84 protein-coding genes and 4 tRNA genes (2 of these 88 running past the window's edge) are annotated in these 115,343 nt (G+C 63.5%); 71 read left to right on the top strand and 17 right to left on the bottom strand.

What is annotated here, in order from left to right; genetic code table 11:
- The 3 genes in view from GGQ74_RS08640 to GGQ74_RS08630 are tightly spaced (at most 24 nt apart) and all read right to left on the bottom strand, a layout consistent with a single transcriptional unit that may run on beyond the window.
- On the bottom strand, nucleotides 1-311 hold the 5' end (the start) of the coding sequence (locus GGQ74_RS08640) for a universal stress protein (RefSeq protein ID WP_167941168.1). Its footprint begins 565 nt before the window's first position; the window shows 311 of its 876 coding nt (coding positions 1-311); it begins with the start codon at nucleotides 309-311; its stop codon lies off the left edge, out of view.
- A gap of 24 nt (nucleotides 312-335) precedes the next feature.
- Nucleotides 336-788: a universal stress protein gene (locus tag GGQ74_RS08635; RefSeq protein ID WP_167941167.1), complete on the bottom strand. Its 453-nt coding sequence runs from the start codon at nucleotides 786-788 to the stop codon at nucleotides 336-338.
- An 11-nt stretch (nucleotides 789-799) separates the two neighbouring features.
- Complete coding sequence (locus GGQ74_RS08630) at nucleotides 800-1,789, bottom strand: protein kinase family protein (protein ID WP_167941166.1); 990 nt, start codon at nucleotides 1,787-1,789, stop codon at nucleotides 800-802.
- Nucleotides 1,790-2,230: 441 nt separating this feature from the next.
- Here GGQ74_RS08630 and GGQ74_RS08625 point away from each other — a divergent pair, with 441 nt between their 5' ends.
- The 8 genes from GGQ74_RS08625 to GGQ74_RS08590 all read left to right on the top strand — a co-directional run bounded on the left by GGQ74_RS08625 (nucleotide 2,231) and on the right by GGQ74_RS08590 (nucleotide 12,550).
- Nucleotides 2,231-3,571 carry an HD domain-containing phosphohydrolase gene (locus GGQ74_RS08625; RefSeq protein WP_167941165.1) on the top strand — a complete coding sequence of 447 codons (1,341 nt, stop codon included), beginning with the start codon at nucleotides 2,231-2,233 and terminating at the stop codon, nucleotides 3,569-3,571.
- Nucleotides 3,562-5,547 carry a methyl-accepting chemotaxis protein gene (locus GGQ74_RS08620; protein WP_167941164.1) on the top strand — a complete coding sequence of 662 codons (1,986 nt, stop codon included), beginning with the start codon at nucleotides 3,562-3,564 and terminating at the stop codon, nucleotides 5,545-5,547. Before GGQ74_RS08625 ends, GGQ74_RS08620 begins: the two co-directional genes overlap by 10 nt.
- Nucleotides 5,548-5,864: 317 nt before the next feature.
- Nucleotides 5,865-6,254: a response regulator gene (locus GGQ74_RS08615; protein ID WP_167941163.1), complete on the top strand. Its 390-nt coding sequence runs from the start codon at nucleotides 5,865-5,867 to the stop codon at nucleotides 6,252-6,254.
- A 20-nt stretch (nucleotides 6,255-6,274) separates the two neighbouring features.
- Nucleotides 6,275-8,959 (top strand): PEP/pyruvate-binding domain-containing protein, encoded by a 2,685-nt coding sequence (locus GGQ74_RS08610; protein ID WP_167941162.1) that lies wholly within the window; start codon nucleotides 6,275-6,277, stop codon nucleotides 8,957-8,959.
- 119 nt (nucleotides 8,960-9,078) lie between these two features.
- Nucleotides 9,079-10,755, top strand: a complete 1,677-nt coding sequence (locus GGQ74_RS08605) for a sensor histidine kinase (protein WP_167941161.1) — start codon at nucleotides 9,079-9,081, stop codon at nucleotides 10,753-10,755.
- Nucleotides 10,756-10,774: 19 nt separating this feature from the next.
- Nucleotides 10,775-11,176, top strand: coding sequence for a response regulator (locus GGQ74_RS08600; RefSeq protein WP_167941160.1), 402 nt, complete (start codon nucleotides 10,775-10,777; stop codon nucleotides 11,174-11,176).
- A complete protein-coding gene (locus GGQ74_RS08595; RefSeq protein WP_167941159.1) occupies nucleotides 11,173-12,144 on the top strand; it encodes a sensor histidine kinase in 972 nt (323 codons plus the stop codon). The genes GGQ74_RS08600 and GGQ74_RS08595 overlap by 4 nt, the downstream gene beginning before the upstream one ends.
- A 1-nt stretch (nucleotide 12,145) precedes the next feature.
- Nucleotides 12,146-12,550, top strand: coding sequence for a response regulator (locus GGQ74_RS08590; protein WP_167941158.1), 405 nt, complete (start codon nucleotides 12,146-12,148; stop codon nucleotides 12,548-12,550).
- Between the two features lie 429 nt (nucleotides 12,551-12,979).
- On the opposite strand, the gene GGQ74_RS08585 is transcribed toward GGQ74_RS08590, so the two are convergent.
- The 3 genes from GGQ74_RS08585 to GGQ74_RS08575 all read right to left on the bottom strand — a co-directional run bounded on the left by GGQ74_RS08585 (nucleotide 12,980) and on the right by GGQ74_RS08575 (nucleotide 18,910).
- A tRNA-Leu gene (locus tag GGQ74_RS08585) sits at nucleotides 12,980-13,066 on the bottom strand.
- Between the two features lie 545 nt (nucleotides 13,067-13,611).
- A complete protein-coding gene (locus GGQ74_RS08580; protein ID WP_167941157.1) occupies nucleotides 13,612-16,218 on the bottom strand; it encodes a PEP/pyruvate-binding domain-containing protein in 2,607 nt (868 codons plus the stop codon).
- A gap of 40 nt (nucleotides 16,219-16,258) precedes the next feature.
- Nucleotides 16,259-18,910, bottom strand: coding sequence for a sigma 54-interacting transcriptional regulator (locus GGQ74_RS08575; RefSeq protein WP_167941156.1), 2,652 nt, complete (start codon nucleotides 18,908-18,910; stop codon nucleotides 16,259-16,261).
- Nucleotides 18,911-19,245: 335 nt separating this feature from the next.
- Between GGQ74_RS08575 and GGQ74_RS08570 the strand changes: the two genes are divergently transcribed.
- The 6 genes from GGQ74_RS08570 to GGQ74_RS08545 all read left to right on the top strand — a co-directional run bounded on the left by GGQ74_RS08570 (nucleotide 19,246) and on the right by GGQ74_RS08545 (nucleotide 23,752).
- Nucleotides 19,246-19,545, top strand: coding sequence for a DVU0150 family protein (locus tag GGQ74_RS08570; protein WP_167941155.1), 300 nt, complete (start codon nucleotides 19,246-19,248; stop codon nucleotides 19,543-19,545).
- 27 nt (nucleotides 19,546-19,572) lie between these two features.
- Nucleotides 19,573-20,601 carry a sulfite exporter TauE/SafE family protein gene (locus GGQ74_RS08565; protein ID WP_167941950.1) on the top strand — a complete coding sequence of 343 codons (1,029 nt, stop codon included), beginning with the start codon at nucleotides 19,573-19,575 and terminating at the stop codon, nucleotides 20,599-20,601.
- A gap of 25 nt (nucleotides 20,602-20,626) precedes the next feature.
- A complete protein-coding gene (locus GGQ74_RS08560; RefSeq protein WP_167941154.1) occupies nucleotides 20,627-20,962 on the top strand; it encodes a hypothetical protein in 336 nt (111 codons plus the stop codon).
- 64 nt (nucleotides 20,963-21,026) lie between these two features.
- The gene (locus GGQ74_RS08555) at nucleotides 21,027-21,275 is read left to right on the top strand and encodes a hypothetical protein (RefSeq protein WP_167941153.1); all 249 of its coding nucleotides are present in this window, start codon (nucleotides 21,027-21,029) and stop codon (nucleotides 21,273-21,275) included.
- Nucleotides 21,272-22,117 carry a hypothetical protein gene (locus tag GGQ74_RS08550; protein ID WP_167941152.1) on the top strand — a complete coding sequence of 282 codons (846 nt, stop codon included), beginning with the start codon at nucleotides 21,272-21,274 and terminating at the stop codon, nucleotides 22,115-22,117. Before GGQ74_RS08555 ends, GGQ74_RS08550 begins: the two co-directional genes overlap by 4 nt.
- 33 nt (nucleotides 22,118-22,150) lie before the next feature.
- Nucleotides 22,151-23,752 carry an ATP-binding protein gene (locus GGQ74_RS08545; RefSeq protein ID WP_167941151.1) on the top strand — a complete coding sequence of 534 codons (1,602 nt, stop codon included), beginning with the start codon at nucleotides 22,151-22,153 and terminating at the stop codon, nucleotides 23,750-23,752.
- A gap of 308 nt (nucleotides 23,753-24,060) precedes the next feature.
- On the opposite strand, the gene rlmB is transcribed toward GGQ74_RS08545, so the two are convergent.
- Nucleotides 24,061-24,843 (bottom strand): 23S rRNA (guanosine(2251)-2'-O)-methyltransferase RlmB, encoded by a 783-nt coding sequence (gene rlmB / locus GGQ74_RS08540; protein ID WP_167941150.1) that lies wholly within the window; start codon nucleotides 24,841-24,843, stop codon nucleotides 24,061-24,063.
- A 157-nt stretch (nucleotides 24,844-25,000) separates the two neighbouring features.
- Between rlmB and GGQ74_RS08535 the strand changes: the two genes are divergently transcribed.
- The 3 genes from GGQ74_RS08535 (at nucleotide 25,001) to GGQ74_RS08525 (ending at nucleotide 30,103) form a co-directional block, all read left to right on the top strand.
- Nucleotides 25,001-26,911, top strand: coding sequence for a lytic transglycosylase (locus GGQ74_RS08535; protein WP_167941149.1), 1,911 nt, complete (start codon nucleotides 25,001-25,003; stop codon nucleotides 26,909-26,911).
- A 424-nt stretch (nucleotides 26,912-27,335) separates the two neighbouring features.
- A complete protein-coding gene (locus tag GGQ74_RS08530) occupies nucleotides 27,336-27,536 on the top strand; it encodes a FeoB-associated Cys-rich membrane protein (RefSeq protein ID WP_167941148.1) in 201 nt (66 codons plus the stop codon).
- Between the two features lie 62 nt (nucleotides 27,537-27,598).
- A complete protein-coding gene (locus GGQ74_RS08525; RefSeq protein WP_245168219.1) occupies nucleotides 27,599-30,103 on the top strand; it encodes a heavy metal translocating P-type ATPase in 2,505 nt (834 codons plus the stop codon).
- Nucleotides 30,104-30,168: 65 nt separating this feature from the next.
- On the opposite strand, the gene GGQ74_RS08520 is transcribed toward GGQ74_RS08525, so the two are convergent.
- Nucleotides 30,169-31,521, bottom strand: a complete 1,353-nt coding sequence (locus tag GGQ74_RS08520) for a response regulator (RefSeq protein WP_167941147.1) — start codon at nucleotides 31,519-31,521, stop codon at nucleotides 30,169-30,171.
- Between the two features lie 682 nt (nucleotides 31,522-32,203).
- On the opposite strand from GGQ74_RS08520, the gene GGQ74_RS08515 reads away from it, so the two are divergent.
- The 15 genes from GGQ74_RS08515 to tpx all read left to right on the top strand — a co-directional run bounded on the left by GGQ74_RS08515 (nucleotide 32,204) and on the right by tpx (nucleotide 51,295).
- Entirely contained in the window at nucleotides 32,204-34,609 is a 2,406-nt protein-coding gene (locus GGQ74_RS08515; RefSeq protein WP_167941146.1) for a Lon protease family protein, read from the top strand.
- 529 nt (nucleotides 34,610-35,138) lie between these two features.
- A complete protein-coding gene (locus GGQ74_RS08510; protein WP_167941145.1) occupies nucleotides 35,139-35,540 on the top strand; it encodes a rhodanese-like domain-containing protein in 402 nt (133 codons plus the stop codon).
- 445 nt (nucleotides 35,541-35,985) lie between these two features.
- Nucleotides 35,986-36,279, top strand: a complete 294-nt coding sequence (locus GGQ74_RS08505; protein WP_167941144.1) for an FmdB family zinc ribbon protein — start codon at nucleotides 35,986-35,988, stop codon at nucleotides 36,277-36,279.
- Nucleotides 36,280-36,376: 97 nt separating this feature from the next.
- Complete coding sequence (gene purB, locus GGQ74_RS08500) at nucleotides 36,377-37,669, top strand: adenylosuccinate lyase (RefSeq protein ID WP_167941143.1); 1,293 nt, start codon at nucleotides 36,377-36,379, stop codon at nucleotides 37,667-37,669.
- A gap of 2 nt (nucleotides 37,670-37,671) precedes the next feature.
- Nucleotides 37,672-38,232, top strand: coding sequence for an orotate phosphoribosyltransferase (pyrE, locus tag GGQ74_RS08495; protein WP_167941142.1), 561 nt, complete (start codon nucleotides 37,672-37,674; stop codon nucleotides 38,230-38,232).
- A gap of 19 nt (nucleotides 38,233-38,251) precedes the next feature.
- The gene (locus tag GGQ74_RS08490; RefSeq protein WP_167941141.1) at nucleotides 38,252-38,833 is read left to right on the top strand and encodes a hypothetical protein; all 582 of its coding nucleotides are present in this window, start codon (nucleotides 38,252-38,254) and stop codon (nucleotides 38,831-38,833) included.
- Between the two features lie 7 nt (nucleotides 38,834-38,840).
- The gene (locus GGQ74_RS08485; protein WP_167941140.1) at nucleotides 38,841-40,118 is read left to right on the top strand and encodes a L,D-transpeptidase Cds6 family protein; all 1,278 of its coding nucleotides are present in this window, start codon (nucleotides 38,841-38,843) and stop codon (nucleotides 40,116-40,118) included.
- On the top strand, nucleotides 40,119-40,829 hold the full coding sequence (locus GGQ74_RS08480; RefSeq protein ID WP_167941139.1) for a hypothetical protein: 711 nt from the start codon (nucleotides 40,119-40,121) through the stop codon (nucleotides 40,827-40,829).
- Nucleotides 40,795-42,579, top strand: a complete 1,785-nt coding sequence (locus GGQ74_RS08475; protein ID WP_342448604.1) for a M14/M99 family metallopeptidase — start codon at nucleotides 40,795-40,797, stop codon at nucleotides 42,577-42,579. The genes GGQ74_RS08480 and GGQ74_RS08475 overlap by 35 nt, the downstream gene beginning before the upstream one ends.
- Nucleotides 42,576-43,379 (top strand): sugar phosphate isomerase/epimerase family protein, encoded by an 804-nt coding sequence (locus GGQ74_RS08470; protein WP_167941138.1) that lies wholly within the window; start codon nucleotides 42,576-42,578, stop codon nucleotides 43,377-43,379. Before GGQ74_RS08475 ends, GGQ74_RS08470 begins: the two co-directional genes overlap by 4 nt.
- Nucleotides 43,380-43,409: 30 nt before the next feature.
- On the top strand, nucleotides 43,410-44,240 hold the full coding sequence (locus tag GGQ74_RS08465) for a histidine racemase CntK family protein (protein WP_167941137.1): 831 nt from the start codon (nucleotides 43,410-43,412) through the stop codon (nucleotides 44,238-44,240).
- Nucleotides 44,241-44,342: 102 nt separating this feature from the next.
- Nucleotides 44,343-45,533: a class I SAM-dependent rRNA methyltransferase gene (locus GGQ74_RS08460; protein WP_167941136.1), complete on the top strand. Its 1,191-nt coding sequence runs from the start codon at nucleotides 44,343-44,345 to the stop codon at nucleotides 45,531-45,533.
- Between the two features lie 222 nt (nucleotides 45,534-45,755).
- A complete protein-coding gene (treS, locus tag GGQ74_RS08455; protein WP_167941135.1) occupies nucleotides 45,756-49,124 on the top strand; it encodes a maltose alpha-D-glucosyltransferase in 3,369 nt (1,122 codons plus the stop codon).
- Nucleotides 49,121-50,695, top strand: a complete 1,575-nt coding sequence (malQ, locus tag GGQ74_RS08450) for a 4-alpha-glucanotransferase (protein ID WP_167941134.1) — start codon at nucleotides 49,121-49,123, stop codon at nucleotides 50,693-50,695. Before treS ends, malQ begins: the two co-directional genes overlap by 4 nt.
- An 87-nt stretch (nucleotides 50,696-50,782) precedes the next feature.
- Nucleotides 50,783-51,295 carry a thiol peroxidase gene (gene tpx, locus GGQ74_RS08445; RefSeq protein WP_167941133.1) on the top strand — a complete coding sequence of 171 codons (513 nt, stop codon included), beginning with the start codon at nucleotides 50,783-50,785 and terminating at the stop codon, nucleotides 51,293-51,295.
- Nucleotides 51,296-51,583: 288 nt separating this feature from the next.
- Here tpx and GGQ74_RS08440 read toward each other — a convergent pair whose 3' ends face one another.
- Genes GGQ74_RS08440 through GGQ74_RS08430 form a run of 3 tightly spaced genes read right to left on the bottom strand, consistent with a single transcriptional unit; the run spans nucleotide 51,584 to nucleotide 55,531 of the window.
- Nucleotides 51,584-52,957, bottom strand: coding sequence for a deoxyribodipyrimidine photo-lyase (locus GGQ74_RS08440; protein WP_342448603.1), 1,374 nt, complete (start codon nucleotides 52,955-52,957; stop codon nucleotides 51,584-51,586).
- On the bottom strand, nucleotides 52,954-54,546 hold the full coding sequence (locus GGQ74_RS08435) for an SDR family oxidoreductase (protein WP_167941132.1): 1,593 nt from the start codon (nucleotides 54,544-54,546) through the stop codon (nucleotides 52,954-52,956). Before GGQ74_RS08435 ends, GGQ74_RS08440 begins: the two co-directional genes overlap by 4 nt.
- Nucleotides 54,539-55,531 (bottom strand): YbgA family protein, encoded by a 993-nt coding sequence (locus tag GGQ74_RS08430; protein WP_425338092.1) that lies wholly within the window; start codon nucleotides 55,529-55,531, stop codon nucleotides 54,539-54,541. The genes GGQ74_RS08435 and GGQ74_RS08430 overlap by 8 nt, the downstream gene beginning before the upstream one ends.
- A gap of 151 nt (nucleotides 55,532-55,682) precedes the next feature.
- On the opposite strand from GGQ74_RS08430, the gene GGQ74_RS08425 reads away from it, so the two are divergent.
- The 6 genes from GGQ74_RS08425 (at nucleotide 55,683) to GGQ74_RS08400 (ending at nucleotide 64,247) form a co-directional block, all read left to right on the top strand.
- On the top strand, nucleotides 55,683-56,810 hold the full coding sequence (locus GGQ74_RS08425) for an NAD(P)/FAD-dependent oxidoreductase (RefSeq protein ID WP_167941130.1): 1,128 nt from the start codon (nucleotides 55,683-55,685) through the stop codon (nucleotides 56,808-56,810).
- Between the two features lie 1,379 nt (nucleotides 56,811-58,189).
- Nucleotides 58,190-59,890 (top strand): DEAD/DEAH box helicase, encoded by a 1,701-nt coding sequence (locus tag GGQ74_RS08420; protein WP_245168248.1) that lies wholly within the window; start codon nucleotides 58,190-58,192, stop codon nucleotides 59,888-59,890.
- A 547-nt stretch (nucleotides 59,891-60,437) separates the two neighbouring features.
- On the top strand, nucleotides 60,438-60,887 hold the full coding sequence (locus tag GGQ74_RS08415) for a hypothetical protein (protein WP_167941129.1): 450 nt from the start codon (nucleotides 60,438-60,440) through the stop codon (nucleotides 60,885-60,887).
- A 94-nt stretch (nucleotides 60,888-60,981) separates the two neighbouring features.
- Nucleotides 60,982-61,068, top strand: a tRNA-Leu gene (locus GGQ74_RS08410).
- Between the two features lie 236 nt (nucleotides 61,069-61,304).
- On the top strand, nucleotides 61,305-61,709 hold the full coding sequence (locus tag GGQ74_RS08405) for an Hsp20/alpha crystallin family protein (RefSeq protein ID WP_167941128.1): 405 nt from the start codon (nucleotides 61,305-61,307) through the stop codon (nucleotides 61,707-61,709).
- Nucleotides 61,710-61,730: 21 nt separating this feature from the next.
- On the top strand, nucleotides 61,731-64,247 hold the full coding sequence (locus GGQ74_RS08400; RefSeq protein WP_167941127.1) for a Lon protease family protein: 2,517 nt from the start codon (nucleotides 61,731-61,733) through the stop codon (nucleotides 64,245-64,247).
- Between the two features lie 140 nt (nucleotides 64,248-64,387).
- Here the strand turns inward: GGQ74_RS08400 and GGQ74_RS08395 are convergent, their stop codons facing one another.
- Nucleotides 64,388-65,152, bottom strand: a complete 765-nt coding sequence (locus GGQ74_RS08395; protein ID WP_167941126.1) for a putative nucleotide-diphospho-sugar transferase — start codon at nucleotides 65,150-65,152, stop codon at nucleotides 64,388-64,390.
- 170 nt (nucleotides 65,153-65,322) lie between these two features.
- A tRNA-Leu gene (locus GGQ74_RS08390) sits at nucleotides 65,323-65,409 on the bottom strand.
- A gap of 188 nt (nucleotides 65,410-65,597) precedes the next feature.
- Here GGQ74_RS08390 and GGQ74_RS08385 point away from each other — a divergent pair.
- Both GGQ74_RS08385 and GGQ74_RS08380 read left to right on the top strand, forming a co-directional pair.
- Entirely contained in the window at nucleotides 65,598-66,539 is a 942-nt protein-coding gene (locus GGQ74_RS08385; RefSeq protein ID WP_167941125.1) for a bifunctional riboflavin kinase/FAD synthetase, read from the top strand.
- 3 nt (nucleotides 66,540-66,542) lie between these two features.
- Nucleotides 66,543-68,333, top strand: coding sequence for a chloride channel protein (locus tag GGQ74_RS08380; protein ID WP_167941124.1), 1,791 nt, complete (start codon nucleotides 66,543-66,545; stop codon nucleotides 68,331-68,333).
- A gap of 74 nt (nucleotides 68,334-68,407) precedes the next feature.
- Here the strand turns inward: GGQ74_RS08380 and GGQ74_RS08375 are convergent, their stop codons facing one another.
- Entirely contained in the window at nucleotides 68,408-69,175 is a 768-nt protein-coding gene (locus tag GGQ74_RS08375; RefSeq protein ID WP_167941123.1) for a class I fructose-bisphosphate aldolase, read from the bottom strand.
- A 232-nt stretch (nucleotides 69,176-69,407) separates the two neighbouring features.
- Here GGQ74_RS08375 and GGQ74_RS08370 point away from each other — a divergent pair, with 232 nt between their 5' ends.
- On the top strand, nucleotides 69,408-70,577 hold the full coding sequence (locus GGQ74_RS08370) for a THUMP domain-containing class I SAM-dependent RNA methyltransferase (RefSeq protein ID WP_167941122.1): 1,170 nt from the start codon (nucleotides 69,408-69,410) through the stop codon (nucleotides 70,575-70,577).
- A 559-nt stretch (nucleotides 70,578-71,136) separates the two neighbouring features.
- On the opposite strand, the gene GGQ74_RS08365 is transcribed toward GGQ74_RS08370, so the two are convergent.
- Nucleotides 71,137-72,435 carry an NOL1/NOP2/SUN domain family protein gene (locus tag GGQ74_RS08365; RefSeq protein WP_167941121.1) on the bottom strand — a complete coding sequence of 433 codons (1,299 nt, stop codon included), beginning with the start codon at nucleotides 72,433-72,435 and terminating at the stop codon, nucleotides 71,137-71,139.
- Between the two features lie 265 nt (nucleotides 72,436-72,700).
- Between GGQ74_RS08365 and GGQ74_RS08360 the strand changes: the two genes are divergently transcribed.
- The 4 genes from GGQ74_RS08360 to GGQ74_RS08345 all read left to right on the top strand — a co-directional run bounded on the left by GGQ74_RS08360 (nucleotide 72,701) and on the right by GGQ74_RS08345 (nucleotide 77,108).
- Complete coding sequence (locus tag GGQ74_RS08360) at nucleotides 72,701-74,389, top strand: FG-GAP repeat domain-containing protein (protein ID WP_167941120.1); 1,689 nt, start codon at nucleotides 72,701-72,703, stop codon at nucleotides 74,387-74,389.
- Between the two features lie 149 nt (nucleotides 74,390-74,538).
- Entirely contained in the window at nucleotides 74,539-75,576 is a 1,038-nt protein-coding gene (gene dctP, locus GGQ74_RS08355) for a TRAP transporter substrate-binding protein DctP (RefSeq protein ID WP_167941119.1), read from the top strand.
- A 110-nt stretch (nucleotides 75,577-75,686) separates the two neighbouring features.
- Entirely contained in the window at nucleotides 75,687-76,568 is an 882-nt protein-coding gene (locus tag GGQ74_RS08350; RefSeq protein ID WP_167941118.1) for an RluA family pseudouridine synthase, read from the top strand.
- A gap of 69 nt (nucleotides 76,569-76,637) precedes the next feature.
- A complete protein-coding gene (locus tag GGQ74_RS08345) occupies nucleotides 76,638-77,108 on the top strand; it encodes a GNAT family N-acetyltransferase (protein WP_167941117.1) in 471 nt (156 codons plus the stop codon).
- Nucleotides 77,109-77,620: 512 nt separating this feature from the next.
- On the opposite strand, the gene larE is transcribed toward GGQ74_RS08345, so the two are convergent.
- Both larE and GGQ74_RS08335 read right to left on the bottom strand, forming a co-directional pair.
- The gene (larE, locus tag GGQ74_RS08340) at nucleotides 77,621-78,442 is read right to left on the bottom strand and encodes an ATP-dependent sacrificial sulfur transferase LarE (protein WP_483413757.1); all 822 of its coding nucleotides are present in this window, start codon (nucleotides 78,440-78,442) and stop codon (nucleotides 77,621-77,623) included.
- Entirely contained in the window at nucleotides 78,382-79,557 is a 1,176-nt protein-coding gene (locus GGQ74_RS08335) for a homocysteine biosynthesis protein (protein WP_167941115.1), read from the bottom strand. Before GGQ74_RS08335 ends, larE begins: the two co-directional genes overlap by 61 nt.
- Nucleotides 79,558-79,811: 254 nt before the next feature.
- Between GGQ74_RS08335 and GGQ74_RS08330 the strand changes: the two genes are divergently transcribed.
- The 26 genes from GGQ74_RS08330 to GGQ74_RS08205 all read left to right on the top strand — a co-directional run.
- Nucleotides 79,812-81,125, top strand: coding sequence for a DnaA ATPase domain-containing protein (locus GGQ74_RS08330; protein WP_167941114.1), 1,314 nt, complete (start codon nucleotides 79,812-79,814; stop codon nucleotides 81,123-81,125).
- A gap of 122 nt (nucleotides 81,126-81,247) precedes the next feature.
- On the top strand, nucleotides 81,248-82,405 hold the full coding sequence (gene dnaN, locus GGQ74_RS08325) for a DNA polymerase III subunit beta (RefSeq protein WP_167941113.1): 1,158 nt from the start codon (nucleotides 81,248-81,250) through the stop codon (nucleotides 82,403-82,405).
- Nucleotides 82,405-84,819, top strand: coding sequence for a DNA topoisomerase (ATP-hydrolyzing) subunit B (gyrB, locus tag GGQ74_RS08320; RefSeq protein ID WP_167941112.1), 2,415 nt, complete (start codon nucleotides 82,405-82,407; stop codon nucleotides 84,817-84,819). Before dnaN ends, gyrB begins: the two co-directional genes overlap by 1 nt.
- Nucleotides 84,820-85,055: 236 nt before the next feature.
- Entirely contained in the window at nucleotides 85,056-87,524 is a 2,469-nt protein-coding gene (gene gyrA, locus GGQ74_RS08315; protein WP_342448602.1) for a DNA gyrase subunit A, read from the top strand.
- Nucleotides 87,514-88,284 (top strand): tetratricopeptide repeat protein, encoded by a 771-nt coding sequence (locus tag GGQ74_RS08310; protein WP_167941111.1) that lies wholly within the window; start codon nucleotides 87,514-87,516, stop codon nucleotides 88,282-88,284. The genes gyrA and GGQ74_RS08310 overlap by 11 nt, the downstream gene beginning before the upstream one ends.
- A 1,111-nt stretch (nucleotides 88,285-89,395) precedes the next feature.
- Nucleotides 89,396-91,288: an NADH-quinone oxidoreductase subunit 5 family protein gene (locus GGQ74_RS08305; protein ID WP_167941110.1), complete on the top strand. Its 1,893-nt coding sequence runs from the start codon at nucleotides 89,396-89,398 to the stop codon at nucleotides 91,286-91,288.
- Nucleotides 91,288-92,142: a respiratory chain complex I subunit 1 family protein gene (locus GGQ74_RS08300; RefSeq protein WP_209280138.1), complete on the top strand. Its 855-nt coding sequence runs from the start codon at nucleotides 91,288-91,290 to the stop codon at nucleotides 92,140-92,142. The genes GGQ74_RS08305 and GGQ74_RS08300 overlap by 1 nt, the downstream gene beginning before the upstream one ends.
- 3 nt (nucleotides 92,143-92,145) lie before the next feature.
- Entirely contained in the window at nucleotides 92,146-92,595 is a 450-nt protein-coding gene (locus tag GGQ74_RS08295) for an NADH-quinone oxidoreductase subunit B family protein (RefSeq protein WP_167941109.1), read from the top strand.
- Nucleotides 92,596-92,612: 17 nt separating this feature from the next.
- Entirely contained in the window at nucleotides 92,613-92,984 is a 372-nt protein-coding gene (locus tag GGQ74_RS08290) for an NADH-quinone oxidoreductase subunit C (RefSeq protein ID WP_167941108.1), read from the top strand.
- Nucleotides 92,985-92,993: 9 nt separating this feature from the next.
- Nucleotides 92,994-94,070 (top strand): hydrogenase large subunit, encoded by a 1,077-nt coding sequence (locus GGQ74_RS08285; RefSeq protein ID WP_167941107.1) that lies wholly within the window; start codon nucleotides 92,994-92,996, stop codon nucleotides 94,068-94,070.
- Between the two features lie 15 nt (nucleotides 94,071-94,085).
- Nucleotides 94,086-94,493 (top strand): 4Fe-4S dicluster domain-containing protein, encoded by a 408-nt coding sequence (locus tag GGQ74_RS08280; protein WP_167941106.1) that lies wholly within the window; start codon nucleotides 94,086-94,088, stop codon nucleotides 94,491-94,493.
- Between the two features lie 223 nt (nucleotides 94,494-94,716).
- Complete coding sequence (gene mrtJ, locus GGQ74_RS08275) at nucleotides 94,717-95,127, top strand: JDVT-CTERM system glutamic-type intramembrane protease MrtJ (protein ID WP_167941105.1); 411 nt, start codon at nucleotides 94,717-94,719, stop codon at nucleotides 95,125-95,127.
- 318 nt (nucleotides 95,128-95,445) lie between these two features.
- Complete coding sequence (locus tag GGQ74_RS08270; RefSeq protein ID WP_167941104.1) at nucleotides 95,446-98,631, top strand: S8 family serine peptidase; 3,186 nt, start codon at nucleotides 95,446-95,448, stop codon at nucleotides 98,629-98,631.
- Nucleotides 98,632-98,819: 188 nt separating this feature from the next.
- Complete coding sequence (locus GGQ74_RS08265) at nucleotides 98,820-99,266, top strand: pyridoxamine 5'-phosphate oxidase family protein (protein WP_167941103.1); 447 nt, start codon at nucleotides 98,820-98,822, stop codon at nucleotides 99,264-99,266.
- Nucleotides 99,267-100,102: 836 nt separating this feature from the next.
- On the top strand, nucleotides 100,103-101,353 hold the full coding sequence (locus tag GGQ74_RS08260) for a M23 family metallopeptidase (protein ID WP_167941102.1): 1,251 nt from the start codon (nucleotides 100,103-100,105) through the stop codon (nucleotides 101,351-101,353).
- Nucleotides 101,354-101,457: 104 nt separating this feature from the next.
- Nucleotides 101,458-102,279: an autotransporter domain-containing protein gene (locus GGQ74_RS08255; protein WP_167941101.1), complete on the top strand. Its 822-nt coding sequence runs from the start codon at nucleotides 101,458-101,460 to the stop codon at nucleotides 102,277-102,279.
- 131 nt (nucleotides 102,280-102,410) lie between these two features.
- Nucleotides 102,411-102,486: transfer RNA gene (locus GGQ74_RS08250), tRNA-Phe, on the top strand.
- Between the two features lie 391 nt (nucleotides 102,487-102,877).
- Nucleotides 102,878-105,166: a methyl-accepting chemotaxis protein gene (locus tag GGQ74_RS08245; protein WP_167941100.1), complete on the top strand. Its 2,289-nt coding sequence runs from the start codon at nucleotides 102,878-102,880 to the stop codon at nucleotides 105,164-105,166.
- Between the two features lie 598 nt (nucleotides 105,167-105,764).
- Nucleotides 105,765-107,735, top strand: coding sequence for an alkaline phosphatase family protein (locus tag GGQ74_RS08240; RefSeq protein WP_167941099.1), 1,971 nt, complete (start codon nucleotides 105,765-105,767; stop codon nucleotides 107,733-107,735).
- Nucleotides 107,736-107,826: 91 nt separating this feature from the next.
- Nucleotides 107,827-108,876 (top strand): TRAP transporter substrate-binding protein, encoded by a 1,050-nt coding sequence (locus tag GGQ74_RS08235; protein WP_167941098.1) that lies wholly within the window; start codon nucleotides 107,827-107,829, stop codon nucleotides 108,874-108,876.
- Nucleotides 108,877-108,933: 57 nt separating this feature from the next.
- On the top strand, nucleotides 108,934-110,883 hold the full coding sequence (locus GGQ74_RS08230) for a TRAP transporter large permease (protein ID WP_167941097.1): 1,950 nt from the start codon (nucleotides 108,934-108,936) through the stop codon (nucleotides 110,881-110,883).
- A gap of 142 nt (nucleotides 110,884-111,025) precedes the next feature.
- Nucleotides 111,026-111,946 (top strand): transporter, encoded by a 921-nt coding sequence (locus tag GGQ74_RS08225; RefSeq protein WP_167941096.1) that lies wholly within the window; start codon nucleotides 111,026-111,028, stop codon nucleotides 111,944-111,946.
- 218 nt (nucleotides 111,947-112,164) lie between these two features.
- Nucleotides 112,165-113,934 (top strand): sigma-54 interaction domain-containing protein, encoded by a 1,770-nt coding sequence (locus tag GGQ74_RS08220; RefSeq protein ID WP_167941095.1) that lies wholly within the window; start codon nucleotides 112,165-112,167, stop codon nucleotides 113,932-113,934.
- Between the two features lie 511 nt (nucleotides 113,935-114,445).
- Nucleotides 114,446-114,877, top strand: a complete 432-nt coding sequence (locus GGQ74_RS08215) for an OsmC family protein (RefSeq protein ID WP_167941094.1) — start codon at nucleotides 114,446-114,448, stop codon at nucleotides 114,875-114,877.
- 9 nt (nucleotides 114,878-114,886) lie between these two features.
- Nucleotides 114,887-115,165, top strand: a complete 279-nt coding sequence (locus GGQ74_RS08210) for a hypothetical protein (RefSeq protein ID WP_167941093.1) — start codon at nucleotides 114,887-114,889, stop codon at nucleotides 115,163-115,165.
- Nucleotides 115,166-115,174: 9 nt separating this feature from the next.
- Nucleotides 115,175-115,343, top strand: the 5' portion of a protein-coding gene (locus GGQ74_RS08205; RefSeq protein WP_167941092.1) for a DsrE family protein. 224 nt of this gene lie beyond the right edge of the window; only the first 169 of its 393 coding nucleotides appear in the window; it begins with the start codon at nucleotides 115,175-115,177; its stop codon lies beyond the right edge, outside the window.

The raw sequence follows: 115,343 nt of genomic DNA, 5'->3' as shown, positions 1-115,343 counted from the left end.
ATGGCCGTGGAGAGCTGGCGGAACATGAACTTGGCGTCCACCTGCTCCTCGCCGAACTGGAGGGAACAGACGAAGCGCCTCGCCTCTTCGAGGGCCCGGCGGCCCTTGGCCTCGGCCTTGCGCGACAGGCGCTGGAACTCGTCGAGAGACTCGAAATTCTTCTCGTGCTCCCACACGGCTGGCGGACGCGGCGCGGTGTAGAACAAAGTCAGCTTCAGATTTTCCACGTTGCGAAAGAAATGCAGAATGAAGCGGATGCCGTGCATCGCGCTTTCCTCGCCACTGACGGTCACCAGCAGGTGCTTGTCCATAATCACCCTCTTTCGCCTGCGCGCCTAGCCGACGACCCAGACACAGCAGTTCTTGGCGTAGTGCACGATCTTGCTCGACACGCTGCCGAACAGGAACTCCTCGGCCTTGCTCACCCCGCGCCGCCCCACGACGATGGTCCCGAAGTTGCCTTCCTTCTGGATGCGCAGGATGTGCTGGGCGATGGACGGCACGGTGATGCACAACTGCCGCTCCGTCACCGACCCGGAAGGGAGTCCCTTGCCTTCGAGAATGCCGTGCGCATCTTCGAGGAAATTCTGGGACTCCACCTCCTGCACCCGCAGCTGCTCCTGAAAGGAGACCTCGTCGGGATACAGGTCGCGCTGCGGCAGCCGAACGATGTGCAGCAGTTCGACATGCACGCCTTCGGTATTGCGCACCATTTCGCCCACATAGCTCACCGCGCGCAGTGAGTTTTCGGACGTGTCCACGGCCACGAGTATGCGTTTGCAGTCCATGCGCTCCTCCGTCATGTTCCGGCCCTCTCGGCCCGTGCGGCCTGCCGCAGCAGGGGCAGGCAGGGGCGCAGTTCGGCCAGCAGTTCGTCCACGGAATCATAGTACACGAACGTGCCCGCGCTGAAGTGCATGAGCACGTTGTTGAGCTGTTCGGGGATGTATGGATAGAGCTTTCGCAGGTTCACGACCCGGTTGGCGAAGACGATGGAGTGGTCCTCGTGCACGAGGCCCATCTCCTCCGGTGTGGTAAAGCCCCTGTCGCGGAAGACCTCGCGGATGAGGTCGCCCTTGCCGACGAGGAAGACGAGGATGTTGCCCAGCCCAAAGAGGTCGAGGCCGAAGGGGTTTTCCTGAAAGTCGAAGGTATAGTCGAAGTCGATCCAGCAGTAGCGCCCGGTGGCGTGTTCCACCCACAGGTGGTCGCGGCGGATGTCTCCGTGCTTCTCGAAACGCGAGTGCAGGAAGCCGATGGCCTCGCAGGCGTCGATGAAGCGTTCGAGAATGTCCGGGAAGACCTGAAAGAAGTAGTCTCGGTGCGTCATCTCCAGCCCCTCGACGATGGAGTCGAGCCGGCGGCCCTGCACGAGTTCGAGAATGCGCACGATGTTCCCGCGCGAATCGACGGTGGGCTGCCCCTGCATGAAGCGGTGATCGCCGCGCACGAGGTTCAGGATGCGCGCCTCCTTCTCCGGGCTTCTGAAGCAACGCACCTCCATGCTGCCGATGCGCAGGGGGAAGTTCTCGTGGAACACGAGCTTCACGATGCGGCGCTCGCCGGTCTCCAACACGCGGCAGCGCTTGACCCAGTATTTCGGGTCCTCGATGCCGAAACGTCGCTCCATCTCGTCGCGCAGGACCATGTAGTGCAGCCCACCGAGCCGGATCACGTCCCCGTAGTCGATGTTCATGAACTCGGTGGTGTCCGTGTATATCTGCCCGCAGCGCGCCACGGGGAACTCCGGCATGAACCGCCTGACCAGATCGCGAACCTCTTCTGACACCGGTCACCTCCGCTTGCATCATCCGGCACGAACACAACTTTCCACCGGAAACATAGCACAGACCAATCGCCGCGTGTAGCGTCAACCGCTCATTCACTCGCCACCGCGTCGCTCCGGCCGACGCGAGGCCAGCGGACCATACAATCCATGGATTTCAAAAGCATAGCTCATGCCATTGCGAGAAAGGCATTTTTCCGCTCGCCACAGGCACCCCTGTGTTGCGTGATTCTGGCAACGCATTGCGCGTCCCGCCACGACACCCGGGACACAACCAGTGGTGTGTGCAATATGCATTCCCAAGCTCCGCGAGAATAAAAGCTTACTGATATTGCGCGATGAGCGCGGAAAACATGGCATACCCTTTGCTTTTGACGAAACGCCGCAACCACCAACCGGCGCGACGGCGATGTCTTCCACCGCAGATTTCAGCAGGAGCGAAGCGTGCACCGATACAAGGCGATCTTCCACAGCCTTCCCCAGGCGGCCATGGTCCTCGCGAACGACCAGAGCCTCACGGACATCAATCTCGCGGCCGAAAGCCTTCTGGAACACGCGCACATCCCGCGAGAGCCCATCGCCGGAAACGGTCCGGACCTCCTGCTAGAATGGATGCGCCCCGACATCGAACAGTTCACGGACTCCGGGGCGACCATGACCACCTTCGAGCGCGAATTCCCCACCCCGCAAACGGCCACCTTCCGCGTCCGACTCTCCCGCCTCGACGGGCCGAGAGGCGCAGAGGGCATCATCGTCATCCTCACGGACATCACCGAACGCCGCAGGGCACAGGCGGAAATCAACAGACTCGCGACCATCGTGGATTCCTCGGAGGACGCCATCTTCAGCATCTCGCTGGAGGGCCGATTCCAGAGCCTCAACCACGGCGCGGAACGCATCTACGGGCTTCGCGCACCGGAGGCCCTCGGGCACAGCATCTTCGACGTGCTTCCAGACGGCATGGACGGCGAAATGCACTACATCCTCGAAGAGATCTCCAACAGCCGCCCGGTTCCGCGTTACGAAACATTGCGCCGCCATGCCTCGGGCCAGATCTTTCCCGTGTCGGTGACCTACTCGCCCATCGTCTGCAACAACGCCGTCACCGCCATGTCCGCCATCTCCCGCGACATCTCTGAACGCAAGCGCACGGAAAACGCCCTGCGCAAGAGCCATCAGGACATGGCCGTTTTGCTCAACGAAACCGTGAAATCCCTGTCCATGACCCTTGAAAAACGGGACCTCTACACCGCCGGGCATCAGCAGAAGGTCTCGCAGATCGCCTGCCTGCTCGCCCACGAGCTGGGCATGGACGCCGCAGAGACCGAGGCCATACGCATCGCCGGGCTTCTGCACGACATCGGCAAGATCTGCGTGCCCATGGCCATTTTGAGCAAACCAGCCCGCCTCGTCTGCGGCGAGCTGAACATCATCCAGAACCACCCCACCGTCGGCCTGGAAATCCTCAAGAACATCCCGTTCCCTTGGCCCGTGGGCACCATCATCCATCAGCACCACGAACGCCTCGACGGCAGCGGCTATCCCAAAGGCCTTTCCGGCGCGGACATTCATCCCGGCGCGAGGGTCATCGCTGTGGCCGACGTGCTCGAAGCCATGTCCGCCCATCGCCCCTACCGCCCGGCCCTCGGGCTCGATGTCGCCCTGCGTGAATTTTCGGAAGGACGTGGCTCCATATACGATCCGCACGTCTGCGACGCACTGGAGGCCCTTGTCGGTTCCAATCGTATCTCATTCAAAAACGGGGAGTTGGTCGTATGTCAGTAAAGCGCAAGCTGCTTCTGCTTCTTGGAGTCACAATTTTCTGTTTCATCGGCGTCTTCGGCGTATCGCGCTACGGTGAACACATTTCAAACCGCATGCTCTCCCTGCAGAACATGTCCACGGACGCCGCAAGCATGATTCTCCAATGCCGCCGCGAAGAGAAGAACTTCATGATCCGGAAGGAGTGGAGTTATGTAGAGCAGGAGAAAAAGCACATGGCGCAGGCGCGGAGCATCCTTGGCGAAATCGCCACACACTCTCCGGAGATGGCCGCCAACTGCACCAGAGCCACTGCAGCGCTCGATAACTACCACAAGAGCTTCGTCAGCGCCGCAGAGCTTGAGCGCGAGATCGGCCTCACCGAGGACGAAGGCCTGCGCGACGCCTTCATCAAGGCGGCCCGCGCGCTGGAGGAAGCCTTCCGTCCCCTGCGCGAGCCGGAGATCATCATCGAACTGCTCCAGATACGCCGCCACGAAAAGAACTTCATGATCCGGCGCAAGCCCGCCTATCTCGAAAAGGCCAACGCCGCCGCCACGCGGATGTTCGCGACCCTCGACGGCATGCAGATCGCCCCAGACGTCCGCAGGAAGCTCGACGCCGTGTGGAACGAGTACCACAAGGCCTTCGCCGCCTACGTTGACAACGTGGGACGCCAGCAGATCCTGCTCGACGAGTTGGTAGACAACGCCAGAAACGCGGAACCGGCCGTGTACGCCCTGCGCGACCACTTTGCCGAGCAGCGCGCTCGCGTGAATAGGATTATGGCCAACAGCGTGCTCGGCATCGAAATCTCCGCAGCGGCAATCATCACCCTCGCCATCCTGTGGATCATCTATTCCGTCACCCGCCCACTGGCCGCGCTGACCCGCTTCTCGCACGACGTGGCCTCCGGCAACCTCGACGCCAAGCCCGAGGGCGCGTTCAGCGGCGAATTCGAAGCGCTTCGCAACGACCTCACGCGCATGGTGGCCCAGCTGCGCCAGAAGCTCCTCGAAGTGCGCGACAAGGAGGAACAGGCGCGCGATCAGGCCCAGCGCGCCGAAGTCGCCATGCGTCAGGCGCAGGAACAGGAACAACGCACTACGGCCCTGTGGGAACGCATGAAGGAATCCGCCCATCAGGCCGAAAGCGTCTCCAACCGCGTGAGCGACGCCGCCGAGGAGTTGGCGGCCATGATCGCGCAGGTCAAGGAAGGCGCAACCATTCAGAGTCAGCGCATGGCCGAGACCGCAACCGCCATGGACCAGATGAACACCGCCGTGGTGGAAGTGGCCAGAAACGCCGGACAAGCCTCCGAGCACGCCAACTCGGCCAAAGACAAGGCCGTGGACGGCGCGGACATGGTCTCGCAGGCCGTGGAGGCCATCGCATCGGTCTCCGCCCACGCGGACAACATGCGAAGCGGCATGGACAAGCTGGCCGGGCAGGTCGAATCCATCGGCGAAGTCATGGGCGTGATCAACGAAATAGCGGACCAGACCAACCTCCTGGCCCTCAACGCCGCCATCGAGGCCGCCCGCGCCGGAGACGCCGGACGCGGCTTCGCCGTGGTGGCCGACGAGGTCCGCAAGCTCGCCGAAAAGACCATGGCCGCCACCAAGCAGGTGGACCAGAGCATTCAGGCCATCCAGACCGCCGCGCAGGAAAACATCACCAACGTCCGCGCGGCCACGGCCGCCGTGGAACGCAGTTCCGATCTGGCCAGCCGGTCCGGACAATCACAGGAAGAAATCGTCCGGCTGGTGGACCTCAACTCCCAGCAGGTGGAAGCCATCGCCTCGGCATCCGAACAGCAGTCCGCCTCCTCGGAGCAGATCAGCCGCGCCGTGGACGAAGTGACCCGCATCGCCCACGACTCGGCCACGGGAATGGTCCGCTCCTACGAGGCCGTCTCGTCCCTCAGCGGTCTGGCCGGAGAGCTGCGCAACATGATCGAGTCCATGCTCGTCAACGAATCCCGTACCAACAAGGCATAGCTCCTTAAGCCTTCGGGAAACGGTCCCGGCCGCATGGCGGCCGGGACCACAGCCCCGCCCAGGTCCACTGCACAAGCACGCGGCCGATCCCGCAGCCATCGCGCCATGCGCGACACCGCCACGCGCAGTTCTTGCCAGATAATTTCCCACGCGAATACAGGATATTATAGAAACATACCGCCATTTCGATTCGCTGGTACGCACATTGCTATTCGATGATCGTACAGCGTGTTGCGAGGCTGGCCCCGATCCCCAATCAACGCGCCCTCCTCCCGGGGACGGGGCCTCCCGCGCACTGGTCACAAAAAGGAGCGACGATGCACACCCCCACACGCGTCCTTCTGGTGGACGACGAACATGACTTCCGCGAGCTCATGACCAAGCGCCTCGGCAAGCGTGGCGTGGACGTGCTGGCCGTCCCCGGCGGCAGGGAGGCGCTCGCGGCGCTCGAAGCCGCCACCTTCGACGTCGTGATCCTCGACGTGCGCATGCCCGGCATGGACGGCATCGAAACCTTGCGCGAAATGCGCCGCATCGGCACGGAGGCGCAGGTCATCATGCTCACCGGTCACGCAAGCCTGGAGGCCGCGCATCAGGGCATGGCCCTTGGCGCGTTCGACTACCTACTGAAGCCGGTGGGGATAAGCGAACTGCTCTTCAAGATTCAGGACGCCATGGCGCGAAAACGCCACGGCGCCAACGTCTGACGCTCCCAACCGGAGGCGGCATGGCAGGAAAGAGACTGACGGACCGTCTGCGCGCATTCTTTGGCGGCGCACAGGAGCCGGATCAGGCTGAAGTGGAGCGCATGCTTAACGCCCACAGGCAGCGCTGCCTGCACTTCAGTCAGCTTCTGGCCGCCAACAACCGCGCGCTTGGCATCATGGCCGAAATCGAGGAAGCCCTCGAAGGCCGACGTCCCTTCGGCATGGACTTCGTCCGTTCCCGCTGCACGCGCTGCGGCAGCGAGGTCTACGCCATCATCCGCGATCTCATGGCCCTCGCCCCCGGACGCCACGACGCCCTACCCGACGCCTTCGGCCGAGTAAGCGCCGAGATCGGAGCCTGCATCGCTCCCGCCCGGCACGCGGTATCCGGCCCCTTCGTGGTGTCCATGCACGCCATCGACACCACGCTCATCGACGAAGTCGGCGGCAAGATGGCCACACTTGGCGAGATCGGCCGCAGGCTCTCCCTTCCCGTGCCCGACGGCTTCGCGGTGACGGCCTCGGCCTTCCGCGCCTTCATGGACCACAACGACCTGCGCGAGGAAATCGAACGCCGCATTCAGGCCGCAGGGGCGACGGAATTGAGCGAACTCTACGCCCTGTCGTCCTCGTTGCGCCAACTCGTCGTTGCGTCGGAACTGCCGCCCCGCCTCGAAGCGGATATCGCCGAGCACGTGCGGGCCATGGTGGACGAATACGGCGAAGGCTTGCGCCTTGCCGTGCGTTCCAGCGCCATCGGCGAAGATGCCGCGGGCGCGACCTTCGCAGGCCAATTCCACACGGAACTCAACGTCGCCCCCGAGGACGTCGCGGACGTCTACCGCGAGATCGTCGCCGCGACCTACGGTGTCACGGGCATGAGCTACCGCGCCACACGCGGCATCCGTGACGAGGACGTGCCCATGTGCGTCGGCGTGCTACGCATGATCGACGCGCAGGCCAGCGGGGTGGCCTATACCGCCGATCCCTTGAGCGGCCGCCGCGATCGTGTGGCCGTGCATTCCGTCTGGGGGCTGCCCAAGGGCGTGGTGGACGGCACGGCGGATGCCGACGTTCTGCACGTGGCGCGGGGCGACCACGACGCCCCGGCGCGCCTCGTCAGCGCACACATCGCGGACAAGTCCACGCGCATCGAGACGGACCGCAACGAAGGCATCCGCAAGACGCCCGTCCCCCTAGAACTCCGCACCAGCGCCAGCCTGTGCGACGCGGAAGCCATCCGCCTCTCGAACATGGCCCTGCGCATCGAGGAGCATTTCGGAACCCCACAAGATGTGGAGTGGGCGCTTTCCGCCGAGGATGGGCTGATCATCCTTCAGGCCCGCGCCCTGTCCGCCCCCGGCGAGGACCATGTGCCCGGATCGCTGCCGCAGCCGCCGCCACACGCCCGACCACTGCTGGCCGGTGGCGTCACCGCAAGCCCCGGTGCGGGTGCGGGCATGGCCTTCGTCGTCCGCCGAGATGCGGACGCGCTGGACTTTCCGCGCGGGGCGGTACTCGTGGCGGCGCAATCCCTGCCGTGCTGGGCGGCGCTTCTGCCCTCTGCCTCGGCGGTGGTGACGGAGCACGGCGGCGCGGCGGGGCACCTCGCCAACGTGGCCCGCGAATTCGACGTGCCCGCCATCATGGGCCTATCCGGCGCGCTCTCCGCCCTCGAAGGCGCAGGTACCGTCACCGTGGACGCGGACTCGCGCACCATCTATGCGGGCCGCGTGGACGCCCTGCTCGCTCCACGGCGAAGGCCCAAAAACCTCATGATCGGCAGCCCCGTCCACGCGACGCTCGAACGCGCTGCCCGGCACATCGTGCCCCTGACGCTACGCGACCCGTCCTCACCGGACTTTCGCCCGCAATCCTGCGAGACGCTGCACGACATCACCCGCTACTGCCACGAGAAATCCGTGGACGACATGTTCGCACGCAGCGCGGACACGCCCTTCCCGGCCATGTGCAGCAAGCGCCTCGTTTGCGACGTGCCCATGCAGTACTGGGTGGTCAACCTCGACGACGGCTTCGCCAACGAACCAGAAGGCGATACCGTGCGCCTCGCCGACATTGCCAGCCGTCCCATGCTCGCCCTGTGGCGCGGCATGACGGCCGTCCCGTGGGCCGGACCGCCCGCCGTGGACACGCGGGGCTTCCTCTCCGTGCTGGCTGGTGCCGCGTCCACTCCGGGGCTCGACCCCGCAACGCGTTCTGACTTCTCCGCCCGCAACTATTTCCTGATCTCCGGCGGCTACGTGAATCTCCAATCGCGCTACGGCTTCCACTTCTCCACGGTGGAGGCCGCCATCGCCGAGGACGACGCGGGCAACTACGCCAGCCTGCACTTCAAGGGCGGCGGTGCGGACCTGCCCCGTCGCGTGCTGCGCGCCCGGCTCGTGGCCGAGGTGCTGGAGGGTCACGGCTTCCGCACCGAAGTCCGGCAGGACGCCCTCTTCGCCCGCATCGAGGGCTTTAGCGCGCCGGAAACGGAGCGCTGCCTCGCCGTGCTGGGCTACCTCATCGTGCACACGCGCCAGCTGGACATGATCATGGCCGACGCCACGGCCGCCGCCCGCGAACGCAGCCGCATCAAGACCGACCTGCTCACGGTCGTACTGGACGCGTCCGACGCATCCGACATGCCCGAAGAACCCGCGGAACATCTCGCCACCGGCGACGAGACAGCCTTTGCGAAATAATAAAAAGGCGTGCTATATCAATGCATAATGCGTTGCGAGATTTGCTGGAACGTCCCTTGCTACCGTACCGGCATGTTCCGGACGCCCCCGGAACGGGACGATGAACAAGGACCCTGAAAATGAACACGCAGGACTACCGCAGACTTCGCCTCAAACTCTCCTCAACCATACTGCTCTTCTCGCTGGTCCCGCTTCTGGCGCTGGGCTTCATCATCCACGACCAGTTCAAGCGGGCCTACACGGGCAAGGTGAAGGGACAGATGCAGGTCATCGTCAACAACAAGCGCAGCTCCATCGACATGTTCCTCGACGAGCGCATCTCCCAGTTGAAGACGCTGGCCCAGACGCACACCTTCGGCGAGCTTTCTCGTCAGAAAGCCTTGGAGGCTGTATTCCGTACGGTACAGGTCAATTCCGGCTCCTTCGTGGACATGGGCGTCATCGACGCCGACGGCAACCACACAGCCTACGTCGGCCCCTATCCGCTCAAGCACGTCAACTACAAGAACGAGCAGTGGTTCCACGAGGCCATGCTCAAAGGCGTCTACGTCAGCGACGTGTTTATGGGCTTCCGCAATTTCCCGCACATCATCGTGGCCGTCTCCGCCCACGAGGGCGACAGAAACTGGATTCTGCGCGCCACCATCGACTCCGACGTCTTCGATTCCCTTGTGCGCACAGTCCAACTCGGCGACGCGGGAGACGCATGGCTCGTCAACCGCGACGGCCAGCTCCAGACCACGCCGCGCTTCTCCGGCAAGGTTCTCGATCCTTCGCCGCTGCCCATGCTGGCCCCCTGCCCCGGCGCGCGGGTCGACGACATGGACCTCGACGGATCGCGGCGCATCGTCGGCCGCGCATGGCTAAACCGCGCCCCGTGGCTCCTTGTGGTGCTCGAAGACCCAACCGAAGAAATGTCTCCCCTGTTCCGCACCCAGTGGATCGTCATGACGCTTCTAGGCGTCGTCATGATCCTCATCCTCATAGGAACCATGCTCTCCACCAATTCCACCGTCCGCAAGCTCATCAACGCCGAACGCGAAAAGGCAGCCCTCGACGCCAGCCTCATGCAGGCGTCCAAGATGGCGGCGCTCGGCAAGCTCGCCGCTGGCGTGGCCCACGAGGTCAACAACCCGCTCTCGCTCATTCAGGAAAGCGCGGGATGGATCAAGGATCTACTGACCGAGGAGGACCCCGAGTCTATCGCGAACTTCGAGGAGATCGAGGACGCCGTGAACAAGATCGAACTGCACGTGGACCGCGCACGCAGCGTGACCCACCGCATGCTCGGCTTCGCGCGGCGCATGGAGCCCATGCAGGAAAACGTGGACGTGAACGACATCGCGGCCCAGACCCTCACCTTCCTCGAAAACGAGGCCCTCTACCGCAACATTGAGCTGACGGCCGAATTCCGGCGCGACCTGCCGCGCGTCACCACCGACACGGCGCAGGTGCAGCAGGTGCTCTTGAACATCACCGAAAACGCCATCGACGCCGTTGAGAAGGACGGTTCCGTCACCCTGCGCACCGGATACGACCGCGACGCCGAACAGGTCTTCATCACCGTCACGGACACCGGTTCCGGCATCCCCCGCGAAGACCTCGGACGCATCTTCGACCCCTTCTACACGACAAAGAAGGTCGGCGAAGGCACGGGCCTCGGCCTCGCCATCGCCTACAGCATCATGCAGAAACTCGGCGGAACCATTCTCGTGGACAGCACGCCGGGCGACGGCACGACATTCGACGTGCGACTGCCCGTTCACTCCGCGCCCGGCATGGCCAACGGCGCCTAGCGGAACCAAGGAGCACCATATGGCACAGCTCAAGGTACTGGTCGTGGACGACGAACCCGATTTTATCAAGCTCTTCGTCAAGCGCTTCTCCAAGCGCAACCTCGACGTGCACGGCGCGCATAGCGGCCCGGAGGCATTGGCGTGGCTGGCCGACAACGAGGCCGACGTCGTCGTGCTCGACGTCAAGATGCCCGGCATGGACGGCATCGAAACCCTGCGCGAACTCAAGAAGCACCACCCGCTCGTCGAGGTCATCATGCTCACCGGCCACGGTTCCGTGGAATCCGGCCTCACGGGCATGAGCCTCGGCGCGTACGACTACGTCATGAAGCCCTTCAAGATCGACGACCTGCTGGAACGCATCCTGCGCGCCCGCGACCGCAAGCGCCTTAACGAACAGCACGCGGAGCTGGGACGATGACGTGCACCCCACTCCACGCATCCCTCCCGGCCGGAACGCGCATCACCCATCTGTGCGCCGTTCCGCTGGCGGTCATGGTATGCGCGGGGCTCGCCGCCATGGTCGGAAGCGGTCCGGCATGGCTCATCCCCGCCGTAGCGGCCGCAGGCATGACCTTCGCCTCGGCCCGCCAGCTTCTCAACACCACGCCCCCCCGGCACGAACCACCCCGGGTGCTGGACGAGCAGCTCATCCAGACGCAGAAATTCGCAGCCCTCGGGCAGCTCTCCTCCGGCATCGCCCACGAGATCAACACCCCGCTGGCCATCATCGGTCAGGAAGCCGAATGGATGGAGCACCTCCTCGAACAACCGGCCGCCAGCGGCGATACGGCAACCGGACTGCGCCACAGCCTCGACCAGATCTCCACGCAGGTCGAACGCTGCCGCACCATCACCCACTCAATGCTCCAGTTCGCGCGCAAGGCGGGCACCGTCCCCCAACCCACAGACCTCAACGCCCTCGTGGAAGATATGGCGCTACTCGTCGAAAAGGACGCGCAGGGACGTGGCATACGCCTCGTTCGCAGCTACGACAGCACCCTCCCCCACGTCCCCACGGACTCGCCCCTCATGCGGCAAGTCATACTCAACATTCTGAACAATGCAGTGCAGGCCGTGGACCGCGACGGGAGCGTCTTCCTCTCCTCCGCCCGCAACGGCCAATGCGCAGCCATCGAAATTTCCGACACCGGCCCCGGCATCCCCAAGGACAGCATGGACCGCATCTTCGACCCGTTCTTCACCACCAAGCCCCCGGGCAAGGGAACGGGACTCGGCCTGTCCATCTGTCAGGGTATCGTGACCCGACTCGGCGGGACGCTCTCGGCCGAAAACCGGCCCGGTTCCGGCGCAGCGTTCACCATTCGCCTCCCACTCACAGGCCCAGAAACACCACGCGCCAACGGCCACAACCTTCGCGAGGCATGACATGGACACCAATCGCATCAACGTGCTCATCGTCGACGACGAACCCGCATTCCGCGACAACATGGTCCGCATGCTCGGCATTCAGGACGACATCACCCCCGTCTGCGCCGACTGCGGCGAGTCCGCCCTCGAAATCCTCCGGGACACCGCCTGCGACGTCGTCCTACTGGATATGAAGATGCCGGGACTCAACGCCATCGGCACCTACAAGGGCATGCGCGCCATGGGCTGCGACGCAGAGGTCATCGTCCTCACCGGACACGCCTCCGTGGACGACGCCATGGAAATGATGCGCCTAGGCGCGTTCGACTACCTCCTCAAGCCCTGCCCCACCAAGGAAATCGTACGCAAGATACGCTGGGCCTTCGAGAATTCGAAAATTCGCAGAAATCCACGCAAGGAGTGACCCCCGCGAGGGCAATCGCGGATCACATACACACCCTCCCTCGGACGGGACAATTGGCGGTTGTCCCCTCTCTCCTCCACCCGGGTCGGCTTCGGCTGACCCGGGTCCTTTCATTTTCGATGGACGACGGCGTTGCCGGGTGCGGAGCGTGGCGCCCTCGGGGGAATGCGAGGCAAGCCCGTGGAGGAGCGTGGCGCTATCCGATGAACGTGAGACAAGCCTAGGGCGGACCGTATCGTTCGCGGCCACGTGCAAGCCGTTGCCTCCGGCGGCCAAGGGATCGCGGCTCCCTTGGAACCCCGAATAAGGGGAAGGTGATCAGGAAGATGTTTAGGGCGTGTGTAGGGGAAGCGGGGCGAAGCCCAAAGGACGCGGCGGACGCCGCATACGAAAAAAGCCCCCAGCTTTCGCTGGAGGCTTTCATTCTCATGGTGCCGAAGGGGAGACTCGAACTCCCACGGCCTTTCGGCCACTACCACCTCAAGATAGCGTGTCTACCAATTCCACCACCCCGGCACGGGGTACCAGACACAATCGCGTCCGGAGACGGCGATATGGAACATTTTTTCGACCTTGGCAAGGCTTTTCTGTCATCGGCCCCAAAAAATCTTTCGCGCCACACCCGCCACCCCGGAGCGCCCCAACGTCCCCAAGCGCGGTTGTTCAAACTTTTATTATTGAAATCGGAATGTTGCATGCCTTTTGAACACAATGAACACCTACAGGGCATAACGAGCCGTATCGCCCACGATGTCCGTCGGCACAGCATATCGTTCGGTGGGGTGCGTAGGCCGTTCACACCGCTAGACCTCGCATGGCCGTGCCGTTTCGTTCACGGCCACATGCAAGACGTAGCCTCCGGCGGCCAAGGGGCCGCTGGCCCCCTGGACCCCCGACATGCGAGAGACCGTCTGCCCTTGGCGGGCCGTACGGCTTTGCGCGACAAAACCCTAGTTGGGATTCTCAAGGGCCCACGGTCCTTGAGCGGGGTCCGGGGCAGAGCCCCGGCCGCCGGAGGCCTTGCCTTCCCCTTCCCACCCTCTCGCGCACCGCGCAGGCGGTTAGTCGTCACGCGCGGCCACGCTGGTGCCATCGGCGGGCGGTTCCCAGCCGTAGCGCCCGGCGAGGAAGCTTTCCGCGGCGTGGGCGACGCTTTGCTCGCCGTTCATGAGCATATCCATCTGGCGAGTGAAAATGAGCAGGCGGCCGAGTTGGTCGAGGCGTTCGCGGGTGTCTGACGGGGAATACTTGCGATAGCGCGCCACGACGCGGTCGCTGCTGGTACGCACGCGGAAGCCGAGGGCTTCGAGGATGAGCGCGATGGCGCGGGCGCGTCGGGTGCGCCGGACGTCGTCGGCGGCACCGCCCTTGAACTCGAAGTTGATGAAGTTCTCGTTGACCACGTCGCCGCACCACGCGTCGAGAACGCTGTAGTGGTAGCCCACGCGGGAGCTGAAGTTGAGGTAACGGTCGGAAATGATGGCGTAGCTGCGGTCGCCAAAACGCTCGTGCCCGACCTCCGGCGGAGCCATCATGCGCTGGCTCATGACGGAAAGGAACCCGCCGAGGCTGACCGGAGCGGGCCCGCGCCGTTGCAGGCCGTCGTGCAGCATGCCGGACAGCAGGGCCGCGAAGGGTTCGGAGGTGACCTCATCGGGAACGACCTGCCGCGCACTGTGGGAGTGCGGAGCAAGACCACCGCCAAGGTCGATAATGTGCAGATCAAGCGGCAGCCGGGCTTCGAGGCGCACGGACACGCCGCCCGCCTGCGCGGCCATGTCGCTGATGGCGAACATCTCGCGGTAGGAGAACTCGTGGCACATGCGCATGATGTCGTGCACGGTGCGACAGTTGCCCGGGACGAAATCCGGGGATTTGGGGTCGGTGAGATTGAGGGGAATGATGTGCCGCCCCAGCGCCTCAAGGGAGCGGTGGACGGGCGTGCCGGAAAAGACGGGACGCGCGGGCATGCACTCGTGGGACAGCCCCTGCACCTCTCCGGCGTAAATGCGACGGCGGGTGGCATCCACGGTGACGACTCGTCCGGGGGCGAGGGTCATGGCCTTTGTCGCGCCGAAGACGGCGGGAACGCCGAACTCGCGCGCAAGGGAGGCCATGTGCCCGGTCACGCTGCCCGCCGCAGTGATGACCGCCGCCGAACGCGGCAGCACGACGACGTAGCGCGGCGAGGAATGGGCGGCCACCAACACCGCGCCATCCGGGAAATTCGCGAGATCCTCGTCACTACGGACAAGGTGCACCGGCCCACTGCCCACGCCGGGGCAGGCGGTGTCCCCGCCCTCCATGAGCACCTCGGCTCCCGCCACGGGCGGGGCGTCCGCCGTCTGCGAGGCTTGGGTACAGGCATGCAGGGGCCGCGATTGCAGGAAAACGAGATTACCCCGGGGATCGAGCGCCCACTCCATATCCTGCGCCACCTTGAAATGCCGTTCAAGACGCAGGGCGCAGGTGGCGAGTTCCACGGCCTGCGCATCGGAAAGACAGGGTGCGGCGGCCACGTCATCCGGCACGACGACCTCGCGCAGGTCCCCGCCCTCTCCGCCTTCAAGGCGCACGGGCTTCACGGCCACTCGACGCTCGACAAGACGCGGCGGTTCCTCGCGGGAAAGCAGATAGGCATCGGGGGTGACCACGCCATCCACGGCGTAGGGACCAAGCCCCCACACGGCGTTGACCAACACCCGATCGTCTGCGGAATCGACCGGGCTGCGGGAATACATGACGCCGCTGGCCACCGCCTCGATCATGCCGAGACAGGCCACGCTCATGGCGACATTCTCGGAGGGAATGCCCATGTGCAGGCGGTAGGCGATGGCGCGCGGCGTGAAGAGGCTGGCGAGAACCATGGAATAGGTCCGCAGCACGCGCTCGCGAGGGACGTTGAGCACGGTGAGATACTGCCCGGCAAAGGAGAGTTCCCCATCCTCGCCGATGGCGCTGGACCGCATGGCTATGGGCATGGAGGCCGCACCGGCGGCGCGGCACATGTCGGCATGGGCGGTCATGATGGCCTGCGACAAGTCCGGGGGCAGCTCGGCGGAGAGAAATAGGCGTTGCACGTCCTCGGACACGCGGGACAGGGAGGCGGTATCCGAGGGATCGGCCCCGCGCAGGGCCTTGCGAATGCCGTCCAGAATACGGCCATGCTCCACGAGGCGATAATATCCCGCAGTGGTCACGGCGAAGCCCGGCGGGACAGGAACCCCGGCGCGGCACATCTCGCCGAGGTGCGCGTTCTTGCCGCCGACCAGATGCCCCATGTCCACGGAAATGTCGCAATGCGGCATGACGAGGTCGCAATCCGGCGGCGCTGGCGGGCGTTCGGCCACGTCGAGAACCTGCGCGCGGATGCGTTCGAGATCGTCACGCAGACGCGCATGTCGGCCGCCGGAGAGGTCGTTTATGGCATCGACCATCCGCGCCGTATGAAACATGGCCCGCGAGGACTGCTCGCGCACGTAGGCCATGGTCAACGGCGTCTCGCCCCGGAGCTTCTCTTCGAGGTCTGCGATGAGAGTCAGAAGTTCGGAGTTGGATTCGAGCAGGGACTTGAAGCGCGCGTAGCGCTCGCGAAAACGCTCCGCCGCGTCGGGACGCTCGACGCGTTCCCGCCGGATTCCACGCGAAAGGAATGGCAATCGCAACATACCGTCTCGCTTTCGGGCTGGAATCCGGTCCGAGGCCGCATCACACCGAAACGTACTTGGTGGCCGGTCCCTTGCCCGTCTTTTTGAGCAGGCCCTTCTTCACGAGGTCCTGCAGGTCGTAGATGGCCGTGCGCGAGGGCAGATCGCCGCCCACGAGCTTCTGATAGCCACTGCGGGTAATCTCGCCACGGCGGCGGATGACCTCTATGGCCCGCTGCTGGCGGATATTCAACTCATCCCCCACCTCGATCGGCTCGGCCTGCGCCCGCGAGGGGCGACGCGGCGCGGCGGGCTTGGGCGATGCAGGCGGCTCCGGTCTGGCGGAGTCCGCAGATGCGCCCCACCCCGCAGGAGCGCGGTCGGAAGAGGACGCAACGCTTGCGGAGCTGGCCTCCGTTTCACTCTGCGACGGAGACGGCAGGCCAAACGGCTCCTCTGGCAACGATTCGTCCGCGCCGGTCCACGCCGATTCGATCTCGGCCCACCCGCGCGTTCTGATGCGATCGTCCTCGTCCTCCAACCGAATGTCCTCGGCCTGGATGACGGAACGCGTGCTCATGACCGCCGCGCGGGTGATGACGTTGACCAGTTCGCGAATGTTCCCCGGCCAGTCGTATTCACGCAGCTTCTCCAGCGCTCCCTTGCTGAGGGCCAACCCCTTGCGTCCGGCCACGGCCTCGGCCTTGTGCAGATAGTGCTGCGCAAGGGCCGGAATGCTCTCGCGGTGCCGCCGAAGCGGGGGGGTGGAGAGCATGATGACCTTCAGCCGGAAGTAGAGGTCCTCCCGGAAGCGTCCCTCGCGAATCTCCTCGGGGAGATCGGCGTTGGTGGCCGCAATGAGCCGGACGTTGACGTCGACCTCGCGGTCACTGCCCAGCGGCTTGATCTTGCGCATGGCAATGGCGCGCAGGAGCGACTGCTGGACCTTGGGCGACGCGGACTGAATCTCATCGAGGAACAGGGTTCCGCCATGGGCCTCCTGGAACGCGCCCTTGCGGTCGGTGCGGGCCTCGGTGAACGCGCCGCGCACGTGGCCGAACAGGGTGTCCAGCAGCAGGTTCTCGTCCAGCGCTCCACAGTTAATTGAAATGAACGGTTTCGTGCGGCGCGGGCTGTGGCGATGCACGGCCTCTGCGGCCAACTGCTTGCCGGTTCCCGTCTCGCCGACGACGAGCACGTCCACATCCACCTGTGCGGCGCGAACGATATCCGACTTGAGCTGTTCAATTTCCGGACCAATGCCGATGATCTCGGGGATGACGTCGTCCTCGGCGAGCACGGCGGGCACCTCATCATCCAAGGCCGCCTTCTCGCGCAGGCTCACATCGCGAATGGTTTCGTCACGGCGGCGTATCTCCTCGATCTGACGACGCATGATGGCGATCATCCTATTGAACGCATCGCGCAGACGCTCGGCCTCGTAGCCAGACGTCTTGACCGCGATCTCGCGGATTTCGCCCTCGTCGTGCATACGATCGACGGTTCTCGCCAACTGCATGATGGGTCGGGTCAGGCAATGGCTCACGCCAATGATCACGGCGGCGAGAAGTAACGCGGAAACTATGGTGATGATGAACATCACGTCCAGATGCTTGTAGCCCGCCGCCACGGTCAACACGCTACGATCCTCGAAGGCGATGCCACCCACCACGTGCCGCTCTCCGCCAGCCACGGGAGCATAGAACAGCGGTGCCCACGCGAGGTAGTAATCGTTCACGCTCGACGTGTGATGCCCCCTGTTCTCCTCGCGGATGATACCGCTCTGGCCGCTGCGGTTCTCGAAGACCATCCCCCAGAAGAACTTGTTGCCCGATGACGGACGAAACGCGCAGGACAGGCCGGGACGACCGAGGGTGCCCTCCATGCCCGCTCGCGCGAGATAGGTGGACAGTGCGGTCTCCTTTTTCTCCAACTCCTCGGACTGGCAGAGCATCCAGCCGTCGTTGTCGAAGAGGTAGGCGAAACGGACCTCACTGCTGCGGGGATAGCCCCACAGGGGCGATTTGTCGGAGTTGTACAGCGACAGGATGTTTCGGACATGCCGGACGTCGAGTCCGACGAAGAGTAGACCCTCGCGGCCTTCGGGACCAACGCAGGGCGTGAAGAAACGTAAGATATGGGTGGAAACGCGCTGCTGCGCGCCCTCCGGCCCCACAAACGGATATTCGATTTCGATAATGCGGGAGATACGCACCTCTCCGGGACGGATGCCTTCGGCCTCGTCGAAGGTGAGCAGCGGATTGGGACGTATGGAACCGAACTCGCCGTCCTCGGCCACGGACATATCGCCATTGCGCGATACGATCACGAAATGCCCGCCTCCATCGCTGGAAACAAACCCTGCCTCGCGATAGTCCACGCCGCCTGCGGACCTGTTTCGCGCAACAAAATCACGCAAAACATCGGCGCTCACGCCGCCTTGCGAAATAAAGAGGATATCCTCGCGACATTTCGAGAAGAGCTGTTCGACCTGATGGGAGATTGCAAGGGTCTGCACGCGAACGTTGCGTTCGAGGACGAGGTCGATGAACGAGCAGGACACTCTGTAGGAAAAGAGGCCGGATATGCCAAGGATGCAGACCACGGCCGGAATGAGCCACATGAGGAGCCGGGTGCCGATGCTCCAGAACCCGAAGCCCTCCGGACCGCCACGCAGTACCAGCGATGGAAACCTGCCGTTGAAGAGACCCATGCGCCCTCCTCCTTGCCCACATTCCCTGTACGCATCACGAAATTATCTCGCAACATCGGGCGTGGTCAATCGGTGAATAGCCCTCTCAACCTGCGGAGGTCAAACACTTTTTCACTTTGGCATACGCCTTGCTCTACGCTGGGTATCGCAAGACCGCTCCCCGGGACAGGAAAGGCAAACACCTGAACGGACCGGACGGGCGGCGGCAGGAGAGGCACCACAGGTGCCGCTCCACCAGCGGGAACATGCCGGTCATGGGCAGTAGCCGGCACTGCCCATGCCGGGGTTGGTACGAAAAAGGATTTGGACCCCAAACGAGAGACGGAGGAATAGACATGAAGAAGCGGACTCTCGGCATCTTCGCCACAGTGATGGCCTTCAACACCCTCCTTGCCAAGGCGGCGTGGGCGGGCGGCAAAAAGGCCAGCGACCTCGTTGTCGTGGCCGACACACGGCTCATCAATTCCGAAATCATGCGGTACTTCGCGGACCTCTACAACACGAACATTCTGCTGTTCGCCGTATGGGCCGTTGTTCTCACCGCCGTGATGGGATGCGTTCTCGGCTGGCTCATGGACAAGGTCATGGAACGCACCGGCATCGACCTGCACTCGCGCAAGATCGTCGAACACTAGGACACAGGGAGGAACGTCATGGCTGATATGAGCTGGCTCTACATGTACATGCCCATCGCAGGCGTGCACATCTTCTGGCCGGGACTGGTACTCATCGGTTTCTCGGTCGGCGTCATCGGCGGGTTCTTCGGCATGGGCGGTGCCTGGATGGTTACCCCCGGCCTGAACATTCTCGGCTTCCCCATGGCATTCGCCATCGGCACGGACATTGCCCACATCGCGGGCAAATCCATGATCTCCACCATGCGCCACTCCAAGTTCGGCAACGTGGACTACAAGCTCGGCATCGTCATGCTCGTAGGCACAATGGTCGGCATCGAAATAGGTGCACAGATCGTCATGTACCTTGAGCGTCTCGGCATGGTCGGCTCCGTGGTCCGCTGGGTCTACGTGGTCTTCCTGGCCCTCATCGCCTGGATGGTCTTCTACGACTACGCCAAGGCCGTGAAGAACAAGAAGATGGGCAAGACCGGCGAGCACGGCGCTGAAGGCGTGACCTGGTACAAGACCCTCCACAAGCTGAACATTCCCCCGATGGTGCACTTCACCCGCTCCGGCTTCACCTGCTCGGCGTGGCTGCCCATCATGGTCTCCATGGTTACCGGCGTTCTGGCTGGCTTCCTCGGCATCGGCGGCGGCCTGCTCCGCATGCCCGCCCTCGTCTACCTCATTGGCTGCCCGACCCACGTGGCCGTCGGCACCGACCTCTTCGAGGTTATGATCTCCGGCCTGTACGGCGCCTTCACCTACACACTGAAGGGCCGCATCGAAATCGTGGCCGTGTTCGTGATGCTCACCGGCGCCGCCATCGGCGCGCAGATCGGCACCGTCGCCACCAAGTACTCCAAGGGCTACGGCATCCGCCTCGCTTTCGGCGCGGCCGTGCTGTGCTGCATGATCTCCATCATCCTGAAGCAGGTTGGCCTCACCGCCGCCGCTGCAGTGCTCATTCTCTCCACCATCGGCGTCATCTGCCTGATGATCATCAAGATCATGTGGGTTGGTGCCTCTCAGGAGCTTCGCGAGAAGAAGGCCCGCGAACAGGCCAACGCCTGACCGAAAGAAACAAGGGAGTTATGAAATGAAGCGCATCATCACCATTCTGGCTTCGGCCCTGATCCTCTCCTGCCTCACCATCGGCAGCGCCTTCGCGGCGGAGGTCGTGCAGGGCAAATGCCTCGGATACGATACCGCAGCCGCCACCATCGAGGTGGAGGAATACGATATCAACTTCTCCAAGGATCACCCCTACGGCCACTCCACGGGTATCCGCTCGCTCTTCAACGTCAAGGAAGCGAAGATCGGCATCACCCCCGAGACCGGCGACGTCCTGCGCATCGCCTACGATGTGAAGGGGTCCCAGAAGATGGCCCTCAAGGTCATGAACGTCTCCAAGCAGGACCTTTCGAAGAAGTAACGCAAACGTCGGCCCGCGCGCCCCGCTTCCCCGGGGCGCGCGGCACCGGCTGGAGAGAACGGACATGCTCAACGTACGCGACGTAAAAGACAGATTGAACGCACGGCAGAGGGTCGTCGTGGTCATCATGGACATCATGCTGCTGCTCGAACTCTGCCTGTGCATGTACTACGGGTCTGCCAAGGCGGAGAACCTGACCATCTTCTTCCTCAAGGTCTACCTCCCCGCGCTCCTGGTCACCGTGATCACCGCGCGGATATTCATCCGCAGGTTCAGAACCAACGAAACCGTCGCCGAGGCCGAAGCCGCATGACCCACGCCATCCCGAGAAACAGGGCGGAACGCCGCAAGGGCATCGCGGACCTCTGCCAGAAGCTGACCCTCGTCATGTGCTCGCTGGTACTCCTCGGCGCGCTGGACGGAATGCAGGCCGGCTTCCGCACGGACAAGACCATGTTCTGCGTGGTCCGTGGCGAAGAGACCCTCGTCTCGGGTGACCTGTACATCCCGCCGGGCGAACAGGGCGTACGCGTCCATGCCGAGGCGGAGAACAGCGCGCCGGGAACCAATCTCGACGGCTACATCCGCTACAGCACCACTGCGCCCGGCCTGTCCATGCATTTCATCGAGATCAAGGGCCGCCTGTGGCGCGGGCTGCTGCGGGTCTCGGACTCCGCTGCCCTCGGTGACGCCCGGCTCGACGTATTTCTGCGAGGCTGCCCGCCAGAGGAGCTGGCCCCCTACCACACCGTACGCATTGTGCCCGACCGCGCCGCCCTCGCCGCCAGCCAGCTCTCCCTGTTCCGCCGCATCTTCGGCGTGGAACCGTGGTGGGTGATGCTCGGCGCGATGCCGCTGGCCGCGCTGTGCGGGCTGGCCGTCTTCCGCGAGAAGGGCCGCGAGATGAACAGACTGCTCGCAAACGGCGTGGCCCCCATCTATAAGCTCGCCCGCCGCGGCGACCACTGGGAGGTCGTATTCGGCCTCGGAACGAACCACGGCGTACGCGAAGGGGACACCCTCGCCATTCTCGACCGGAACCTCGCCCCGGTCGGCAGTCTGACCGCACATACCGTGCAAAACGAAATTTCCCACGCCAACGTGGACATGCGCACCAAGATAGCCCCGAGCTTCTTCGTCGCGCTGCGAAACTAGCCAGAACCCCGGACCGGACCGAGGAGAACCAACGTGCACGACACCAATAACGACACCCCAATCGCCTGCCTCTGGGAAGCCGACGGCAAGACGTACACTGTGGGCATCGTCGGCACCGGTCCGGGTTTCCTATCCATCGTGGAGGTCCTCTCCTGCGAGGACTATGAGGAATTCCTGCCGCCCATGCGCCTTGTGGCCGTGGCCGAGCCGAAATTCAACCTAAACTGGGTGCGCACCCTGCGCTCGCGCGGGGTGGCCGTTCACGAGTCGTGGGCGGCCATGCTCGACACGCACCCGGATATCGACATCGTCATCGACCTAACCGGTAGCTCGGCAACCGTCCGCGAACTGCGCGACGCACTGCCGCCGCACGTGTCACTCATGGACCGGGGGGCCGCCGTCTTCCTGTGCGGGCTGCACAGCCTGTTTCAGGCCGGAGCGCACACCCGCTCGCGCCTGCAGAGCAGCGAGGCGCTGCTCTACGCCGTGGCCGGGCAGATCCGCGAAGACATTATGCTCCTCGACCTGCGCGGACGCGTGGAGGACATGAACATCCACGTCCAGACGCGCACAGGAGCCGCACGCCATGAGCTCATCGGCAAGCCCTGCTGGAACGTGCAGACCCTGACACAGGGCACCCCCTTCTGCCGTGGGCCGAACCGCAAATGCCCGTTCCACACCACGCTGACCACGCGGGCCAAGGCCGAAGCACTGCTCACACGGGTCGATCCCGAGGGAAACCTCATGTATTTCCGCGTGTACTCCTACCCCATCTTCGGCGAAAGCGGAGACATGGAACACGTGATGATCATGCGCCGCGACATCACCTCCCGCACACGGCGCGAGCGCCAGTTGAGCCAATCCGAGAAACTGGCCGTCATCGGCGAAATGAGCATGTACCTCGCCCACGAGATCAAGAACCCGCTCTTCGCCATCGGCGGTTTCGTCCACGCACTCATGCGCTCCGAAGCCATTGTCGGCAAGGACCGCGAGAAGCTGGAGATCATACAGGAGGAATGCCTGCGACTGGACCGCATCCTCGGCAGCATCCTCAGCTTCGCCCGCCCGTCCAAGGACCCGTCCGAATCCGTGGACCTCGCCGCCGTGGTCTCCCAGGTGGCGGAGCTGATGCGCATCGGCTACGGCAAGCAGAACTACGAATTCGACACGCGAAGCGACTACCCGCTGCCCAAGGTGCAGGGCGGGGCGGACCGCATCAAGCAGTGTCTCATCAACATTCTCAAGAATTCGATGGAAGCCATGCCCGGCGGCGGGAAGATCGTCATCTCGACGGGAACCAGCGGGGACATGGTGGCCCTGATCGTGGAGGACACGGGCCGAGGAATGAGCCAGAGCGAGATGGAACGGGCCTTCAGCCCCTTCTACACCACGAAGGACCAGGGCTCGGGCCTCGGTCTGGCCATGATAAAGAAGATCATCGAGGAATTCGGCGGACGCGTCGAGCTACACAGCAGGGAAGGCCATGGAACCACAGTGACGCTCCTCTTCATGCCCTATCTGGCCGAACGCTGGGCACCCGGAGAGGCGCTTCCCGCAAATGCGGATGCGGAAACCATGACTCCCGGTCCCGATATCGCGCCCCATCGGGACCACGGCGCGGACGCCAAACAATGACCGCCTCCATACGCAGGGGACGACGGCCGACGCACCACCCGGCCGTCGTCCCGCACCCTCCCACAACCGGCACGGCCGGGGACATCGGGTCCCCGGCCAACCGGCAGGAGGGAACCACACGCGCCGCGCGACGCTGAACGCGCCCTTACACAAGAAACCCGCCCGTCCCATCCACGGGCATCATGGCACCCCCCCTACGCGAAGAGCCCCGGACCGGCATCCGGGGCTCTGTCGTGTGGTTGGGCCAAGAAAAAAAGCACGGCAGGACGAGGTCCTCGCGCGTCGCATCCAAGGGAATTGGCCTGCGATCAGCCGCGCCCCATCATGCGCTGGCGGACGAATTCTCCCATGATGATGGCCGCCGCCTGCGCCACGTTGAGGGAGTCGAAATCCCGCCCCAGCGGAATCGTTAATCTTTTCGAGCATCTTTTCGCGACATTGGGGCGTATCCCCTTCTCCTCATTGCCCATCACGAGAACTGCCGGAGTTGACAAGGCTTGCGTGTACATGTTCTGTCCGGCTGGATCGACTATGGCTCCGTAGATGGGCCAGCCCAACTCCTCGCAGCGGTCGAGCGCCCGCGAGAGGTTGACCACCCGGGCCACGGGCAGCCGCGTCAGCGCCCCGGCCGAGGACTTCACGGCCGCCGCGCCAAGGTACGCCGTACGGTCCTTGGGGACGACGAGTCCCGCGCCGCCAAGCGCATACAGCGTTCTGGCCATGGCGCCGACGTTGCCCGGATCCTGCACCTGGTCGAGTGCGACGATGAGCGGCAGCGGCGCATCCGCTGCGCGTTGCAAAAGTTCCTCCAGATCCGTGTATCCCGTGGCCGAGGTGCGTGCCAAAACGCCCTGATGATTGCCGGGGAACATGCGTTCCATGTCCGCCCGGCCCACCATGCGAAAGCGGACCCGCGCCTCGCGGCATGCGTCGAGAATGACGCCGATGTCACGATTCTTCGCCCCCTCGACAACGAAGACCATGTCGACGTTGTCGGGACTGTTGCGGACGAGTTCCAGAACGGGCTTGCGGCCCGGAACGAGATTGTCCGCAGCCTCGGCGGACTGCCGAACGTTTTCCTTGTTGTGCATTGCGTTGCGATTCCTGCCGTGCGCAGCCAGAAAAACGGGGAAGCATGCAGCGGACACCCCCTGCCCCCTTCCCGATTTCTCTTGACTTCGAACTGCTGTTTTCTAGATATTTCCTTAACTTTGCATGCTCAAACGAGCGGAAACACATCCTGAGCCGATGATACAATACGCACCCACCCACGCGACCGCATGCCGGTCCGTCACGAGAGTCTCGCGTCCCGCGGTCCGTCTCGTCCTCATCCTCGCGCTCACGCTGTCGCTGGCTGGCCTTTCCGCCTGCGCCACAGTGAAGCGCGATGCGGGAAGCGACGCATCCCTCGCCGTTCAGGAGGTCTCGCGCGCCGATATGGAGAGCGCACCGGAACACGGCGAAGAACCGGAACAACCAACCGAAGACGCCGTCGCGGAATTCGCGGAGAAGGACTCGGCGACCCCGCTCTCCCCACAGGAAGAGCAGGCGCTGGCCACGCAGGCCGACATCACCTTCGAGTTGGACTCCGTGGAAACCAAGGAGATGCTCTCCTTCTTCCGGTATTTTACCCACGACGAGAAGGGGCGCAAGCACTTCACCCGCTGGCTCGAACGTTCCGAAGCCTATCTGCCCTACGTGCGGCAGGTCTTCGCCGAACGCGGCCTGCCCCACGACCTCGTCTACCTGCCCTTCGTCGAAAGCGGCTACAACCCCCGCGCAGGCTCCCACGCTGGTGCCAAGGGTCTGTGGCAGTTCATGCCCTTCACCGGCAAGAAGTACGGGCTCAACGTGGGCTGGTGGCTCGACGAGCGCTACGACCCCTACAAGTCCACCATAGCCGCGGCAGACTACCTCTCCAAGCTGCATGACGACTTCGACGACTGGTATCTCGCACTGGCCGCCTACAACGCCGGAGAAGGCCGCGTCATGCGCGCCGTGAAAAGCTCCGGCTGCGACGACTTCTTCAAGCTCTCCCAGATGCAGCAGGACCGTTGGCGTCGCGGCAAGCGGCTCTACTACCTGCCCAAGGAGACCCGCAACTACGTTCCCAAGCTCATGGCCGTCATCAAGATCGTGCGCAACCTCGAAGCGCTGGGCTTCACGCAGCCCAACTGGGACGCCCCGGCCAACATCGCCGCCGTCCAGACCCGCCCGCGCACGGACCTGCGTGCCATGTCCAAGGCCATCGGCATGCCGTGGGACGACTTCCGGACCATGAACCCGGCCTACGTCGAGTCTGGAACCCACCCCGAGCGCAAGAGCACCATCTACGTGCCCACCGACCGAGCCGACGCCGCACGGGCCTATCTGGCCAGCTCCGGCTTCAGGGAATACTCGGGCTACTACACCTTCTACAAGGTGCGCAAGGGCGACTCGTGGTACCGCATATCCAACCGCTTCGGCGTGCCCATCGCGGTGCTCAAGTCCTACAACGACAGGACCGGAAACCTTCTGCGGCCCGGCCAGAGCATCAAAGTCCCCGGCAAGGGAACCTCGGGCATGCTGGCCGAAAAGCTCCGCGAGTCCGACTCCAAGTCCGCAGCGCCCGCCCGCGTGGCCACGCGCTCTAAGGGCAGCTACACCGTGCGCAAGGGTGACAGCCTGTGGTCCGTCGCCCGCGACCATGGCGTAAGCATGGGCTCCCTCGCGCGCGTGAACAACCTGTCCACCCGCGCCCGCATCCACACGGGGCAGAAACTCGCCCTGCCGGATACGGGAACCTCCACCGACCGCACCCGCCAGCTCGCCCAGTCGCGCTCCAACTACAGCGTGAAGAGCGGCGATACCCTGTGGGGCGTGGCCAAGCGCTTCAACACCACAGTGGGCACCCTCGCCCGCGCCAACGGTATCTCCCGCGACGAGACGCTGCGCCCCGGCCAGAATCTCTACATCCCCGATCAGGGAGCCAACGCCGCGCGCCTCGCCCGAAACGAAGCCAAGAAGGCCACCCAAACCATCACCTACAGGGTCTGCTCCGGCGATACCCTCTACGACATCGCCAAGCGCTTCGGCGTCACCACGCGCAACATCATGGCGTGGAACAACCTCTCCTCGCCGGACATCCGCCCCGGCGACAGCCTCAAGCTCTACCAGTAGCCACAAGGGACCCCTCGGGGTCCCTTTTTTTCGCTACCTGCAGCGACCGTCGCCGTGGGTGGGGCGTGACGTAGGCTTGCCCTAGCCGAAACGTATCGTTCACGGCCACATGCAAGACGTAGGCTCCGCCGGCCAAGGGGCCGCTGGCCCCCTGGACCCCCGACATGCGATGGACGTGGGTGCCCTTGGCGAGCTGTGCGGCTTTGCACGACGAAGCCCTAGTGAGGATTGTCAAGGGGGTCACCCCCTTGACCGGGTCCGGGCAGAGCCCGGCCGCCGGAGGCATCCATTTCGCCCCGCCCAGCCCCTCGGCTACCCCTTGACGCAATCCGTTTCGGGCACTACTAGTTGAAAACGAATTTCACTATCACCGAATTAGAATACGCATTGCGCACAACCAAAAAGTGCACAGGTGGAGGGTTCCATGACGAATTTCTGGGACGTGGCGGCGGTGGTCGTCATCATTACGGTGGCGGCGCTGTATCTTGTGTGGCGCTACACGCGCAAGGGCAATGGGTCCGGTTGCGGTTGCGGCTGCGACGGATGTGACAGCGGCGCGAAGGGCGGCAAGGGCTTGCCCATGGACGGCGGCTGCGGCGGTTGCGGAGGCTGCGGCGGCGCGTAGAATGAGCTTCGGTTCAGCGCAGGCGAAACGCGATTTCTCATCATGAACAGGACGCGAGGGAGATGACTGGACAGATTTCGAACGGGGAGAAAAGGCGGATTCTCGCGCCGGTGCAGGGCATGCACTGCGCGGCGTGCTCGGGACGCATCGAACGCGTGGTGGGTGGCATGGAGGGCGTGGACGTGGCGAACGTCAACCTCGCCGCAGAGACGTTGGACGTGACCTTCGATCCATCGCGCACGGATTTCGAGGCCATTGCCACACGCGTGCGCGAACTGGGCTTCGACACGCAGGCCCCGGCGCAGACGCGTAGCGTGACGCTGGCCCTCGGCGGCATGCACTGCGCGGCGTGCTCGGGCCGCATCGAACGCGTTGTGGGTGGCATGGAGGGCGTGAAATCCGCCGCCGTGAATCTGGCTGCGGAGACGGGAGCCTTTGAATTCGATCCCGACCTCACCTCGCAACGCGCCATCAGGGAGGCCATCGCGAATCTCGGCTTCACCTCGCAGCCCGTTTCGGCCACGGCAGATGCCTTCGACACGCGTCGCCGGGAGGCGATGGACAGACTGGACGCCGCGCGGCGACGGCTCATTCCGGCCTTCGCGTTCGCCCTGCCGCTTCTGGTGCTCTCCATGGGGCACATGGTGGGCATGCCGCTTCCCGCGTGGCTCGACCCGGCGCACTCCCCGCTGGCCTTCGCGCTTGCGCAGTTGGCCCTGACGCTGCCGGTGGTGTGGTCCGGGCGGCACTTCTACCTGCGCGGATTCCCCAACCTGTGGCGACGCACGCCGGACATGGACTCGCTCATCGCCGTGGGCACGGGCGCGGCGCTGGCCTACAGCCTGTGGAACACCATGGAGATCGCGCTAGGCGTCAATGCCCACACGCGGGCCATGGATCTGTATTACGAATCCGCCGCCGTGCTCATCGCCATGATTTCACTTGGCAAATTTTTCGAGGCGCGCTCGCGCATCCAGACCACGGATGCCATCCGCGCGCTGATGCGCCTTGCCCCGGACACCGCCCTCTTGGTGGACGAGAACGGCACCCAGCGCGAGGTTCCGGCCGAAGAGGTGGAACCGGGCGACCTGCTCCTGGTGCGCCCCGGTGAGCGGATTCCCGTGGACGGGACCGTGGTGTCCGGGCGTTCCGGCGTGGACGAGTCCATGTTGACGGGCGAATCGCTCCCCGTGACGCGCGACGTGGGCGACAGGGTTGCCGGCGGCACTATGAACGGCTCGGGAGCGCTGACCATCCGGGCCGACCGCGTTGGCGACGACACCACGCTGGCCCGCATCATCCGCATGGTTCGCGATGCGCAGGGTTCCAAGGCCCCCATCGCCGACCTCGCCGATCGCGTAAGCTTCCACTTCGTGCCTGCGGTCATGACCGTGGCCGTGGTGGCGAGCGTGGCATGGTATGCGTCCGGTGCGGAATTCCCCTTCGCGCTGCGAATCTTCGTGGCCGTGCTGGTCATCGCCTGCCCGTGCGCCATGGGCCTTGCCACGCCGACCTCGATCATGGTCGGTACCGGACGAGGCGCGCAGCTGGGGGTTCTGGTCAAGAGCGGTCAGGCCTTGCAGGCCGCGCAGGGCGTGCGGGCCGTGATCTTCGACAAGACCGGCACCCTGACCCACGGCAAGCCTGAATTGACGGACCTCGTGGCGCTACCCGGCGCAAAGCGAGACGAAGCGGAACTTCTGGCGCTTGCCGCAGGAGCCGAGGGCGTATCCGAGCATCCCCTTGCCCGCGCCGTGACGGCTGCGGCCGAGACGCGCGGTGTAACACCGGCGACGCAGACGGCCTTCGAGGCCCTGCCCGGACGCGGCATCCGCGCCACCGTGGCCGGACGCGAGGTGCTCATCGGCAACCAGGAATGCATGACGCAGAACGCGGTGGTCGGAGCCGAGGGAGCAGAGGCCGCCGTGGCTGCGGAGCGCCTCGCCGCCGAGGCCAAGACGGTGCTGTTCATGGCCGTGGATGGCGCGCTGGCTGGCCTTCTGGCCGTCGCGGACACCATGCGCGACGAGGCTCCCGGGGTCGTGGCCGAACTGCGGCGGATGGGGCTTCGCGTGATCATGCTCACCGGCGACGCCGAGAATACCGCCCGGGCCATCGCGGCGCAGGCGGGCATCGACGAGGTGGCCTCGCGGGTACTGCCCGAGCGCAAGGCCGAGGTCGTGCGCGAATTGCAGGAGAAGGGGCTGGCCGTGGCCATGGTGGGTGACGGCATCAACGACGCCCCGGCGCTGGCGCAGGCGGATTGCGGCGTGGCCATGGGTTCCGGTATCGACGTGGCCGTGGATTCGGGCGACGTGGTGCTGGTGCGCAGTTCGCTGCACAGCGTGGTGACGGCACTCTCGCTGTCGCGCGCGGTGATGCGCAACATCCGGCAGAATCTCTTCTGGGCCTTCGCCTTCAACACGCTGGGCATTCCCGTGGCGGCAGGCGTGCTGCACATCTTCGGCGGGCCGACCCTCAATCCCATGATCGCGGGAACGGCCATGGCGCTGTCCTCGGTGACAGTGGTCTCCAACGCCCTTCGCCTTCGATTCTTCCGGGGCTAGCCTCGGAAGAATTCCAGACTTTGGCGGTCCGTTGTCCCTGTGGGACGGCGGACCGCCTTTCGCGTTCAAGCACCCAGATAGTCGAGAAAGATGGCGACGCATTCCGGGCACAGATGCGTGCCGCGCGCGTCGTTGATGATTTGCAGGACCGTGCCTTCGGGCATGGGGTCCCGATAGGGGCGCGTGCTGGTGAGGGCGTGGTAGATGTCGCCCACGGCGATGATGCGGGCGAAAAGCGGAATCTCGCCATTTTTGAGGCCATGCGGATAGCCCGTTCCATCGAGGCGCTCGTGGTGGCTCTGCACGGCGGGGATGAGGTCGCTCATGGACGGGATGGGGCGCAGGATATCCGCCCCGATGGTGGGATGCGTCTTGATGATCTCGTATTCCGCCTGCGTGAGCTTGCCCGGCTTGAGGAGCACCGCATCCGGAATGCCGATCTTTCCAAGGTCGTGCAGGCGGGCGGCGATTTCGAGCTTCTCCATCTGGTCCCGGTCGAGCCCCATCTTGCGGCCCATGCCCACGGCGATCTCCGCCACGGCCTCGGAATGGCCTCGGGTATAGAGATCGCGGGCTTCTAGCGCCTGAATGAGCGACGTGATGGAGGCCAGCAGCAAGCCATGCTCCGCCTGCAGGCGTTCCTTCTCGTGCAGGAGCTTCAGGAAGTGGTCCGAAAGGAGCTTCTCAGCCACATGCACGAGGTGCTGACCATTGAAGGGCTTGGGCACGTAGGCCGCCGCTCCGGCGCGATACAGACGGCGGATAGTGCCCTGATCGGCCTGCGAAGTCATGACGAGAAAGGGGATGGCCAACCAGCGCTCGTCGGCCTTGAGGGCGGTCAGGAGTTCAAGCCCGTTCATCACGGGCATCTCCAGATCGCTGACAATGAGATCGACCCGGCCATTGGCCGAAAGGATGTCCAGCGCCTGCTTGCCATTCTCGGCGGTGACGACGCGGAATCGCGCCTGTTCCAGTTCGCGCTTCACGCTGCCGCGCACGAGCTGGGAGTCGTCAACCACGAGGACGAGCCTGTCGCGAACGATGTCGGCCCGCTCAAGCATGTCACGAATGGCGCGGCGGAAGACGTCGCTGCCGCCGGACTTGGGCAGGTAGCCATCGGCCCCGACGCGAAAGCCGTGCTCCACGGCGCTCTCGTTGTCGCGGGAGCTACAGATGACCACGGGAATGGTGCAGGTGACGGGGTCGCCCTTGAGCTTCTCGCACAGGGTGAAGCCGTCCATGCGGGGCATGTCCACATCAGAGATGATGAGATCGAAGTGGTCCGCGTGGGCTTTCTCGAAACCGTCAATGCCGTCGTTGGCCTGCGTGACGAGTGCTCCTATCTGCTGCAATTCCCGCTGGATGGCCTTGCGGATCAGTCTGGAGTCATCGACGACGAGGATCTTGGGCTGTGACATGGACCGAGTGTTATTGCATTTGCGTGCGGAGTGCAATGGTTGTCCTGTTACGTGATATCGCGTCGTCAATACCCTGTGCGTACGCATGGTTGCCGTCCTCACGTGAACTACGTCCGCGCCCCGGCCTGATGTGGTCGGTTGGCCAGATGCGCGCCCCTTCTCCCCCGAGGACGACGGTCCAAGGCCGCTCCTTGTCGCTTGTGTTCAAAACAGAGGTAACCGCTCGTCAAAAAAGAATTTTTTATGAACACACGCCCCAAAACGCCATACAGGCCATCACCAGCCAACTTCTGTGAGCTAGACGGCATACCAGCACGATGATACCCGCATCGAACTGTGCGAACGCCGAAAAAATCGGAATACGTAAACCTACCCCTGTGGAAAACTCGACTGGCGGGGTGATGCCCCCTCCACCTGCGGCGCAGGCCCGGACCAACACGTCACGCGGTATGTGCAATCGCAATGTATTTTGATATGTTCCGCAGACATCAGGCACGTGTGCCGTCATTGCGTCTACGCGGCGGCGTCCACGCAGAAGCACCGGACGGAAACGCATGGCCCCACACGAGGCTGGAAACGGCTCACCGCCAATGCCCCTGTGGAGATGACAAACCCGGCACGAGTGGGTAGAGGTGTGCCGATGCGGCGAACGCCGCGAACTTGACGCACAAGAAGGAGCCACATGGCCAGACCGAGACCGCTTTCCGTGAAGAAACTCCGGGCCGAGATGGACCCGGAGAGCATCTCCTATGCGGATAGTCGTGAAATTTCAGAATATTCCAAGGTGAAGCCGCCGCAGCCGCGTGCGCTGATGGCCCTCGAAATGGGGCTTGCCATCGACGATCCTGGCTACAACGTCTACGTCGCCGGAGACCCGAACCTCGGCCGGACCTATCTCGTGCGGCAGTTCCTCGAGCCTCGCGCCGCGAAGATGCCGCGCCCGCGGGATCTCGCCTACGTTTACAACTTCCTCGACCCGGATCGCCCGCGCATCCTGAGCCTGCCCGCCGGTGGCGGAAAGCGGCTCAAGAAGGCGCTGGACGCCGCCATCGCCGACATCCGTCGCGAGGTTCCCGAAAAGCTGGAGCAGGATTCCTTCGCCCGCAAGAGCGAAACCCTGCTGCGCACCTTTCAGGACCGCCGCGAAGAAATGCTGCGCGACATGGAGCAGCGCGCCTCGGCGCAGGGCTTCGAGCTGGAGGTGGACGAACAGGGCGGCATGACCCTCTACCCGCTGGTGGAGGGCAAGGTCGTCACCGAGGTCGATTTCGACCGGCTGGATTCGGACCTGCGCACCCGCCTCAAGAAGCGCGGAGACGATCTCCTCGCCGAGATGACCAAAAGCCTGCGCAGGCTCACCCGCGACGAGCGCGACTACCGCGAGGATAGGCGCAAGCTGGAGCGCGGCGTGGTCACCTCCGTGATGAACCGCTACCTCGGTCCGCTGACCGAAGAATATGCCGACGACGAGGGCGTCTCCGGATTCCTCAAGGCCCTACGCGCGGACATCATTGAGAGCATGGACCAGTTCCTGCCCTCGGACGCCGCCCCGCCCACGGGCATGCAGGCGCTGTTCGACAGCGGCTCGCAGGACGACTTCTTCGTCCGCTACACCATCAGCCGCTTCGTGGACAACTGCGCGGCCAAGGGTGCACCCATCGTCTTCGAGAACCACCCCACGATATCCAATCTGCTGGGCAGCGTGGAGCGCGAGGCCGAGATGGGCGCCCTGTACACGGACTTCACGCTCATCAAGTCCGGCGCGCTGCACCGCGCCAACGGCGGCTTCCTCGTCCTGCGCATGGAAGACCTCATTCAGGTTCCGGACGCATGGGACGGACTGCTGCGCGCCCTGCGCGCGGGCAAAAGCAAAATCGAGGATCTCGCCGACCACGAGGCCGCACGCACCAAGACCATCGAGCCGGAACCCGTGCCGCTGTCCGTGAAGGTCGTGCTCATCGGCTCCGACGAGCTCTACGAGACACTTTTCGCGGTGGACGACCGCTTCTCCAAGCTCTTCAAGCTCAAGGCGCACATGCAGGACACCGTTCCCCGCACGGCCACGTCCATCAAGGGCTACCTCGGCGTGCTGGCCCGCATGATCCGCGACGGCAACTTCCAGCCCTTCGACCGGGGCGCGCTGGCCGGGCTGGTGGACCACGCCTCGCGCATGGCCGAGGACCAGCAGAAGCTGTCCCTGCGCCTGCCGCTGGTGCGCGAACTCATGATCGAGGCCTCCGCGCTCGCCCGCATGGAAGGCCACGAGCTAGTCACCCGCGAGCTGCTCGAAAAGGCCTCGCGCAACCGTGATTTCCGCGCCAACCTCTATGAAGAGGAATTCATGGGCGACTATGACCGCCAGCTCATCAAGGTCGCCACCTCCGGGTCCGGCGTGGGCAGGGTCAACGGTCTGGCCGTAACCATGTTCGGCGATTACGAGTTCGGCTTGCCGCACCAGATTTCCTGCACCGTGGGCGTGGGCCATGGCGGCATTCTCGACCTCGAACGCGAGGCCGAACTGGGCGGCCCCATCCACACCAAGGGCATGATGATCCTCAAGAGCTGCCTGCTGAGGCTCTTCGCGCAGGACAAGCCCCTCGTGCTCACCGGTAGCCTGTGTTTCGAGCAGTCCTACGTCGAAGTCGAGGGCGACTCCGCCTCCGGAGCCGAACTCGCCGCCCTGCTCTCGGCCATTTCCGGTGTGCCCATCGACCACTCGCTGGCCTTCACCGGTGCAGTCAGCCAGACCGGCGCGATCATGGCCGTGGGCGGCGTCACCCGCAAGATCGAAGGCTTCTTCCAGGTCTGCAAGCGCCGGGGCCTCAATGGCAATCAGGGCGTCATCGTCCCGCAGGACAACGTGGTACACCTCATGCTCGGCACCGAAGTGGTGGAAGCCGTGCGCGATGGCAAATTCCACATCTACCCCGTGTCCACCATCGAGCAGGCCATGGAAACCCTCACCGGACTTCCGGCCGGAAAGCGCCGCGCCTCCGGGAGCTTCCCCGCTGGCACCCTCTACCGCCGCGTGGACGACAGACTTGCCGAGCTGGCCGAACTGGCCGCCAAGCAGCAGCCGGACGACTGATCCGCGCCGCGCATCATCGCCATTACAGGGCGCGCTCCTTCGGGAGCGCGCCCTTTTTCGTGTCGTCGCAGGGGGGGCGTATCGTTCGTTGCCCGATGCGGGACATGGCCTCCGGCGGCCGGGGCTTTGCCCCGGACCCCAGTCAAGGAAATGATTTCCTTGACAATCCTCACTAAGGCTTCGCCCCGATAAGCCGCACGGTGCGCCAAGGGCACCCACGTCCATCGCATGTCGGGGGTCCAGGGGGCCAGCGGCCCCTTGGCCGGCGGAGCCTACGGCTTGCATGTGGCAATGAACGATACGGTCCGTCTCACCGCCCCATGGCGTCGGTTGTTCGTTGTGTTCGTATCACACATATCGTACTGAAATAGCACACTAAAATGCTGTTCACAACGCACATGCGCAGACGTGCCGGAGGCCACGGATGGATAGGGAGGACATGGGATTGAGGAGGCATCCTTGCAAAAGGACGTGAAGAGGGGCATGGTCCTGTGCGTCTGAACTCTATTTTTCCGGGAGGATATGCACCATGGACAGCTTTGCCGAAATTCTGAAGGACATGGACTTCGAATTCTTCGCCACCGGGCAGTATGGCATGGGCGCCGAGGAGGCGCGTGCCCTCATTGGCAACGATCATTTCATCTTTCTGGACGTCCGCGCGGACGAGGAAGTGAAGTACCTGAGCTTCCCCTTCGCCAAGCACATTCCGCTTCGCGAACTTCCGGAGCGGCTGGGCGAACTGCCGCGCGACAAGTTCATCATTCCCTTCTGTGCCACTGCATTCCGCGCGGCGATGGCCTTCGCCTTCCTGCTGAGCCACGGCTATCTCGAAGTAAAGGGACTCAACGTGGGATCGGACGCCTTCGCGGCGGTGCTGAAGCCCGGCGCATTGTACAATCTGGAGAAAGCTGGCGCAGGCCTTGCGCGCTAGGCCGGTATACCTTATAAATTGATGTATTGCTCCTCGCCGCGTCCGCCCCGTTTGCACGTCAGTCCACCGGCGGCGCAACGCTCCGGGCGGGCTGTCCCCGTTCAGGACTTTACAAAGCCCCCCCTTTGCGGGTAGAGCATCACTCTTGTTTTTCAATCGACACTAAAGGGAGGAATCCATAATGGCCCACAAGAAGCATGAGCGTCTCAAGGAGCTCGACCGCAAGCGCAAGCGCAAGGAAGAGCGTATCAAGGAGCGCATCCGCGAAGCCAAAGCCGCTGCCAAGAAGTAATTTTTTCCCGCGCGGTTGCCGGGTGGGCCTCCTTGCGCCCTGGAGCCCCACCCAGCTAACGCTCGCCCTCTTTTGACGGGCGCTTTCTTGACAACCTTGCGCGGCGGACTTACCTGCTGGCGACAATCCAGACGACCGCATGAGGTGATTCGAATGCCTATCTACGAGTACCGTTGTACCGAATGTGAGCAAATTTTCGAGGAGTGGCAGCGCGACTTCGACTCCCACGAAGTTCCGTGCCCCGTCTGCGGTGCGAAATCGCAGCGCCTCATTTCCAATACCAGCTTCGTGCTCAAAGGCTCCGGCTGGTACGTGACCGATTACTGCAAGGGCGGCAGCCACGGCAGCGCCAAGTCCGACGTTGCCAGCGGCACCACGACATCCTCGAATCCGCCCAAGAAGGAAGCAGCCTCCAGCAAGGCCGAAAATTCCTCGCCGCAGGCCTAGCGCCGCGGCGGAAGGCAGCATTCGCTGCCTTTTTTTTTGCTGGAATCCGGCCAGTTGGCCGGTCCGTACACTCACCCAAACATCCGGAATCCGTGTCATGATCGAACGCTACACCCGCCCCGAGATGGGGAGCCTGTGGACCCTGGAAAACAAACTCCGGGTCTGGCTGGAAGTGGAAGTCGCCGTGTGCGAGGCATGGTGCCGACTGGGCATCGTTCCCGAAGACGACATGAAGGTCATCCGTGAAAAGGCGGACTTCGACGTCGACCGCGTCCTCGAAATCGAGGAAAAGACCAAGCACGACGTGATCGCCTTCCTCACCGCCGTTGAGGAAAAGGTCGGCCCGTCCAGCCGCTTCATCCATCTGGGCTGCACGTCCTCGGACATCGTGGACACCGCCAACGGCGTGCTGCTGTCCCGCGCGGGCGCCATCATCGCCCGCGACATCGAGCGTGTGCTCGGCACCCTGCGCGACATGGCCCACGCCAACAAGGGCCGCCTCGCCATTGGCCGCACCCACGGCGTGCATGCCGAGCCGACGAGCTTTGGCCTCAAGATGGCGGGCTTCTACGCCGAGTTCAAACGCCATCAGGAGCGCTTCCTGCATGCGTGGAAGGGCGTGAGCGTCGGCAAGATTTCCGGCGCGGTGGGCACCTACGCCCACCTCAACCCCGAGGTCGAGCGCATCACCTGCGAGATTCTGGGCCTCGACGTGGACCCCATCTCCACCCAGATCATCCAGCGCGACCGCCACGCCGAGTTCTTCACCGCCATCGCTCTCCTGGCTGGCGGCGTGGAACGCCTGTGCGTGGAACTGCGCCACCTCCAGCGCACCGAAGTGCTTGAGGTGGAGGAAGGCTTCAGCAAGGGCCAGAAGGGTTCCTCGGCCATGCCGCACAAGAAGAACCCCATCTCAGCCGAGAACCTCACCGGCCTGTCGAGGCTGATGCGCACCAATGCCATGGCCAGCATGGAAAACATGGCCCTGTGGCACGAGCGCGACATCTCCCACTCTTCCGTGGAGCGCGTCATCATGCCCGACTCCACCATCATGGCCAACTATGTGCTCAACCGCCTGAACGGCCTGCTGGCCAACCTGCGCATCAACGGCGACAACATGGACCGCAATCTTCGCGCGTCCTACGGCCTGTTCTTCTCGCAGCGTGTGCTTCTGGCCCTCATCGAGACGGGTCTGGAGCGCCAGAAGGCCTACGAAATGGTGCAGGGCGTGGCCATGCGCTGCTGGAACGAGCACCTTCAGTTCCCCGACGAGGCACGAAAGGACAGCGAGATTTCCTCGCGCCTCTCGTCCGAAAAACTGGACGAAATCTTCGACCACAGCTATTACCTCCGACAGGAAGACTTCATCTTCGAAAGGGTGTTCAAGTGACCATGACCGATCTCAAGAAAAGACTGGCCAAGATTCTTCTGGAGAAATCCTACATCGAAGGCGAGGTCACCCTCACCTCCGGCAAGAAGAGCGACTACTACTTCGACTGCAAGCAGACCGCATTGCACGCCGAAGGCTCGTGGCTCATCGGAACGCTGTTTTTGGAATTGCTGAAGGATTGTGATATCGATGGTGTGGGCGGCATGACCCTCGGCGCGGACCCGCTGGTCTCGGCCGTGACCGTGCTCTCGCACGCGCAGGGACGCAACCTGCCCGGATTCATCGTCCGCAAGCAGCCCAAGGGACATGGCACCAACCAGTATCTCGAAGGCATGAGCAACTTCCGCCCCGGTTCGCGCGTCGTCCTGCTTGAGGACGTCGTCACCACCGGCGGAACCCTCCTGAAGGCGATCGAGCGCGTGCGTGACGCGGGCCTCGAAATCGCCGGAGTGCTCTGCGTGCTCGACCGCGAGGAAGGCGGCCGCGCCAATATCGAGAATGCCGGGTTGGAACTGACCTCCATCTTCACCCGGAGAGAACTTCTGGATGCGGGCAAGGACTAGAACCGGAACCATCCTCCTCATGATTGCAACCTGTCTGGCCCTCGCCGCTTGCGCGGACGGGGGCCGGCAGGCTTTCCATTTCCTGTGGCCCGACATCGACGACCCCTACGTCGCCGCATGCAGGCAGTGGTCGCGCTCGGCCGCGCTCTATGACGGCATCAATACCGAGCTGACCGCCACGGCCACCATCAAGGCCCGCGCATGGCGCGAGGCCTTCGCCACGCGCTACGCCAACGTCTACGGTCTCGACGAGGCCGAGGAAGCGAAAATCCTCCATGACCAACTCCGCGCCCACGAGGCCGGAACGGACGTCATCGTCGCCGTGGCCAGCCGCAAGCGGGACATCACCCGCCTCGAACCGAACACGAAGAACTGGCGCATCCAGGCCGTGCAGGGCGACATTGCCCACGAGCCCATCGAGATCCGCCCCCTGAAGCGGGACAACTGGCCGCCCGAAAAGCTGGCTGCATTCTTCCCGCATCACACCCGCTGGCAGAAGTACTACATCATCCGCTTCGAGCCTCTGGCGTCGGGTCCGGTGCGCCTCATGATCTCCGGCCCCGCCGGAAAGGTCGAATTCGACTGGCAGAACTACAAGTAGAGACCACGTGAACGGACGCATCTGCATCATCGCATTGGCCATGGTCCTGCTGGCGACGGGAAGCGCCGTCGCCTCGGGGTGGAACGCCACGCTGGACAGCCACCCCAACCTGCCGCCCAAATTTCTGGCCGTGGACAAGAAGGCCCAGGAATTCTACGTCTACAGCCAGCAGAGTCCGCTGCAGCTCGTCAACCGACTGCGCTGCACGACAGGTCAGCGCGATGGCGACAAGCGCGTCACCGGCGACCTGCGCACCCCGGAGGGCGTCTACTTCGTGGAACGCCATCTCACCGGCGGGCTGGACTACGCTCTGTACGGGGATCAGGCATTCACCCTGAACTTCCCGAACCCCGTGGACCGGCTCAAGGGCAAGACCGGCTACGGCATATGGATTCACGGCAGGGGCAAGCCCCTCGTCCCGCGCGACACACAGGGCTGCGTGGCACTGACCTCGCCCGATCTGCACTCCGTGCAGGGCGAGATCACGCCCGGCCTTCCGGTGGCCATCACCAACACCGTGCGCGTGGAAGATGACGCCGCCATCTCCCCCTCGGAGATGGACCGCACCATCGATGAACTGGTGGGCAAGGTGCAGGGGTGGGCCACGGCGTGGGAGAACGGCTCCGACGACTTCTTCGCCTTTTACGACGCCAAGCGCTTCAGCCGCGCGCAGCGCCAGCCCTTCGAGGCGTTCAAGAAGCGCAAGAAGCGCCTGTTCGCCACCTATCCGTGGATTCGCGTCATCCCCTACGACATCCGCGTCCTGCCCGGACCGGACTACTGGGTGACCTATTTCCGCCAGTACTACCGCACGCCCACCGTGGTTTCCGAGGGCATAAAGCGCCTGTACTGGCAGCGCGACGACAAGGGCCGCTTCCGCATCGTTGGCCGCGAGTGGGTCCGCACGCCCACCACCCTCGACGGGGTCTACCTCACCGAGTCCCGCAGGGACATCGCCGCCATGCTGGAGAAGTGGCGCGGCGCATGGCAGAAGGCGGACCTCAAGGGCTACGCCAAGGCCTACGCGAAGTCCGCAACGCAGGACGAGCGCAGGGGCAGAAAAGACATCGTGGACCACAAGGCCGACGTGTGGAGCCGCTCCAAGCCCAAGTCCGTCACGTTTTCCGATTTCAGCTACGCCATCGTTCCCGAAGGCGTACAGGTCAGCTTCCGGCAGGACTACCACGCCCGAAGCGGCTATGGCGACAGTGGACGCAAGACCATGATTCTGGTCCCCGAGGCCGGAAGCTGGAAGATCATCCGCGAAGACTGGAGAGCCTTGTAAATGAGCAACGCCAAATACAACGTGCTGATGATGCGGGACAACAGCCCCGTGCGTCGCTACCGGGTCAGCCCGGCATGGCTGCGCGCGGGCATCTATCTGCTGTTGCTCCTGCTCGCCGTCGCAGGCGGTGGCGGCTGGGCCGGGTTCACCTTCTGGACGCAGAACATGCGCCTTTCCGATGATCTGGCGTCCACCCAGCGCGAGCTTCGCGACGCGCGCATCGAACTGGAGCGCCTACGCAACATCGACAACATCCTCAAGTCCAACGACCCCGAGGACCTGCAATCCCTGCTCGGCACCGTGTCGCAGAGCGAGAAGGCGGAGGAGAAGCCCACCGCCCCGCCCGTGGACCTGCGCAAGCTCTTCCGCCGCGTGGACATGCAGCAGGTACGCGTGGACAATCTGCAAGCCAAGGTCGAGGGCGAGCACGTCAACATCACCTTCAACCTGAACAACCTCATCGCCACCGGCTCCATCACCGGTTCCGCGGAGCTGACGCTGCTCACAGCGGACGGCAGGGAAGTGCAGCCCAAGGTGAACCGCGACGATCTCGTGTTCCAGATCCAGCGCTTCAAGCAAATCGCCACGGCCTTCGACCTGCCGGAGGACACGCCCATCGCCAAGGTGTTCGGCGTTCGCCTCGGCATAAAGAATTCATCGGGACAGACGCTCTTCAGTGAAACATACCCTCTGTCGTACATCCGTTCTTAGTCTCGCGGCGCTTCTTCTCTTCGCCGCGCAGGCCTTCGCGTCCTCGCACACGTTCTTCGCGGGGACGCAATACCCGCTGACCGTCCACATCCTGCGCGGCGAGCGCCCCGGCCCCACCGTCATGGTTCAGGGCGGCATACAGGGCGACGAGGCGGCGGGCTATCTCACCGCACAGATCCTCACCCGCGCCACCGTGCATAATGGCACCCTCATCGTCGTGCCGCGCGCCAACGTCCCCACGGTCCATGCCCGCGCGCGCCAGATCAATGTCGATCTCAACCGCCGCTTCGACAAGGACTACAACTCGTTCTACGAGGACCGCCTCGCCCGCGTCATCCGCTATCTGCTCTCGCGCAGCGACGCGCTCATCCACCTGCACGAGGGGTCGGGCTTCTACCGCCCGACATACGAGGACCAGCTTCGCAATCCCGGCCGCTACGGCCAGTCCATCATCATCGACACCCCCGTCTTCCAGAACCGCATCAACCTCGCCGAGGTGGCCACCAACGTGCTGGCCCAGCTGAACGACTCCATCGTTCCGGCCTACAGGTTCACGCTGTTCAACACCAACACCTTCTCCACGGACACCACACACCCCGAGCAGCGCAAGTCGCTGACCTACCACGCCCTCAAGGACGTTGGCATTCCCGCGCTGGCCATCGAGGTCTCCAAGGACATCATCCAGCTCGGGTGGAAGGTCGTGCAGCAGCTTCGGGCCACTGGCCTCGTCCTCGAACAGTACGGCGTGTCCGTCACCCTGCCCGAGATCACCGAGGCGGAGGTGGACCGCTATGCCCGCAAGAGCGGGCTGGTACGGGTCAACGGCCGCACCGTCACCCCCGGCGACGCGCTCACCCTGTCCCTGCCGCCGGGATCGCGCATCGAGGCACAGCCCGTATCCGGCGAGGACGCGACCGACTGGTCGCCCGTTCCGGCCGTGTTCGCCTCGGACCGCCCTGGCGTGAACATCCTCGACGCGCCGCGCCTCGCGCTGACCACGTTCTCCTCACTGGACGTGCGCGCCGACGGCAAGCGCATGAGCAGCCTGACCCTGAACTGGCCCAATGCCGCCGCAGGACGCGGACAGCGCCCCGCCAAGGGCAAGCCGCTCTTCGTATGCTGGCTCAACAAGCGGCTCCTGTTCGTCCCGGCCGACGAAACCATCGAGACAGTGGCCGGTGACCAGTTCGTCATCGAGGGCGTCTGGAAACCGGAAACCGACGGACGGCAGGAAATCCTCAATTTCAAGGGCTACGTGTCCCAGCGCGGGGCCAACAGCGGCCAGGACGTCGGGCAGGAGATCATCCTTGATCCGGACGTCTTCCTCGGCCGCTTCGTGGAGCGCGGGGACGACCTGTGCACCTGCCGCGTGGTGCGCGAAACCCCCGGACAGGAGCGTAGCGAATTCCGCATCGCCATCCGCCCGCGCACCGTGCGCGCCGCCGTCCTCGTCGACGCTGACGGCCACGAAAGCATCCTGCCGTGGACCAACGGCGGCTCGGCCCGGCTTGCGCAGGGTTCCTACACGCTAAAGGACCTCTGGAGCAACGGCGACCGCGACAGAATCATCGCCACCGTGGACGAGCAGCCCATCCCGTGGGACGGCACCGTGCAGGTGACGGACGGCCGCACAGTCACGCTCTGCCTGCGGCAGGCCACCACGTTCCGCGAACTCGGCCGCATGGACATCGCGGGCGACGCACCGGCCCTGCACGCCAACGGCGCGCCGTCCGACAGGAACCCGCAATGAACATCTTCCACGTCAATCTTCCCCTATCCTACGCCGCCCGCGAACCGCGCTACATCGACCTGTTCATCGAACACGGCCTGAACCCGGAGCTCGACATCGACCTCGCGGCCTTCGAGACGCTTGACATGGCATGGCACCGGGCCACGGCGGACCGCCTGCATCAGGCAGGACTGTGCTGCGCCGTGCACCTGCCCTTTCAGGACCTGCACCCCGGCAGCCCGGACCGCCTCATCCGCGAGGCCACGGCGACACGCCTCGCCATGGCCTTCGATATCGCGGAAATCTACGCGCCGACGCACCTCATCGGCCACGCCATGTACTCAAACTGGCTCTACAACGGCCTTCACGACGCATGGCTCGATGCCTCCACGCTGACGTGGAACACGCTGCTCGCCCTGTGGCCCAACCATCCGCCGCTCTACCTCGAAAACGTCTACGAGACCGCGCCAGAATCGCTGGCCGAGCTGGTCTCGCGCATCACCGAGGGGCCGTGCGGCGTGTGCTTCGACATCGGGCACTGGCACGCCTTCGGCAACGGCGTGGCAAAGGGCGACATCGACCACTGGGTCGACACGCTGGCCCCGCACCTCCGCCACCTGCATCTGCACGACAACGACGGCAGTTCGGACCAGCACCTAGGCCCCGGCGCGGGGAGCATCCCCTTCGACGCCGTTCTCGCCGCGCTGGCCCGCAACGACCTGCACCCCAGCGTCACCTTCGAGCCGCACGACGAGGACGCCCTCACCCTCGTGCTAACTTTCGCCCGCAACACCCCGGCCCTGTTCGCCCCGGCGGACTAAGCGGACCGCAACTCTTCCCCCGCGAGAACCATGAGCGCCCGCGTTCCCTACCGTTTCGTCAAGGTCAGCCCCGGCGGCAACACCACCATCCTCGTCATGGACCCTCCGGCCATGTCCTCACGACAGCGCGCCGAAGTGGCGGCGCGGCTCATGGACCCGCTGCACCTCGGCGCGGAGCAGGTGGGCTTCGTGAACACCACCAGCGCCATTCCCCGGCTGGACATGATGGGCGGCGAATTCTGCGGCAATGCCGCGCGCAGCGCGGCCCTCGTCCTCGCCATGAGCGGACACCCCGCCATGACGGAGCACGACGGACTGCACACGGGGCGCATCGAGGTCTCCGGCGCGGACTCGCCCCTCGACGTGTACGCGCGCATCGGCGGGAACCCCACGGCGGGCATCGACATTCCGCTGCCTGCGGCGGGTCTCTCGCGCCATGCCTTGGGCATCCATGTCGCCCGGCTGGACGGCATCACCCACGTGCTCCTCGACGAGGCCTCCTCGCCCTTTCCGGAAAATTACGCGGCCTACGCCGCCACCATCCGCGCCGACCTCGGCCTCACCCAGTGCGAGGCCGCAGGCTGCATCTGGTACTCCCGCGAGAAGGACGGCGCATCCATCCGCCCGGTGGTCTGGGTCCGCGAGACAGACACCACCTACTACGAAACCGCCTGTGGCTCCGGCACGGTGGCGCTGGCACTGCTCATGGCCGCCAACGGCCATGCGGGCACCGTCTCCGTACGCCAGCCCAGCGGCAGCCACATCGCCGCCACCATCCGCCCCAACGCCGCAGGCTCGCCAGAAAGCGCCCGCATCGACGGCCCGGTGGCCATCATCGCCACCGGAACGACCTACGCCTGAACGCGGCCAGCGCCTTGCGCCATCCCTGCCTGGGTGGTAGGGGGCCTGTCCGCGCCGCATCCGGGCCGTGAACATTCAACCGCCATGTGATACACAATCGTCATGATCAAAATCATCCTGAAGAAGGGCAAGGAGAAGTCTCTCCTGCGCCGTCATCCGTGGGTCTTTTCCGGCGCCGTGGACTCCGTTTCGGGCGAGGCCGCACCGGGCGAGACCATTTCCGTGCAGTCCGCCGACGGCTCGTTCCTCGGCTTCGGCGCGTGGTCGCCCCACTCGCAGATCCGCTGCCGTATCTGGAGCTTCGAGCGCACGGACGTCATCGGTCCCGAATTCTTCCGCGCGCGCATCGACGCCGCGCTGGCCCTGCGCCGCGCCCATGGCAGCGACATTCCGCTTCGGGCCTGCCGCGTGGTCAACGCCGAGAACGACGGCCTGCCCGGCCTCATCGTGGACCGCTACGGTGACTTCGCCATCTGCCAGTTCCTCGCCGCCGGTCCCGAATACCACAAGGACACCATCGTCGCCGCGCTGACCCATGCCATGCCCGGCCTGCGCGGCGTGTACGAGCGCTCCGACGCCGATGTGCGCATCAAGGAAGGCCTGCCCGTCTTCTCGCGCCTCTTGTGGGGCGAGGAGCCGCCGGAGACCATCGACATCGACGAACTCGGCGTGACCTTCCGCGTGGACGTGCGAAACGGCCACAAGACCGGCTTCTACCTCGACCAGCGTGACAACCGCCGCCTCGTCGGGGCCTACGCGCGCGGACGCGAGGTGCTCAACTGCTTCTGCTACACCGGCGGTTTCGGCGTGTGGGCGCTGGCCGGCGGAGCGGCCCACGTGCTCAACATCGACACCTCCGGCCCCGCGCTGGACATGGCCCGCGCCAACGTCCGGGCCAACGGACTCGACATGGACCGCGTCCAATTCATGGAGGCCGACGTGTTCAAGGCGCTGCGCGCCTTCCGCGACGAAGGCCGCACCTTCGACCTCATCGTGCTCGACCCGCCGAAGTTCGTGGACTCCAAACAGGCCCTCGACCGCGCCTGCCGAGGCTACAAGGATATCAACCTTCTCGCCTTCCAGATCCTGCGCCCCGGCGGCACGCTGTTCACCTACTCCTGCTCGGGCCTCATGGACGACGACCTGTTCCAGAAGGTCGTCGCCGGAGCGGCCCTCGACGCGGGCAGACAGGCCAGCATCATCCACCGCATCGGGCAGGCCCCGGACCATCCGGTCCGGCTCTCCTTCCCCGAGGGACGCTACCTCAAGGGCTTCGCCATCCACGTCGAATAGACGTCCGGCAACGCCGAAAGACTCTGACACGACGGCCCCCCGCTGCGCCACGCAGCGGGGGGCCTTTTGCGCATGAAAACCGGAAAAAAGACGCCCACCATCGTCATCGCGCGCCAACGGCCCGCACCGCCGTCATTTTCCGCCAAGGGTTGGCGATAGCGCCCCGATTGGGTATGCTGGACACAATCCTCGAAATACCGACACATTGCAGGAGCGGCGAGCATGGCACGCAGGCGGCAGGCATCCGGGAACGGCGCGAACCCCCTCTGGTACAAGGACGCCGTGATCTACGAGGTCCACGTCCGGGCCTTTCACGATAGCGACGGCGACGGCGTGGGCGACTTTCGCGGCCTCACCGAAAAGCTCGACTATCTGCAGGACCTCGGCGTCACCGCCATCTGGCTTCTGCCCTTCTTCCCCTCGCCCCTCAAGGACGACGGCTACGACACCGCCGACTACCGCGACGTGCACCCCGCCTACGGCACCATGCGCGACTTCCGCACCTTCCTGCGCGAGGCCCACGCCCGCGGGCTCAAGGTCATCACCGAACTGGTCCTCAACCACACCTCGGACGCGCACCCGTGGTTCCAGCAGGCACGCCGCGCCAAGCCCGGCACCGCCGCGCGGGACTTCTACGTCTGGAGCGACACCCACCGCCGCTACGAGGAAGCCCGCATCATCTTCCAGGACTTCGAGAACTCCAACTGGACCTGGGACGACGTGGCTGGGGCCTACTACTGGCACCGCTTCTACTCCCACCAGCCGGACCTCAATTTCGACAACCCCGCCGTGCGCAAGACCATGACGCGGGTGGTGGACTACTGGTTCAAGCTCGGCGTGGATGGCCTGCGCCTCGACGCCGTGCCCTACCTCTACGAGCGCGAAGGCACCAACTGCGAGAACCTCCCGGAGACCTACGACTTCCTGCGCGAACTGCGCACCCATATCGACGCGAAATTCGAGGACCGCATGCTGCTGGCCGAGGCCAACCAGTGGCCCGAGGACTCGGCGGCCTACTTCGGCAACGGCGACATGTGCCACATGGCCTTCCACTTTCCCATCATGCCGCGCCTGTTCATGGCTCTGCACATGGAGGACCGCTTTCCGCTCATCGACATCCTCGAACAAACGCCGGAGATTCCCGCCACCAGCCAGTGGGCGCTGTTCCTGCGCAACCACGACGAACTGACGCTGGAGATGGTCACCGACGAGGAGCGCGACATGATGTACCGCGTCTACGCGCGCGACCCGCAGATGCGCGTGAACCTCGGCATCCGTCGCCGCTTCGCGCCGCTCATGGGCAACAACCGCCGCATGATCGAGCTCATGAACGCGCTCCTGCTCTCGCTGCCCGGCACGCCCGTGCTCTACTACGGCGACGAGATCGGCATGGGCGACAACATCTACCTCGGCGACCGCAACGGCGTGCGTACCCCCATGCAGTGGAGCCCGGACCGCAACGCCGGATTCTCACGCGCCAATCCGCAGCAGCTCTACCTGCCCGTGGTCATCGATCCGGAATACCACTTCGAGACCGTCAACGTGGAGGCGCAGGAGAACAATCCCCACTCGCTGTTGTGGTGGATGCGCCGCATCATCGCCCTGCGCCGCAGGCACCGGGCCTTCGGCCGTGGCGAAATGACCTTCTTCACCCCGGAGAACCGCAAGCTCCTGTGCTTCGTGCGCAGCCACGGCGACGAGTGCATCCTCGTGGTGGCCAACCTCTCGCGCCACGTGCAGCACGCGGAAATCGACCTCTCCGCCCATATGGGCATGGTGCCAGTGGAAATGTTCGGACGGGCCGAATTCCCGCCCATCGGCCCGCGCCCCTACCCGCTGACCATCGGCGGACACTCCTTCTACTGGTTCCTGCTCGAACCGCAGCACGCACAGGAGGCCGCCGCCGGACGCACTCCGGACACGCAGCCCATCGAATGCGCCGAAAGCTGGGAGGAAATCTTCGAGGCTCCCGCATCGGGCCTGCTGTGCCGCAGGCTGCCGGAGGTCATTGCCGCCGCGCCGTGGTACTGCGCCGGACCCCGCCGGGCCATCGCCTCGGCGGGCATCCGCGAACGCCTCGCCGTGTCCGACACCGAGCCTCCGGCGCACATCGTGCTGGTGGACGTGGAATACGCGGGGGGCGGCGAGGACTGCATCTCGCTCCCCATGGCGTGGGCCACGGGCGAACGCGCCGCACGCATCGCGCAGACGAATCCCCACGCCGTCATCGCACGGGTGCGCCTGCGAAATTCCGGCGAGGAAGGTATCGTCTTCGACGCGCTGGTCTCACGCACCTTCTGCATCGCCCTGCTGGGCAACGTGCCGCGCCACACCGGGGCACCGGAACGCGCGGGCCGGATTTCCGTCAGCCGCACCCGCGCCCTGCGGGGCATGGTCCGCGACGCGGAACTCACCCTGCACGCGCCATCGGCCCGCGTGGACCAGAACAACTCCGTGGTGGTCTTCGGCGACAGCGTCGTACTCAAGTTTTTCCGCAGGCTCGATCCCGGCGTCAGCCCGGAGCTGGAGGTGGGGCGCTTCCTGAATGAGCGGGGCTATCCCCACAGCCCACAGCTACGGGGGGCCATCGAATACCGCCGCGACAGGCTCGAATCCCCCATGACCATCGCCACCCTCACGGACTACGTGCCCAATCAGGGCACGGCATGGCAGTACGTCATGGAAATGCTGCGGGGCGTCTTCGAACACGCGCAGGCGCGACGCGAGGCCGCACCATCCACCCCAACCGCGCACATGCTGGAGCTTGGCGCGGCGCAGGCCCCGCCCGAAGCGACAGAGATGTTCGGCGCGTCCATCGGACGCTTTGGCGTCCTTGGCCGCAGGACCGGCGAGATGCACCTCGCGCTGGCCTCCGGCGCCGGGCAGCCCGGAGCGGAAGCCTTCGAGCCGGAGCCCTTCACCCGCCTCTACCAGCGCTCCCTGTATCAGGGCCTACGGAGCAACGTGGGCCGCGTCTGGCCGCTGTTGCGCAAGAAACTCGACACCCTTCCCGGACATACGCAAGACGACGCGCAATGGGGCATGGCCTCGCGCCAGACCATACTGGACATCCTGCGCAAGGTGACGGACCACCGCTTCGGCGGACGACGCATCCGCTGCCACGGGGATTTCCACCTCGGGCACGCCCTGCTGACCGGGCAGGATTTCACGATCATCGACTTCGAGGGCGACCCGGACCGCACATGGGGCGAGCGACGGCTTCTGCGTTCGCCACTGCGTGACGTGGCAACGCTCCTGCGCTCCATGGACTATGCGGGCTTCGCAGCGGTCTCAGCCCATGCGGAACAGGGCTTCGTGCGCCCCGGGGGGGGCGAGGCGCTGCTGTGCTGGGCGCGCTGCTGGAGCCACTGGGCGGGCGTGGCCTTTGTGGAGGGCTACATGGACGCCGTGGCGGGCGTGGACATCGTTCCGGCGACCACGGACGAAACGCGCATCCTGCTCGACGCATTCCTCATCGACCGCGCCGTGACCGAACTGGCCGAGGAACTGGACAACCGTCCGGCATGGGCGGGCGTGCCGCTGGCCGCCATCCGCGCCATCGTCGAGGCGACCATGCGGGAGAACTCATGATGCTCCGATCGAGCGGCATTCTCATGCACCCGACGTCCCTGCCCTCGCCCCACGGCATCGGCGGGCTTGGCGACGAGGCCTACGCATTCGCGGACTTCCTGCACCGCACCGGCCAGCGCGTGTGGCAGCTTCTGCCCCTCACACCCACGGCAGAGACCTCGTGGAACGATCCCTACCACAGCGTCAGCGCCTTCGCGGGCAATCCGCTGCTCATCTGCCCCTCGCGCATGGCCGCCGAGGGCTGGCTCGACCCGGCGGACGTCGCCAATCCGCCCGCCTTTCCCGAGGACAGTGTGGACTTCGCCGCCGTCACCCGTCACAAGTTCGCCCTCTTCGCCAAGGCCTACGCCCGGTTCTCCCCAGCCGCCCACCCCGCCTACGCCATCTTCCGCGAGGAACAGGCCGACTGGCTGGACGACTACGCGCTCTTCGTGGCCTTGCGCGGGCGCTACGGTGGCAAGCCGTGGACCGCATGGCCAGACGCCCTGCGCGACCGCAACCCCGACGCGCTTGCCCGCGCACGGGCAGACCTCGCCGAGGACATGGATTTCGCCGCCTTCCTGCAATGGATCTTCCACCGCCAGTGGACGGACCTGCGCCGCCACTGCCACGGCCTCGGCATCCAGCTCTTCGGCGACATGCCCATCTACGTGGACCACGACAGCGCGGACCTCTGGCGCTCCCCGCAGAACTGGAAACTCGACGAAAATCTCCAGCCCCGCGCCATGGCGGGCGTGCCGCCGGACTACTTCAGCGCCACGGGCCAACTGTGGGAAAGCCCGGTCTACGACTGGGACGTCCTGCGCGACTCCGGCTTCGACTGGTGGATTCGCCGCATCCTGCGCAACCTCGACCTCTTCGACATGCTGCGCATCGACCACTTCCGGGGTCTTGCGGCCTACTGGGAGGTTCCGGCGGGTGAGCGCACGGCCATGAACGGACAATGGATCGAGGCCCCGGCCGAGGAACTCCTCGAAGCGCTGCACGCCCGGCGCGCCGCCCTGCCCCTCGTGGCCGAGGACCTCGGCGTCATCACCCCGGACGTGCGCGAGATCATGCATCGCTTCGGCCTGCCAGGCATGAAAATACTCCTCTTCGCCTTCGGCCCGGACATGGCGCGAAATCCCTACATCCCGCACAACATCGGCCCGCACAGCGTGGTCTACACCGGCACGCACGACAACAATCCCACGCTGGGCTGGTTTGACGACGAGGCCGACGCCGCCACCCGCGAACGGCTCTTTGCCTACCTCGGGCTGCGCCTGCCACGAACGGACATCCCATGGGCGTTGGTGCGCATGGCGCTCCTCTCCCATGCCAACCTCGCCATCATCCCCACGCAGGATCTCCTATGCCTCGGCTCCGAGGCGCGCATGAACCGCCCCGGACACCTCAAGGGCAACTGGCACTGGCGCATGCGGCCCGAAAGCCTGACCACGGACATCGAAACGCGCCTCGCCGCGCTGACGCGCATATCCGGGCGTGCAACGCCCGAGGCCGGGCGACACAAGAGCGACGCATGTCCACCGCCCGCGCAACGATGCCTCCCCTTCGACGGTCCAACGGGCTGACGCGCCCGCCCGAATGGCGTATGACTCGTAATGGCCCCCGACGCGACGTGCCCACAGCCGACACACCAGACCACAAGGAGACACGACATGGCAGACAGGACCGGCATCATCACCCTGCATGGCAATGGCCTCACGCTGGCCGGAACACCCGTGCAGGTGGGCCAGAAGGCCCCGAACTTCACCGTGCTCGACACCGCCCTCGCCCCGAAGACCCTCGCAGACTACGCAGGGCGCGTGCTCATCATTTCAAGCGTCCCCTCGCTGGACACCCCGGTCTGCGACATGGAAACCCGCCGCTTCAACACCGAGGCCGCAAACCTCGGCGACGTCACCATCCTCACCATCTCCACGGACCTGCCCTTCGCCCAGAAACGCTGGTGCGGCGCGGCAGGCGTGGACAAGGTCGTCACCCTCTCCGACCACCGGGACCTCTCCTTCGGCATGGCCTACGGCCTCGTCATCCGCGAACTGCGACTGCTGGCGCGCGCCGTGCTGGTGGTGGACCCAAAGGGCGTCATCGCCTACCAGCAAATCGTCGGCGAGGTCTCGCAGGAACCGGACTACGCCGCAGCCCTCACCGCAGCACGCGCCGCGCTCTGACGCGGCCACAGCGTTTGGACACAGCGAAAGACGGGCCTGCGGCAGCCGGGCAGGGGCGAAAATTTTGCCTCCGGCGGCCGGGGCGCTGCCCCGGACTCCGCTCAAGGGAATAATTCCCTTGAGAATCCTTATATATTGGAATTATTGAATAAAAGCCGCAACGTGAGCCAACAGTAACCACGCCCATCGCCTAATCGGGGTTCCAAGGGGCCAACGGCCCCTTGGCTGGCGGAGCCTACGTCTTGCACCCCTCAAAGAACGATACGCCCAGCCACAGCGCCCCCCGCGTCACACCAGCGTCAATTGGCGCGGCGCGGCGGAGCGGGCGCGGATGTAGGCCTCGACGTCGAACTTGCGGCGACAGCCGTTGCTATTCATGTAGCGGATGGAGCCGAACACGGGGCGTTCCTTCCATGGACGGTCGTGCACACCGGCGATGGACCATATGACGCCCACGTATCCGTTGGGGTCGCGCCCATCGAGCTGGTAGCGGTCGTTGAGGTGGAGCGCCGTGGCCAGCGCGTCCTCGGGTGTAGCCGACCATTCGAGAATCTTCTTGGCCCAGTACATGCGCATGTAGTTGTGCATGGTGCCCGAAGTCACGAGTTCGTGCTGGGCGGCGTTCCACAGCGGACTGTGGGTCCGCGCGGCCTCGAACTGCTCTCGCGTGTAGACGTGGGGGCGGGGGTCGGCGCGGTGGGCGTCGAGGGTGGCCAGCGCCCACGCCGGAGCGCCGGAAAGCGCATCGTAGTCGTCGTTATACAGACAGAAGTTGTCCGTCAGTTCGCGGCGCACCACGAGCTGTTCGAGGAAGGCCTCCCGGCCCTCGCCGCCGTGCCGAGCCTGCGCGGCGGCAAGCGCGGCACGCTGGGGTGCCAGTTGACCGAAGTGGAGATACGGCGACAGGCCCGAGGTGCCGTCCACGTTGGGATCGGAATGGCCCTCGGCGTAGGAGGAAAGGCCCTCGGCAATGAAAGCCAATAGCCTCGCCTCTGCCGCGTCCTCGCCTGCGGGAAGGGCCACGGGGGCGACCGTGGCGTCAACGCGTATCCAGCGCAGCGCCTCTTCGAAATCCGGTTCCGCGATGTACGGCACAGTGACGTTCGAGACCTGCGAAAGCTCCGGAAACGGTTCGAGGAATTCCGACAGCAGGCGGTGGATCTTGGGCCGGATGGTGCGGGCGGCGTACTCCTGCCGCTCCGAGACGAGCCGGGCGGGCACCACGTTGTGGGCGTCCACCTCGTGTACGGGCATGCCTGCGGCGGCGGCCACCTCGCGCAGCCACCCGCGCTTCACGCGCAGGGGGTCGAAATCGGTGACCAGTTCCGAGGCCCGCAGGTCGTGCAGAAACGACGGCAACACCTCCGGCGCGGCACCATGCAGCAGAGCGAAGGGAATGTTCAGCGCGCGCAGTCGGCCTGCCGTTTCCCGCAGGCCGCGCAGCATGAAGTCGTATTGGCGCAATGTCGCGCCGAGAAAGGTCTGCGACAGGCAAAAGGCGACCACCACGGGCACGCTCCGGGCCTGCGCACGCTCGCGGGCATGGAGCAGCGCCCAGTTGTCGCGGGCGCGCTGATCTCGGCTCATCCAGTAGACCACGGGACCGTGACCGCCCACGCCGTCGGTGACGCGGCGGACACGGCCCGGATTGACGATGTTCACGATTCGGTTCCTCTCTGCGGGGGCGTGGGCTCTGACGGCAGTATACACATATCCCCGGAATGTTCGAAGGCGGTGACGTCCCCGCGCAAAGGGCAGGCGGTCGCCCGGGCCATGCCGCGCAGCATGCCCTTGAACAGCCAGCCATGCACGGGGGCCAGCGCGTACCAGTAGGCCATGCCCCACAGGCCGCGCGGCAGGAAACGGGCTATCTGCGAAAGCTCCGTGCCGCCGTCGGGCAGGGGCGTCAACGAAAACTGGAGAATGGCCTCGCCCGGCAGCTTCATTTCCGCCAGCAGTTGCAGGCGGCGTTCGGGTTCGACCACGAGAACGCGCCAGAAGTCCAGCGCGTCGCCGGGGTGAAGATCGTCCGGATCGCGACGGCCCCGGCGAAGGCCTACCCCGCCGATAAGCCGGTCCGCAAGCCCCCGCAGCCACCACAGAACGTCGGCATGATACCAGCCGTGCGCACCGCCTATACCGCGCACGGTGCGCCAGACCTCGGCCGGGGCGCAGCCGAGCGCCACCCGGTGGTTGCATTCGAACACCGTGCCCCCGGCGTAGGGCGCGTCGCCGCAGGCCAGCCACTCCGGCGGGCGCGTCTCTCCGGCGTCCGCCCAGCAGGTTTCCACGTTCCCCTGCCGCACACGGTCCAGCGCGCGGCGGATGGCCTCGCGCACGGACAGAAGCTCTCGCGGAACGAGGGCGCGGATGTCATTCTCGCGGCAAACGACCTCGTTGCGTAGCCCCTCGGCCAGCGGTCTGGCGAGGCTGGCGGGCACCGGCGTGACAAGGTGTATCCACCACGACGACAGCGCAGGGGTGAACACCGGCACGGGCACGACAGTGCGCCGACGTAGCCCGGCCTCCTCGGCGTAGAGGGCGAATATTTCCTCGTAGTTCAGGATGTCCGGCCCGCCGATGTCGAAGGTCCGCCCCGCCGTCTGCGGCACGTCGAGACAACCGACCAGATAGCCCAGCACGTCGCTTATGGCGATGGGCTGGCACTTCGTGCGCACCCAACGCGGCGTGACCATGACGGGCAGCCGGTCCACAAGATAGCGCATGATCTCGAAGGACGCGCTGCCAGAGCCAAGGATCATGGCCGCACGCAGGCAGGTCACGGGCACCGGCCCCTCGGCCAGCACCCGCCCGGTCTCCATGCGCGAACGCAGATGCCGCGACAGGGTGGGATCGTCCTCGTCGCCCAGCCCGCCGAGGTAGATGATGCGCGACACCCCGCAGCGCGCGGCGGCCTCGGCCATGACGCGTGCCGCCTCGTGGTCGGCGCGGGCGAAATTGCGCTGGCCGGGGCGCATGGAATGCACGAGGTAGTAGGCCACCTCCACATCGGCGAGGGCAGCGGTGAGCGATTCGAGGTCACGCACGTCTGCCGCCGCCGTTTCGAGGCGCGGATGCGTGCTCCATGGTCGGCACGACAGCTTGCGCGGCGAGCGCACCACCGCGCGTACCGTGTGCCCCGCGTCGAGCAGCAGCGGCACCAGCCGTCCACCCACATAGCCACTGGCCCCGATGACGGCCACACGCCGCGCGGACGGCGACGGGGAGGAATGATGGGTGGCACTAGGCATGGAACAAGAGCCTCAATTCCACGGGGTGGGGATGCAGGTAGATCTGTCCGCCCAGATAGCTCTCGTCGTACTTGCGCACGTAGTGGTTGAGAAGCGTGAGCGGCGCAATGCGCGGCACAAGGCCCCGGCGATAGGTTTCGATCAGCTCGGAAAGCTCGGCGCGCTCGTCGGCGGAAAGCTGCCGACGGAAGTACCCCGCCGCGTGCATGAGCACGTTGGTGTGGCTCTTCACCGTGGCCCGCCGCGACAATGCGCGGGAGAGGAGCGTCAGGTACTCACAGGCGAGCGCCTCGGGGTCCATGTCGGCGGCCTGCGCCACCAGCCGTCCCATTTCGCGGTAGGCGGCCTGGTTGTGGGCAAGGATGAGCATCTTGTGCCGGGTGTGGAAGTCCACCAGCCGCCCGGTGGTCAGCCCCGCGGCCAGAAGGTCGCGCCAGCGGCGCATCACGAAGATGCGGGTGACGAAATTCTCGCGAATGCCCATGTCGTTCAACCGCCCCTCGTCCTCGAAGGGCAGGAGCGGAAAGCGCTCCATGACCATGCGCGCCCACATGCCCACACCGTCGTAGCGCGGCTGACCGCCGCCCTCGGGGTAGACCTTCACGCGCGCCATGCCGCTCGACGGCGAACGCGCCTTGAACACGTAGCCGCACAGGTCCTCGCGCTCCAGTTCGGCAAGCCTCGCCTCGCCCCACTCGCGCATGCGCCGCGTCCAGTCCTCGCCGGTCTTGCGTCCCACGAGGCGCGGGGTCTCCAAATCGCCCACCAGCCGCACGGCCTCGCGCGGGGTCCCCATGCCGCACTCCACCTCGGGGCACACGGGCACGAACTCCACAAAGGTCCCAAGCACGTCGCGCAGGTAGCGGTCGAGCTTGCCGGAGCCATCGTAGCGCACGGCGTCGCCAAGCAGGCAGCGTGCAATGCCGATGCGCAGCGGACGCGGCCCGCCCTTGGCGCAGTCCATGTCATTGTTCGCCAAACGCATATCCTCGCCACACGCGCCCGGCGCAGACGCACCGATGAAACAGGTTCGGTCCATGTCGAACGTCTCCCCTTTCCTTCCATGTTGAATTCGATGATGGCCCAGGGTACGTTGCAAGGATACACCCATTCCCGTCTCGGGAAAAGGAGCGCACATGGGCGGACATCTCGTTCTCGCTGGCGGCGGACACGCGCATGTGGCCGTCATCGCCCGGCTCGCCGAATTCATCGGCCGCGGACACAGGGTCACTGTGGTCAGTCCGGCTCCGGAACATCACTATTCCGGCATGGGACCGGGCATGCTCGGCGGGTTCTATACGCCGCGGGACATCTCCTTCCCCGTGGAAGCCATGACCCGCGCGAGCGGCGGGCAGTTCGTCCGTGGGTACGTCGTGCGCGTGGACGCCCCGGCCCGGCGCGTCCTTCTCGACGACGGCAGCCACCTCGACTACGACGTCCTCTCCCTCAACGTGGGGAGCGAGGTCCCCGCTCCCGGAGCCACCCAAGGCCCGCAGCCGGGCGTGTATCCGGTCAAGCCCATCGCCAACCTCCTCGCCGCGCGCGATGACATCCTGTCCCGCCTCGAAGTCGGCCCGGCCGAGGTGCTCGTGGTCGGCGGCGGCCCCGCCGCGCTGGAGGTGGCCGGAAACCTCTGGGCCTGCGCGCGGCGCTTCGCATCACACGCGCAGGGGCGCATGCCGCGTATCCGCGTTCTGGCCGGGCGACACTTCCTGCCCCGCCTGCCCGCCCGCGTCCGGCGCATGGCCCGTGCGTCCCTCGAAGGTCGAGGCATCGCCATCGTCGAACACGGCTACGCCACGGACATCAGCACCGGGCACGTGACACTCGAAAACCACGAGGTCTTCGAGGCCGACGTCATCATGACCGCCCTCGGCGTGCGTCCCCCGCGCTTCATCGCGGATTCCGGCCTCCCCGTGGGGCCAGACGGCGGCCTGCGGGTGGACCGCTTCCTGCGCAGCGAGCGCTACCCGAACATCCTCGGCGGCGGGGACTGCATCCATTTCGCCGAACGTCCGCTAGACAAGGTCGGCGTCTACGCCGTGCGTCAACACGGGGTATTGCCACACAATATTCTCGCCGCGCTGGAGGATTCGCCGCCCAAAGCTTTCGAGCCCGGCGGGCGCTATCTGCTCGTGTACAATCTCGGAGACGGAACGGGCATCTTCCGCAAGGGTCCGCTCGTCTTCGGCGGAACGCTGGCATGGTGGCTGAAAGACCGCATCGATAGACGCTTCATGCGCAGGTTTCTACCGAAGGACTGACCTCGCAACGAAAATTGCACATTGCGGCATCCATGCACGCCCTCCGCGCAACGGACGCCGCGCCTACTCCACCACCGCGCGCACGACGTTTCGAAACGGATTTCGCATCGCCGCCATGCGGTATCCTCTTGACAATGGGACGGCAAACGTATTCCTTCACTTGCGGCCGGAATGCCTTCGCACAGGCAATCGCCAGTCCGGCCCTCTCCCGGGGATGCATGCGGACCAGCGCAACAGGATGCACAGTCCGTTGCTGCAACATCCGCCGCCCCGCCGTAGCGAGACCTTCGTCCGCACGGCTGGTCGGCTCGATGGAATTCCGCGTCTCCCGCCCCGAACGTGGCTCGCCCGCGCGGTCCGCCGCCGATAGCGAGGCCTCCGAGGATAACGCCGTCCGCGGCAAACGCGTCCGTGCGGTGCGCGTGAAATGCACCGCGCAAGGCTTCCGCGGCATGTTCCGGAAGCCCGACTACAGACATCGGGAACGTACGGCCCGCTTCACAAGCCAAGGGAGAAGTGCGTCGGCATCGAAGCGCCCACGGTGAGCACCCTGCTCCCGCGCGGCAGGCCGCTGCCCGCCCTCCCCGCCGTCGCCCGAAACAGCGGCACCGCGACTGCAGCGTTACGACGCTGCCGCGGCATTGCGACCCCTCTTGTGCCATATGACCCTGCCCCGAAGCCCGTCCGGCCGCGTCATGCGCCGAAAACGGCCCGGTCCGTCCACCCCGCGAACGCGGTGCGGAAGAGGCCCGGAAGAACAAAGATTTTGCGGGGCTAGTCAAAATAGTGAAAGCATGGCAAAGAATTAGGGGTCGAGTTACGTAAACGTTTACGAGGAAACGTGTTGCATGAGTGAAGACCACAACATCTTTGGCCTGAAGTCCCCCAAGCGCAAGGCCGCCCAGCCCCAGCAGGACGCGGCCCCCAAGGACGTGCAGAAGCCCGCCGAGCAGGCGGCACCCGCACCCGAGGCAGCGGCCAAGCCCGCACCCGAGGCGAAGGCCAAACCCGCGACCATGGCCGCCGCCGTCGCCGCAGAGCAGGACGAGAAACCCGCCCGCTCCCGCCGTCCGCGCCGCAGACGCTCGTCGCGCTCCCGCCGTCCGGAAGGCCAGCAGCCCACCGAAACCATTTCCGAAACCCCCGCAGCGGCCATCGCCGAGGCACCCATCGAACCCGCGCCCTTTGAGACCTTGGAGCCACCTCTGGCTCCCGAAGCCGAACAGGCGCTCCCCGCATCCGACACCGGAGAATCAATCATCGTAGAATCAACCCCCACGGCCGAACCCGTGCGCCCCGCCAGCCGCCGCGCACCCCGCCAGTCCGAAGCTGCAACTCCCGCCCCAAAGCCCGCTCACGAGCGTCAGGAGGTGGTCGAGATGCCCGAGGACGAGTCCCTGCCCGAAATCACCCTCGAAGAGCTGCCCGAACCGCTTCAGCAGGCCTGCGCCCGCGCCGGATGGACGGCCCTCATGCCCGTGCAGGCCAAGGCCATCCCCTACCTGCTCGCCGGACGCGATCTCATGATCCAGTCCCGCACCGGCAGCGGCAAGACCGGCAGCTTCGGCCTGCCCATCCTCGGCCGCATCAAAGCCGAGCGCAACGAGTGTCAGGCGCTGGTGCTCGTCCCCACGCGTGAGCTCGCCCAGCAGGTCGCCCGCGAAATCGAACTCATCTCGGCGGGCACCGGCGTGCGCACCGTGGCCGTCTTCGGCGGCACCGGCTACGCCACGCAGCTCGAAGCCTTCCGGCAGGGCGCGCACGTCGTCGTGGGCACCCCCGGCCGAGTGCTCGACCACCTGCTGCGCGGCTCCCTGAATCTCGGCGGGCTGGACACCCTCGTCTTCGACGAGGCCGACCGCATGCTGTCCATCGGCTTCTACCCGGACATGAAGCAGGTCCAGCGCTACCTGCCACGCCGCCGCATCAACATGCTCATGACCTCCGCCACCTACCCGCACCACGTGCTGCGGCTGGCTGGCGAATTCATGGATCGCCCCCGCCTGCTCTCCCTCTCCGGCGAGCAGGTCCACGTGGCCGACACCCCGCACGTCTACTACGAATGCCCGGCCATGCAGAAGGACCGCGCGCTGGTTCGCATCATCGAACTCAAAAACCCGGCCACGGGCTTCATCTTCTGCAACACTAAGCAGCACGTGCACTACCTGACCACCGTGCTCCAGCGCTTCGGCTACGACGCCGACGAGCTTTCCGGCGACCTCACGCAGGTCAAGCGCGAGCAGGTTCTCGAACGGTTGCGCACCGGTAACCTCCGCTTCCTCGTTGCCACCGACGTTGCAGCCCGAGGCATCGACGTGCCCGACATCTCCCACGTGTTCCTCTACGAGCCGCCGGACGATCACGAGGTCTACATCCACCGCGCCGGACGCACCGGTCGCGCCGGAGCCACCGGCGAGGTCATCTCCCTTGTCGATGTCATGGAGCGCCTCGCCCTCGAACGCATCGCCAAGACCTACAAGATCAAGCTCGAAAAACGCGACCTGCCCTCGGACGACGATCTCGCCGCAGCCGTCGGCATCCGCGTGACCGCGCTGCTCGAAGCCCGCATCCGCGAACTGGACAACGTCACCCGCGAGCGCATCCAGCGCTTCGTGCCCCTCGTGCGCTCCCTCAGCGAACACGAGGACATCGTCCAGCTCGTGGCCATGCTCCTCGACGAGTGTTACCAGAAGACCCTGCACTCCACGCCCCAGCCCCCCGCGCCCAAGCCGCCCAAGCCGCGCGAGGAACGACGCGAACGTCGCGAGCGCAAGCCCGCGCCCGCCCGCAACGAAGAGGAGCGTATCGAGGACGCACAGGACGAATCCGAATCCCCCGCGCCCAAGAAGCGCAAGCGCCGTCGCCGCAAGCCCCGCACCGGAGAGGCCGCCGAAAATGGCGCGCCCCAGACACCCTCGCAGGCGGCCGCACCCCGTACCCCCGAGGCCAGCCAGAATGGCGACGCCCCCGAGGGTGACGCCCCGGCCAAGCGCCGTCGCCCCCGCAAGCGCCGCCGCAAGCCGCGCACCGGCGAAGGCTCCGCTCCGCAGGAGACCTCCGGCGGAAGCGACGACGAATAGCCGATCCCGCTACGCCATGAACGCACAGGGGACCGTCCGACAAGGACGGTCCCCTTTTTCGTGCCCGCGCGGCGGACGCGGCATGTCGTGCTGTCGCTGTAGGCGGGGCGTATCGTTCGTTGACAGGTGCAAGACGTAGGCTCCGCCGGCCAAGGGGCCGCTGGCCCCCTGGACCCCCGATTTGCGATAAACGTTGGGTGCCGTGGAAATCCATGCTGCTTTGCGCGACGAAGCCCTAATTGGGATTCTCAAGGGCCCACGGCCCTTGAGCGGGTCCGGGGCAGCGCCCCGGTCGCCGAAGGCATTTTTCCTTCTCACCTCGCCCGGCAACCGGAGGCCATTCACGCGAGCCTGACGGCCGTTTCGACATGGCGCGAACCGTGTCGTTTGTGTTCATATCTCATACAACCTACTATTTTAATTAGCTAAATTATGAACACGCCCCCAAGGTGTCCGGGAGGCGACCTTGCGGGCTTGGGCGGGGGCGTGTATGTGGGCAGAAGCGGGGCGGAGCATGCGCCGCAAATACATTTTCAGGAGTTGCGACATGGAGAACGTGGAAAACGCGGAGAAGTCCTACGAGGAAAGCCTCGCTTCCGATATCTTCAACATGATCCAGTCGGCGAAGGAAAGCGGTCTGGACGTTGACGATGGATTCCAGAACGAGCCGTTCGCGACATCGGAACTGGCCATCCGGTATCTGTTCTACCCCAAGCGGCACCTGATGCAGGTTCCCGGCATGCCCGACGCGCAGCGCCGCAAGCTCAAGACCTCGAACATCCTCGCGCAGGTCGTCGTGGCCAAGAAGCTGGTGGGCATCCACATCATCTGGTCCTCGACCAAGGCCTTCGCGGACATCGCGACCGAGGCCGAGGTGTTGGCAGGCATCGACACCAAAGCGCTGGCCGCATACAAGGAACATGTGGCGCAGGCCCTTCGCGACGACTTCGCCAAGGCCGCCGCAGCCGCCGAGGCCGCATCCAACGTAACGCAGTAGCCCGGCCCACACGGTTTTTCCGCAAAAAATCCGCCGCGCGTGGATTTTGCGCTTGCCAAACGGGGGCGTCCAAGGCTATAGACGTCTCTCCCGTGCCGAAGTGGTGGAATTGGTAGACACGCTAGGTTCAGGGTCTAGTGAGCGTTCGCTCGTGGGAGTTCGACTCTCCCCTTCGGCACCACCAAAATGGTGCTCTGGCTCCGGTCCACCCCGGAGCCTTTTTTTTGCCCTGCGCCCAGAAAAAATCCCTTCCGGCGTACACTCCCGTCATTCGAGCCTTTCCGTATCCAGCCCCGCAACCCCGCACTTTTCGCCGCATTTCGAATGCCTTGAGCATGCACGCCCATGCGTGCTAGGCTCATTGCAAACATCCGCACAGAACATCCGGCATCACGGACTTCAACCGGAGGACCGACAATGCCCGACCTGCGTCTCTGGAGCGACAGGCAGCTCTCGCGAATCAAGGAGGACATGGACCAGCTGTTCGACAGCTTCTGCATGGATCTCGGCCTGCCTTCCGTCTCCTGCCTTCACGCCGACGGACTGGAAATCCGCAAGGAACAAGACAGCGTGACCGTCACCCTGCCCCTCCCCGGATTCTCCATCGAAGACATCGACGTCTCCCTGACCGAAACCACGCTCACCGTGACCGCCCGCCGCGAAAGCCCGGCCGGGGTGGAGGGCGTGCGCAGGCAGCTCCAGTTGCCCTGCCGCATCAGCACGGAGAACGCGTCGGCCGTGTTCAAGGACGACGTGCTGACCATCATCCTCGCCAAATGCGATCCGGCATCCGCAAAGCGCGTAGCAATCTCGACCCGGTAACCCTCGCAACGGAGGTTTCGCATGGCTCCGAAGAAGCTGCCCTCCGGCCTGACCCCGGCCCAGCTCAGATGGAAGCTCGATCCCGATTCCCTTCCCTTCGCCACCACCAACGACCTCGAACCGCAGACCGACATCATCGGCCAAAAGCGCGGCGTCGAGGCCTTCCGCTTCGGTATGGGCATGGTCCGCAAGGGCTACAACATCTTCGTGACCGGCGCGGCAGGAAGCGGCCGTCTGGCCACGGTGAAGAAGCTCCTGCGGGAGCTCTCGCGCACGGACCAGCCACCAGAGGACCTGTGCTACGTCAACGACTTCAAGCGGCAGGAGTCGCCAATTCTCCTGCAATTCAAGGCGGGTGACGGCTCGCGCTTTTCCAAGGCCATGTCGGAGTTTCTGGACAGCCTCAAGCGCGACCTGCCTCAGCTTTTCGAGAGCGAGGAATACATCGCCCGCAAGAACGCCATCCACGAGGCGCACGAGCGCAGGGTCCGCGAGTTCTATAAGGACGTCGAGGACAAGGTGAAGGACTCGGACCTCGTGGTGGTCAACATGCAGATGGGACCGATACAGCGCCCGGACATCCTCCCTCTGGTGGACGGCGAGCCCAAGCGGCTGGTGGAGATGGAGGAACTGGTCGAGAAGGGACGCTTTCCGCGCGAGGAATTCGAAAGCATCAAGGAGCGCAGGCTCAGGCTCAAGGAGGAACTGGACTTCATCGTCCAGCAGGTGCGCGCCCTTCAGAAGGAAGTGGCAAAGAAGCACGAGGAAGTGGACCGCCTCATGTTCATGGCGCTGGCCAACGACCTGCTGCGCGCCGTGCGCACGGCTTTTCAGGACGAAAAGGTCGGCGCCTACCTCGACGCCATGCTCGAACACATGGTGGAGCACCTCGACGACCTGCGCATGATGGGTGCAAAGCCTCAGGGACCGCTACCCATCATGGTCGCGTCGCCGGAAGCGGTGCTGCATCCCTACAAGGTCAATCTCCTCGTGGACAATAGCGAACTCAAGGGACCTCCGGTCATCATCGAATCCTATCCCACCTACCGCAACCTGTTCGGCTCCATCGAACGCATCATGGAACCCGGCGGCGGCTGGCGCACGGACTTCACAAAAATCAAGGCCGGCTCGTTCATCCGCGCCAACGGCGGCTATCTCGTCATCAATCTGATGGACGCCATCATGGAACCCGGCGTGTGGCAGACACTCAAGCGCTCCCTCAAGACGGAGCAGATAGAAATCCAGACCTACGACCCCTACTACTTCTTCACGGCCACGGGCCTCAAGCCCGAACCCATCCCCATGAAGGTGAAGGTGGTGGTGATGGGCGATCCGTGGATTTACACACTGCTGCGCCACTACGACGAGGACATGCCCAAGATATTCAAGGTGCGCGCGGACTACGAGTCGTCCATGGACCGCACGGACGACGCCGTGACGCAAGTGGCACGCTTCATCCGCGCGGAGCAGGACAAGGACGGCTTCAAGCCTTTCGACGCCTCGGGCGTGGCGCGGGTGGTGGAACACGCCGTGCGCATGGCTGGACGCCGCGAGAAGCTGAGCACAGCCTTCCCCATCCTTTCGGACCTGCTGGCCGAAGCGGACTTCTTCGCCACCAGCGACAAGGCGTCCACGGTCGCCGCCCGGCACGTGGAAGCGGCCATCGACGCAAAGATCTACCGCACCAACCAGATCGAGGAGCGCCTGCAGGAACTCATTGATCGCGGCACCATCTTCGTGGATACCGACGGTGCGGTGGTGGGACAGGTTAACGGACTGGCCGTCTACTCCATGGGCGACTACATGTTCGGCAAGCCGTCGCGCATCACCGCCGTGACCGCCCTCGGGCGCGAAGGTATCATCAACATCGAACGCGAGGCCAAGCTCTCCGGGCCGACGCACAACAAGGGCATGCTCATCCTCTCCGGCTTCCTGCGCAGCCGCTATGCGCAGGACAAGCCCCTCTCCCTCTCGGCCTCCATCACCTTCGAGCAGTCCTACGGTGGCATTGACGGCGACTCGGCATCCAGCACGGAACTCTACGCCCTGCTCTCCAGTCTGTCCGGAAAGCCCCTGCGGCAGGACATCGCCGTGACCGGCTCCGTAAACCAGATGGGCGAGGTGCAGCCCATCGGCGGCGTGAACGAAAAGATCGAAGGCTTCTTCCTGTGCTGCAAGCACGCGGGCCTCACCGGGCGGCAGGGCGTCATGATCCCCCACGCCAACGAAAAGGACCTCATGCTGCGCCCGGAAGTGGTCGAGGCGGTGGCCGACGGGAACTTCCACGTGTGGAGCGTACGCACCATCGACGAGGGCATCGAACTGCTCACCGGCACCCGCGCGGGCAAGCGCGGCAAGGGCGGCCACTACCCCAAGGGCAGCATCAACGCGCTGGTGGACGAACGCCTCCACAACCTCGCGGAAGAAATCCAGAAGTTCGGCAAGGATGACGGGAAAACCGCAAAGGACAATGGACCGGCCGAAACATCACAACCCACCCCGCCCAAGGACGGGCCGCAGGATGAGCCTGACAAGTAATTCTATTCAGCCGTTGATATCTTTTCCTGATTTGTAGCTGATCAAACGAAGCTACAATATATTGATACGCCCCATTAAGACGCCACATGTAAAAGTGGCCTCATTTCTTGGGCCGTTTCTAAAACCATACGAGCAAAGAGTTAACAATTCCTTTTATATATAAAGATCCTATGCTTTCGGTTAAAACGCACGACTCGGTCAACAACCTTCGGAAATGCGCAGGCAAGAAATGAAAAAATCTTATAGAAGATATATTTTCTTTTTGTTCGCGCAACGCTTTTACAATGAAAAACAGATCCCGTCCTGCAAGTAACGTCATTATAAATATCAGGATCTATCAATTTTACATTGATATCCCTAAATTTTTGAATACCGAGCCCTCTATTAAAATCAATATTCACAGACAAGATATCGCTAAGAGCCTTTTGGTCTGACACCTGCCCGCCAGCGCAAGCTTCACCCCAACGGGCAATAAATTCCATTACGGCATCATTATATGCAAAATACATAAAACCGGAATTCAAAAGCCCATTTTTCAATATATGAGGCTTATTCTCACGTCTTCCCCGAGGGGTTACACACAAATCAACGCCCTCGAACACTGATGCGTCAATATCCCCAACCAACAAACAATCGGAATCTATACAAATACATCCCCGCCCAGTTTTTTTCAAAAAATCAGCCACACAAAGAGGCTTATGATTCGCTATAATATGATTATTTGCATCAAACTTTTTAAAATCAGTTCCAGCGTCAAACTTAAAATCCGCACAAGGATGTTTTTCTTCACAAGGATCTATATCATAGACAAAAACACGAAGATTGCTTCGCTTCTCTGCCGTCCTTTTCAGCACTGCAGAATATTTCATAAAAGAATGATCTGCACATGTTATCACATTCAGCATATTCGCCACCTCTAACGCGAAGAGCTACATCAAAGAAAATCCAGCCGCAACCATAAATCACCGCCCTGTATCAACGCACATCTCAACCAGACAACCAACTCGCCATACAACTAACCAACCACAACGAAAAAGGGCTTCCAGTCTGCACTGGAAGCCCTTGTCTTTCGATATGGTGCCGAAGGGGAGAGTCGAACTCCCACGAGCGAACGCTCACTAGACCCTGAACCTAGCGTGTCTACCAATTCCACCACTTCGGCACTTTGTGGACGCTTTCTATATCGCCGGGGGATGCCGTTGGCAAGCCATTTTTGCCGAAAAATTTTAGCGTTTGATTTCGGGCTGTTGGCAACGCATCGCAAAGCGTTTTTCCTCTGCGCTTGAATGCGATACCTTTTTACGGTAGTCCATGCCCTGCTTTCATCCCCGACCACAAAGGCATCACCCAATGATCGTCATCAGAGACATAGAAGACATCCGCGGTACCCTTCGGGGCGCCTGCGCCACCATCGGCAACTTCGACGGCGTGCACAAGGGGCATCAGAAGCTCATTGCCCGCACCCGTGACAAGGCGCTGACCAACCGCCAGGAGTGCGTGGTCATCACCTTCGAACCGCATCCCCTGCGCGTTCTGGCCGGAAAGAACACCCCTCCCTTCATCACCCTGCTGGACCAGAAGCTCGAACTCATAAGCGCCATGGGCGTGGAGCTGTGCGTCGTCCTCGAATTCTCGCGCTGCATGGCCGCGCTGACGCCGGACGATTTCGTCCGCCGCTACCTCGTGGATGGGCTGAACGTGAAAGAGCTGGTCATCGGCTACGACTACGCCTTCGGCAAGGGTCGCAGCGGCAATTTCGAGGTATTGAGTGAACTGGGGCTGAAGTACGGCTTCGGCGTGGAGCGTGTCGGTCCCTACATGCATGGCGACGCCATCGTCAGCTCCACCCGCATCCGCGATCTGGTCCGCGCTGGCAACGTGTGGGACGCCCGCCCCCTCTTGGGACGTTTCTACACCGTGGTCGGCAAGGTCGAACACGGCGCGAACCGCGGCGGCAGGCTCCTCGGATTCCCCACTGCCAACCTCAAGCTGGTGGACGAACTGTGCCCCGGCATGGGCGTATATGCGGTGTGGGCCACCGTTGGCGGACGCACCATGCCCGCCGTGGCCAACATCGGCTACAACCCGACCTTCGGGAACGAGGCCATGTCCGTCGAGGTGCACATCATGGACTTCGAGGCCGACCTCTACGGGGCGGACCTCACGGTGCGCTTCGTGCAGCGCCTGCGCTCCGAGCGCAAGTTCGACGGCCTCGACCAACTGACGGAGCAGATTGCCAAGGATATCAGCCTGGCTAGGACCATCCTCGCCAGTTCGGACGCGCAGATTTAGACCATGCTCACCCGGCCCATGAAAATTCTCTATTCCATGTTCGGCGGCGCGACCATGCGCTGGATCGGACTCTCACTCGGCGTGGGCGTGTTCTCGGGCCTGGCCGCCGTCCTGTTCTTCTCCGGCGTGGAATTCCTGAAATTCATCCTGCTGCACAAGCTGGCGGGCCTCACCCTGCCCGCTCCGGCAGGTGAGGAGATATTCCATGGTCCGGCCGGAGCGTTCCGCCCGTGGCTCATCCCCATCATGACCTCGGCCGTGGGCATCCTCACAGGCTGGCTGGTCGTGAAGTTCATCCCCGAGACCATCGGCGGCGGCACGGACGGCACGGACTCCATGATCAACGCCTTCCACAACAAGGAAGGCCGCATCCGCCCGCTGGTGGGACTCATCAAGGGCCTCACCGCCGTTTTGACCATCACCACCGGCGGCAGCGCGGGCCGCGAGGGGCCCATATCGCAGGTAGGCGCGACCATCGGCAGCTTCATCGCCGACCGCTTCAAGTTGACCACCAAGGAGCGCCGCATCATGCTGCTGGCAGGCGCGGCGGGCGGCCTCGGCGCGATCTTCCGCGCCCCGCTTGGCGGCGCGCTCACGGCCATCGAAGTCATCTACAAAGAGGACTTCGAATCCGAAGCGGTGCTGCCTTCGGTCATCTCGTCGGTCATCGCGTATTCGCTGTTCTCGCTCTTCTTCGGCACGGAGCCGATTTTCGGCATTCCGGAGTTCCAGTTCACCAACGCGTTGGAACTGCCCTTCTACGTGTTCATGGCCTTCTTCTGCTCGTTCACGGGCTGGTTCTACATCCGCACCTTCGAATTCGTGAAATTCAAGGTGTTCGAGCCGCTCTCGCTCCGGATAGGCGTCATGTGGACCATGGGTCTTGGCGGCCTGTGCATGGGTCTCATGGGTATGGCCTTCCCGCAGGTGCTGACCGGCGGCTACGGATGGCTGGAACTGGCCATCAAGGGCGAACTGGCCATATCCGTCATGCTCGCCATCCTCGTGGGCAAGACGCTGGCCACCTCGGTGACCATAGGCTCCGGCATGAGCGGCGGCATGTTCGCCCCGGCCCTGTTTGTGGGCGGCATGAGCGGCGGTCTGGTGGGCTATTTCTCCCACCGCCATTTCCCGGACATCGTCACCCAGCCCGGCGGCTACGTGCTGGTGGGCATGGCGGCCTTCTTCGCGGGCGTGGCCAACGCGCCCATCGGCCCCATGGTCATGGTCTGCGAACTCACGCAGGGCTACGGCCTGCTGGCTCCGCTGATGCTGGCCAGCGTGGTGTGCATCGTGCTCGGCAAGAAGACCTCGCTCTACGAGAATCAGGTCGAGAACAAGTTCGAATCGCCCGCCCACATTGAGGACATGACCATAAACGTCCTCGAAGGCCTCTACGTGAAGGACTTCTTCCGCCCCGGCCGCGTGACCACGCTGGAGGAAGGCACCACCCTCAAGGCCCTCACCGACATCATTGTCGGCTCCAACGAACTGTATTTCCCCATCAAGAATCAGGACGGCGTCATCACCGGTATCCTCGGCATGAAGGACGTGCGCAAGGTGCTCTACGAGACCTGCCTCTACGACCTCATCGTGGTGCGCGATCTGGCCGGAAAGCCGGCCACCCTCTTGCCAAAGGACGACCTGTACACCGCCCTCATGAAGTTCGTGGACACGGACTACGGCCAGATTCCCGTGGTCCATCCCGACGATACGAACATCATCCTCGGGCTGCTGAACCGCGATGACGTGTTCAACGCCTACCGCAAGGCCATCACCAGCATCGGGGAATAAATCAAATCCTGCGTAAAGAAAGAGGGCGTGGACCATGTGGTCCGCGCCCTCTTCTTATCTATGGTCTTTGCGCGTTACTCGGGGCGCTGCCCGTGCACGATGTCACACACGGCGGCCAGCGCGTCGAGCGGCGCGGGATGCTGGAAAATGTTGCGTCCGATGGCCACGCCCGAGGCTCCGGCGGAGAGCGCCTCGCCGATCATGGACAGGAAGGACTTCCAGTCCGGCTGCCCCGGACCGCCCGTGACCAGCACCGGAACCGAGGACAGCGACACGGCGCGACCAAAGGATTCCGCATTGCCGGAGTACGGCGCGCAGACGACATCAGCTCCGAGTTCGCCGCCGAGGCGGATACAGTGCCCGATGAGGCTCGGGTCCAGCTCGTTGACAATCTGTCCGCCACGGGCATAGACCACAGCGATGACGGGCAGGCCCAGAAGATGCGCCTCGTCCGTGACAGTGCCGAAATCCTGAAGCATGCGGTCTTCGAGCTCGTTGCCGATGTTCACCTGCAGAGACACTGCGTCCGCACCCAGCCTGTGGGCTTCCTCCACAGAACAAACCACGCTCTGATTGTAGGTGGGCAGGCCGTGCTTGGTGCCAGCCGAAAGCTGGACGACGAGCTGCCTGTCCGCAGGCATGGCTGCGCCAACGGCCCGCGCGAGGCCTTTGTTGAGCACGACACCCTGCACAGGCAGAGAGCCTGCGGCCCGCAGAAGTTCGGGAATGGCCTCCAGTCCGGAAAGCATACCCTCGCTGACGCCGTGATCCAGCGGCAGAAGAACCGCCTTTCCGGTTGTGGCGTCGAACAGCCGCCGCAGCCGCCGCATCGTACCGATCATGTTCACCTCTCTCGTTTCCGCATCATGTGCTTCAGTCAGAATATTCCGGACCACCCGCCCCGGCGAGTGGAAATTTGCTCCGTAACCATGTCCCACGACAGGAATATAGGGATGCTTGGCCGCAAGCTCAAGCGATTGCGGAATCGGAAGCGCCCCCAGTCATGGCCCTTGCCTGCGGCGATGGTGTACCCTATGTTCGCGCAGCGCGCCACCTGCGCCAAGGGAGCACACCATGAACCTCTTCGACAACGAAAGCAGCATTCTCGTCACCTGCGCCAAGGCCGTAGAGCCATTTCTGACGCGAGAGATGGAAAACCTCGGCTACGACGCCACCCCGGCCGGACCTGCGGCCATGGAGACATCGGGCACGCTGTACGACTGCATGCTCCTGAACCTGCACCTGCGCACCGCCCATCGCGTGCTCTACGTCCTTAAGCGCTTCGAGGCCGACTCCCCGGACGCGCTCTATCGGCAGGTCTCCGGCATCGCATGGGAAGACATTATCGACAGTGACGGATACGTCTCCGTCGTCGCCTCCACCCGCACCGAGGCCGTGCGCGACGCGCGCTTCGCCGGGCTTCGCGTCAAGGACGCCATCGTGGACCGCATCGCCGCGAAAAAGGGCCGCCGACCGAACTCCGGACCGGACCGCTCGAAAAGCGTGGTGTCCCTGCATTGGCAGGATTCGACGGCGACCATCTACATTGATACCACCGGCGAACCGCTCTCCATGCGCGGCTACCGCAAGCTGCCCCACCTCGCCCCCATGCGCGAAACGCTGGCCGCCGCGGCCATCATGGGCGCGGGCTTCGACGGCTCCGGGCATTTCGTAAATCCCATGTGCGGCAGCGGCACGCTGGCCATCGAGGCCGCCCTCGTGGCGACCAATACCGCGCCGGGCCTCTTGCGCGACAATTTCGCCTTTATGCACATCATAGGACATGACCGCGCCCAGTGGGAATCCATGCGCAAGGACGCCCTATCGCGGGTGCGCAAAGCCCCCTCCGGCACCATCATCGCCACGGACATCGACCCGCGCGCCGTGGACGCCGCCCGCAAGAACGCGACCGCCGCAGGCATGGACCGCCACATTCTTTTTGACGTGTGCGACTTCCGCGCCACGCAGGTACCAGCGCCCATTCCCGGCTCCCTCGTCATCATGAACCCGGAGTACGGCCAGCGCCTCGGTAACGAGGCCGACCTCGCCGCGGACTACACCGCCATCGGCGACTTCCTCAAGACGAACTGCAAGGAGTACACCGGGGCGGTCTTCACGGGCAACCTCGCGCTGGCCAAGCGCATCGGCCTGCGCACGAGCGCCAGAATCCCGCTCTACAACGGACGCATCGAATGCCGCCTGCTGCTCTTCGAGCTGTACTCAGGCACCCGAAGGACAGACTGACCACACGCTTCCCCCATGAGCCCTCACAAGCGCCCCACAACGGTTTTCACACCCCGTCGCGGGGCGCTTTCGCGTTGTGCGGGTTACGAACATGGCAGCGAATCGGGCTGAAAACCACCCACTCCCCCGATGTTCGTTCCGCACGGGAATTCTGGCTAAAAATCAGTCCGCAACCAGCGTGGCTCAAGGCTTTCCGGACTTGGAACACGTTATGAACATCAGGAAACAGCTTGCGAACGTCATCGACACGAGTTTCGGAAACGAACACCACCCTGTCGCAAGGCACGCAAAGTTGGTGTCAGAAACGAACAATAACTTTTTCATCAAAAACGAGTAGTTATCACACATATGAACACAAGCGGCGTGTCTTCTTCCACCGCCATTCAAGACATTATTTCTTAAGATGGAAGAAAGAAGAGGAGAAGAAACGCGCAGGACATCGCCCGAATCGAAACCGAAACGAAGGGCAGACAAAAGAGCCCATAAGGAAAAGACATAAAAAAGGGCGGGACGTCGGATGAACGTCCCGCCCTTGAGAAAGGTATGGCGATGAGAAGTGCTAGCGATCGGACCACAGGGCCCGGGTGCCCTTGACCGCGAGACGGGCAAGCGGCACTCCGCGAAAGGCGAGACCGGCCCACGAACCACGAGACGGTGCCGCGATGCTCTGGCCGGAGAGGAGGCTCAATATGTCGTCCGGGGACTGCGCGTCCACGTAGCGTGATGCGTCGTAGGCAGGCAGGAGCGCACGAAGACGCGCGTCCGGCTTGAACTTGCGCCCAGCGAAGCGCCCCACGGGGAACCCCTGCCAGCGCATGTCTCCGGGAATGATGCGCAGGGCGTGGCTGTGCAGGAAATAGGCGTTGTCGCCGAAGCGGTACACTTCGCCGGACGGCAGGCCCGCGAGGTCCGCACCGGCCTCGGCACACATGGTCCGTTCCGCGGCGGAGAGGGGACGTCCGGGCATCTCATCGCCCACGTGGGACTCTGGCTGCACGTCCTCGGCGCGGCCCGGCTTCACGAAGCGGGCCAGGAAGAAGCCCTGTCCGCCCTCGTTGCCACCGCCAACGCGCAACACGCCGTCGAGATGGCGCATGGTGGGCGTATCCACGGTGAATCCGGCGGGATGCTCCATCGGGTCCAGCGTGAGGCCCAGCTCGCGCAAAGCGAAGTCCGCCTGTGTCTCGTTTTCGAGGGGATTGGTGGTGCAGGTGGAATACATGAGCCGCCCGCCTGGGGCGAGCAGCTCGACGGCGCGCTTCAGCAGTTGCCGCTGGAGCTTTTCCAGAGGTTCGGTCTTTCCCGCTCCCCAGATCTGCATGACGTTGGGATTCTTGTCCACGGTGCCCCAGCCGGAGCACGGCGGATCGAGCAGAATGCAATTGAAGGAGCCGTCCGGCAGCGGAATCTCCTCTCCGGGGAAGGAGCATGTCGCTGCGTTGACGGCGTTCATGCGGTGCAGGTTGCGGCGCAGGGTTTCCAGACGGGTGCGGTTCGGCTCGTTGCCGATGACGAATCCCTCGGGGCCGACCAGCAGGGACAGGAGGCTGGTCTTGCCGCCGGGGCTGGCGCACATGTCGAGCACCGCCTCGCCGGGACGTGGGGCGAGCATGAGCGGCGGTAGCATGCTCGATCGGTCCTGAATGTAGATGAGGCCGAAGGTGTTGGCGAGGCTGCCGCCGAGGGGGGCTGGCTCCGCATCAAGGGCGAAGGCGATGTCCGAGAACGGCTCGGGCCGGAAGGCGTAGCCCTGTGCCTCCAGAAGGGTGCGGGCAAGCGCGTGTTCGGCCGGGCCGCAGGCCATGCGGAAGGTCCGGCCCGATTCGTCCTGCCCGTGAATATTGTTATTTCCTGACATTGTGGGTATCTTCTCCCGGTAGATTTTACGCCGCTGAAAGTGCGGAATCTACGGTGTGCGGGCGTCGAGCGCAACCCGGCGCATTCGCCCCGTCCGCCGCGCGCGCAAGTTAGATTTTGCGTCCCGTGACAGAAGGTGCTACACAGGGATTCCTCTCCGAAGAGGATGAGGAAACAACGTACGTAATTTCGCCATCATGCGGCCATACTCTCCCTCGTTCGGCCGCTCCCGCTGCAGACAGACCTTTTCCAAGGAGTTGACATTCATGGGGTGTGTACGAATTCTGGCTGCCCTGCTCATGGCCATCACGCTCATGCTGCCCGGTCAGGCCATGGCCCAGGAGCTTGCCAAATCCTTCGCAGTCTTGCCCTTCACCATCAATGGTCCAGATAAGTATCAGTACCTGAGCCGCGGCATTCAGGATATGATGATTTCCCGCCTGAACTGGGACAAGCATCTCGAGCCGGTCGGAAAGGACCGCATCGCCGCCAGCGTTTCCAATGCTCCCGAATCCGATGCCGCCGCCGTCAGGACCCTTGAGGGTCTCGATGCCGACTACCTCGTGTGGGGCAGCGTGACCATCCTCGGCGAACAGTGCAGCGTGGATCTGCGCGTCAACGGCAAGGATGGCAGCGCATGGCCGCAGGACATGCAGACCGACATCGGCGGACTCATCCCCGCCCTCGAAGGCATGGCCCGTCAGGTCAACGACCGTATCTTCAAGCGCCCCGACGAGCGCAAGGTCGCGGCCGAGGACAAGCCGGTCAACCGCATGAATCCCGAGCTCATCTTCAACGAGCGCAAGGACGGCCAGCAGTTCTACCTGAATCCGCAGTTCCGCTACAGCGGCGGTTCCGACACGCCCGGCCGCTGGAAGAGCCCCCGTCTGCCCTTCACCGCGCAGGGCATGATCGCTGGCGATCCCGACGGCGACGGACTCAACGAACTCATCTTTATCAGCAAGCACTCTGTGCATGTCTACCGCTGGCAGGAAGGACGCCTGCTGCTACTCGACGAGATCACTCCATCCCAGCGCATTGAGCTGCTCAATGTGGATCTCATTGACCTTGATCGCGACGGCCACATGGAGATCGCCGTGTCCGGCGTGTTCGAGCAGAAGCTTGATTCCGCCCTTTCACGCAATGCACCCCATACGCCGAATTCCTATATTTTCGCGTTTGAGGATGGTCACCTCAAGCCCCTCGCCGAGGACCTCAATTTCTTCATGCGCGTCGTGCGCATGCCCCCGAACTTCTCACCTGTTCTGCTGGGTCAGAAGGCCGGTCGCCTGCGCATCTTCGATTCCCCGGTGCACGAGGTTGTGCGGATGGGCGGAGAGTACCAGCTCGGCAAGCGCGTGGCCCTGCCCGAGAAGGCCAACGTGTTCAACGTGACCTACCTGCCCACCAACGACGGCTACAAGCTTCTGCTGGTGAGCAAGGATGACCACATCGAGGTCTACACCCCCGGCAACGAACTCCAGTCCACCACCCTCGACCAGTTCGCCGGATCGCAGCTGGGCTTCGAAATTCCCGATACCCTCACCGGTCTCGGAACGGCCAAGGACCAGTACACCAACCTGTACTACATCCCTCTGCGCCTCGTGCCCACCAATCTCGACGGCAACGAGAACTGGGAAGTGCTGGTCAACAAGAACATCTCCGTGGCCGCGCAGTTCTTCGAGCGCTACCGCTTCTTCCCCAACGGCGAGATCCACTCCCTGTTCTGGGACGGCGTGGGCATGAGCCTTGCGTGGAAGACCCGCCGCATCAAGGGCACCGTGTGTGACTACGGCCTTGCCGACATCGACAACGACGGCGTTGAGGACCTGTATGTGGCCCTCAACACCTACCCCGGCAATGCCGGTCTCGGCGAACGCAAGGCCATGGTCGTCAGCTACTCTCTTGACCGGACCAAGACCGACGAGAATTCGCCCGTGGAACGCGAGCAGTAGGCTCCGCTTCCCACCAGATCATCCCGCGCGGCGGTTGGAGAAACTCTCCGACCGCCGCGTTTCCTTTTTCTCCTCCAGCTTTCCCCTTCTCCCACTTTCCTGCTATCATCGGCCCCAAAGGCCATTTCACGCTTTCCCCGAGGTGCCCGATGGCTCGTCGGTTGTCCGTGCTACGCACGTCTGCCCTTGTGGCGCTGGTGTTCGCGTACACCCTTTGCGCGTCCATGGTGTGCCACGCGCAGAATCCCATCGTTCTTGAATACGCCAACACCCCGCCCGCTTCCACGTTTCCCTGCATCCAGATGGAGCGCTGGGCGGCGGAAGTGACCCGGCGTACCGGCGGACGCGTGGTTATTCGGACACATCCTGCAAGCACGCTCCTCAATTTCTCCACCCTGTACGAGGGGGTTGTCTCTGGACGCGCGGATATCGGTTGCCTGCATCTCTCCAGCCGTCCCGGAGATTTTCCATTGAGCGAGCTCTTTGAACTTCCTGTAGGCTTCCCCAACGCCAAGGTCGCCAGCGTCACCTTCCTCGATTTTCTCCTGCGCCATCGACCTGATGAATTCTCGGCAGTGAAGATACTTACGGCCTTCACCTCAGGACCATCATGCATCATGAGCAAGGTGCCCATCGGCAGGATGAGCGATCTTCCGGGATTGGAAATCCGTGCGGTCGGCAAGGGGGTCGGAGTTCTCGACGCACTTGGTGCCGTTCCGGTTGCCCTACCCATGTCGCAAACGCGCGATGCCCTGCACGACGGCATGGTTAAAGGTGTCCTTTCCTCGCCAGAGGTGCTTATGGACATGAATTTCGCCGAATACTGCAAATTTGTCTCCACGGAGCGCTTTCAGGTCCACCCCTTCGTGGTCATCATGAATAGCGAAAGTTGGGATGGCCTGCCGAAGGATGTGAAGCGGGTGATGGATGGCCTCTCTCGTGAGCATGCCTTGTGGACCGGAGCTTATGCCGATGATCAGGCTAGACGTGCCCTGCAATGGAGCCTTGAACGCCATGGAATCCAGATGACCAGCCTCGCGGTATCGGATGCGAACCGTATGCGCGAAGTCATGGAAAATCTGGTGGAAAGTACCTGCGTAACAAGCGAGGAACATGGCGTTCCAAGCCGCGCGGTCCTTGAAGAAATACGCACGGCCATTTCGAAATCCAAAACGTCAGACAGATAGTATTACAACTCGTCATCGCATTCATATTAAGGGGCTTGGTGGTCGTTCCGGCTCGGATTCGCCATTCCAATCCTCTTCCCCTTGGTGGGGACATCCGCTAGGAAAGGGCCATGCCACCCGTTCAACACCTTGAGGTCACCCCCGACGAAGGCGGCCAGAAGCTGCTTCAGTTTCTACAACGTCGCCTTGGGGCAGACATTCCCCGTTCACTCGTTATGCGTCTCATCCGCACAGGACAGGTGCGGGTCGATGGCGGCCGTCGCAAGCCCTTCGACCGCATCGAGGCCGGGCAGGTCGTGCGCGTGCCACCCATCCGCATCGATGAACCCGCTTCTGCCTCGCCCTCTGGCCTTCCTCCACTTCGCGTACTTCTGCATCGCGACGGGCTGTTGGCCATCGCCAAGCCTGCCGGGTTGGCCGTGCATCCCGGTTCTGGGCACGAGGATTGCCTGACTGCGCGTCTTGCCGCCCAATTCCCCGATGCTCCCTTCGCCCCCACTCCCGCCCATAGGCTGGACCGGGACACCTCCGGGGTGCTCCTGTGCGCCACGTCATACGAAACGCTTCGTGATCTTCAGGACGCATTCCGGGTTCACGACATCGACAAGGTCTACCTGTGCTGGGTACACGGCGCGGTCCCCGTTGGCACCGTCATGGATATGCGTGACGAGTTGGCCAAGACTGGTCCCGAGGGACGGGAGCGGGTCCACACTGGAGACGGACGCGACGCCCATGCCCGCGCCGAATGTCTCCTCTCCACCCGCGAGTACTCCCTCATGGCCGTCACACTCTTCACTGGGCGGACGCACCAGATTCGCGTGCAACTCTCTTCGCGCGGGCTGCCCATCGTTGGGGACCGCAAGTATGGGCGCACGTCCGATCGCTCCGCCATGCTCCTTCACGCATGGCGCATCCGCTGGAAGGACGACGTCATTGAGATGCTTCCCGACTGGGAGGGAGCGTTTCGCGTGAAACCGGAGGCGCTGATCTGATGCGCCATCGTCAGCCCTTCGTTCCATATTGGAGCCATGGTGCGGCTGACGATTTGCACAGGAGGCCCCATGCCGCATGATCTCGTGATCCGCAGTGTGCGCAACGACGAGTTCCACGACGCCGTCGAGCTGTGTCGCTCCGCCGTCGTCTCCGTCTATGCCGGGCTGTTTACTGAGTCCGAATTGCGCCCGTGGACCGAAGGCCCCGAGACGGAACGCTACGTCATGCGTCGTATGTCCGGCATTCTCGTCGCTGTTCTTAATGGCTCCTTCGTCGGTATGCTCTGCGTGGACGGGAACACCATCGACATGTTCCACGTCGACAAGGTCTGTCGCAAACGCGGCATCGGATCAGTCCTCATCGCCGAGGCTGAACGTCGCATCGCCGCAGCCGGGTATCCCCATGCCCGCCTCGAATGCTTCGAGCGCAACCGCACCGCCCTCCACTTCTACGCCGCTCGCGGCTTCTACGTGAACGACGCCTATTTCGACCCCAAGGCCGAAGCCCGAAAGGTCGAAATGCTCAAGCCGTTGGCGTAGAGGCCTACCGTATCGTTCATTGATGGGTGCGAGACGTAGGCTCCGCCGGCCAAGGGGCCGCTGGCCCCCTGGACCCCCGACATGCGATAACCGTGGGTGCCTTTGGCGAGCCGTACGGCTTAGCGCGACGAAGCCCTAATGAGGATTGTCAAGGAAATCATTTCATTGACTGGGGTCCGGGGCAAAGCCCCGGCCGCCGGAGGCCTTTTTTCTCCGTCCCTGCTCCGCACAGCGGTTCATCGCGGTGTCTGACCGTATCGTTCATTGATGGGTGCAAGACGTAGGCTCCGCCGGCCAAGGGGCCGCTGGCCCCCTGGACCCCCGACATGCGATAACCGTGGGTGCCTTTGGCGAGCCGTGCGGCTTTGCGCGACGAAGCCCTAGTGAGGATTGTCAAGGAAATCATTTCCTTGACTGGGGTCCGGGGCAAAGCCCCGGCCGCCGGAGGCCTTTTCCCGTCCCTGCCTGCCCTGTCCCGTCCCTGCTCCGCGCAGCGGTATACGCGTGGTGCGTTACGACTGCCGTCTATCCCAGAGTCCGCTGACCTGCGTTGTCCAGACGATGTCGAGTCCGCTGGGCGCGGTGCGGTGGGCGTTTATGGGGTTGGCGTGGAGTTGTGGGGTGCCGTCCTCGCGGATGCGGACGCGGAAGTCGGTCCAACCGTCGCGGGCGAGGGAGTCCTCGATGGCGGCGAGGCGGCGCAGGGTGTCGCGTCCGGGGGAGATGTTGTAGGGGAATCGCGTGAGCAGACAGGGGCGTGCGGGCTGGTCTGGGTTGGGCAGATTCATGGCGCGGGCGATGGTGTGGATGTCGTCCTTGGTGATGGCGCATGCCGCGAAGGGGCTTGTGATGCCAAGTTCGCGCAGGGCTTTGAGTCCGGGGCGGTGGGTGGTGAGGTCCGAGGCGTTGGTGCCGTCGATGAGGGTGCGGCCGGGGTGAAGCCGTGCTGCGGTGGCGAAGAGGTGACGCTTGCAGTGGTAGCAGCGCTCCGGGGAACCGGCGGCGACCTCGGGGATGGCGAGGGGGTCGGTTTCAAGAATGACGAACGGCAGGCCGATGGTTTCGAGCCATTGGCGGGCACTTGCGGATTCGTCGGGGGTGAGGTGGGGACCGGTGAAATGGACGCAGATGGCGTCCATGCCGATGCGGGCGGCGATGAGGGACAGGAGTCGGCTGTCCAGGCCCCCGGACACCGCGATGGCGCCGGGGGCACTGGAACCGAGAAGTCTTTCGAGGTCTGCGAGGTGACGGCGCAGAGCCTCGGGAAGATCGGCTAGTATGAGGGAATCTCTTCCTGCGGCTCTGTGAGCTGGAAGTTTCCTTCCTCGATCCATTTCTTCAACTCGTTGGCGATTTCGAGGGAACGGCTGTAGCTGGTGAGCGGCACGGTTTCGACCTTCTTGCCGTTGAGTTCGATCTCGCCGGAGACGAGTTCCGAGAACTTCACGTGCTTGAGGATGCGCGGCAGCCCGTTGGGGTAGTCGTAGCCGTAGTCCTTGACGGGCATGTCGATGTCCGCGTCCGAGACGCCGGTGTACCAGGCCATTTCCTCGTTGAGGATGGGGATCGGGATGCCCACGCCCATGGCGAGGGAGCAGCCGTAGCCGGTGATGGAGACGCCGCGCACGTAGCGCGCGTTCATTTTCTTGAGGTCGCCGCGCAGCATGAGGGTTCCTGCTCCGGTGAGGGGAATTCCGCGCTCGTTGCGTGCGGGCTTGGGGTTGTGCTGTGTTCCCGGTCCGAGGACGTAACCCACCGCGCCGCCGAGGAAGATGCGCGTTCCAAGGCCGATGGTCTTGAGGAACGGATCGTTGAACAGCGGGCTGATCTGGCCTGCGGTGGCGTAGTTGGCGTTTCGCGCGCCGGGCTTGAGCGGTCCCATGTAGGTGTAGATGAGACGGCTGGTGAGGTTCACCGCGCAGTTGTAGTTTTGATAGCAGTTGCGAGGGTTGAGCAACGTGGCCTCTGGCAGGTCGGCGAGGGTAACATCCTTGTCCAGCTCGCGGCGGGGATAGCAGTCCGTGCCGTAGGCGGTGGCCTTGAGGTGCACGGCCTTGCCGCGGACGAGATCCTCGATGACGTGGCCGCCGCCGTACTTGAACTGACCGGGGTAGACCTTGTTCAGCGGATCGTCCTCGGTTGGCTCGGTGGCGCCGAGGTACGAATCCACGGCGGCGAGTCCGCCATAGCAGGGGACGCCGTTGAGCCAGACGTTGGAGGTCTTCATGGTCGGCGGGGTCTTCTGGCCGATATTGAAGAGCAGACCGGACGAGCACATGGGCGAGAAGGTGCCGGTGGTGACGACGTCGACTTCCTTCGCCGCCTCTTCCTTGCCCTTTCTGCGCACGACCTCGATCATCTCCTCGGCATTGAGGACGACGGCCTTGCCCTTGCGGATCTTATCGTTGATTTCCTTCAGTGTTTTATTCACTGCGTGCGAGTTGCCCATGGCTCCTCCTGTGCGATGTGTCAGATGGGTGGTCATCGTGTCGAATATCGTTGATGAAGGCAACGGGTTTTTTCCTGGTTATCCGGCGGGAAGCCGCTTGGATTCTAGGTTTTCCCTTGGCTTTGGGAGTGTTTTGGGATATAACGGCCCATACTTTTTCGAAGCAGTGAACGTGTCTGCAACTCGCCGATTTCACAAGTGTTTTCTGCCTCATTTTTCGTGAACCGTATTCTCCCCGAACGACCCGGACACCCATGGATTCCGAACTGAAGAATAATCTGCGTCAGCATCTGCGGAAAACGTGCTCCGCAATCGAGCTCAAGCGCTGGTACGACCCCTTGCGGGTGGAACTGGACGAAGAGCGCGGCGAAGTCTCCGTGCTGTTTCCGCACGCCTTTTTCGGCGCTTGGTTCGCCGGGGCGATGCGTGAGCGGTTCGAGGCGGAAGTGCATGGGTTTCTTGGCTCCGGGCTGGTGATCCGCTACGGCTCCAATGGCCGTGGGCACGACACCGCCGAGCATCCCGTCATCGAGGAGACGCGGTCCGTGGATTTCCCCTTCGGGCCGGAGTTCACGTTTTCGAGCTTCATCGAGAACCGGAAGAACTACTTCCCGTTGACCTCCGCCCGCGAGGTGGCCCGTCAGACGGATGTGGAGTTCAATCCGTTCATCATTAGCGGTCCCGCCGGGTGCGGCAAGACGCACCTTGTGAAGGCCGTGGCCAACGAGATGGCCGGACGCTTCGGGCGGGAGGCCGTGTTCTGCGCGTCCCTTGAGGAGCTGTGCAATCTGTACGAGGGGACCTTCGGCGGGGACTATTTCAAGGCGCGTTCGCATGTGTGCTCCCACCGCTTCCTCGTTGTGGACGACTTTCAGCTCGTGGGGCGGCATAGGGCCTTTCAGGCGGAGCTTATCAACCTCTTCGACAGTTTCTACAACGGCAAGAGGCAGATGATCTTCTGCTGCGCGGATAACCTACCCTCCTACGAGTTTCTCGATCCCAAGCTCAAGTCGCGCCTTGAGTGGGGGCTTATCGTCACCCTCAAGGAACCGGACCTCGAAGTCCGGGTGCGCTACGTGGAGCGCTTCTGCACGCAGAAGCGGCTTCCCCTGTCGCGCGACAGGATACTGACCCTTGCCCAGCGCTTCACGGATTTGCGCTTTCTGCAGGGGCTTCTGCTCAAGGTCTACGCGTACCGCGAGTTCGTGCATGCGGACCTTTCGGATCGCGATTTCGACCGCATCCTGTCGCAGACGGCCGGCGGCGTGCGCTCCGACATGACGCCCGAGGCAGTGCTCGACATCGTCGCGGCGGCGCAGGGGCTGGAGCGCAAGGACCTGACGGGGCTGCGGCGGCACCAGAACATCGTTCAGGCGCGCCAGATGGCCATGTTCCTGTGTCGCGAGCTTCTGGGGTGCTCCTACCCTGCCCTTGGGCGGATTTTCGGCGGACGCGACCACTCCACGGCGCTCTACGCCGTGCGCAAGGTTCGCAAGAGCATGAGCGAGGATATGGCCTTCCGCGACAAGCTGGAAGCGCTGCGCAAGAAGTGCGAGTCCGGCGACTAGGCCGGGCATTTTTTCATCTCACGGTTCCGCCGCAAGAGGCTGGGACCATCGTTTCGAGAGGTCGTCGCGGGAATTCCTGCGACCGCGATATTCGTGTTCAGTTTTGAAGCAAGGAGAAGACGATGTTTCTGAAGGTGTTCCGGGACGACATCATCGAGGGCCTGCAGAAGTCGGCAAACATCATCCCCGCCAAGACCGGGGCCGCGTTTCTTAGGACCATCTGGCTTAAGGTCGAAAATGGCACCCTGAGCATCATGTCCACGGACTCCAACCTTGAATTCTGCGGCACCTACCCCGCGGAAATCATCGAGGACGGTCTCGTTGGCGTGCAGGGACGCTCGTTCTACGACCTCATCCGCAAGCTGCCCCCCGGACAGATCACGCTCAAGGCCGATGACGAAGGACAGTTCCTCGCCATCCAGCAGGGCGGGCGCAAGTACAAGCTACCCACCAACGAGAAGAGCTGGTTCCAGAATTTCACCGCCTACCCCGAGGAAAACTCGGTGTTCTGGGCGGGTGATTTCCTGCAGGAGTTGATCGACAAGACGGCCTACTGCATCAGCGACGAGGACACCATGGAGGCCATTGCCTGCCTGAGTGTGAAGCCCTCCGCGACGACCCAGCACATCGAGTCCTGCGGTCTCAACGGCCACCAGTTCGCTATGCTGCGCTTCCTGCATGACGATCTGCGCGCGCTCGTGCCTGATGGCGGTCTGCTCATCCAGAAGAAGTACCTCGTGGAGCTGAAGAAGTGGCTTTCCGGCGACGAGATCGAGTTGAACATCGACAACAAGCGTCTGTTCTTCCGTACCGCCGACCGCAAGGAGACCTTCAGCCTGCCGCTGTCGTTCTACCAGTACCCGGACTACAACTCGTTCTTGAGCCGCATTGCCGACGACGGCGTGTCGCGCATGACGGCGGACCGTCTGGAGCTCATCGACGCGCTCGAACGCATCATGATCTTCAACACCGAGAACAACCGCTGCGCCTACTTCCAGTTCGGCGACGAGCTGGTTCTTTATAGCCAGGGACAGGACGTGGGCACCGCGTCCGAATCCCTCGACGTGGAATTCGCGGGCGACCTGAAGAAGATTGCATTCCCCACCCGCAATCTCATCGAAATTCTCAACCACTTCTCCTCGGAGCGGGTCGGCTTCACGCTGACCGGGGCCGAAGGCCCCTGCGGCGTGTTCGGCGCCGACGATCCCGAGTATCAGGTCATCATCATGCCCATGAAGATAGTGGAAGAAACGTATTACAGCGAGGAAGGCACGGAATAATGACCCAACCTTCAAACGGACAGACCTATACCGCGGAAAGCATCACCGTCCTTGAGGGACTTTCCGCCGTCCGGAAGCGTCCGGCCATGTATATCGGGTCCACGGACTTCCGTGGACTGCATCACCTCGTCTACGAGGTCGTGGACAACTCCATTGACGAAGCCATGGCCGGTTTCTGCGATCGCATCGTGGTGAATCTGCACGTGGACAACAGCGTCACCGTCCGAGACAACGGACGTGGCATCCCCGTGGACATGCACCCCAAGGAGCATCGTCCCGCCGTGGAAGTCGTCATGACCGTGCTCCACGCCGGCGGCAAGTTCGATAATAACTCCTACAAGGTTTCCGGCGGCCTGCATGGCGTTGGCGTGTCCTGCGTCAATGCCCTGTCCGAGTACCTCGATGTGACCGTGCGCCGTGACGGCAAGGTGTGGTTCCAGAAGTACGAGCGCGGCGTCCCGCAGGAACAGCTGCGCTGCATCGGCGACGCCGACGACACCGGAACCATGATCCGCTTCCGGCCCGACGAGGAGATTTTCGAGACCAACCAGTTCCAGTACGAGATTCTGCGCAAGCGTTTCGAGGAACTGGCCTACCTCAATCCCGGCCTCGAAATCGATTTTCGCGACGAGCGCACCCAGCGCAACGACGTGTTCCGTTTCGATGGCGGCATCAGCCAGTTCGTGGCCGACCTCAACTCCGGCACGGCGGGCATCCACCAGATCATCTCCGGCTCCGGCGAGGCGGATAACGTCACCGTCGATTTCGGCCTGCAGTACAACTCTTCCTACAAGGAAGTCATGCTGACCTTCGCGAACAACATTCGCACCAAGGAAGGCGGCACGCATCTCGTGGGCTTCAAGACGGCGCTCACCCGCGCCATCAACAACTATGTCCAGAACTCGGACATTCCCAAGAAGCTCAAGGCGAAGCTCTCCGGCGACGACGTGCGCGAAGGCCTTGCTGCCGTGGTCAGTGTGAAGCTGCCCATGCCGCAGTTCGAGGGCCAGACCAAGACCAAGCTTGGCAACTCCGAGATTGCGGGCCTCGTGTCCGGCATCGTCTATGAGCGCCTGAACGTGTTCTTCGAGGAGAATCCCAAGGACGCCCGCGCCATTGTCGAGAAGGTCGTGGACGCCTACCGCGCCCGCGAGGCCGCGCGCAAGGCCAAGGACCTTGTGCGTCGCAAGGGTGCCCTGTCCGACAACGCCCTGCCCGGCAAGCTGGCCGACTGCCAGACCAAGAAGCCCGAGGAATCCGAGCTGTTCATCGTTGAGGGCGACTCCGCAGGCGGTTCCGCCAAGCAGGGCCGCGATCCGCGCATTCAGGCCATTCTGCCCCTGCGCGGCAAGATCCTCAACGTCGAGCGCACCCGCTTCGACAAGATGCTCGGCAACAGGGAAATCAAGGCGCTCATCACCGCCATGGGCGCGGGCATCGGGCAGGACGAGGAAGACATCGAACTCGACAAGCTGCGCTACCACAAGATCGTCATCATGACCGACGCCGACGTGGACGGAGCGCACATCCGCACGCTTCTGCTGACGTTCTTCTTCCGCCACTATCCGCAGCTCATCGACAGCGGCTACCTCTACATCGCGCAGCCGCCGCTGTTCCGCGTGCACAAGGGTAAGTTCGAGAAGTACATCAAGGACGAGAAGGAATTCTCCGGATTTCTGCTGGAGCGCATCGCGGGTGACCTTGAAGTCCGCGCGCTGGGCTGTGCCGAGGGCGAGGACCACGTCTTCCGCACCTCGCGTCTGGTGGGTCTCATGAACAAGATCAACTTCCTGCGTGAGAAGACCTCCGAGGCGGAGCAGCTGGGCATCGGCGGAAACCTGTTCCACAAGCTTCTCGCCTTCCCCACGAAGCTGACCCAGCACTCCTTCGATAACGGCGAATGGGAGGCCCTGTGCGCCTACATCGCCGAGCGCGGATACTCCGCCACGATGGAGATTGCCGACGACGGGCTGGAGAGCCGCCATTACGTCATCTTCGACAACGGCAAGGGCCATCGGACCCGCGTGGGCGTGGAGTTCTTCAACTCCAAGATATTCAAGCAGAGCTACGACCGCTACGCCTCCATTCTGGAGCAGTGCGGCAGCCACGAGTTCGAGCTGGTCAAGAAGGAGGGAACGCAGACCGTTTCCGGCATCTTCGAGCTGCTCGAGGCCGTGTTCACCGAGGCGCACAAGGGTATCAACATCCAGCGCTACAAGGGCTTGGGTGAAATGAACCCCGAACAGCTGTGGGAGACCACCATGGACCCCGAGCGCCGCACCATGCTGCGCGTCACCGTGGATGACGCCGCCGAGGCCGACGAGTTGTTCTCGGCCCTCATGGGCGATCAGGTCGAGCCGCGCCGCCAGTTCATCGAGCGTAACGCGCTCGCCGTGGGCGACCTCGACATTTAGGCCGTGGCCGTCCCGCCTGCGTGGGAGAGCGCGCTTTGCGGCATGTGACCGCGCGCGTCCCGGCGGCGAGGGCATCGAATTGACAGACCCCCGGCCGCGCCGTCCTCAACCGGACGGTGTGGCCGGGATATACGGATTCCGGATCCGGTCCCCGCGTGGAGTCTTCCGCGCAGGCAGGACCATTCGGACCAATCCCCGCCCGGAGCCTCGCTCCGGCAAGCTTGCGAGGGAGAAGCGTGGAAAACCCGACAATCAGTATTGAACAGGAAATCCAGAGGTCGTACCTCGAGTATTCGCTCTCGGTCATCATCGGCCGCGCGATTCCCGATGTGCGCGACGGACTCAAGCCGGTCCACCGCCGCATCATGTATGCGCAGTACGAACTCGGTAACAGCTACAACCGGCCCTACAAGAAGTCCGCGCGCGTCGTCGGTGACGTCATCGGTAAGTATCACCCCCATGGCGATTCGGCCGTGTACGACGCGTTGGTGCGCATGGCGCAGGAATTCTCCATGCGCGATCCCCTCGTGGACGGACAGGGCAACTTCGGTTCCATCGACGGCGACTCCGCCGCCGCCATGCGATACACCGAGGCGCGCATGTCGCGTCTGGCAGGCGAATTCCTGTCCGACATCGACAAGAACACCGTCGAATTCCGCCCCAACTACGACAACTCGTTGCAGGAGCCGGAAGTTCTGCCCACCAAGGTGCCGAACTTGCTCCTCAACGGTTCGTCCGGCATCGCCGTGGGCATGGCCACCAACATCCCGCCGCACAACCTCGGCGAGCTCGTGGACGCCCTCCAGCATCTGCTGGCCAATCCCGAGAGCACGTCCATGGACCTCATGGCCTTCGTCAAGGGCCCGGACTTCCCGACGGGCGGCGTGGTCTATGCCGGTGACGGCCTCGTGGAGGCCTACACCACCGGTCGCGGCTCCGTGAAGGTGCGCGGAAAGCTCAAGATCGAGGATCGCGGCAAGGGTCTCGAATCCATCGTCATCACCGAGATTCCCTACGCGCTCAACAAGTCCACGCTGGTCGAGAAGATTGCTTCGCTGGTGCACGAGCACCGCATCGACGGCATCGCCGACCTGCGTGACGAGTCCGACCGACGCGGCATCCGCATCGTCATCGACCTCAAGCGCGGCACCATCCCGGACATCGTCGTCAACTCGCTCTTCAAGTACACCGCGCTGGAATCGTCCTTCGGCTTCAACATGATGGCTGTCGTGGACAACCGTCCGCAGCTGCTGACCCTCAAGGACATTCTGCGCCACTTCCTGAGCCACCGGCGCGAAGTGATCATCCGCCGCACCCGTTTCGACCTCGAAAAGGCCGAAGCCCGTGCGCATATTCTCGAAGGCCTGCGCATCGCCCTCGACAACATCGATGCCGTGGTCGAGACCATCCGCAATTCCCAGACGCCGCAGGACGCCAAGGAAGCGCTCATGGCCCGCTTCGAGCTTTCCGAGATTCAGAGCCAGGCCATTCTGGACATGCGCCTGCAGCGCCTCACCAACCTCGAACACGAGAAGCTCCTTGAAGAGTACCGCGATCTGCTTCAGAAGATTGAGTACTACCACAGCATTCTCGAACGCGAGGAAGTGCTCGTCGGCGTCATCCGCGATGAACTGGCCGAACTGCGCAACACCTACGCCACTCCGCGCAAGACCGAGATCGACGATAGTGACCTCTCCGGCATCAACGTCGAGGATCTCATCCCCGACGCAGACGTGGTCATCACGCTGTCCCAGCGCGGATACATCAAGCGCACCGCGCTCGAGAACTACTCGGCGCAGCGTCGCGGCGGAAAGGGCATCTTTGGCGTGCATACCTCCGACGGCGATTTCATCCTCAACTTCCTGGTGACCACGAACCATCAGTACATCCTGCTCTTCACCAATAGGGGCAAGATGCACCGGCTCAAGGTCCATCAGATTCCCGAGGGCAATCGTACCGCCAAGGGCGTGCATATCGCCAACCTGCTGCCCCTCGACAAGGACGAGTTCGTGGCTGCCGCCCTGTGCGTGCGCGAATTCGCCGAGGAACGCAGCTTCCTCTTCGTCACCCGCAAGGGCATGGTCAAGCGCACCCATCAGGAGCTCTACACCAACTGCCGTTCCACCGGCATCATCGCCGTCAGCGTCCGCGATGACGACGACCTGTTGCAGGTTGTGGAAGTGGGCCGCGAGGACGAGATCATCCTCGTGACCAAGCATGGCTACGCCATCCGCTTCAACGTCAGCGACGCCCGCGCCATGGGCCGCGGAACCGCTGGCGTGAAGGGCATCGCCCTGCGTGGTGGCGACGAGGTTGTGGCAGGCGTCGTGGTCACCACCGGCGAGGTGAAGGACATCCTCACTATCTCCGAGAAGGGCTACGGCAAGCGCTCCAGCCTTGACCTCTACCGCCTCCAGACCCGTGGCGGAAAGGGCATCATCACCATGCGCACCACGCCCAAGACCGGCAACCTGCTCGGTGCCATCATGGTCGAGGACGAGGACGACGTGATCATGCTCACCTCCGAGAACAAGATCATCCGTATGACCGTCAACGAAATCCGCAAGGTCGGCCGCGCCACACAGGGCGTGCGCCTCGTCACCATGACCGACGACGACGGCAACGTCGCGGGCTTCGACCTCGTGCGCGATCGCCAGATCGACGACGCGCGCAAGGCTGACGACGAAAGGGAAGATGAGGAATAGCATAGCGGCACTCGTGCTGCTCGTGAGTTCGCTCTGGGCGTGTTCCCCGCAAATCGGCGACGGGCCTCTGGCCCGCGCCGACGGGGAATACGCCCGGGGCAACTACCTTCAGGCGGAAGGTCTCTATCAGGCCTATCTGCAATCCACCCCGCAGGGCGACGAGCGCTGGCGCGTCTGGAATCGTCTGCTCGACATCTGTCTTGTCGTGAACGATACCCCGACCAAGGCCGTGACCATTCTCGAAGCCATGATCCTCGAATTCGCCGATCGCCCGGAGCGTAGCGCCGAACTCACATGGAAGCTCGCCGAGGTGCATACCCGTATGCGCAACTGGGGCAAGGCCGCCGAGACATGGCTGCACCTGCTGACTGAGGAGTCCGTCCCCACCGACAGGCTCTGGGAAATCCACCACAACCTCGGCAAGATCTACCAGTTTCAGGGCCATTACGACCTCGCCCGCGATGCCATGAGCGCCGCCGTGGACAATGCCCCCGATGGCCCGGCCCGGGCCACCTGCCTCTATGAACTCGCGCAGGCCTTCTTCCTGCTCAACAACAACGAGCAGGCGCGAGACTGTTTGCGAAAGCTCCTTGAGGCGCAGGGCGTCGACCCCGAACTCGAAGCCCGCTCCATCTACATGCTCGCCGAAATCGCCGTTGCGCAGGGTGACATCCCCGCCGCGCGCGACCTCTTCCGCTCCATTCTCGAAACCTACCCGAACCCCCGCGCCGTCGAGACGCAACTGAAGCTCCTCCAGTAGCACTGCTGTGCCCTGCCGTATGGTGCTGTGGCTTGGCGTGTCGTTCGTTGACCGATGCAAGCCGTAGGCTCCGCCGGCCAAGGGGCCGCTGGCCCCCTGGACCCCCGACATGCGATGGACGTGGGTGCCCTTGGCGTGCCGTGCGGCTTTGCGCGGCGAAGCCCTAGTGAGGATTGTCAAGGAAATCATTTCCTTGAGTGGGGTCCGGGGCAAAGCCCCGGCCGCCGGAGGCCTTGCCCGCGCAGCGGTGTGGCGCTGTGGCTATCCGTATGGCGCTGTGGTTTGCCGTATCGTTCATTGACCGATGCAAGCCGTAGGCTCCGCCGGCCAAGGGGCCGTTGGCCCCCTGGACCCCCGATATGCGATAGACGTGGATGCTCTTCGTGCGCCGTGCGGCTTTGCGCGATGGAGCCTTGGGCATGATGGAAAAACGTGGACTTTCGCGAAAAGCGTAGGTCCACGTTTTTCTTTTTTCGGCGGGGCTGCGACGGTGCGTGGGGTGAAAGATGCCGTGTGCATCAATGATGTTGCGTGGCCGGGAAGTGCGGTGAAATGTCGCTATGCGTCACAATGTGAAGGCATTCACAATGCGGGGGTTTGTGTTGACGTTGTAATCTGATGCAAATCCATCGGCATGATTCCCACACGATCCGCGACCTATCAAGTGTCGCCTAGCTGACTGTTTTGCGCCGGCAGAGACAGGTTCTTGCTGGTTGCCATGTATTGGCTGTTCGTTCAATCAACGTACTTCCGGCAACCATGATGGGGCCAGCGATCGTTGTGTGGTGCGAGTTTTGGTAATGTGCAACGGATATGGTCGGAAAAGAATGCGGCGTGAGGGTTCACTGACAGTTGCGGTGCTAATATTTGGTGCACGAGGTTGAGCAAGTTTCCAAAGCTTGACACTTTCAACATGACAATCGCATTCAATAATACACTTTATATGTGATGGAACAGACCAAAATCGAAACTTTTGTTGACCTGCATCTGTTCATGTCATAAAAAGCAACCAGAAATCCTGAAATTTCATGATTTCGGGTACTTGTCCCGGTCAGTGGGAGGCCGGGTGGCTGTGGGATACGATTGGCGGAACTTTTTAAACGAGGTCGTCATGTCCAATCTGTTAGTGCTTCTGATTCTTCTTCCATTCGTGGCCGGCCTCGCCTGCTATTTTCTGCGGGCTGGGGTCATTCGGTCACTGGTCGTCACGGTCACGGGCGGCATTCTGGCCGCTGCCTCGATAGCCCTGCTGGCGCAGGGCACGTTCACCTACGCGCCCCCGGCGGGCTGGGGAACGTTCATCGCGGTGGCGGACTTCGCCCTGTTGTTTGTCATTCTCTACTACGCCTTCAAATACAGGAACCTGCTGATCAAGCTGTTCACGGTGTCGCAGATTGTGCTGCTCGGCCTGTTCGAGCTGTTCATGGTCGACCATGCAGCCCCGGTCACCGCGTTCTATGCCGACCAGCTCTCGCTGGTGATGGTGCTTGTGATATCGATTGTGGGATCGCTTATCTGCATCTACGGCATTCCTTACATGAAGGCGCACGAGGAGCATCTCCATCTGGAGATCAGCCGGCAGCCCCGGTTCTTCATGTTCATGGTCCTGTTCCTTGGCGCCATGAACGGCCTCGTGCTTTCCAACAACATCCTGTGGCTGTATTTCTTCTTTGAAGTCACCACCTTCTGTTCCTTTATGCTCATCGGGCATGACGGCACCGAGGTGGCCATCAGGAACAGCGTCCGCGCTCTGTGGATGAACAGCCTTGGCGGACTGGCCTTCGTCATCGGCATGATCTGGGCCTACAAGGTCACCGGCTCCCTTGATCTCCAGCAGATCATCGCCGCCGGTCCCGCCGCCAGCGCCCTGCTCATCCCGCTGGCCTTCATCTGCCTCGCGGGCTTCACCAAGGCCGCGCAGGTGCCCTTCCAGAGCTGGCTGCTGGGCGCCATGGTCGCCCCCACCCCTGTCTCGGCCCTGCTCCATTCGAGCACCATGGTCAAGGCGGGCGTGTACGTGGTCCTGCGCATCGCCCCCGCCTTCGCGGGCTCCTTCGTCTCCGACGGCGTGGCCCTGTGCGGCGCCTTCACCTTCGTCGCCTGTGCCGCTCTGGCCATCAGCCAGTCCAACGGCAAGAAGATCCTCGCCTACTCCACGGTGTCCAACCTCGGCCTGATCATCGCCTGTGCGGGCATCAACACCCCGGCGGCGCTGACGGCGGCCATCCTGCTCATCATCTTCCACGCCGTGTCCAAGTCGCTCATGTTCCTGTGCGTGGGAACCATCGAGCAGGAAATCGGCTCCAGAGACATCGAGGACATGCGCGGGCTTTACGGCCGCATGCCCCGCACCACCATCATTGCGGTGGTCGGCATCCTGACCATGATCCTGCCGCCCTTCGGCGTGCTGATGGCCAAGTGGCTCGCCATCGAATCCGCGGCGGGCAATCTGCTCGTGGTGGTGATGATGGCCCTTGGTTCGGCCCTCACTGTCATTTACTGGGCACGCTGGGCCGGTCTTATGCTTTCTTACCCCGCAGGTGAGCGGCCCACTCCGGAGAAGCAGGACGTGCTCATCCGCATGCCCCTGACCTCCCTCGCCGTTGGCGCGGTGGTGCTCTCCCTTGGCGCTCCGATCATCTACTCCGGACTGGTGCAGCCCCTGTTCCAGGCCCCCCCGCTGGTCAGCTCCGGCGGTATCCTGAGCGGCCCCATGGGCGCGTTTGCAGTGTATCCGCTGTTCTTCATCCTCGGGCTGGGCTTCCTGTACGCGCTGCGCGCGGCCAAGAAGGCGCGGACCCTCAATCCCTCGGCCCCGTACCTCGGCGGTCTGCAGGTCGGTGACATCAAGGACTCCCTGTTCACCGGTCCTATGAATGCCCCGGTGAAGGTCGAGGCTGGCAACTACTACCTGACTGCGGTCTTTGGCGAGAACGTGCTGACCACGCCGGTCAATATCGCCGCCATCGCCCTGATCGTGCTGATGATGGGAGGGGCGCTGTAATGATCACCAAGATTCTGCTGGTATTCATCGGTCTGGTCGCCGCCCCCCTCGCGGGTGGCCTCATCGCCGGTCTCGATCGCAAGGTTACCGCGTGGATGCAGTCCCGTCAGGGTCCGCCCATCACGCAGGCCTTCTACGACGTGGCCAAGCTGTTCGGGAAGGAGAAGATGGTCGCCAACACGTGGCAGGTGTTCTGCGCGTGGGTGTACATGGTCGCCGCGGCGCTGTCCGTGGTCCTGTTCTTCCTTCAGTCGGACCTGCTGCTGATCTTCTTTGTGCAGGCCATCGGCGCGGTGTTCCTCGTCATGGGTGCCATGAGCGTGCCTTCGCCCTACTCGCAGGTGGGCGCGCAGCGCGAGCTCATTCAGGTGCTGACCTACGAGCCGCTGCTCATTCTGGTCTTCGTGAGCATCTACCTCGTGACCGGCAGCTTCAACATCAGCGACATCGTCGCGGTGGAAAAGCCCCTGCTGCTCAAGCTGCCGCTCATGTTCATCGTGCTCGGCTACGCGTTGACCATCAAGCTGCGCAAGTCCCCCTTCGACTTCTCGACCTCGCATCATGGCCACCAGGAGCTGGTGAAGGGCGTGCTCACCGAGTACTCCGGTCCCTTCCTCGGCCTCATCGAGCTGGCGCACTGGTTCGAAACGATCCTCGTCCTCGGCATCTGCGCCCTGTTCTGGACCACCAGCTGGTACGGCATGGCGATCCTTTTGACCGCCACCTACTTCGCCGAGATCGTGATCGACAACACCATGGCCCGCATGACCTGGCGCTGGATGCTCAAGTACGTGTGGAGCATCGGACTGGCCATGTCCTTCGTGAACCTCATCTGGCTGCACGCCGCGAGTTAAGTCATGATCAAGTCATTCATCAAGAAGTCGCGCATCAAGTCTCCGTGGATCATGCACTTCGACTGCGGGAGCTGTAACGGCTGCGATATCGAGGTGCTTGCCTGCCTGACCCCGCTCTACGACATCGAGCGCTTCGGCATCGTCAACGTGGGCAACCCCAAGCACGCCGACGTGCTGCTGGTTACCGGCACCGTTAACCACCGCAACAAGAAGGTCCTCAAGAACATCTACGATCAGATGCCGGACCCCAAGGCCGTCATCGCCATCGGGGCGTGTGGCACTTCGGGCGGCGTGTTCCGCGAGTGCTACAACGTGCTCGGCGGCGTGGATAAGGTCATCCCCGTTGACGTGTACGTCCCCGGATGCCCTGCCAAGCCAGAGGCCATCATCGACGGCGTTGTGCTGGGGCTTCAGAAGTTCGCCGAAAAGGTGGAAGAATCCAACAAGGCATAGCCCCGAGGGAGTGAACCGTGATTGAGAATCTGAAAGAGGTCACCAAGGAGACCGTCGCCAACGAGATACTCATGCTCAAGAACGACGGTTACAGGCTGGTCGCCATGTCCTGCACCGAGCTGGACGAGGACAATGTTGATATCCTCTACCACCTCGACAAGGATCTGGAACTCGTGAACCTGCGCATGAAGGCCGAGAAGGCGAAACCCGTTCCGAGCGTCAGCGGCATCTACTTCTGCGCGATGCTCGCCGAGAACGAGATGCGCGACCAGTTCGCGCTCGGCTTCGATGGCCTGGTGCTGGACTTCAACCGCACGCTGTTCCTCGACGAGGAAATCACCGTGACCCAGGTCCCGCTCTGCAGCAACGTCAAGATCACCAAACAGTAAGGATTCGACATGGCCAAGACGGTAATCCCCTTCGGTCCCCAGCATCCGGTCCTTCCGGAGCCGATCCACCTGAAGCTGGTGGTCGAAGACGAAATCGTGAAGGAAGCGATCCCGGCGCTGGGCTTCGTCCACCGCGGGCTCGAGAAGCTCACGGAAATCCGTGACTACCATCAGATGATTCAGGTTGTGGAGCGCGTGTGCGGCATCTGTTCGTGCATCCACGCCATGACCTACTGCGAGGCTCTCGAAAAGCTCCTCAACCTTGAGGTGCCGGACCGTGCGCAGCACCTGCGCGTGATCTGGTCCGAGCTGCACCGCATGCACAGCCACCTGCTGTGGCTGGGCCTCTTCGCGGATGCCTTCGGCTTCGAGGCGCTTTTCCAGCAGTTCTGGAAGATCCGTGAGAAGATCATGGACATCAACGAGGCCACTGCCGGAAACCGCGTCATCGTTTCCGTCAACGTGGTGGGCGGCGTGCGTGCCGACCTCTCCCCCGAGCAGTGCCGCTGGATTCTGACCGAGCTGGATGAGGCGGAGAAGGCCCTCAAGGAACTCTCCAACACCATCCTTAATGACTACACCGTGAAGTCCCGTACTGTGGGCAAGGGCGTCCTCACCGCCGAGATGGCCATCGCCACCGGCGCGTGCGGCCCGACCCTGCGCGGCTCCGGCGTCGCGCAGGACTGCCGCCAGCTCAAGTACGAGTGCTTTGACCGCATCGACTTCGAACCCGTGGTCTACCCGCAGGGCGATTCGTGGGCACGCTGCGCCGTCCGCTTCGGCGAGACGCTCCAGTCCATCGACCTCGTGCGGCAGGCCATCTCCCGCCTTCCCGAAGGCGATCTGGCCACGCCCTTCAAGGGACATCCCGAGGGCGAGATCGTCCACCGTACCGAGCAGCCCCGCGGCGAGCTCCTGTACTACATCAAGGCCAGCGGCAAGAAGTACCTCGACCGGGTGCGCATCCGCACCCCCACATTCGCCAACATTCCCCCGCTGCTGGCCATGATCGGCGGCATCGAGCTGGCGGACGTGCCTGTCGTGGTCCTGTCCATCGACCCGTGCATCTCCTGCACGGAACGCTAAGGGAGGGCGCACGAAATGCTCAATCTGACTCCGACCGTGCTCAAGAACCTCTTCACGCGCAAGGCGACCCGCCTCTATCCCTTCGAGGTGCGCCCGACCTTCGAGAAGTACCGTGGAGAGCTTGTCAACAACATCGAGACGTGCATCTTCTGCGGCATGTGCTCGCGCAAGTGCCCCTCGCAGTGCATCAGCGTGGACCGCAAGGCCGGAACGTGGGATCTCGATCCCTACGCCTGCATCGGCTGCGGCATCTGCGTGTCCAACTGCCCGGCCAAGAGCCTGTCCATGAAGAACGATCACAAGAAGCCCGTGGCCACCAAGGTCATGATCAAGCTCCAGGGAACCCCTCCCAAGCCTGCCAAGAAGGCCTCCGAGAAGGCCGAGGAGAAGGACTTCCCCGTGGAGGAGACCAAGGTTCAGTAACGGCCTCCTGAAGTGTGGTGACCCATCGACACACGGCCCCTCCGGCATGCCCCCGGGGGGGCCGTCGTCGTTTTTGCGGCGCGGCGGATTGCCTGTCTCGCTTGACGGGGCATCGCACATGTGGAACCGCATGCGGCAGGCAGGCGATCGGTCCGGGCACGCCCAAGGCCGCGTTCCCTGTCTGGTACCGATTCACCCCGAACCAGCCGCAAGGCGGCCCAGCATGATTTCCGAAATGCCCGAATGGTTCCGACTGCGCCTGGCCCTGACGACGCCATTCTTCTGGGTGCTGGTGGTCCTTGGCGCGCCTGCGCTACTTTATTCGCCCGGAGTTGATGTCGCGCTCTGGAGCCTGCCCCTGCGCGCGTTCGTCGAGGAGTTCCTGTTCCGGGGTGTGGTGCAGGACGCGCTGGAGCGCAGGTTCGCCTTGCGCATCGGCATCGTCACCGGCGCGAACCTCTTCGTTTCCCTCCTCTTTGCGCTGGCCCATCTTCCCACGCATCCGCCGCTTTGGGCCGCATTGACCTTCCTTCCCTCCCTCGCGTTCGGTGCGCTCTGGAGCAGGCACCGGAGCGTGACTGCCTGCGCCTTTCTGCACGTTGCCTACAACGTCATGTTCTTCCTCTCCGTCTGATTATTGCGACGAGTCGGATTCAGATATGCGTCCCTTCAGTTTCTGCCTTGCCGTTCGCATGCTTCGCAGGCGAAGTCTTCGTCATGTTAAATCTGTCTTCGTACAATCATTGAAAAGCATTGGAAACTCACGTAATTCAGATTCCTTCATTCATGCGAAGCCTGCTTTGCCATCATCATTGCAGGTATAGCAAAAACGACGGAGCGCCGGATGTACACGGGAAAGTCACTTGCCTTGTTGGTAGCTTCCTCCATGATTCTCTGCCTGTGCGGTACGGCGGGATTGTGCGAATCTGAAACGTCAGCTCCGATGCTCCATATGCACAACATGCAGTTCGATCCGCTGGTCTCGCCACCAATGGAAGACGATGCCGACATGGCGGAGCAACCGGCCACGAGGCGCGCGTTGCGCGCCATGGCACAGGATGATACCTACCACATTATCCAATTCGATGGACCTGTGCGTCAGCAGTGGAAGGACACGCTCACGGCAATGGGCGTTTTGTTTTTCGACTACGTTCCAGAATACGGCTTCATCATCAAGGCGCACTCCGACACATTGCAGGCCATTCGCGACACACCGCATGTGCGGTGGGTTGGCCCGTATTCCGCGTCCTTTCGGCTTTCCGGCCGTATTTTTTCCATTTCTTCTGAACAGCTCGAAATGCAGGGCGGCTCCGTCAGACTGCGCGTGGTCGCTTTTCCGGGGGAAGATGTCTCCCGGCTGCGCGATGCCATCGAGGCGCAAGGCGGCGTGGTGGGGAGCGACTCTACCACCAGACGCGGCGTCATCCTGAACGTGGACTTTCCCTTTGCGAAGCTTGACGGGCTGAAGAGCGTTCCCGGCATCAAGTGGATCGAACCTGCGCCGGAGCCTAAGACGAACAACAATGTCGGTTCGGATATCATCGGCGTCCGTGGCGTGCGCATGGCCAAGCATGAGTCCCTGGGCATCGACCTGTACGGCGAATCCCAGATTGTCGGCATCTGCGACTCGGGTCTGGACACCGGCGGCATTGCCCCGGACCACCCGGATTTTTCTGATGGAAGCGGCGGTAGCCGAGTCCTCGCCAATGTGGTGCTTGGCACCGGTGATGCGGACAAGAGCGGGCATGGAACGCATGTCGCCGGAATCGTTTTGGGGAACGGCATGGCTTCGGGGAGTGATCCGCAACACAATAGCTTTCCCAAAACGTGCTTCGCAGGCATGGCCCCCAAGGCGAAACTCTACTTCCAGACGGTGGGACCGGAATCAGGGGATTCCAGTCTGCCCGGCATTCCTGTCGATCTGTACGATTTGTTTCTGCCTGCGTACGCCGCTGGCGCGCGCATTCATTCCAATAGTTGGGGATCGGCCGGGGTAGGCGAATACACCAGCGAATGCGTCGCCGTGGACGATTTTTTGTGGGACCACAAGGATTTTCTGGTGCTCTACGCGGCCGGGAATGCCGGGGATGATTTCGACGGGGACGGGCGCATCGATTCCTTCGTGCTGGATACCCCGGGCAGCGCCAAGAACTGCCTAACCGTGGGCGCCAGCGAAAGTGTGCGGCTGGATGGCGAGACCGCAACCACGATGTGGTCGGACTATGGATTTCGCACCGCACCGTTCGCGGAGGATGGCATAGCGGACAAGCCCTACGGCATGGCGGCGTTCTCCAGCCGAGGCCCCACGCTTGATGGCCGGTATAAGCCGGAGATCGTTGCTCCGGGGACGAGAATCATCTCCACGCGGTCCAGCGTGGGGGTTCGGGACGGCGTGTTGCCGGAGGAGTATGTTCCTGCGGGCGGGTTGGCGGCCAGCTATTTCTTCATGGACGGCACCAGCATGGCGACGCCGATGACCGCTGGCGCGGCCATCCTGATGCGGGAATATTTGATGACCGTCGAGCATATGCCCGCGCCGTCCGCCGCATTGGTCAAGACGGCGCTCATTCATGGCGCGACGGACATGGCTCCGGGGCAGTACGGGGACGGAGCCATGCGCGAGATGACGAGCTCCCCCAGTCCCGTGCAGGGGTGGGGGCGGTTGCATCTGTCCCGCGCCATGAATCTCGACGACGCCTCCCGCGTGGAATTCCACGACGTGAGCGACGCGGATGCCCCAAGGGATTCGGCCTACGTGAGGACCTTCCCGTTCAACGTCTGCACGCCCGGCGGACCGTTCAGAGCCACGCTGGGCTGGACGGACTACCCCGGTTCCGAAATCGCGGCCGGCGGACTGGTCAACGATCTGGACCTCCGGGTCAGGCGTCCGGACGGTACGTGGATCTATCCTGACAACGCGCGCAACCTTAGTTCGTTGGAGGATGTCCGCTATCTGGATCTGGCGCGTGGCCTTACGACACTCGACGGATATCGGGTTGGCCTGCGCTTCACCCCCACGTTGTATCCCAGTCAGCTGGAGAGCGTCGGCTTCGTGCTGAAGAATGGCGATGATCCCTATGTCTCGGACGTTTCTCTCGTCGTCTATGCCTGGACGGAGTCCGGTGTGGGCCGGGAGCTGTATCGCAAGCATTATGACTTTCTGCGTGCGGGGGACACCGCCTTGCCCATCGGATTGTCCGTGGAGGCGGGCAGTGTGTTCGTCGTGCTGGAGAAGGAATCCGAACTCCTTTCGATACTAGCGACCAACGGCAACCCCACCGGGCGCGGTATGATCAATGATGGCACAGGATGGGCGGTCGCTCCGGACACGCCCTGCATTGTCGGATTCTTCCGTGCGCCCGTGCCGCCCACGAGCTTCGACAGGGTCAACAACACCGTCAGCGTGACCCTCAATGCCGCAGCCGCGGGCGAGTATGTGGTGGAAGTGTCCGCGCACAACATCCCGGTAGGTCCTCAGCCCTATGCGCTGGTGATGAGCGGCCTGCATGGCGATGTTCCTACGACTGGGGAGAACCCCGTCAGCGCCAATCCTGTGCAGCCCGCCGCTCCGGCTCTGACGAGCCTGTCCAGTACGCGAACCAGCGTTTCCGCCGCACAGGTGAACGAGGAAAACGGCACCAGCCTCGAAAGGCTGTACGGCGATATGGTGGAATTCACGGCAACGACCCGCGATGCGGACCAGCTCGTCAGCATGCGTTATGCCGTGAGCAATCTCGACGCGCAGACGGCGGAAACCTTCCGCCTGACAAAGCTCCTTGGCGGTGGACACAGCCGTGCCTTCACCTACCCCAGCTACGAAACGTACGAGGACGGCAACTGGTGGCTGACCGATGCGCACGGCGGCTTCATCGACCCAGTGCGCGTGCTCGACCCCGAAGCGACCTACTACGTCGTATCCGTCGTGAGGGACAATGGTCCCTTCGATATGGACCCTGCCGCGCGAAGCGTGAAGGACCCGCAGGTGTTGAGCGGTGTGGTATCCAGCGGGAGCGCTGGCGGCAGCGGTGGCGGTGGAGGCGGATGCACCGTGGGCGGCGGGAGCGACGTCGGTACCGCGCTGCTTCTTCTTGCCGCCCTCGTGATCGTGATTCGAAGGACGCGCGCATTGCGCCAATAGTTCTTGCGACGGCCGCTCCGTAACGGGGCGGCCGTTTTCCTTTTCTCCGCCGCGTAATCGACCAGGCCGCCGCGCGCCGTCACGTCGTCTTTTCTTCTCTTTGCTCTCCCGTTGCGGGTTTCTCTCCTCGTGCGCGTTCGGCGGGTGTATCATCGGCAGTGTCCAGACCTTCACCCGCCGAGGTATCCATGCTCGAAACCAGCCTTGCGCTCATCGCGTCACAGAGTTTCTGCGTTCTCGCCACGTCCAACGGCGACAGGCCCCACACGTCGCTTATGACCTATGTCCCCTCGGCGTCCCGTCGCAGCCTGTACATGGTCACCGCCAGAGAAAGCCGCAAGTGGCGAAACCTTTTCGCCAATCCAGAGGCGAGCCTGCTTATCGACACCAGGGTGGAACACCCGGAGCGGCGGGAACGCCCGGCCATCTGCGCCCTCACCGTCTCCGGGCTCGCCGTGGAAGTGCACGACATGGCGGAGCGGCAGGCCGCGAAGGATGCCCTGCTTGCGCGAAATCCGGCGCTTGCCATGTTTTTCGATACGCCGGACTGCGTCCTGTTCCGGGTGGACGCGCGTAGCCTGCTGCTTCTGTCTGGCGTGGCAGATGCCTTTCACCATGAATTCCCGCCGGAGTGATGGCGGAAAGGGACTCGCGCACCCGCTAGGAAGGCCGGGCCACCCTGTGTTCGTAATGTTCGTTTCATATGTAACATCACGGAATAATGGCAAAAGTTATCGACATCTCCGCCTTGGCGGATGGAGGCGAACGCTTCTGGTTCAGCCGCGGCGTATCCAGCTGCGCTGCACCCGCAAGGCCGCCTCTGCACAATGGTCTGCACAAGATGTGTGCGCTGATGTGCAATAATGTGCACCGCTTTTTGCACAAGATGTGCATCCATGTGCACCTGCGAATCTCTGGACATTATAGAGGAAATATATAAATTGCTGGAATTGTTTGATTTTTGAGTTTGGCACGGCGTCTGCATAAGAGAGGGCAAGAAGACGATGACGACAGATCGTCTTCCCACAGCCACCTCCCAAGCTCTCTTCACTCTTTACCGTGCGAGCGGTGCGGCGGCAGCGATCATCCCCCTTGGAAGCCGCCGCACCGACGAGATACCCCTCCCTTGGTTTGAACGGATAGAAAGCCTCCTTCCTCTCAGTGGCGGCCGGGGCCGGCGACAACCCCGGCCGCCACCTTGTGTGTGCGCCACGCGGCGCGCCCCTCCCCCACCCCCCTGTTCCCTTTTCCGGCATTCCCGCAAGGACTCTGCCCCTGCCCAAATGTTCCCATCATTTCACGTTTTTTGGGTGCCTCCTCTAACAGTCCGTGATTGTTGAATCGAATATCATAGCGCCAAGCGCGGATATTCCTCTCGGGGGTGACAGCGCTTTCGAAGCCGGGTATGGGCACATGTTCCGTGCCGAATGGACGGCACCCGCCCCGATATCCCCACAAGAACGGACCACGGATGCACATCGACGACACAACACGACACATTGCGGATTCCAGCGCCCTGCACATACTGCGGCGGACCGCTTTTCTTATCGCCTTCATCATCATGACCCTCGGCCCCGCGTATGCCGGGGAGACTGCCGATGCCCCCATTTCGACCAACGCCCCGCGCGACGGCGTCGTGCGCTCCGGCGACACCATCTCGTCCATGCTGGGCGATGTCCTCGGAGCGTCGGAAATTCACGCCTTCGCGCAGGCCTGCAAGGGCGTCTTCTCCCTGAATCGTCTTCGTGTCGGCCAGACCTATGTCCTGACTACCGATGCCTCGGGGTTTCGCGCCTTTCGCTATGACATCGACGACTGGGAGCAGTTGGTGGTCGAGCGCTCCGGCGACGGGTTCGCTGCCCGGACCGTGCGCGTCCCCGTTGATGTGCGCGAGGACACGCTTATCGGCAGTGTCAGCGTTCCCAACGGTTTCTCCAGTGCGGTATCCGTAGCCGGCGGCGACCGCGATCTGGCCCTCATGGTGGCCGACATCTTCGCCTTCCGCTTCAACGCGTGGAAGGACCTGCGCCCCGGCGCCGCCTTCAACATCCTCGTGGAACGCAAGTTCCGCAGGGGAGCCTTCGTCGGCTTCGGTCGCGTGCTCGCCGCCACCATCTTCACGCCGGGTACGGTTCACGAGGCCTTCTGGTATCGGAGCGCGGACGGGCGGGCCTCCTACTACACGGCCGAGGGCGAGAATCTGCAACCCTACCTGCGCGCGCCGCTGGAAAGCTACACGCTGGCCTCCGGCTATGCCTCGAACCGCCTGCATCCCGTCACCCGCCGCTGGCAGCCGCACTACGCCATCGACTACGCCGCCCCGCGTGGAACCCCCGTCTACGCCGCCTGCGACGGCGAGGTGGAGCGCATCACGCAGGACCGCAAGGCCGGGCGGCACATCGTTATCCGTCACGATGGTGGCTACGAGACCATGTACCTGCACCTCAACGCCGTCGCCGAAGGTCTGGAGGAAGGTCGCCGTGTCGTGCAGGGCGAGATTATTGCCTTTGTCGGCAGCACGGGCTTCGCCACCGGTCCGCATCTGGACTTCCGGATGCGCAAGGACGGCCGGCTGGTCAACCCGCGCGGCAAGCGCACGCTCAGCGCACCGCCGTTGGCCCAGAACGAGCGCCGTTTCCTGCGCCATGTGGTTGTGGCCTGCCGTGCGCGCATGGGCACCACGTCCGTCGCCATGCGGCCCATGACCGACACATCCCTCTAGATCGAATCCGCGCCCTATCCGCCATTTCTCCCCGTTTCCGTAGGCACGCGCCGTGTGGCGTGCTATGGTTGGCGATGCGAATCGCTATACGGGGAGGTTCCGCAATGAGATGTTTTGCTCTTCGCGTCATGACGGCGCTGTGTCTGGTGTGTCTCGTGGCGCATGCCGCCTTCGCCGAGGAGGGCGCGTCGCTCACGGCGCTGCACAGCGGCGTCGAGTTCGGCTATGCCTACGCCAACGTTCGCTACCGCGAGCCGGGGTTGATGAAGGAAACGGGCAGCCTGCACGGTGTTCAACTGCGCGGTACCTACCACTGCTCCGCAGGGTGGATGGGACGCGGCGAGATGGAATACTTGGGCGGCGGACTCGATTATGACGGGCAGACGCAGGCAGGCGCGCCGCGCGAGAGCGACACCGAGGATTCGCTGTTTCAATTGCGCGCCCTCGTGGGCTACGACATTGACCGCGGGGACTGGGCGCTGACGCCGTTCATCGGCATCGGCTATCGCTACTGGTTCGATGATATTGAGGGCAGCGGCGGGTACGAGCGCGAAATCCGCCAGCTCTATTCGCCCGTCGGTGCGGAGCTGGCCTTCGTGCGCGGGAAGTGGCGCTTCGGCCTGTGCGGCGAGTACGACATCTTCTGGGGCGGCCGCGTGAAGAGCCGCCTGAGTCAGGCCGTTTCCGGCCTCGACGATGCGCGCAACGATCAGGACATGTTCGACGGCTACGGCCTGCGCGGGGCCGTGTTCGTCGCTTACACCTTTGACGGCTTCGGCGTCGTGGTCGAACCCTACATCCGGTACTGGGACATCGACGAGTCCGACTCCGACGAGGTGAGCCTCGGCGGCGCGCCGTATTCGACGGTTGTCGAGCCGGAGAACACGACACGCGTGTACGGCGTGGCCGTTCGCGTCAGCTTCTGAGGGTGCGATTCCCGTTTCTCCAACGCTGACAGTTGTCCGCATTTCCCAGCCCGGAGGCGGGAAAGTAAAAAATCTGAAAAAAGTGCTTGCCAAGGGTATGGGGTTTGGCTAAACACAGGTCTCCAACGGGGGCCACGGTAGCTCAGTTGGTAGAGCAGGGGACTGAAAATCCCCGTGTCCGCAGTTCAATTCTGTGCCGTGGCACCATTCGAAAGCATGCCCTCACGCGAAAGCGTGAGGGTTTTTTCGTTTTGTGCGTTCGCCATCCTGTCCGTGTCCCCTGCCCTCTTCTTGATCTGGCGGTCTGTTGCGCCGAGGCATTTCGGGGGCAAACCGTGCGGAAATGACCCCTTGTATATAAGCTCAACAATATCAGTATGTTGAATTTACATGCCGCGTCCACTGCGCGTTCGTGTCCCACGTCCGCGCGGGGCGCATGCCTTGCCGATGCGCATGGATGGCGGCTTTCGTCTTGTCGGGCTGGGGTACGGGGATTGCAAGCAACCCCGCGCCATTCCATGCGGTTTCACGGAATGGTTGCTTCGAAAACGACAAACGATGGACTCGTGCGATGCGAAAGCGGATACCCTTGCAATGGATGTTTCTTGTTCCCACGGTTCTTGTGATTCTCGTCTCCGTTGCCGCGTCCATGTGGTACATGGACAGTCGTCTGCGTACGCAGTCGCTGGATGCGGAAACCGGCGCAATGGCCGAGACGGCGGATGCCCTTGGGCGCTCGTTTGAGGACTATCTCTCCGGCGGCTTCGGCACCTTGCGCATTCTCGAATCCCAGCGGACGCTGGCCAGTTCCATCCTCTATTACCCTACCCCGGTTCCCTACGCGGAGAAGTTCCTGAAGGACGTCCTTGACGCCGAGGAGCGCTTCGCCGCCCTCTTCATCTTCAATGCCAAGGGCGTCGTCACTGCGGGCACCGACGTTTCCGGAGCGATCCTGCGCGGGACGGACGTCTCCGGGCAACCGTTCTTCGGAGAGATCATGGGGGGCGCGGACGACGCCGTGGATACCCGCGTGACGCGCATGGGGGCGGACGGCCCATTGGTCTTTCATGCCGCACGGGTGTTGCGGCACGAGGGCCGCGTGGTTGGCGGCATGGCCTGCGCTGTGGATTGGACTCTTTTCGCCCGACGCTTTCTGGATGACGTGCGCATTGGAGCCACGGGCTATGTCTTCGCTATCGATGCCGCCGGACGCTTCGTTGCGCATCCCGACGGTTCGCTACTCCTCGCGGGCGGTTCGAAGACCGATTTTGTCCGCAAGGCGCTGGCGGCGCCGGATGGCGTGCTGAACTACGAGTGGCGGGGAGAGGCCAAGCGTGTGGTGACTCGACCGCTGTCCAAGGCGGGGATCGTGCTGTGCGCCACGGCGGCGGAGGACGACCTGCTGGCAGGTCTCGCGACGAGCCGTCGGACCATGCTGGTCGGCGGGGTGGCGCAGACGCTGCTGTTGAGCGTGGGCATTGCGCTGCTGGTGCATTTTCTGGCCATTCGTCCGCTTCGCGCCGTGGCCGACTACGCGGGACGCGTGGCCGATGGCGATCTCGATGCCCGTCTTGAGGGAACATTTCGTGGCGAATTCGTGGACCTGCGCGAGAGCATCGTGCATATGACCGCGGAATTGCGCGAGAAGCTCGGCTTCGGCCTCGGCGTGCTCAAGAGCATTGCCGTACCGTGCGGGGTGCTCGATCGCGATGGGCGCATTGTCCACAGCAATGGAGAGATACTCGCGGCCCTCGGCAAGCCGGGGCGTCCCGAGGACTACAACGGCATGACCTCCGGCGAGTTCGTGTGCGGCGACGCCGGACGGACCACGGCGGCCGATGTGGCCCTGCGTGACCGCACACGCATCGAGCGCGAGGTGGAATACGCCGCTGCGGACGGAAGCCGCAAGATATTCAAGATTGTGGCCACGCCGTTCTATTCGCTGGATGACGAGGTGCTTGGCGTGGTGACCCTGTGGTTCGAGCTGACGGCCATTCGCGAGCAGGAACAGCGCATCCGCGAGCAGGCGGGCACGCTTGAGGCCGCCGCGCGCGACGCCCTGGGCGTTGGCGAGGGGCTTGCCGGTGCCGTGCAGTCCCTTGGGGCGCAGATTGAACAGTCCACGGTGGGAGCGACGCGGCAGCGCGAACGCTCCGCCGAGGTGGCTTCCGCCGTGACGGAGATGAATGCGTCCATCCTTGAGATTTCGCGCAACGCGGCGTCTTCGGCCACCGGGGCGGAGGATGTGCTCTCGCGCGGGCAGGAGGGCCAGCGCGTGGTCGGGGTGGCCGTGGAGTCCACCGTGGAGGTCAATCGACGGGTTGCCGCCGTGGCCGGTCAGATCGAGGGGCTGGAGGCGCAGGCCTCGGGCATTGCCGAGGTTATGACCATCATCAGCGACATTGCGGACCAGACGAATCTTCTGGCGCTCAATGCCGCCATCGAGGCCGCCCGCGCCGGAGATGCCGGACGCGGGTTCGCCGTCGTTGCCGACGAGGTGCGTAAGCTGGCCGAGAAGACCATGGCCGCCACGAGGCGAGTGGATGAAACCGTGGGTGCCATCCAGAGGGAGACGAAAAACTGCGTTGGTGCCATGCGCGACACGGCGGATGCGGCCCGGAATAGCGCAGATATGGCCAATGGCGCGCTGGGTGCGCTTCGGGCCATCGTGGAGGCCGGGCAGCGTGCCGCCGACAGCGTGCGGGACATCGCCGCTGCTGCGGAGGAGCAGTCCGTGGTCTGCGAGCAGATCTCCGAGGCCTCGGTGGAAGTGGATAGCATTTCCGGCGAGACTGCCGCGGCGATGGTTAGCTCTCGCGGTTCGGTCGGTGAATTGTCCGAACTCGCCACGCGGCTTGAGGCCATCATCCACCGCATGAGCGTTTGATCTTTCGGGGAGGCCTCCCCCTCCCCGAATCGTCCCGCCGCAGGTCCTCCCCATCCAACAGGCGGCGGGCTGCCGATGAACAGGCGGAGCGCATGAACGCGCTCCGCCTGTTCCTTTTTTGGGCGCGAAGGGACCGTTTCGCCCATCGCTCCCGGTGGGAGCCGATGGAGCGTGAATGTTTTTCTAATCGTGATCATCACACAACACCCCGGATTATCTACAAAACAATTGGTGCGTGCGCCTTTTCGCCGATCGTGGTAGCCAGCTTGTGAAAATGGGGCACGAGCGACGCAGGCAGATGCGCGTTTCTGACCGGCATGCGCGGTTATGACCCGTTTGCTGTTAACACTGGTAAATGAACATGTTGAGCAGGGAAATCTTGCGAAGGTGCGCGATTGTGACCCAGCTTCCGAAGCTGCTCCGAAGAGACGGAAACCCAGCGCAACCCGCACAATGCCTTGCTTGCCGGGTTATTTGTGAATTCCGGCACATTGGTTGCTTAAGGCAGGGCAGGGATTCGTTTGCGGAGACACATTGGATCAGCCGCGTGGCTGACAGGTGAAATCGTCTCACTTTCAAGGACATCAAGGAAGTTACAATGGCTAAGACTCCGACAAAGGTTATGCTCATCGGTCTCGACTGCGCCCTCCCCCACATGGTGGAGCGCTACGTCGCGGAAGGGTATCTGCCCACCATCAAGAAGCTCATCGAAAAGGGCACCTTCGCCACGCATTGCATGCCCCCCTACCCCACCGTCACCCCGCCGAACTGGGCGACGATCGGTACCGGTTCCTTCGCCGGAACCCATGGCGTGACCGACTTCCACAACCATACCGCCGGAACCAACCCCGGTAACGAAAACATCACCCAGAATTGGGACCGCGAGCGCATCAACGCCGAGTTCATCTGGGAAGCCGCCGACAAGGCCGGCAAGAAGTGCGTGGTGCTCACCTACCCCGGCTCCGCTCCCACCCGCATGACCAACGGCGTCATCGTGGGCGGCAACGGCTTCCACGTGGGCGAGAACCGCAAGGGCCTGCCCGGACTGGATTCCACCTTCTACGTCTGTGAGGACTTCATCGTCTCCACCGACATCTACCCCAACGGCTTCCGTGGCGAATTCGCCGATGCCGACGGCTGGGAAGGCTTTGAGGCGCTCGGTGACGATCCGCAGGAGATGGAAGTCCGCCTGCCCTTCCCCAAGAGCATCAAGAAGCCCGTGGACACCACGTGGTGGGTGCTCGCTCCCGAAGGCGAGAACGGCTACGAGGAGATCACCCTCGCAACCGGCAAGACTGCCGACAGCACCCTGTGCACCCTGAAGAAGGGCCAGTGGAGCGAGATGATCTTCACCACCATCGCCATGGAGGACGGCACCGAGGAGGAAGTCCACTTCCGCTGCAAGCTCATCGAGCTGGCCGACGACCTGAGCGAGTTCAAGCTCCTTGTGGGCACCATGGCCCCCACCAAGGGTTGGGCCGAGCCCGCCGAGGCCTGGAACGGCAACCGCATCACCAAGGGCTCCATCCACTCCAACGGTGGCATGATCATGGCCATGCTCGGCTCCATCGACCTCGATACCTACGTGGAGATGAACGAGAACCTCTCCATGTGGAACGCCGAATGCGCCGTGAATCTCCTCGAGAATCAGGAATGGGACCTGTTCTACATGCACTCCCATCCCATCGACTGGATGTACCATCTGGTCATGACCGACATGCACGAAGGCTCCCCCGCCGTGCGCGAGAAGGCCTGGGAAGTCCATCGCCGCATCTACGAGCTTGAGGACCGCATGATCGAGCGCATCCTGTCGCAGGCCGACAAGGACACGCTGGTGGTGCTCGTCTCCGACCACGGTGCCACCCCGGACGGCCCGGTGTTCGACCCCTACAAGGCCCTTGAGCCCGCCGGTCTGGCCTTCAAGACCGACTCCAAGGCCATGGAGAACGAGGTCAACCCCATCGCCCTGAGCCAGAACATTCCCGATTACGCCCGCTCCAAGGCCGTGCCCCAGCGCGAGGTCTACGTCTACGTGAACCTCAAGGGACGCGATCCCGAGGGTATCGTGGAGCCTGAGGACTACGAGAAGGTCCAGCGCGAGATCTGTGACGCCCTGTTGACCTACGTGGACCCCGAGACCGGCAAGCGCCCCGTGGCGCTGGCCCTGCCCAAGCGCGAGGCCCGCATCCTCGGCCTGTACGGCGACCGCGTGGGCGACGTTGTCTACGCCCTGTACCCCGAGTTCGGTGGCCAGCACGGTCACATGCTGCCCACGGCCGAGTACGGTCCGGGCAAGCTCGGCGTGCTGCTGGTCCTCAACGGACCCAACGTGAAGAAGAACTTCCGCATGGAACGCTCCTGCTGGCTGTGGGACGTGGTCCCCACCATCTGCGAGCTGCTCGGCTTCCCCAAGCCCGAGACCTGCGAAGGCGCAGTGCTCTACCAGGCCCTGAAGGACCCCAACTTCAAGGACAAGGAGCTTGAGAAGCTGCGTGAAGGCATGAAGCGCATGGAGGCCGCCATGGCTCGCGACAGCCGCGAACCGTGGGACCACCACGACTGCGCATAGGCGCTGTTTGACTGTTGCGGCATGAAGTTGCGGGGCGGTGGGCTGCCGCCCCGCTTTCCCAGAACGTTCTCAATGCATGAAGAGGGATGTTATGCGCACTCGAACCTTGCGGACGTGGCTGGCCTGCGTGGCCATGCTCGTGCTGATGGCCGCCTCGCAGGCCAATGCGGGCATGGATCTTCCCATGAGCTCGATCTACATGAATACCCACCCCACCGTGACCAACGCGTGGGAGCCGTGGTTCAAGGAAATGGCCAAGGCCACCGGCGGAGAAGTGGAACTCACCTACTTCAACCCCAACACCCTGTGTCCCATCTCCGACTACTATGATTCCACCGTGTCCGGCATGCTTGCCATCGGTGCCATGGACTGCCCGCGCAACCCCGGGAAGTTCGACCTGAGCAACGTTCTCGAACTGCCCGGCCTCGTGCCCGGCGCGGAGTGCGGTTCGCTCATCATTTCCGACCTGTACGCCAAGTATCCCGAGATTCAGGCCGAGTACAAGGACATCCGTCTGATGTGGCACTGGGCTAGCGCCACCTACCAGCTGCACACCACCACTCCGGTGCGCACCATGGCGGACCTGAAGGGCATGAAGATTATCGCCTGGAACCGGACCTCCATCAATATTCTCAACGCCCTTGGCGCGAATCCCATCCAGCTGCCCCCGACCGACAACTACCTTGCCCTTGAGCGTGGCATGGCCGACGGCGTGCTGTGCCCGCTGGCTCCCATCGTCTCCTACAAGATCAGCGAGGCCGTGAAGTACACCACCATCTGCGACCTCTTCGCCAATGCCTTCTGGGCTGGCATGAACAAGGATCTGTGGGATGGCCTGAGTGACGGCGCGAAGACGGCCTTCACCGAGACCACCGGCAAGGTCATGGCTCGGCGCTGTGGCGTGACCCTCGATGAGGGCGCCATCCGCGATTCCGAGACCCTCAAGAAGGGCGGACACGAGTTCATCGTGCTCGACGCGGCCGAGCGTGACCGCTGGATCGCCGCCACCGCGCAGTTGCGCGAGAACTGGATCGCCGAGATGGAAGGACGCGGCTTCAAGAATGCCCGCGCCATCGTCGAAGACGCCTTCCGTCTGCGCGATCAGTATGCTGGCGAAACCGGACGCGGCTTCAAGATGTAATACGGATCGGGGGGCGGTCCGCGCCGCCCCCCGGTTGTAGCAAGGCGAATGAGAATTATGTCCGAAGCAATCCTCGATTCCACCATCGACTCCACGCGTATCGGCAATGGCGAGCGCAATGTCCTCGACAGGCTCGCCGACGCCATGGACGTCATCCTGGAGCCTGTGGCGAGCAGGATGTTCGCCCTGGCCACCATCGCCGTGGCGCTTATGTCAGTGCCCATCACCCTCGACGTGGTGGCGCGCTTTGCCGTCCACAAGTCCATCCCCGGCATCATCGAGCTGGAGGAGTTCTTCATGGCGGCCATCGTGTTCCTGTCCCTCGCCTACACGCACAAGAAGGACGGGCACATCGAGATCGACCTCCTCACCTCCAAGCTCTCGCCCCGTACCGCGGGCGTGCTGCGAACCTTCAACGGCGTCACCTGCACGGCCTTCTTCGCCCTCATGGGCTGGCGCACCGTTCTGGCCACTCTCAAGAAGGTCGGCGAATACAGCATCATGCTCAAGGTCCCCATGTGGATCTTCGTGGCGCTGGCCGCGTTCGGCCTGTTCGTGCTCATGCTCGTCATCCTGCAGCAGACCTTGAGGAGCCTTTCGCGCAACGTGCGCGACGGCGCATGGCTCGGCATCGTGCTCGCTCTTGTTGCGGGCGTCGTGGTGCTTGCCGCTCCCCTGTGGATCAAGAGCCTGCCCGTGCGTCCCAGCCGCCTCTGCCTAGGTAGCCTCGGCATGGCCTTCATGATGGTCCTTCTGCTGCTCGGCATGCCCATCGGCTTCGCCATGGGCGTGGTGGGCTTCATCGGACTCGGCTCCCTTGGCTTCAGCCTGACCCCCGCCCTGAACACCCTTGGCCTTGCGCCCTACGCCACCGCCGCGAGTTTCATCCTCGCCGTGGCACCGCTGTTCATCCTCATGGGCCTTCTGGCCTCCGAGGCGGGTATCAGCAAGGACCTCTTCGACACCGCGTACAAGTGGCTCGGCCGTCTGCCGGGTGGACTGGCCATCGCGGCCGTTGCGGGCTGCTCCGGCTTCGCCGCCGTGTGCGGCGATAGCATGGCCACCGCAGTGACCATGGGTTCCGTGGCCCTGCCTGAGATGCGCCAGAAGAAGTACAAGCCCAGTCTCGCCTGCGGCGCTCTTGCCGCTGGCGGTACCCTCGGCATCCTCATTCCCCCGAGCGTGGGCTTCATCTTCTACGCCATCGTCACCGAGGAGTCCGTGGGCAAGCTGTTTATCGCGGGTCTCATGCCCGGCCTGATGATGGCGGCCATGTTCATCGTGAGCATCATGCTCATCGCTATGGTCCGTCCGGATATCGCCCCCCGTGGCGAGGCCGTGTCCTTCGGCGAGAAGCTCCGTTCCCTCAAGGGCATCCTCGGCATGCTCTCCCTGTTCATCCTGATCCTCGGCGGCATCCTCTCCGGCGTGTTCAGCCCCACCGAGGGCGGCGCCATCGGCGTGGTCGGCTCCTTTGCCATCATGATCATTCGCCGCCGCCTGACATGGGAAGGTTTGGTCCGCGCCTGCGAGCAGACCGTACTCATCACATCCAAGCTGCTGATGATCCTCATCGGCGTCGGCATCCTCGGCTACTTCCTTGCCGCCAGCCGCCTGCCCTTCGACCTCGCGGGAGTCATCACCTCCCACGGACTGGACAAGTACGCCGTGTTGGCGGGCATCATCGGCCTGTACATGGTGCTTGGCTGCCTGATGAACGTCATCCCCATGATCCTGCTCACCCTGCCCGCCATCTTCCCCACGGTTCAGGCCCTCGGCTTCGATCCGGTGTGGTTCGGCGTGCTCACGGTCATCATCATGGAGATGGGCCAGATCACCCCGCCCATCGGCGTCAACGTGTTCGCCCTGTCCAGCGTGGCCAAGGACGTGCCCATGGGGACCATCTTCATCGGCATCATCCCGTTCTTCATCTGCATGGTGCTGAGCCTCGTCCTGCTGATCGCCTTCCCGGGCATCGCGACAGGGCTGGTGTCGCTGTGCTTCTAGCTGCGAGGAACGCCGTCCCCGACACGGTCGACTGATCCCTCACACATTCGGCAGAACGCTGCCTTCAAGCTTCTTTCCCATGATTTCAAATGGTTGGGGAAAGAGCATGGGGATACTTGTCTCAAAAATCTGGAGGAATGAAATGAAACTCGGAAGGATTCTGTCTCTCGCACTGGTTACGGTGCTCCTGTCCGGCGTCGCCGCGCTGGCTGGAGATGCGGCCCCCGCTCCCAAGGCCGTCCCGCCGGTCACCGGCGTGTTCGGTCCCTGTGGCACCGGCTTCCCGGTCGGCAAGTTTGCCGCCGTCGCCAACTACGCGTGGAAGGAAGCCGATCATGTTCGCCACTACAGCGACAAGATCAACGACAACATCAAGGTCGACAAGAGCGTCGTGCTTGCCAAGACCCGCTACGGCATCGCTCCCGGCCTGGACATCCGTACCTGCACCCCCATCTACAACGTGGATCTCGACACCCCGGCCGGTGACAAGTCCCAGCATGGCTGGGGCGACACCACCGCCGTCCTGCACAAGATCCTGATGAATCAGGGTCAGGGCGACGTGATCAACCTCGCTCTGGACATGGGCGTCGTGCTGCCCACCGGCAGCCTCGACAAGCAGTCCAACGACTTCATCGGCAACGGTGCGTGGGGCCTGTTGGGCGGCGTTGGCGCCACCTACTTCTACGGCGCCAACCGCTTCGACACCGAAGTGAACTACACCACCTTCTGGGAAGGCGGACACGACTACACCCATCCTGACCGCATGCGTTGGAACGCCGGTTGGGCCTACGCGCTGAGCGCCAACTTCGACCTCGGCGTGGAGTCCAACTTCGAGTGGAACGACGAGTCCCAGAAGTTCGGCGAGCGCATGAACGATTCCAGCGTGGAGTGGTACGTCGGTCCCAAGGTGACCTTCAAGTACGCCCCGATGGGCCTGATCTGCGGCGGTGCCGTGACCATGCCCGTCTACCGCTGGTACGAGAACGTGAAGCCCGGTAGCGACGACTACCGCGTGGAATTCAAGTTCATCAAGACCTTCGATCTCGGCAGCATGTTCAACTAGCTGCGAGCACGCGGGGGGTCGGGGCATCGCGCTCCGGACCCCCGTCATGCTTTATTTTTCACAAATCAGGGCGTATGCTCCGCGTCGTACGAAAAGCGGCGATGGAGACCGCCCGCAACCACAGCAACGGATCAGTGCCAGCATTCAGCTCCGTCCCCCTGCGTGTCGTCCCGGGCCTCCTCGGCGTTTCTCCGAGCCATGGAGTCAGTGATACGAATATGCTCTGCAACAGCCTGAATATGGGCCAGTTCGCCCTCGATACCGAGGGCCGGGTTCGCATCTGGGATGCGACGCTTGAGACCCTGACCGGCCTCGCCGCCAGTGATGTTCTCGGAACATCCCGGCATCGCGAGGCTTTCGGGCGTGATGGCGGACCTTCGCTTGCGGACCTTTTTCTCGCCGGTGATCTCGACGATGCGTGCGAGTCCTTTGGTGCGGCCAATGTCGCCAATCTGCCCCTGAACAGCGAGTGGGTTGCCATCGGCGAGTGCCAACGTGCGGGCGAGGCCCCGCGGCTCATGATGATGCACGTGTCGTCGGATTCCGCCGGAACCGGCGTGGTGCAGACCTCGTGGTGCCTTGAGCGCGTGCGTAGTCTCGCGTTGGCGCATGGTTCCGTGGATACCGGCATGCGCACCCTTGCCGAGCACGTTCCCGGCGGCGTCGCCCTCATGCAGGACGATGCTATCCTGCTTGCAAACCAGACTTTCTGCACCATGTTTGGCTACTCCTCGCCCGAGGAGATCGTGAACATGTCGCCCACCGGAATGCTCGCCGAGGATGAACGCAACCAGCACATTCGCATCATTCGCAATCTGCTGCGGGAGAAGCGCGAAGGCGCGCGTTTCCAGTGGACGGGCATCGACAAGCAGGGCCGCAAGCTGTGGTTCGAGGCACGCCCTACGCCCGTGGAGTGGAACGGGCGGCCCGCGGTGATCTCCTACGTGCAGGACGTCACGGAATACAAGCAGCGCGAAGAATACATCGAGCACGAACGCCGCGAACTGCGAGCCGAAAACGATCGTCTGCGCTCGTCCATCGACTACCGCATTCGCCTGGGCAACATCATCGGCAAGAGCAACAAGATGCAGGAGGTCTTCGAGATGATCCAGCGCGCCGGAGCTTCCGACGCCTGCACCATCATCTACGGAGAGACCGGAACCGGCAAGGAACTGGTCGCCCACGCCATCCACGACATGGGGCCGCATGCCAAGGGACCGTTCGTGCCGGTGAACTGCGGCGCCATTCCCGATGAACTGTTCGAGAGCGAATTCTTCGGCCACCGCAAGGGGGCCTTTACCGGCGCGCATGCGGACAAGCAGGGCCTTTTGGACAAGGCGCGTGGCGGAACGCTTTTCCTCGACGAACTTGGTGAGATCAGCCTTTCCGCACAGGCCAAGCTGCTTCGCGCCCTAGGCAGCGGCGAATACACCGCCGTTGGCGACACCTCGGCCACGCGGGCTGAATTCCGTGTCGTTGCCGCCACCAACCGCAACCTGCGCGACATGGTCTACGAGGGCGGGTTCCGGCAGGACCTCTTCTATCGCATCAACGTCATTCCCATCACCCTTCCCCCGCTTCGCGAGCGCAAGGAGGACATTCCGTTCCTCGTGGAGCACATCCTCGCCAAGCTCAGCCATCCGCAGCGCCTGCCCAGCAAGGACCTCGCGCGGCTTCTGGAGCATGATTGGCCCGGAAACGTGCGCGAGCTCCAGAACGTGCTGGAGCGCTACGTGGCCTTCGGGCGGCTGGAGGTGTGGAGTTCGCGCGGGGTGCGTAGCGGCATGGAGCATGGCGAGGATGATGCCATGCCCGCTCCGGAGTTCGCCACCGGCGAGGGCCTTCGGGAGACGCTTGAGCGCTTCGAGAAGCAGATTATTGCCCAGACGCTTGAGAAGTATCGCTGGAATCGTTCGCACACCGCGGCGGCCCTGGGCCTTCCGCGCAAGACGCTGTTCCGCAAGATGAAGAAGCTCGGCATTTCCTGAGAGTTTTTCAGCGCGCGTTTCCGCCATTGCGTCGCGCTTTCCATCCTGTTGCAGCCGCCCGCGAAAGTCCTTTCGCGGGCGGCTGGCTTGTTTTTGTCTCTCCAGCCCTCTTTTTTTGATCCTTTCGGCACAAGCGATGTGCAGATTCATGGGCGTGGGACATTATCGCGCGCTTTGGACGCTTGTGACACGCCATATGTCATTTCATATGATCTCAGTATGTTGCAGTTGGGCGAAAGAGTCCTTGGTGCGCGGATGTGTCCCACTCCAGGAGTTCGGCTTGTCGCGGCATGTAAATTAAGTTGCATAATTTCGCATGGTTGTGAGCATGTATCACAATGGCACGAGTCCTGCTCCATGCTTGGCAATCCCTAACGCGACGACCGCAAACCGTCGCGTGGATCTTCCGACAGGCGAGGGTTCGCCGCGGAGGCTCCGCAAACATCCCATTTCCCGGGGACGTGAGTCCCCGGGCAAGATGCTGAGAACCGCTACATACGGAGACCATACCATGAGCGTGAACGTTACCCTGACTCGCGCCGAGAACGGCGAGTACACCATCGATCTCGGCTCCAAGGCACTGCCCAAGCTCGTTTACAATCCCATGGAACTTTCCGAGGCCGACCGCGCCGAGGAGCACATGGGCGCTCGTCTGCTGCTGGCCGCTTCTCTGGCCTGCTACATCAATACCATGGCCAACGATCTCAAGCGGGGCGGAGCGTCCGCCATTCCCCTCATCGAGGCCCAGGCCGAGATCACCAAGGAGCGCGACTCCCAGCTGCGTACCCGCTACACGCATATCGAGTTGAACGTCGAGGCCGATGTGGCCGACGAGGATCGCGCCATTTTCGAAACCGTGCGCAGCGGCCTGCTGCGCGGGTCTTTGGTCACCTACTCCCTCGAAGAGGAGATGGACCTGGACTACAACATCGAGGCCAAATAGGGGGCGACCATGCTGTTCTTGCTCGACAGGGCCGATGCGGACGCCCTGAAGTTTGTCCCCGTGCTGGGTGGCGATGCTGACCGTGAGCTTCTGCTCATCAGCGATGGCGTGTACCTCGCCCGCGAAGGTGCCGCCGTGGATCTCGCCGCCCTCGGCTTCGATTCCGTCTACGCCGACGACAAGGCCGTCGCCGATCGCGGACTCGATCTCGTAGACGACTGCGAGGCCGTGAGTTGCGCGCGTATTGTGGACATCGTCCTCGACAACGAAAAGGTCATCAACATCTAGGGGGACGCCATGGCCACCATTACCATCAACATGCTTTCCGGAGCGGTCGAGAACGAGAACGCCGACTTCATGGTCCGCTTCTCCGAGGCCGCCCTCGCCGCCGGGCATGCCGTGAACATCTTCCTCTACGGCAACGGCTGCAACATGGCCAACAAGGAAGTGCCGTGGACCGGCGAAA

Origin of the sequence: Desulfobaculum xiamenense (assembly GCF_011927665.1) — a bacterium.
GTDB lineage: Bacteria > Desulfobacterota > Desulfovibrionia > Desulfovibrionales > Desulfovibrionaceae > Desulfobaculum > Desulfobaculum xiamenense.
Note: the sequence above shows the minus strand (reverse complement) of the source record. Positions and strands in the feature narration are given on the sequence as shown.

Coding starts and splice junctions, on each gene's coding strand:
- GGQ74_RS08635 (WP_167941167.1), bottom strand. CDS start 788: ATGGACTGCAAACGCATACTCGTGGCCGTGGACACGTCCGAAAACTCA.
- GGQ74_RS08620 (WP_167941164.1), top strand. CDS start 3,562: ATGTCAGTAAAGCGCAAGCTGCTTCTGCTTCTTGGAGTCACAATTTTC.
- GGQ74_RS08615 (WP_167941163.1), top strand. CDS start 5,865: ATGCACACCCCCACACGCGTCCTTCTGGTGGACGACGAACATGACTTC.
- GGQ74_RS08610 (WP_167941162.1), top strand. CDS start 6,275: ATGGCAGGAAAGAGACTGACGGACCGTCTGCGCGCATTCTTTGGCGGC.
- GGQ74_RS08605 (WP_167941161.1), top strand. CDS start 9,079: ATGAACACGCAGGACTACCGCAGACTTCGCCTCAAACTCTCCTCAACC.
- GGQ74_RS08600 (WP_167941160.1), top strand. CDS start 10,775: ATGGCACAGCTCAAGGTACTGGTCGTGGACGACGAACCCGATTTTATC.
- GGQ74_RS08595 (WP_167941159.1), top strand. CDS start 11,173: ATGACGTGCACCCCACTCCACGCATCCCTCCCGGCCGGAACGCGCATC.
- GGQ74_RS08590 (WP_167941158.1), top strand. CDS start 12,146: ATGGACACCAATCGCATCAACGTGCTCATCGTCGACGACGAACCCGCA.
- GGQ74_RS08580 (WP_167941157.1), bottom strand. CDS start 16,218: ATGTTGCGATTGCCATTCCTTTCGCGTGGAATCCGGCGGGAACGCGTC.
- GGQ74_RS08575 (WP_167941156.1), bottom strand. CDS start 18,910: ATGGGTCTCTTCAACGGCAGGTTTCCATCGCTGGTACTGCGTGGCGGT.
- GGQ74_RS08570 (WP_167941155.1), top strand. CDS start 19,246: ATGAAGAAGCGGACTCTCGGCATCTTCGCCACAGTGATGGCCTTCAAC.
- GGQ74_RS08565 (WP_167941950.1), top strand. CDS start 19,573: ATGAGCTGGCTCTACATGTACATGCCCATCGCAGGCGTGCACATCTTC.
- GGQ74_RS08560 (WP_167941154.1), top strand. CDS start 20,627: ATGAAGCGCATCATCACCATTCTGGCTTCGGCCCTGATCCTCTCCTGC.
- GGQ74_RS08555 (WP_167941153.1), top strand. CDS start 21,027: ATGCTCAACGTACGCGACGTAAAAGACAGATTGAACGCACGGCAGAGG.
- GGQ74_RS08550 (WP_167941152.1), top strand. CDS start 21,272: ATGACCCACGCCATCCCGAGAAACAGGGCGGAACGCCGCAAGGGCATC.
- rlmB (WP_167941150.1), bottom strand. CDS start 24,843: ATGCACAACAAGGAAAACGTTCGGCAGTCCGCCGAGGCTGCGGACAAT.
- GGQ74_RS08535 (WP_167941149.1), top strand. CDS start 25,001: ATGATACAATACGCACCCACCCACGCGACCGCATGCCGGTCCGTCACG.
- GGQ74_RS08530 (WP_167941148.1), top strand. CDS start 27,336: ATGACGAATTTCTGGGACGTGGCGGCGGTGGTCGTCATCATTACGGTG.
- GGQ74_RS08525 (WP_245168219.1), top strand. CDS start 27,599: ATGACTGGACAGATTTCGAACGGGGAGAAAAGGCGGATTCTCGCGCCG.
- GGQ74_RS08520 (WP_167941147.1), bottom strand. CDS start 31,521: ATGTCACAGCCCAAGATCCTCGTCGTCGATGACTCCAGACTGATCCGC.
- GGQ74_RS08515 (WP_167941146.1), top strand. CDS start 32,204: ATGGCCAGACCGAGACCGCTTTCCGTGAAGAAACTCCGGGCCGAGATG.
- GGQ74_RS08510 (WP_167941145.1), top strand. CDS start 35,139: ATGGACAGCTTTGCCGAAATTCTGAAGGACATGGACTTCGAATTCTTC.
- GGQ74_RS08505 (WP_167941144.1), top strand. CDS start 35,986: ATGCCTATCTACGAGTACCGTTGTACCGAATGTGAGCAAATTTTCGAG.
- purB (WP_167941143.1), top strand. CDS start 36,377: ATGATCGAACGCTACACCCGCCCCGAGATGGGGAGCCTGTGGACCCTG.
- pyrE (WP_167941142.1), top strand. CDS start 37,672: ATGACCGATCTCAAGAAAAGACTGGCCAAGATTCTTCTGGAGAAATCC.
- GGQ74_RS08490 (WP_167941141.1), top strand. CDS start 38,252: ATGATTGCAACCTGTCTGGCCCTCGCCGCTTGCGCGGACGGGGGCCGG.
- GGQ74_RS08480 (WP_167941139.1), top strand. CDS start 40,119: ATGAGCAACGCCAAATACAACGTGCTGATGATGCGGGACAACAGCCCC.
- GGQ74_RS08470 (WP_167941138.1), top strand. CDS start 42,576: ATGAACATCTTCCACGTCAATCTTCCCCTATCCTACGCCGCCCGCGAA.
- GGQ74_RS08465 (WP_167941137.1), top strand. CDS start 43,410: ATGAGCGCCCGCGTTCCCTACCGTTTCGTCAAGGTCAGCCCCGGCGGC.
- GGQ74_RS08460 (WP_167941136.1), top strand. CDS start 44,343: ATGATCAAAATCATCCTGAAGAAGGGCAAGGAGAAGTCTCTCCTGCGC.
- treS (WP_167941135.1), top strand. CDS start 45,756: ATGGCACGCAGGCGGCAGGCATCCGGGAACGGCGCGAACCCCCTCTGG.
- malQ (WP_167941134.1), top strand. CDS start 49,121: ATGATGCTCCGATCGAGCGGCATTCTCATGCACCCGACGTCCCTGCCC.
- tpx (WP_167941133.1), top strand. CDS start 50,783: ATGGCAGACAGGACCGGCATCATCACCCTGCATGGCAATGGCCTCACG.
- GGQ74_RS08435 (WP_167941132.1), bottom strand. CDS start 54,546: ATGCCTAGTGCCACCCATCATTCCTCCCCGTCGCCGTCCGCGCGGCGT.
- GGQ74_RS08430 (WP_425338092.1), bottom strand. CDS start 55,531: ATGCGTTTGGCGAACAATGACATGGACTGCGCCAAGGGCGGGCCGCGT.
- GGQ74_RS08425 (WP_167941130.1), top strand. CDS start 55,683: ATGGGCGGACATCTCGTTCTCGCTGGCGGCGGACACGCGCATGTGGCC.
- GGQ74_RS08420 (WP_245168248.1), top strand. CDS start 58,190: ATGCCCGAGGACGAGTCCCTGCCCGAAATCACCCTCGAAGAGCTGCCC.
- GGQ74_RS08415 (WP_167941129.1), top strand. CDS start 60,438: ATGGAGAACGTGGAAAACGCGGAGAAGTCCTACGAGGAAAGCCTCGCT.
- GGQ74_RS08405 (WP_167941128.1), top strand. CDS start 61,305: ATGCCCGACCTGCGTCTCTGGAGCGACAGGCAGCTCTCGCGAATCAAG.
- GGQ74_RS08400 (WP_167941127.1), top strand. CDS start 61,731: ATGGCTCCGAAGAAGCTGCCCTCCGGCCTGACCCCGGCCCAGCTCAGA.
- GGQ74_RS08395 (WP_167941126.1), bottom strand. CDS start 65,152: ATGCTGAATGTGATAACATGTGCAGATCATTCTTTTATGAAATATTCT.
- GGQ74_RS08385 (WP_167941125.1), top strand. CDS start 65,598: ATGATCGTCATCAGAGACATAGAAGACATCCGCGGTACCCTTCGGGGC.
- GGQ74_RS08380 (WP_167941124.1), top strand. CDS start 66,543: ATGCTCACCCGGCCCATGAAAATTCTCTATTCCATGTTCGGCGGCGCG.
- GGQ74_RS08375 (WP_167941123.1), bottom strand. CDS start 69,175: ATGATCGGTACGATGCGGCGGCTGCGGCGGCTGTTCGACGCCACAACC.
- GGQ74_RS08370 (WP_167941122.1), top strand. CDS start 69,408: ATGAACCTCTTCGACAACGAAAGCAGCATTCTCGTCACCTGCGCCAAG.
- GGQ74_RS08365 (WP_167941121.1), bottom strand. CDS start 72,435: ATGTCAGGAAATAACAATATTCACGGGCAGGACGAATCGGGCCGGACC.
- GGQ74_RS08360 (WP_167941120.1), top strand. CDS start 72,701: ATGGGGTGTGTACGAATTCTGGCTGCCCTGCTCATGGCCATCACGCTC.
- dctP (WP_167941119.1), top strand. CDS start 74,539: ATGGCTCGTCGGTTGTCCGTGCTACGCACGTCTGCCCTTGTGGCGCTG.
- GGQ74_RS08350 (WP_167941118.1), top strand. CDS start 75,687: ATGCCACCCGTTCAACACCTTGAGGTCACCCCCGACGAAGGCGGCCAG.
- GGQ74_RS08345 (WP_167941117.1), top strand. CDS start 76,638: ATGCCGCATGATCTCGTGATCCGCAGTGTGCGCAACGACGAGTTCCAC.
- larE (WP_483413757.1), bottom strand. CDS start 78,442: ATGGATCGAGGAAGGAAACTTCCAGCTCACAGAGCCGCAGGAAGAGAT.
- GGQ74_RS08335 (WP_167941115.1), bottom strand. CDS start 79,557: ATGGGCAACTCGCACGCAGTGAATAAAACACTGAAGGAAATCAACGAT.
- GGQ74_RS08330 (WP_167941114.1), top strand. CDS start 79,812: ATGGATTCCGAACTGAAGAATAATCTGCGTCAGCATCTGCGGAAAACG.
- dnaN (WP_167941113.1), top strand. CDS start 81,248: ATGTTTCTGAAGGTGTTCCGGGACGACATCATCGAGGGCCTGCAGAAG.
- gyrB (WP_167941112.1), top strand. CDS start 82,405: ATGACCCAACCTTCAAACGGACAGACCTATACCGCGGAAAGCATCACC.
- GGQ74_RS08310 (WP_167941111.1), top strand. CDS start 87,514: ATGAGGAATAGCATAGCGGCACTCGTGCTGCTCGTGAGTTCGCTCTGG.
- GGQ74_RS08305 (WP_167941110.1), top strand. CDS start 89,396: ATGTCCAATCTGTTAGTGCTTCTGATTCTTCTTCCATTCGTGGCCGGC.
- GGQ74_RS08300 (WP_209280138.1), top strand. CDS start 91,288: ATGATCACCAAGATTCTGCTGGTATTCATCGGTCTGGTCGCCGCCCCC.
- GGQ74_RS08295 (WP_167941109.1), top strand. CDS start 92,146: ATGATCAAGTCATTCATCAAGAAGTCGCGCATCAAGTCTCCGTGGATC.
- GGQ74_RS08285 (WP_167941107.1), top strand. CDS start 92,994: ATGGCCAAGACGGTAATCCCCTTCGGTCCCCAGCATCCGGTCCTTCCG.
- GGQ74_RS08280 (WP_167941106.1), top strand. CDS start 94,086: ATGCTCAATCTGACTCCGACCGTGCTCAAGAACCTCTTCACGCGCAAG.
- mrtJ (WP_167941105.1), top strand. CDS start 94,717: ATGATTTCCGAAATGCCCGAATGGTTCCGACTGCGCCTGGCCCTGACG.
- GGQ74_RS08270 (WP_167941104.1), top strand. CDS start 95,446: ATGCACAACATGCAGTTCGATCCGCTGGTCTCGCCACCAATGGAAGAC.
- GGQ74_RS08265 (WP_167941103.1), top strand. CDS start 98,820: ATGCTCGAAACCAGCCTTGCGCTCATCGCGTCACAGAGTTTCTGCGTT.
- GGQ74_RS08260 (WP_167941102.1), top strand. CDS start 100,103: ATGCACATCGACGACACAACACGACACATTGCGGATTCCAGCGCCCTG.
- GGQ74_RS08255 (WP_167941101.1), top strand. CDS start 101,458: ATGAGATGTTTTGCTCTTCGCGTCATGACGGCGCTGTGTCTGGTGTGT.
- GGQ74_RS08245 (WP_167941100.1), top strand. CDS start 102,878: ATGTTTCTTGTTCCCACGGTTCTTGTGATTCTCGTCTCCGTTGCCGCG.
- GGQ74_RS08240 (WP_167941099.1), top strand. CDS start 105,765: ATGGCTAAGACTCCGACAAAGGTTATGCTCATCGGTCTCGACTGCGCC.
- GGQ74_RS08235 (WP_167941098.1), top strand. CDS start 107,827: ATGCGCACTCGAACCTTGCGGACGTGGCTGGCCTGCGTGGCCATGCTC.
- GGQ74_RS08230 (WP_167941097.1), top strand. CDS start 108,934: ATGTCCGAAGCAATCCTCGATTCCACCATCGACTCCACGCGTATCGGC.
- GGQ74_RS08225 (WP_167941096.1), top strand. CDS start 111,026: ATGAAACTCGGAAGGATTCTGTCTCTCGCACTGGTTACGGTGCTCCTG.
- GGQ74_RS08220 (WP_167941095.1), top strand. CDS start 112,165: ATGCTCTGCAACAGCCTGAATATGGGCCAGTTCGCCCTCGATACCGAG.
- GGQ74_RS08215 (WP_167941094.1), top strand. CDS start 114,446: ATGAGCGTGAACGTTACCCTGACTCGCGCCGAGAACGGCGAGTACACC.
- GGQ74_RS08210 (WP_167941093.1), top strand. CDS start 114,887: ATGCTGTTCTTGCTCGACAGGGCCGATGCGGACGCCCTGAAGTTTGTC.